Origin of the sequence: uncultured Alteromonas sp. (assembly GCF_963976965.1) — a bacterium.
In the GTDB taxonomy this organism is placed as follows: domain Bacteria; phylum Pseudomonadota; class Gammaproteobacteria; order Enterobacterales; family Alteromonadaceae; genus Alteromonas; species Alteromonas naphthalenivorans.
On sequence record NZ_CAXBMP010000006.1, the window covers coordinates 1 to 115,343 of the forward strand.

102 protein-coding genes, 5 tRNA genes and 2 pseudogenes (1 of these 109 running past the window's edge) are annotated in these 115,343 nt (G+C 43.6%); 27 read left to right on the plus strand and 82 right to left on the minus strand.

Annotated elements, in window-relative coordinates; translation table 11 throughout:
• Window positions 1-238 precede the first annotated feature (238 nt).
• Window positions 239-652: pseudogene (locus AAC006_RS06530) on the plus strand (helix-turn-helix domain-containing protein); the annotation flags it as partial.
• A gap of 260 nt (window positions 653-912) precedes the next feature.
• Here the strand turns inward: AAC006_RS06530 and AAC006_RS06535 are convergent.
• The 7 genes and pseudogenes from AAC006_RS06535 to AAC006_RS06565 form a co-directional block, all read right to left on the minus strand.
• Window positions 913-1,329, minus strand: a complete 417-nt coding sequence (locus AAC006_RS06535) for an antitoxin Xre/MbcA/ParS toxin-binding domain-containing protein (RefSeq protein ID WP_338454062.1) — start codon at window positions 1,327-1,329, stop codon at window positions 913-915.
• Between the two features lie 320 nt (window positions 1,330-1,649).
• A complete protein-coding gene (locus AAC006_RS06540) occupies window positions 1,650-2,546 on the minus strand; it encodes a hypothetical protein (RefSeq protein ID WP_338454060.1) in 897 nt (298 codons plus the stop codon).
• A 310-nt stretch (window positions 2,547-2,856) separates the two neighbouring features.
• Window positions 2,857-3,363: a hypothetical protein gene (locus AAC006_RS06545; protein ID WP_338454059.1), complete on the minus strand. Its 507-nt coding sequence runs from the start codon at window positions 3,361-3,363 to the stop codon at window positions 2,857-2,859.
• A complete protein-coding gene (locus AAC006_RS06550; protein WP_338454058.1) occupies window positions 3,360-6,095 on the minus strand; it encodes a hypothetical protein in 2,736 nt (911 codons plus the stop codon). The genes AAC006_RS06545 and AAC006_RS06550 overlap by 4 nt, the downstream gene beginning before the upstream one ends.
• Before the next feature lie 56 nt (window positions 6,096-6,151).
• Window positions 6,152-8,326 carry a hypothetical protein gene (locus tag AAC006_RS06555; RefSeq protein ID WP_338454056.1) on the minus strand — a complete coding sequence of 725 codons (2,175 nt, stop codon included), beginning with the start codon at window positions 8,324-8,326 and terminating at the stop codon, window positions 6,152-6,154.
• On the minus strand, window positions 8,316-9,506 hold the full coding sequence (locus AAC006_RS06560) for a site-specific integrase (protein WP_338454054.1): 1,191 nt from the start codon (window positions 9,504-9,506) through the stop codon (window positions 8,316-8,318). The genes AAC006_RS06555 and AAC006_RS06560 overlap by 11 nt, the downstream gene beginning before the upstream one ends.
• Before the next feature lie 132 nt (window positions 9,507-9,638).
• Window positions 9,639-10,331 (minus strand): annotated as a pseudogene (locus AAC006_RS06565) (AAA family ATPase); the annotation flags it as partial.
• A gap of 205 nt (window positions 10,332-10,536) precedes the next feature.
• Here AAC006_RS06565 and AAC006_RS06570 point away from each other — a divergent pair.
• Complete coding sequence (locus AAC006_RS06570) at window positions 10,537-13,095, plus strand: PilZ domain-containing protein (RefSeq protein WP_126873459.1); 2,559 nt, start codon at window positions 10,537-10,539, stop codon at window positions 13,093-13,095.
• A 113-nt stretch (window positions 13,096-13,208) separates the two neighbouring features.
• Here the strand turns inward: AAC006_RS06570 and serB are convergent, their stop codons facing one another.
• Window positions 13,209-14,204 (minus strand): phosphoserine phosphatase SerB, encoded by a 996-nt coding sequence (gene serB, locus AAC006_RS06575; protein WP_126873457.1) that lies wholly within the window; start codon window positions 14,202-14,204, stop codon window positions 13,209-13,211.
• A 129-nt stretch (window positions 14,205-14,333) separates the two neighbouring features.
• On the opposite strand from serB, the gene AAC006_RS06580 reads away from it, so the two are divergent.
• Complete coding sequence (locus AAC006_RS06580) at window positions 14,334-14,951, plus strand: hypothetical protein (protein ID WP_013783353.1); 618 nt, start codon at window positions 14,334-14,336, stop codon at window positions 14,949-14,951.
• Window positions 14,952-15,013: 62 nt separating this feature from the next.
• Here AAC006_RS06580 and AAC006_RS06585 read toward each other — a convergent pair whose 3' ends face one another.
• The 10 genes from AAC006_RS06585 to rpoE all read right to left on the minus strand — a co-directional run bounded on the left by AAC006_RS06585 (window position 15,014) and on the right by rpoE (window position 24,072).
• On the minus strand, window positions 15,014-15,832 hold the full coding sequence (locus AAC006_RS06585; RefSeq protein WP_126873455.1) for a TatD family hydrolase: 819 nt from the start codon (window positions 15,830-15,832) through the stop codon (window positions 15,014-15,016).
• A gap of 25 nt (window positions 15,833-15,857) precedes the next feature.
• A complete protein-coding gene (gene pdxH / locus AAC006_RS06590; RefSeq protein ID WP_339890945.1) occupies window positions 15,858-16,496 on the minus strand; it encodes a pyridoxamine 5'-phosphate oxidase in 639 nt (212 codons plus the stop codon).
• Between the two features lie 150 nt (window positions 16,497-16,646).
• On the minus strand, window positions 16,647-17,558 hold the full coding sequence (gene era / locus AAC006_RS06595) for a GTPase Era (protein ID WP_126873451.1): 912 nt from the start codon (window positions 17,556-17,558) through the stop codon (window positions 16,647-16,649).
• The gene (rnc, locus tag AAC006_RS06600) at window positions 17,542-18,231 is read right to left on the minus strand and encodes a ribonuclease III (protein ID WP_126873449.1); all 690 of its coding nucleotides are present in this window, start codon (window positions 18,229-18,231) and stop codon (window positions 17,542-17,544) included. Before rnc ends, era begins: the two co-directional genes overlap by 17 nt.
• Complete coding sequence (gene lepB / locus AAC006_RS06605) at window positions 18,231-19,136, minus strand: signal peptidase I (RefSeq protein WP_339890947.1); 906 nt, start codon at window positions 19,134-19,136, stop codon at window positions 18,231-18,233. The genes rnc and lepB overlap by 1 nt, the downstream gene beginning before the upstream one ends.
• The gene (gene lepA / locus AAC006_RS06610; RefSeq protein ID WP_126873446.1) at window positions 19,136-20,932 is read right to left on the minus strand and encodes a translation elongation factor 4; all 1,797 of its coding nucleotides are present in this window, start codon (window positions 20,930-20,932) and stop codon (window positions 19,136-19,138) included. The genes lepB and lepA overlap by 1 nt, the downstream gene beginning before the upstream one ends.
• 206 nt (window positions 20,933-21,138) lie before the next feature.
• On the minus strand, window positions 21,139-21,579 hold the full coding sequence (locus AAC006_RS06615; protein WP_256771558.1) for a SoxR reducing system RseC family protein: 441 nt from the start codon (window positions 21,577-21,579) through the stop codon (window positions 21,139-21,141).
• Complete coding sequence (locus AAC006_RS06620; RefSeq protein ID WP_339890949.1) at window positions 21,579-22,769, minus strand: MucB/RseB C-terminal domain-containing protein; 1,191 nt, start codon at window positions 22,767-22,769, stop codon at window positions 21,579-21,581. Before AAC006_RS06620 ends, AAC006_RS06615 begins: the two co-directional genes overlap by 1 nt.
• 35 nt (window positions 22,770-22,804) lie before the next feature.
• Window positions 22,805-23,404 carry an RseA family anti-sigma factor gene (locus tag AAC006_RS06625; protein ID WP_288388624.1) on the minus strand — a complete coding sequence of 200 codons (600 nt, stop codon included), beginning with the start codon at window positions 23,402-23,404 and terminating at the stop codon, window positions 22,805-22,807.
• An 89-nt stretch (window positions 23,405-23,493) separates the two neighbouring features.
• Window positions 23,494-24,072, minus strand: a complete 579-nt coding sequence (rpoE, locus tag AAC006_RS06630; RefSeq protein ID WP_013783342.1) for an RNA polymerase sigma factor RpoE — start codon at window positions 24,070-24,072, stop codon at window positions 23,494-23,496.
• 195 nt (window positions 24,073-24,267) lie between these two features.
• Between rpoE and nadB the strand changes: the two genes are divergently transcribed.
• Window positions 24,268-25,929, plus strand: coding sequence for an L-aspartate oxidase (gene nadB, locus AAC006_RS06635; protein WP_013783341.1), 1,662 nt, complete (start codon window positions 24,268-24,270; stop codon window positions 25,927-25,929).
• 379 nt (window positions 25,930-26,308) lie between these two features.
• On the opposite strand, the gene AAC006_RS06640 is transcribed toward nadB, so the two are convergent.
• The 3 genes from AAC006_RS06640 to AAC006_RS06650 are packed head-to-tail and all read right to left on the minus strand — an operon-like array spanning window position 26,309 to window position 27,906.
• Window positions 26,309-27,163 carry a MaoC/PaaZ C-terminal domain-containing protein gene (locus tag AAC006_RS06640; protein WP_126873439.1) on the minus strand — a complete coding sequence of 285 codons (855 nt, stop codon included), beginning with the start codon at window positions 27,161-27,163 and terminating at the stop codon, window positions 26,309-26,311.
• Window positions 27,153-27,614, minus strand: a complete 462-nt coding sequence (locus AAC006_RS06645; protein WP_013783339.1) for a protein YgfX — start codon at window positions 27,612-27,614, stop codon at window positions 27,153-27,155. The genes AAC006_RS06640 and AAC006_RS06645 overlap by 11 nt, the downstream gene beginning before the upstream one ends.
• A 34-nt stretch (window positions 27,615-27,648) precedes the next feature.
• Window positions 27,649-27,906, minus strand: coding sequence for a succinate dehydrogenase assembly factor 2 (locus AAC006_RS06650; RefSeq protein WP_013783338.1), 258 nt, complete (start codon window positions 27,904-27,906; stop codon window positions 27,649-27,651).
• A gap of 212 nt (window positions 27,907-28,118) precedes the next feature.
• On the opposite strand from AAC006_RS06650, the gene AAC006_RS06655 reads away from it, so the two are divergent.
• Together AAC006_RS06655 and AAC006_RS06660 are read left to right on the plus strand one after the other, a co-directional pair.
• Window positions 28,119-29,132, plus strand: a complete 1,014-nt coding sequence (locus tag AAC006_RS06655) for a glycine cleavage system protein T (RefSeq protein WP_013783337.1) — start codon at window positions 28,119-28,121, stop codon at window positions 29,130-29,132.
• 53 nt (window positions 29,133-29,185) lie between these two features.
• Window positions 29,186-29,671: a peptidylprolyl isomerase gene (locus tag AAC006_RS06660; protein ID WP_013783336.1), complete on the plus strand. Its 486-nt coding sequence runs from the start codon at window positions 29,186-29,188 to the stop codon at window positions 29,669-29,671.
• Window positions 29,672-29,770: 99 nt separating this feature from the next.
• Here the strand turns inward: AAC006_RS06660 and AAC006_RS06665 are convergent, their stop codons facing one another.
• Window positions 29,771-30,109 (minus strand): P-II family nitrogen regulator, encoded by a 339-nt coding sequence (locus AAC006_RS06665; protein WP_013783335.1) that lies wholly within the window; start codon window positions 30,107-30,109, stop codon window positions 29,771-29,773.
• Between the two features lie 5 nt (window positions 30,110-30,114).
• A complete protein-coding gene (gene nadE, locus AAC006_RS06670; protein WP_013783334.1) occupies window positions 30,115-30,948 on the minus strand; it encodes an ammonia-dependent NAD(+) synthetase in 834 nt (277 codons plus the stop codon).
• Between the two features lie 267 nt (window positions 30,949-31,215).
• Here nadE and AAC006_RS06675 point away from each other — a divergent pair, with 267 nt between their 5' ends.
• Window positions 31,216-31,785: a GspH/FimT family pseudopilin gene (locus AAC006_RS06675; protein WP_013783333.1), complete on the plus strand. Its 570-nt coding sequence runs from the start codon at window positions 31,216-31,218 to the stop codon at window positions 31,783-31,785.
• Between the two features lie 65 nt (window positions 31,786-31,850).
• On the opposite strand, the gene AAC006_RS06680 is transcribed toward AAC006_RS06675, so the two are convergent.
• On the minus strand, window positions 31,851-32,237 hold the full coding sequence (locus AAC006_RS06680) for a prepilin-type N-terminal cleavage/methylation domain-containing protein (protein WP_013783332.1): 387 nt from the start codon (window positions 32,235-32,237) through the stop codon (window positions 31,851-31,853).
• A gap of 79 nt (window positions 32,238-32,316) precedes the next feature.
• Here AAC006_RS06680 and AAC006_RS06685 point away from each other — a divergent pair, with 79 nt between their 5' ends.
• From AAC006_RS06685 to AAC006_RS06700, 4 genes are read left to right on the plus strand one after another with little or no spacing between them, the layout of a single operon-like run.
• Window positions 32,317-32,832, plus strand: a complete 516-nt coding sequence (locus AAC006_RS06685) for a prepilin-type N-terminal cleavage/methylation domain-containing protein (protein WP_013783331.1) — start codon at window positions 32,317-32,319, stop codon at window positions 32,830-32,832.
• On the plus strand, window positions 32,826-33,425 hold the full coding sequence (locus tag AAC006_RS06690) for a hypothetical protein (RefSeq protein ID WP_288388626.1): 600 nt from the start codon (window positions 32,826-32,828) through the stop codon (window positions 33,423-33,425). The genes AAC006_RS06685 and AAC006_RS06690 overlap by 7 nt, the downstream gene beginning before the upstream one ends.
• Window positions 33,415-34,377, plus strand: coding sequence for a hypothetical protein (locus AAC006_RS06695; RefSeq protein ID WP_013783329.1), 963 nt, complete (start codon window positions 33,415-33,417; stop codon window positions 34,375-34,377). Before AAC006_RS06690 ends, AAC006_RS06695 begins: the two co-directional genes overlap by 11 nt.
• Complete coding sequence (locus tag AAC006_RS06700) at window positions 34,364-34,903, plus strand: prepilin-type N-terminal cleavage/methylation domain-containing protein (RefSeq protein WP_208806031.1); 540 nt, start codon at window positions 34,364-34,366, stop codon at window positions 34,901-34,903. The genes AAC006_RS06695 and AAC006_RS06700 overlap by 14 nt, the downstream gene beginning before the upstream one ends.
• A 4-nt stretch (window positions 34,904-34,907) precedes the next feature.
• Here AAC006_RS06700 and AAC006_RS06705 read toward each other — a convergent pair whose 3' ends face one another.
• The 11 genes from AAC006_RS06705 to murJ all read right to left on the minus strand — a co-directional run bounded on the left by AAC006_RS06705 (window position 34,908) and on the right by murJ (window position 49,161).
• A complete protein-coding gene (locus AAC006_RS06705; RefSeq protein WP_049791801.1) occupies window positions 34,908-35,327 on the minus strand; it encodes a type IV pilin protein in 420 nt (139 codons plus the stop codon).
• A 44-nt stretch (window positions 35,328-35,371) separates the two neighbouring features.
• Window positions 35,372-39,454, minus strand: a complete 4,083-nt coding sequence (locus AAC006_RS06710) for a PilC/PilY family type IV pilus protein (protein ID WP_339890954.1) — start codon at window positions 39,452-39,454, stop codon at window positions 35,372-35,374.
• Between the two features lie 14 nt (window positions 39,455-39,468).
• A complete protein-coding gene (locus AAC006_RS06715; RefSeq protein ID WP_339890955.1) occupies window positions 39,469-40,032 on the minus strand; it encodes a PilX N-terminal domain-containing pilus assembly protein in 564 nt (187 codons plus the stop codon).
• The gene (locus AAC006_RS06720) at window positions 40,029-40,874 is read right to left on the minus strand and encodes a PilW family protein (RefSeq protein WP_013783324.1); all 846 of its coding nucleotides are present in this window, start codon (window positions 40,872-40,874) and stop codon (window positions 40,029-40,031) included. Before AAC006_RS06720 ends, AAC006_RS06715 begins: the two co-directional genes overlap by 4 nt.
• The gene (locus AAC006_RS06725; RefSeq protein WP_126873434.1) at window positions 40,871-41,503 is read right to left on the minus strand and encodes a prepilin-type N-terminal cleavage/methylation domain-containing protein; all 633 of its coding nucleotides are present in this window, start codon (window positions 41,501-41,503) and stop codon (window positions 40,871-40,873) included. Before AAC006_RS06725 ends, AAC006_RS06720 begins: the two co-directional genes overlap by 4 nt.
• Before the next feature lie 205 nt (window positions 41,504-41,708).
• Complete coding sequence (ispH, locus tag AAC006_RS06730; protein WP_126873433.1) at window positions 41,709-42,653, minus strand: 4-hydroxy-3-methylbut-2-enyl diphosphate reductase; 945 nt, start codon at window positions 42,651-42,653, stop codon at window positions 41,709-41,711.
• Window positions 42,654-42,655: 2 nt separating this feature from the next.
• Window positions 42,656-43,129: an FKBP-type peptidyl-prolyl cis-trans isomerase gene (gene fkpB, locus AAC006_RS06735; protein ID WP_013783321.1), complete on the minus strand. Its 474-nt coding sequence runs from the start codon at window positions 43,127-43,129 to the stop codon at window positions 42,656-42,658.
• Between the two features lie 11 nt (window positions 43,130-43,140).
• A complete protein-coding gene (gene lspA, locus AAC006_RS06740) occupies window positions 43,141-43,686 on the minus strand; it encodes a signal peptidase II (protein ID WP_013783320.1) in 546 nt (181 codons plus the stop codon).
• On the minus strand, window positions 43,679-46,498 hold the full coding sequence (ileS, locus tag AAC006_RS06745) for an isoleucine--tRNA ligase (RefSeq protein ID WP_339890957.1): 2,820 nt from the start codon (window positions 46,496-46,498) through the stop codon (window positions 43,679-43,681). Before ileS ends, lspA begins: the two co-directional genes overlap by 8 nt.
• Before the next feature lie 109 nt (window positions 46,499-46,607).
• The gene (gene ribF, locus AAC006_RS06750) at window positions 46,608-47,528 is read right to left on the minus strand and encodes a bifunctional riboflavin kinase/FAD synthetase (protein WP_013783318.1); all 921 of its coding nucleotides are present in this window, start codon (window positions 47,526-47,528) and stop codon (window positions 46,608-46,610) included.
• A 76-nt stretch (window positions 47,529-47,604) separates the two neighbouring features.
• Complete coding sequence (gene murJ / locus AAC006_RS06755; protein WP_013783317.1) at window positions 47,605-49,161, minus strand: murein biosynthesis integral membrane protein MurJ; 1,557 nt, start codon at window positions 49,159-49,161, stop codon at window positions 47,605-47,607.
• A gap of 409 nt (window positions 49,162-49,570) precedes the next feature.
• Here murJ and rpsT point away from each other — a divergent pair, with 409 nt between their 5' ends.
• Complete coding sequence (gene rpsT, locus AAC006_RS06760; RefSeq protein WP_013783316.1) at window positions 49,571-49,834, plus strand: 30S ribosomal protein S20; 264 nt, start codon at window positions 49,571-49,573, stop codon at window positions 49,832-49,834.
• A gap of 104 nt (window positions 49,835-49,938) precedes the next feature.
• On the opposite strand, the gene AAC006_RS06765 is transcribed toward rpsT, so the two are convergent.
• Genes AAC006_RS06765 through AAC006_RS06780 form a run of 4 tightly spaced genes read right to left on the minus strand, consistent with a single transcriptional unit; the run spans window position 49,939 to window position 53,601 of the window.
• Window positions 49,939-50,691 (minus strand): SDR family oxidoreductase, encoded by a 753-nt coding sequence (locus AAC006_RS06765; protein ID WP_013783315.1) that lies wholly within the window; start codon window positions 50,689-50,691, stop codon window positions 49,939-49,941.
• Complete coding sequence (locus AAC006_RS06770) at window positions 50,688-51,764, minus strand: phosphotransferase family protein (RefSeq protein WP_013783314.1); 1,077 nt, start codon at window positions 51,762-51,764, stop codon at window positions 50,688-50,690. The genes AAC006_RS06765 and AAC006_RS06770 overlap by 4 nt, the downstream gene beginning before the upstream one ends.
• Window positions 51,765-51,767: 3 nt before the next feature.
• Entirely contained in the window at window positions 51,768-52,652 is an 885-nt protein-coding gene (locus tag AAC006_RS06775) for an SDR family oxidoreductase (RefSeq protein ID WP_013783313.1), read from the minus strand.
• A gap of 43 nt (window positions 52,653-52,695) precedes the next feature.
• Window positions 52,696-53,601 carry a bile acid:sodium symporter family protein gene (locus AAC006_RS06780; protein ID WP_339890960.1) on the minus strand — a complete coding sequence of 302 codons (906 nt, stop codon included), beginning with the start codon at window positions 53,599-53,601 and terminating at the stop codon, window positions 52,696-52,698.
• Between the two features lie 225 nt (window positions 53,602-53,826).
• Between AAC006_RS06780 and AAC006_RS06785 the strand changes: the two genes are divergently transcribed.
• The 3 genes from AAC006_RS06785 to AAC006_RS06795 all read left to right on the plus strand — a co-directional run bounded on the left by AAC006_RS06785 (window position 53,827) and on the right by AAC006_RS06795 (window position 57,511).
• Window positions 53,827-54,732 carry a LysR family transcriptional regulator gene (locus tag AAC006_RS06785; RefSeq protein ID WP_339890962.1) on the plus strand — a complete coding sequence of 302 codons (906 nt, stop codon included), beginning with the start codon at window positions 53,827-53,829 and terminating at the stop codon, window positions 54,730-54,732.
• A gap of 113 nt (window positions 54,733-54,845) precedes the next feature.
• The gene (locus tag AAC006_RS06790) at window positions 54,846-55,646 is read left to right on the plus strand and encodes a UDP-2,3-diacylglucosamine diphosphatase (RefSeq protein ID WP_126873428.1); all 801 of its coding nucleotides are present in this window, start codon (window positions 54,846-54,848) and stop codon (window positions 55,644-55,646) included.
• 128 nt (window positions 55,647-55,774) lie between these two features.
• Window positions 55,775-57,511, plus strand: coding sequence for a lysophospholipid acyltransferase family protein (locus tag AAC006_RS06795; RefSeq protein ID WP_208806023.1), 1,737 nt, complete (start codon window positions 55,775-55,777; stop codon window positions 57,509-57,511).
• Window positions 57,512-57,650: 139 nt separating this feature from the next.
• On the opposite strand, the gene dapE is transcribed toward AAC006_RS06795, so the two are convergent.
• The 12 genes from dapE to AAC006_RS06855 form a co-directional block, all read right to left on the minus strand.
• Window positions 57,651-58,814 (minus strand): succinyl-diaminopimelate desuccinylase, encoded by a 1,164-nt coding sequence (gene dapE, locus AAC006_RS06800; protein ID WP_013783308.1) that lies wholly within the window; start codon window positions 58,812-58,814, stop codon window positions 57,651-57,653.
• A gap of 629 nt (window positions 58,815-59,443) precedes the next feature.
• Window positions 59,444-61,336, minus strand: a complete 1,893-nt coding sequence (locus AAC006_RS06805; RefSeq protein ID WP_339890963.1) for a SurA N-terminal domain-containing protein — start codon at window positions 61,334-61,336, stop codon at window positions 59,444-59,446.
• Between the two features lie 285 nt (window positions 61,337-61,621).
• A complete protein-coding gene (gene hupB / locus AAC006_RS06810) occupies window positions 61,622-61,894 on the minus strand; it encodes a nucleoid-associated protein HU-beta (RefSeq protein ID WP_012518978.1) in 273 nt (90 codons plus the stop codon).
• A 303-nt stretch (window positions 61,895-62,197) separates the two neighbouring features.
• Window positions 62,198-64,552 carry an endopeptidase La gene (gene lon, locus AAC006_RS06815; RefSeq protein ID WP_013783306.1) on the minus strand — a complete coding sequence of 785 codons (2,355 nt, stop codon included), beginning with the start codon at window positions 64,550-64,552 and terminating at the stop codon, window positions 62,198-62,200.
• 420 nt (window positions 64,553-64,972) lie between these two features.
• Window positions 64,973-66,250 carry an ATP-dependent protease ATP-binding subunit ClpX gene (clpX, locus tag AAC006_RS06820; RefSeq protein WP_057790625.1) on the minus strand — a complete coding sequence of 426 codons (1,278 nt, stop codon included), beginning with the start codon at window positions 66,248-66,250 and terminating at the stop codon, window positions 64,973-64,975.
• 78 nt (window positions 66,251-66,328) lie between these two features.
• Entirely contained in the window at window positions 66,329-66,958 is a 630-nt protein-coding gene (gene clpP, locus AAC006_RS06825) for an ATP-dependent Clp endopeptidase proteolytic subunit ClpP (protein WP_013783304.1), read from the minus strand.
• A gap of 98 nt (window positions 66,959-67,056) precedes the next feature.
• Window positions 67,057-68,361, minus strand: coding sequence for a trigger factor (tig, locus tag AAC006_RS06830; protein ID WP_013783303.1), 1,305 nt, complete (start codon window positions 68,359-68,361; stop codon window positions 67,057-67,059).
• Between the two features lie 310 nt (window positions 68,362-68,671).
• Window positions 68,672-68,748 (minus strand) — tRNA-Pro (locus AAC006_RS06835).
• A 66-nt stretch (window positions 68,749-68,814) separates the two neighbouring features.
• A tRNA-Leu gene (locus AAC006_RS06840) sits at window positions 68,815-68,899 on the minus strand.
• Between the two features lie 7 nt (window positions 68,900-68,906).
• Window positions 68,907-68,982 (minus strand) — tRNA-His (locus AAC006_RS06845).
• A gap of 97 nt (window positions 68,983-69,079) precedes the next feature.
• Window positions 69,080-69,156 (minus strand) — tRNA-Arg (locus AAC006_RS06850).
• A 25-nt stretch (window positions 69,157-69,181) separates the two neighbouring features.
• Window positions 69,182-69,258, minus strand: a tRNA-Pro gene (locus AAC006_RS06855).
• Window positions 69,259-69,644: 386 nt separating this feature from the next.
• On the opposite strand from AAC006_RS06855, the gene folD reads away from it, so the two are divergent.
• The 6 genes from folD to AAC006_RS06885 all read left to right on the plus strand — a co-directional run bounded on the left by folD (window position 69,645) and on the right by AAC006_RS06885 (window position 75,647).
• On the plus strand, window positions 69,645-70,499 hold the full coding sequence (gene folD, locus AAC006_RS06860) for a bifunctional methylenetetrahydrofolate dehydrogenase/methenyltetrahydrofolate cyclohydrolase FolD (protein ID WP_013783302.1): 855 nt from the start codon (window positions 69,645-69,647) through the stop codon (window positions 70,497-70,499).
• Window positions 70,500-70,508: 9 nt separating this feature from the next.
• Window positions 70,509-71,072: a DUF1415 domain-containing protein gene (locus AAC006_RS06865; protein WP_172602890.1), complete on the plus strand. Its 564-nt coding sequence runs from the start codon at window positions 70,509-70,511 to the stop codon at window positions 71,070-71,072.
• Window positions 71,073-71,229: 157 nt separating this feature from the next.
• Window positions 71,230-71,952, plus strand: a complete 723-nt coding sequence (gene tsaA, locus AAC006_RS06870; RefSeq protein ID WP_339890964.1) for a tRNA (N6-threonylcarbamoyladenosine(37)-N6)-methyltransferase TrmO — start codon at window positions 71,230-71,232, stop codon at window positions 71,950-71,952.
• Window positions 71,953-72,037: 85 nt separating this feature from the next.
• Window positions 72,038-73,702, plus strand: coding sequence for a proline--tRNA ligase (locus AAC006_RS06875; RefSeq protein WP_129739487.1), 1,665 nt, complete (start codon window positions 72,038-72,040; stop codon window positions 73,700-73,702).
• A 101-nt stretch (window positions 73,703-73,803) separates the two neighbouring features.
• Window positions 73,804-74,649 carry an MBL fold metallo-hydrolase gene (locus AAC006_RS06880; protein WP_256771518.1) on the plus strand — a complete coding sequence of 282 codons (846 nt, stop codon included), beginning with the start codon at window positions 73,804-73,806 and terminating at the stop codon, window positions 74,647-74,649.
• A gap of 53 nt (window positions 74,650-74,702) precedes the next feature.
• Window positions 74,703-75,647 carry a phospholipase A gene (locus AAC006_RS06885; RefSeq protein WP_339890967.1) on the plus strand — a complete coding sequence of 315 codons (945 nt, stop codon included), beginning with the start codon at window positions 74,703-74,705 and terminating at the stop codon, window positions 75,645-75,647.
• A gap of 41 nt (window positions 75,648-75,688) precedes the next feature.
• On the opposite strand, the gene AAC006_RS06890 is transcribed toward AAC006_RS06885, so the two are convergent.
• From AAC006_RS06890 to guaB, 4 genes are all read right to left on the minus strand, one after another.
• Entirely contained in the window at window positions 75,689-76,585 is an 897-nt protein-coding gene (locus tag AAC006_RS06890) for a histone deacetylase (RefSeq protein WP_339890968.1), read from the minus strand.
• Between the two features lie 109 nt (window positions 76,586-76,694).
• Window positions 76,695-78,317, minus strand: a complete 1,623-nt coding sequence (locus AAC006_RS06895) for a methyl-accepting chemotaxis protein (protein WP_339890969.1) — start codon at window positions 78,315-78,317, stop codon at window positions 76,695-76,697.
• 166 nt (window positions 78,318-78,483) lie between these two features.
• Window positions 78,484-80,061, minus strand: a complete 1,578-nt coding sequence (gene guaA, locus AAC006_RS06900) for a glutamine-hydrolyzing GMP synthase (protein ID WP_339890971.1) — start codon at window positions 80,059-80,061, stop codon at window positions 78,484-78,486.
• Window positions 80,062-80,158: 97 nt separating this feature from the next.
• Window positions 80,159-81,628, minus strand: coding sequence for an IMP dehydrogenase (gene guaB / locus AAC006_RS06905; protein WP_339349211.1), 1,470 nt, complete (start codon window positions 81,626-81,628; stop codon window positions 80,159-80,161).
• 100 nt (window positions 81,629-81,728) lie between these two features.
• Between guaB and xseA the strand changes: the two genes are divergently transcribed.
• Together xseA and AAC006_RS06915 are read left to right on the plus strand one after the other, a co-directional pair.
• Window positions 81,729-83,084: an exodeoxyribonuclease VII large subunit gene (gene xseA / locus AAC006_RS06910; RefSeq protein ID WP_339890973.1), complete on the plus strand. Its 1,356-nt coding sequence runs from the start codon at window positions 81,729-81,731 to the stop codon at window positions 83,082-83,084.
• Window positions 83,085-83,094: 10 nt separating this feature from the next.
• Window positions 83,095-84,321 carry a hypothetical protein gene (locus AAC006_RS06915; RefSeq protein ID WP_339890974.1) on the plus strand — a complete coding sequence of 409 codons (1,227 nt, stop codon included), beginning with the start codon at window positions 83,095-83,097 and terminating at the stop codon, window positions 84,319-84,321.
• A 151-nt stretch (window positions 84,322-84,472) separates the two neighbouring features.
• On the opposite strand, the gene der is transcribed toward AAC006_RS06915, so the two are convergent.
• The 20 genes from der to trmJ all read right to left on the minus strand — a co-directional run bounded on the left by der (window position 84,473) and on the right by trmJ (window position 104,656).
• The gene (der, locus tag AAC006_RS06920) at window positions 84,473-85,918 is read right to left on the minus strand and encodes a ribosome biogenesis GTPase Der (RefSeq protein WP_129739505.1); all 1,446 of its coding nucleotides are present in this window, start codon (window positions 85,916-85,918) and stop codon (window positions 84,473-84,475) included.
• Window positions 85,919-86,081: 163 nt separating this feature from the next.
• Window positions 86,082-87,338 carry an outer membrane protein assembly factor BamB gene (bamB, locus tag AAC006_RS06925; protein ID WP_083820133.1) on the minus strand — a complete coding sequence of 419 codons (1,257 nt, stop codon included), beginning with the start codon at window positions 87,336-87,338 and terminating at the stop codon, window positions 86,082-86,084.
• Between the two features lie 31 nt (window positions 87,339-87,369).
• The gene (locus tag AAC006_RS06930; RefSeq protein WP_013783288.1) at window positions 87,370-87,990 is read right to left on the minus strand and encodes a tetratricopeptide repeat protein; all 621 of its coding nucleotides are present in this window, start codon (window positions 87,988-87,990) and stop codon (window positions 87,370-87,372) included.
• Window positions 87,991-88,002: 12 nt separating this feature from the next.
• Window positions 88,003-89,283, minus strand: a complete 1,281-nt coding sequence (hisS, locus tag AAC006_RS06935; protein ID WP_013783287.1) for a histidine--tRNA ligase — start codon at window positions 89,281-89,283, stop codon at window positions 88,003-88,005.
• A gap of 77 nt (window positions 89,284-89,360) precedes the next feature.
• A complete protein-coding gene (gene ispG, locus AAC006_RS06940; RefSeq protein WP_339890977.1) occupies window positions 89,361-90,479 on the minus strand; it encodes a flavodoxin-dependent (E)-4-hydroxy-3-methylbut-2-enyl-diphosphate synthase in 1,119 nt (372 codons plus the stop codon).
• Between the two features lie 8 nt (window positions 90,480-90,487).
• Window positions 90,488-91,555 carry a RodZ domain-containing protein gene (locus AAC006_RS06945; RefSeq protein ID WP_339890978.1) on the minus strand — a complete coding sequence of 356 codons (1,068 nt, stop codon included), beginning with the start codon at window positions 91,553-91,555 and terminating at the stop codon, window positions 90,488-90,490.
• Window positions 91,556-91,563: 8 nt separating this feature from the next.
• Window positions 91,564-92,592: a type IV pilus biogenesis/stability protein PilW gene (pilW, locus tag AAC006_RS06950; protein ID WP_339890980.1), complete on the minus strand. Its 1,029-nt coding sequence runs from the start codon at window positions 92,590-92,592 to the stop codon at window positions 91,564-91,566.
• 24 nt (window positions 92,593-92,616) lie between these two features.
• Complete coding sequence (locus AAC006_RS06955; RefSeq protein ID WP_013783283.1) at window positions 92,617-93,735, minus strand: bifunctional tRNA (adenosine(37)-C2)-methyltransferase TrmG/ribosomal RNA large subunit methyltransferase RlmN; 1,119 nt, start codon at window positions 93,733-93,735, stop codon at window positions 92,617-92,619.
• Between the two features lie 481 nt (window positions 93,736-94,216).
• Entirely contained in the window at window positions 94,217-94,648 is a 432-nt protein-coding gene (gene ndk, locus AAC006_RS06960; protein ID WP_013783282.1) for a nucleoside-diphosphate kinase, read from the minus strand.
• 212 nt (window positions 94,649-94,860) lie between these two features.
• Window positions 94,861-95,271 carry a SufE family protein gene (locus AAC006_RS06965; protein ID WP_013783281.1) on the minus strand — a complete coding sequence of 137 codons (411 nt, stop codon included), beginning with the start codon at window positions 95,269-95,271 and terminating at the stop codon, window positions 94,861-94,863.
• A gap of 16 nt (window positions 95,272-95,287) precedes the next feature.
• On the minus strand, window positions 95,288-95,821 hold the full coding sequence (gene sufT / locus AAC006_RS06970) for a putative Fe-S cluster assembly protein SufT (protein WP_013783280.1): 534 nt from the start codon (window positions 95,819-95,821) through the stop codon (window positions 95,288-95,290).
• A 23-nt stretch (window positions 95,822-95,844) separates the two neighbouring features.
• Entirely contained in the window at window positions 95,845-96,201 is a 357-nt protein-coding gene (locus AAC006_RS06975; RefSeq protein WP_013783279.1) for an iron-sulfur cluster assembly accessory protein, read from the minus strand.
• A 9-nt stretch (window positions 96,202-96,210) separates the two neighbouring features.
• Complete coding sequence (locus AAC006_RS06980) at window positions 96,211-97,428, minus strand: cysteine desulfurase (protein ID WP_339890983.1); 1,218 nt, start codon at window positions 97,426-97,428, stop codon at window positions 96,211-96,213.
• Entirely contained in the window at window positions 97,425-98,681 is a 1,257-nt protein-coding gene (gene sufD / locus AAC006_RS06985) for a Fe-S cluster assembly protein SufD (RefSeq protein ID WP_013783277.1), read from the minus strand. Before sufD ends, AAC006_RS06980 begins: the two co-directional genes overlap by 4 nt.
• A complete protein-coding gene (gene sufC / locus AAC006_RS06990) occupies window positions 98,678-99,439 on the minus strand; it encodes a Fe-S cluster assembly ATPase SufC (protein WP_013783276.1) in 762 nt (253 codons plus the stop codon). The genes sufD and sufC overlap by 4 nt, the downstream gene beginning before the upstream one ends.
• A gap of 3 nt (window positions 99,440-99,442) precedes the next feature.
• Window positions 99,443-100,879: a Fe-S cluster assembly protein SufB gene (gene sufB / locus AAC006_RS06995; protein WP_126873136.1), complete on the minus strand. Its 1,437-nt coding sequence runs from the start codon at window positions 100,877-100,879 to the stop codon at window positions 99,443-99,445.
• 263 nt (window positions 100,880-101,142) lie between these two features.
• Window positions 101,143-102,321, minus strand: coding sequence for an IscS subfamily cysteine desulfurase (locus AAC006_RS07000; RefSeq protein WP_339890984.1), 1,179 nt, complete (start codon window positions 102,319-102,321; stop codon window positions 101,143-101,145).
• 29 nt (window positions 102,322-102,350) lie between these two features.
• Window positions 102,351-102,836 carry a Fe-S cluster assembly transcriptional regulator IscR gene (iscR, locus tag AAC006_RS07005; RefSeq protein WP_339890987.1) on the minus strand — a complete coding sequence of 162 codons (486 nt, stop codon included), beginning with the start codon at window positions 102,834-102,836 and terminating at the stop codon, window positions 102,351-102,353.
• Between the two features lie 197 nt (window positions 102,837-103,033).
• Entirely contained in the window at window positions 103,034-103,858 is an 825-nt protein-coding gene (gene cysE / locus AAC006_RS07010; protein WP_256771501.1) for a serine O-acetyltransferase, read from the minus strand.
• A gap of 30 nt (window positions 103,859-103,888) precedes the next feature.
• Window positions 103,889-104,656: a tRNA (cytosine(32)/uridine(32)-2'-O)-methyltransferase TrmJ gene (gene trmJ, locus AAC006_RS07015; protein WP_339890989.1), complete on the minus strand. Its 768-nt coding sequence runs from the start codon at window positions 104,654-104,656 to the stop codon at window positions 103,889-103,891.
• Between the two features lie 275 nt (window positions 104,657-104,931).
• On the opposite strand from trmJ, the gene suhB reads away from it, so the two are divergent.
• Window positions 104,932-105,708: an inositol-1-monophosphatase gene (gene suhB / locus AAC006_RS07020; protein ID WP_256771499.1), complete on the plus strand. Its 777-nt coding sequence runs from the start codon at window positions 104,932-104,934 to the stop codon at window positions 105,706-105,708.
• Between the two features lie 172 nt (window positions 105,709-105,880).
• Here the strand turns inward: suhB and AAC006_RS07025 are convergent, their stop codons facing one another.
• Complete coding sequence (locus tag AAC006_RS07025; protein ID WP_339890991.1) at window positions 105,881-107,179, minus strand: acyltransferase family protein; 1,299 nt, start codon at window positions 107,177-107,179, stop codon at window positions 105,881-105,883.
• Window positions 107,180-107,286: 107 nt separating this feature from the next.
• Between AAC006_RS07025 and AAC006_RS07030 the strand changes: the two genes are divergently transcribed.
• Window positions 107,287-108,198, plus strand: a complete 912-nt coding sequence (locus tag AAC006_RS07030; RefSeq protein WP_339890993.1) for a LytTR family DNA-binding domain-containing protein — start codon at window positions 107,287-107,289, stop codon at window positions 108,196-108,198.
• Between the two features lie 69 nt (window positions 108,199-108,267).
• Here AAC006_RS07030 and secF read toward each other — a convergent pair whose 3' ends face one another.
• The 6 genes from secF to AAC006_RS07060 all read right to left on the minus strand — a co-directional run bounded on the left by secF (window position 108,268) and on the right by AAC006_RS07060 (window position 114,485).
• Window positions 108,268-109,209, minus strand: a complete 942-nt coding sequence (secF, locus tag AAC006_RS07035) for a protein translocase subunit SecF (protein ID WP_013783255.1) — start codon at window positions 109,207-109,209, stop codon at window positions 108,268-108,270.
• Window positions 109,210-109,218: 9 nt separating this feature from the next.
• Window positions 109,219-111,066 carry a protein translocase subunit SecD gene (secD, locus tag AAC006_RS07040; RefSeq protein ID WP_339890994.1) on the minus strand — a complete coding sequence of 616 codons (1,848 nt, stop codon included), beginning with the start codon at window positions 111,064-111,066 and terminating at the stop codon, window positions 109,219-109,221.
• 55 nt (window positions 111,067-111,121) lie between these two features.
• Window positions 111,122-111,460 carry a preprotein translocase subunit YajC gene (gene yajC / locus AAC006_RS07045; RefSeq protein WP_013783253.1) on the minus strand — a complete coding sequence of 113 codons (339 nt, stop codon included), beginning with the start codon at window positions 111,458-111,460 and terminating at the stop codon, window positions 111,122-111,124.
• Between the two features lie 24 nt (window positions 111,461-111,484).
• Entirely contained in the window at window positions 111,485-112,597 is a 1,113-nt protein-coding gene (gene tgt, locus AAC006_RS07050) for a tRNA guanosine(34) transglycosylase Tgt (protein ID WP_013783252.1), read from the minus strand.
• Between the two features lie 178 nt (window positions 112,598-112,775).
• Complete coding sequence (queA, locus tag AAC006_RS07055) at window positions 112,776-113,840, minus strand: tRNA preQ1(34) S-adenosylmethionine ribosyltransferase-isomerase QueA (protein WP_339890995.1); 1,065 nt, start codon at window positions 113,838-113,840, stop codon at window positions 112,776-112,778.
• 378 nt (window positions 113,841-114,218) lie between these two features.
• A complete protein-coding gene (locus AAC006_RS07060) occupies window positions 114,219-114,485 on the minus strand; it encodes a DUF6471 domain-containing protein (RefSeq protein WP_013783250.1) in 267 nt (88 codons plus the stop codon).
• 184 nt (window positions 114,486-114,669) lie between these two features.
• Between AAC006_RS07060 and AAC006_RS07065 the strand changes: the two genes are divergently transcribed.
• A complete protein-coding gene (locus tag AAC006_RS07065; RefSeq protein ID WP_013783249.1) occupies window positions 114,670-115,059 on the plus strand; it encodes a DUF2170 family protein in 390 nt (129 codons plus the stop codon).
• Window positions 115,060-115,082: 23 nt separating this feature from the next.
• Window positions 115,083-115,343, plus strand: partial view of a PspA/IM30 family protein gene (locus tag AAC006_RS07070; protein ID WP_013783248.1) — the 5' end (the start) only. Its footprint extends 420 nt past the window's final position; the window shows 261 of its 681 coding nt (coding positions 1-261); its start codon is at window positions 115,083-115,085; its stop codon lies beyond the right edge, outside the window.

Below are 115,343 nucleotides of genomic sequence, written 5' to 3' on the forward strand. Positions count from 1 at the left end.
TGAATATCATGGGCGTTAGCGGTCTCATATCTGCAATGAAGACATGAGAGTTGTGTAAACACTCATTCAAAAACGATAGTGGCCTCAGAATTACTGTATTATTCAATTTAAAACAGCAACCATAAATATGAGTTTTCACACGGCCTGCGTACACAGCCGCCGTTAAAGCTTGAAGCCTGAGTGACAGCAATTGGCACATTTGCAAAGTTCGGCTTAAGACAATGAGTTCAATTGGTGAATGCAACGCTATCCTTATTTAGGGAGGAACGTTGCCACGAAACAAAGAAAACGCATCTATTATTCACCTGAACAAAAAGCACTTATATGGGAAGGATATAAAAAGGGCGACTCGTTGCATGATATCGCCAGAATGTTTGACCGCTATCATTCTTCGATTATGCCCACCATCTACCAAACGGGAGGGTAACGCCCGCCAGAGCAAAAAAGGCACCCACAGCCTTTCTCGCTTGATGAATGAGAAGAAGTATCACGCTGCTTAGTCAGCAATCAATCCATTCGAGAAATTGCCAGACGTTTGTCTAGAGCGCCATTAACAATCAGCCGAGAGATAAAAAGAAATGGTGGATTGAAGTGCTACCGTGCCGTCAACGCAGAACAACGTGCATGGGACGAAGCATTAAGACCTAAACCCAATCATAGAAATGAAAGATTAGTTGTGGAGCTAGTACAGTTTGAGATTACGTTTCTTACACCAATCAACAGCCGTTTTGTTAAATTCATTCGCGGGTATTTCAACTGAAAGTTGTGACTAAACTTTATCGTTACTTAATGTGAAAGACTAGACCGTAAGCCCTAAATTATTGACCTCCAATATCAATCGGTTGTAGTTTGCACCAGCAAAAGAAATGTTTTGATACACGTAGACTTTCATGCTCGTACAAACCTTATCAATCAAGCAAAAATACCATGAGCGATTCTCATTATTAAATTGGAGATAATCTCACAGCCCGCATTTGTGTCCATTAGCTCAATTGGTCTTCTATATCCAAGCCCCTTTGTTTTCGAACGCATCCATTGTAATGCCTGACATTCATTCTCATCGAAATATTCCACACACATGGCAAGTACCTCTATAACACTAAACAGGCGATCGCTTTCACAATGTCTCAAATATCCGCTCATTTTTCGACGATTCAATTGTGACTTCGAAAGAGCTAGACAATTTGCTAGTTCCCGCTCACTGATACCCGTAACCTCAACCACACGATAAAAATTTGAGAAAGGTAGCCCCTTTTTAATCTGAGTGTGCAGTTCATTATCATTCAGTGACATGCCAACTTGTTCGCGTAACTTATTTTTATAATTCATAATAATTACAATCTTTACCTATCAACTCTATTTTCATTATATATCGATCCTAATAAGCAGCTAGATTGCTCCGAAGAATTAAGGCGCGGTCATTTAGCTATACTCCCAGTTAAATTGTGCTTTTGTCGAAGTATTTCAGACACTAAAGAACAGAATTTTTCCGACTTCGCCCATTCATTAATAAATGATATTCGTTTAATGTTGCCCCTTAACTTTTAACTGCTTGAGCCGCTGCAGACTGTTTTCCTTGCTACAAGCACGTAGTTATGCACTTTTATGTATCCTTATTTGCCAGCTCAAATCTTTATAGCTTTTTTACACTATACATAGTCGATTCTTAAGACCAAATCATCGCTATAGCAACTTCGGACCAGTTTCGCATTTTGCTGATGAATCAGTTCCCCCATCAACTTGTAAATTCCATGCTTAGGATGATTGTTGTCGTCAAATTCACGATTAGCATCGAGTATCTTAACGTTTTGTATTTTATGTATTTCGAAGGCAGGAATATATCCGAGGGTCATAAATTGACCGGCGATCATGTTTAGGTAGCCTAAACTAAAATTACCAAACCATCGTTTATTGACGACTTTTTTAGTAGAGTTTGGAATGAAGAGTTCGCAGTCCCATTCTCGAATATTAATGCATACCTGTCGTTGATCAAAATAAAAATAAGCGTAAATACTTTGTTGATACATGTTATGTACTAGATGAGTATTGATAGTTTTTGGTCGTGTTGAAGATGCAATATTTTCGGAATGAAGATGTACTACTTTGCTTGCTGAATTATCAGCAAAGAGGACTGCTTCAATTAGGCTATTAGCGCTGCAGCCAACGTTTTCTACATGCTCTAAAACCTTATATATCTGCTGATGCTCTATCGCACTGGCATCGTTGTTGAGAATAAGGCTGACTAAACTGTTGGAAAGTTGCTGATGATAACTAAGCTGTTTACACTCAAAAACGCTGCGATATTTTGTTATCAGGTTAATGAATTTTTCTACGTCGTTCGACGGAAGAAAGTACAAAGAATTCGATGCTTGTTGCTCTCGATATGATTGCTCATCTGCAGATTGTAAATCTTTCCAGTTAAGACAATTATTAATATACGAAACAACAACTCGTGATCGCCCCAGCGACTGTTTCAAGTTTTTTCGAATGTTCTTTGCATGTAATGTATGAACACGTGCGGTAGGATAGTGAGCGTCAATTAACATTTTTAACTTCTCCTCATCTGCGGCCCAACTCACAAATAAAGTAATTAAAAATGAATATAAGGTGAAACAAGTTACTGCAGCGGTGCACTGGCTTCTTTTTGGGCAAAAAGGGCTCGCTAACCCTTATAAAAAAATATTCGAAGCCAAGCCAGTAGTCAACACCTAAAAGCAAAAAATTGCGTATTTTGACTCTTCGTTTATAGCCGCCCCACTTTGTTATTAAGTTTTTGATTCACACATCGCAGTTTATCTTAGTCAAAACAGAGAGCACTAAAATAGTCTCAACGCACTTCACTGATATGTTTCTACGTTAAATCTTTAGTTTTTTCTTAACATCGAGAGGTAGTTTACGGACTAATAGGTTGAATTGTTCTCTGGCCAGTTTTTCTTTTAGATTTCTTACTTCAGCTTTGGAAGCTTTTAATTCATCGATTAGAGTCGCTCTTTTTCTATTTTTAACAGATGGGTTTGTTGCAGGGTTAAACTTTATTTCGAAAATTTTAAAAAGTTCATTATTTCTACTAGTTCGATAATTCTCGAGTTTTTTAGAGTAATTATTTAAATTAAAAAGTGGCTGAACTTTAATTCCAATCATAGCGGCAACCTCGCTTCTCTGAATTTGGAAATGCTTTTTAGTTTTAAAATCGGACTTTTTGAAATGACGCGCTATGTACTCTTTTTTATTATGGAATATACTGTTAATAGCATCATAGGCATTTTTTGATGAGTTTGAACTTGAAACCCAATCAGGATATTGGGGAGGAAATATTTTTTCTTTCTTCTCTTGTTGCCTCTTTAATAAACTTTGTAATTTCATTCTTCCTTTTCCTCTTTTACAGACTCTAAATGTGAAAGAAAATCATCATAGACATTTGTCCTTTCATTATTTTTTAAATGCTGAAGTACCTTGATTGAATTTTTTATAACTCTTTCACTGTCCTTCTTAAATACATTGGGTACTAAAGGTTGCTTTGTCATTTCCACTGCATTCTGCGCGTTGATCATTATCCACTCAGCGTGATCAGATGTTTGTAACCCATTAATGCAACCCAGACACAGGCTAGGCTTTGCAAGATGTCTCATAGGTGAGTTGCTAATTGGTTCTACGCACTTTGCTAGGTGTTGTGAATGGCGCTTGAGGATGCAAAAGCCCCATGGATTTGATTTAATATCAACAAGCTCTTTTTCTGCAAATTCGTGAGCAAATTCCTCCATATTATTTATCTGGAGTTTAACTACTTGTTTTGCAATGCGACGCATGAAAACATCCATCTTGCCAGCGTAAGCTCTTTTACCGTTTACAATAGATTCCAAATGCTCTTTTACTAATCTACTTAACACTACTCGCTTAGCCAGGTCGTTATTAGTTTTTGATGTTTTGTTCCTCAAATACCTTTCAAAAAAGCTTCCATTCATATGTTTGAAAGCGGATCTAATAAATGAGCCCACCTCTGTTGTGTACCTCAGTAGCACAGCTTCTGCAAAGATATGCCTAAATGCATGCGGGGTTGGATAGGCAACTTCATCGATGAGGTAACGAAAACACGCTCTCGTTAATTCTCCTCGAGCATGTTTATTATCTTCACTTTCATCTTTGAAGTTAAAGTCACTGATTGAATTCAAGAGTTCATTTGGAATCCTCTCATTCCATATTTCGACAATTTCAGTTTGCAGTGAACCCTCTTGATAATATTTCATTAGATTCCCTATACTACCGCGCTTTCTTATATTCAGGATTCCAGCAGCATATAAGTATGGAAGTTCTCTTCGAACTTTGTCTCGCACTGTTCTATATCGAAGTAGTTTTGATTCATCTAAGTAATCTATATCAAATTTCTTTTTCGTAAGCAGGATATCTGTAGGAGTAAAATCACTTGTTACAATTTCATCGAGCAAGTCTAAATCTTGGAATATTTGGTAATATTTAACAAATCCTTGCCAACATGCTAAAACACGATAATTCATTGTTGAAATATCTAACAATTGATTTGCTATTGCTGGTTTATGCGTCCCTGTTACAACTAAGGATTTGTCTTTGGTTAAAGATTCTAGACATTGTGATAAGATATAAAAAGTTGGTGTGACTTCCCTTTGCAGTTTAGTGTTCCCGTTACTTTTGGGGACTATCCAATTCACCATGAATCTATACGGCAAGTAAGTGGAGTCCAAAAGATCATCATTTGTGCAAATTGAAATTGCTTCAATTGGAAATAGTAACTCACTGGCCCTCCACCCAGAAATAGCAGAAATTTGAACTATAGCCGAGTATTCAACTTTTTTGACAAATCGCATACGATCAAACCCAGAATTAGTATTAAGCTCATCTGAGTGAAAGGATGTGACTATCTCAACGAATTTCATGTTTGAAATTATAGCTATATTTTTTTCTAATATGCTTACGAAATCAGAATGATTAAAAAAACCTTTCTCTTCACCAATTGATTCTACAAAATTTCCAACAATAACTTCAGAGTTACTTTTGTCATCAGAAAAGTAAATATACTCTGCTATTAGACAACGTATAAACTCTAAATTGTAACCGGTGTTAGTCAACTTAAGACCGTCAATTACCTCGCGAATTAAAGCGTCATTGAGCGGTGCTGATTTTTTGTAACCTTCCGTATAATATTGTTCAAAACGTGGAATGAGCAATTCCCGAATTATCATCCTTTTATCGATACCGGAATAGCTATTTCGCGGAACCAATGAATCGCTTAGTTTGCCTTTTGTGTAGCAAAACGGACAAGACAGCGCGAACGCAGTAGACTTCACGCGTTTAGTTAATATAGTTATGTCTTCTTCAGCTCTTGTCAGTAAACCTCTAGAACGAAATTTTAACGCAACATCTTGAACAAATTTGTCATCTATTGCTTTATTGGTAGCGTAGGAATAACAAAATCCATTTTTAAAAAACTCTGCGCAATAATCGACGTAGTGTCTCCCTATTTCCAATCCAAGAAAGTTATAGCTACTGCCGTCTATGTAATCTTGCAATGAAACATTCAAAACTTCCTCAACCACTTTACTTTCGATGTCCCGAAGCTCCTTTATTTCAGGCATATCAAGCAACGAGTAGGCTGTTGTAGCGTTTACTCTATTGTCTAACTCTAACAGGTTCAGTGCCCTGATACTTACTACCGAGGATGGCTCTGATAATACTTTTATAAGACCTTTTTCAGTGGCTTTAAATCGCAACAGAGAGGCTAGAAAGAGAGATAAGTTATGTCTATTTAATACGTCTGCATCCTCAGACTTTAAAAATATAAACATGTGGTGTAGAAAACGAAGCTTATTCTTGTAATTTTTTGCATTCTTGAAACTACGAACTGACAGTAAAAAATACAACTTTGCCATTTCTTTGTTTGTTATTACTTCGCCATTGCTATCAAAATCATAGTTCTTTTTCGGCGACGAAATATCACTATCAAAGATTGAAAAATCAAGAGAAACTGTTCTTTTATCATTATGGCTGGGTATTCTAATTTCCCATAAATCATGTTGAAACCCCCCAGTATTAATGAAGCCTACCCCCTGATAAAGGGTAGCCATTAGCTCTTGATATTTTGATTTACTCCTTTGCGGAAGAATAGTAACGACGGGCATAATCAAATTTTAATATAGCTTTCTAACGGATTAGGAAGAGTGTTTTTGACGATCTTGTGAGTTGCGAAACCTTCTTCAATTGACTCCGGTGATAGAACTTCATTTAGGCAGAATTCTATCCATTCACACGTGGGCAACATTGTAAACTCAACATATTCTGGATTTGTCTCTATTAGTTTTTTGTAGGAAGCGTTTGCATGAAATAGATAATTTGCAAACTGCAGATATGTGGCAGCAGAATCAATGACAATAATGCTAGTATTATTTTTACCTTGTCCAGAAAAACCGAATTCGATTTCTCGTTGCGTTTTACTTGGCGAGCATTCTGCTACTTTAGTTCGCGATACCAACTCTACTTTTGACTCATCGATACTATCAGCCAACTTCAACAACGAATTGTTCATTTCTATTTCAGTACCTGGCCGATAAACACTATTTGCAAAGTCGAGCATCACCGTACGCGTGACTCTACCACTACTGTTAACCCAGTTTTGATTATATTCAGTTAAATAAGAAGATGCTTCTGTTTGTGAACTATGTGAGTTGTAGTTAACCAAGTGCGATAATTTATATCTATCAGCTGATGCATGTACAGCCGAGTTTTTAATGTGTGTAAGTCGAAACCATGTCATAGCTAATGGTCTTTCACAATGAACTTTATAATCCATGCCGGCATTTGTCTTTTGCATTTTAAAAGCCCGATAAGACACCCCATGATTAACCAAAGCCTTAATGCAATCTGTAAAGAAAGGAGTTATACCTCTCCTGTCATGCGCAGAATTGAGACGCTCCTGAACATTTCTGCTTTCAAGAAGAGTTTTAAACATTAAGCCAATGAGTGATTTGTTGCTGCAATCCTCATTATTCATCTGGTATCCAATATCATTACCAAACAAAAATTCATTTTTATTTTTCTTTAGGTGATTAATAATAGCACGCCCCTCAGCAGATGAACTGAAGACAGTTTTTGTTTCGTGTCTTGATAGCGCTCGCCCCTTAAGGTATTTAACATTAAAGTACAAAGGTTCTTCATTTTTGTCTTGGATAATTACAAAGTTATCCTTGGTCAAGTTTGGAATATCTCCTGGTTGGATAGTTAACCAGGCCATTAGCCAAGAAAATAGCCGTGACTCAATTGGGCTTACAGGAATATGGGAGTGACTTTTCCCATCGGAATTCAAGACATCAGTGGCCGCCAAAGCTAATTTATACAAAATTTCTAAGTCAAATATGCTTTTACTCCGAATACTTGGAGCATCAACCTTCTTTCCGGAAGCTAAAATTTCTAACTTCTTTTGAGATAACACTGAACGGAAAATTAGCTCCACGGGCTTCGGAAGGTCATTTAGTAAGCAATGTTTGGAAAGAACTTGGTGAATTAAGTCTCTTAAAAAAAACTTATAACTCAATATGTTTTGTTTGCTATTTAACTCAATACTTCGCGATGAAATCTTATGTTTTATCAAAAAATCACGAAACGCTTCAAGTGCTTCTTGTACTGAGCACAGCAAAATAGCGATGCTAAGCGAAAAGGAATTTATTAGAAGTTTCGGGCTTGCTATTTTATTATATTCACTGCTTCCAACATACTGTCTCAACCAAAGACTCTGGGAAAAGAACGTGGTCAATGTATGTTGTTGCCTATCTACTGGCAGCGACAATACTGTTCTGTCAATGATAGCGTGAATGAATGTTTGGTCGTGCTGGTAGTCGTTCGCATTTTCTTTGAATTTTAGTGTTTTGACGCCTCTACGTAAGATTTTCAATACTTCGCTGGCCCCTGTGCCTTGAGGTTTCAACCCGAACACATTGACTTTGTAAGTTTCAAAAGCCTTCACAATAGTAGGGGCTTTAAGGTCGATGCTGTCGAAATCATAAATATCTAGGAATGGCAAAAACGCCCTACATGCCTGAAGAGCCATAATTGAAGCAGTCTCGTGGTAACGATTTTCCTTGTTATACAAGTCAAAAGTATAAGACGAAAAAGCTAACATAATAATGTTTGCTTTTGAATGCTTGTTCTCCGTTGAAAATCGAAAAATCGTTACCTTTTCTTCTCTACGGACGTAAAGAACAACTGTATTAGGATCAAAAGGTTCAACACTGCCAACACCTTTCACCTTCTTGTACTCTTCCAACAGAGCTTGTTCTTGTTCTAAGATCTCATTATGTTTCAAAGCCTCCCTCCATATTTAACTTTTCGTGCAATGAACGGATGTATCGACCTGTTGTTTCTAGAGCGGCTTTCCCTCTTAAAGAGTGACCTAACAACCTTGCCACTTCAATCATAACCGCACTATCTGGCGTAATACTATCTGGGTCAACTTTATTTTGATCACAAAACTCATGGAACTTGTCTGTTCCAAATGAATGTCTTAGAGTATGAAACGAGTGGTCTTTGTGAACCAAGGCTTGACCTTCGCCAAATAAATCTGGGCGTTTTAGTGCTTTATTCTTAATGCTATTAAAGGTGTTTGTCCCAAAGCAATTAGGGATTTCATAACCATCTTTTTGCAAAAGTAACGAATCTTTAGAGTATTGATTTTTTAACTGTTTTCTTTCTCCTCCTATATACTCTCTGATACTATTTAACAGCTCCCTAGAAATATAAATATTGCGTGACCTTCCTCCCTTGTTGCTTGATCCTTTGGAATAAGTGCCCTGTAAAAAAAATATAAATACGGTTTTATCTTCATCACGTTCCATATCTTCAATTAGGCTTAATATCCCTTTATGTTTTTTACGAAAATATACGAAATCTGCAAGTCGCAACCCTCGCAATTCTTTGCTTCTCAATCCAGCTTCAGCCCCCAGACGTAAAGCAATTTTATGAGAATGCTTTTTACAACAACGATACAATGTATTTTTCTGTGACTGACCTAAATATTTTACTGCCAATCTTGGCTTGGTATTTTTTATAGCTATCGGGAGTAATTTGGGGCGTATGAAAATATCCTTTAAAGTTGTAAGCCCTATTTTAGCTAGAAAATTATAATAAGACTGAATAGCATCCTTGGCTTGTTTGACCGCAAAATCACCCTTTCCTTGGTTTAAGATCAGTTCGTCATTAATGTAATCGTTAAGTATCTCTTCAGGTATGTTAACGTGCGCATAGAAAAAGTTTGTACCATGTTTTAAGTCAAAATAATTCAAATAATCTAGGTAGTTAAATAATCTGCCAACATATTGATTTGCCGTAGTTGAAGAAATTGGGCGATAGTCTAAGGAATCTCTCAGAGTTCCATACCTTGTTTTGACTGTTACTTGTACATAGTGCGACAAGTTCTTGTATGTAGAAAAAATGTACAAATTCGGAATAGGAAGAATAACATGATCAATATCAACGAAAATTGGCATGTCAACGGAATCCCTACAATTTTTAACAAACAATCTATACATACACTTTACGCCCAATCAACTTGTCTTTATATTATTACAAAACATCAAAAAGCATACAAAAATAGAAATTAGGTAACTTCTCTTGGTTTGCTCTAATACCTTCGGGCCAGCTAAGTTGCCATCTTTGGTTACATGACCTACAAGAAACATTGAGATGTGGTGTTGTTTTGCAAAACGAGTTAGATAGGCCGCACTTTCTCTAACCTGGGATACACTGCCCGGGGCAGATTGCACATCGGCTACATGCATCACTTGAATAGAGTCGATAACCATGATTTTTGGTTTTTTGGTTAACGCCAAGTCGCAGATAGTTTCTACGCTGGTTTCTGCCAGCATCATTAGCTTATCATCAGGCAGGTTCAAGCGCTTAGCCCGCATGGCCACCTGCTGAAGCGACTCTTCCCCTGTTACGTATAAAGCCGTTACAGTTTGTGCCATTTGACACATTACCTGAAGTAACAGGGTGCTTTTACCGGCACCAGGGGAGCCGCCAATTAACATAGCAGCGCCTGGCACTATTCCACCGCCTAAAACCCTATCGAGCTCTTTAAACCCTGCGCTAAATCGCGGTAGAGATTCTAAATCAATCGCATTGAGCATTTCTATTTTAGCGGAAGTTTGCCCGGCATAACCTGATAAGGTTGGTTTTGAATTGGTTTTGGCGCTACTGACTACAAACTCGCTAATGGTGTTCCATGCTTTGCATTCAGAACACTGACCCTGCCAGCGTGGAAATTCAGCCCCACAATCTGAGCATACATAAGCCGTTTTTCGTTTTGCCATATTCCAGTTTTATCCCAGCGTGAAAAAGAGTATTCTATCTTATTAAGATACCAAGGCACACTAACCCATCTAACAGTTTTGTCAGACTCTCATCCCAGTCGTCATTCGCGTTGCAGTTTGCAAAACGCTGTTTATTAATGGGTTTAGCATTCGTGCCGATAATAATAATGTCTATAATAATAGAAAGTAACTAAGTTGTGCATACATGAGCCAAGATTTACAGCAGTACGCTGACATAATTGAGCAATTGAAACCACTGGTAAACGAGCCTGAATTTAATAAGGTGCTTTTACAAATTGGTGGTGATATTCCCAAGGAAAAACGCTTTCTATTAAAAATGGAAGTGAAACGCCTTGCGAAGCCCTGTATGCGTTCAATTGATTTACGTGGCCAAGTAGACGGTAAATGCAAAAGCTATTTGCATGATGGCAGAACCCATTACATGGATGAAATTGCTGTCGATAAATTCGAAGAGCAAATTAGAATATTTGGTGGGTATACATTCGGTGTATACGAAGCCGTTCAAAATACTGAAAACAATTACCGTATCATTCGTGAGAAAGCAGAAGAAGCCCGAGACACAGGCTCAACTTCAAATACCCCTCGCAAAAAAGGCTCTGCCATTTTAGAGCAGTTTAAAGTGCCAACGGTAAACCTACTAGATTATCGTCAACGCAACACAGAACGTATGAACTTTGCTGTTGCGGTTGAGCTATTTAATGAAAGCAACCACTCGATTAAAGGCTTAAGTGTTGATGTGTCGCTTGAAGGCCTGCAAGTCAAACTCAACAAAGAAACGTTGTTTAAACAAAATGAGCTGTTACAAGTCTACTTCCGTGGGCTTGAAGGCGAGTTTGCCATGGATAAGAAAAATGGTATTGCTTATCGCCTGGTGAAAACCGTTCGCAAAAAAGATGTTATTTATTTAGCTTTACAACGTGCGACAGAGCGCCCAGCGCCCAGCTTCGATAAGTTTTTAGAAAGCTTTATTCACGGTAATAAACGCCGTTATAAAGTAAATATGAACAACACCATTGAGGCAATAACCAGCAAAACGTGTGAACAATACTTTTCTCCAAGAAGCCCAACGTTACCTATTTATATCGATGTAATTGAAGATAGGCTTATTCCACGCTTCGCTATGGTTAACGAAGTTAATCGCGAGACGGTGAGCTACTGGCAAGATGAGGAAGATGAGTGTCGCTTAGGCTTTCTGCTGTCGCAAAATAGATTGAACACCTTGCACGCTAAGCCTGCACACCGTCGCGAAATATTTGTATTCAGCTTTACCCACTTACAAAACGACAAAGTCTTTTTTTACTCGGCCTCTTACGAGCAACTTATAGAAAAAGACATGCTAAAACAGGTTTTCTTAGGCTTTGGCTCTAAAAAAGTCAGCTGGCGAGTATTTAAGTTAACCTTGACCGACATGTTGCCCGAACAAGCCCATACCCCCTTATCTATTCCAGACTCTGTGGGTACGAAAATAAAGCGGCAGAATACACCGCCTTCGCCTCGGGTTATGTCGAAGTTAAAAAACCTCAAATACTTGCTTCATGTGACTGACGTAACCTCTATATATGGGCAACAGGCGTATAACGAATTAAAGTTCAATCGTGATAACCTCTCTCATCTGCGCGTTTTTGGGCACCCTAGAAACCAGAAGACCCCAAACATAGAGTTGTTCCGATTTAAATATGAAGATCAACGTTTAGAGTCTCGCTACCGTTTACGCTCTCAAATAGAGCTTAAATTATCTCATGACGACAGCGTTCATGTTGGCGTAAGTGAAGATATTTCGGTTCATGGATTGGGTCTTCGTGTTGAATTGAATAAAGAGTACGACGGTGAATTAGAAGGGCAAGTTGAAGTATCCTTCCCTCGCCTTCAGCAGATTACGCAAAACTTTAACGTAATGAACTTGCAATACTCGGTCATTTATCACAACGCTGAGAAAAACATTCTGCACTTAAAAGCCGCGACGGGTGAAGCAGGAAAAAGTGCAAGGGCGTTTTTTGAAGAACTGATTAGAAAGAACAAACACAGCTTAGAAGAAGACTCTGGCGAAGAAGAATTGCCGGGCATGGGTCAAGCACTTCGCTGTATTAATGCTCGTAATGCTACGTCTCTATCCTTCTTAATGAGTAAAGAAGGAGTTAGGTACACGCCGCAAGCGGGCATTATCGGAAAGCAGGACGAACGGGTTTCAAGCCTTGTCACCTACTTAACGGAAAAGCGTCAAGTCAATTTAGAGTTCTTATTCAGAGACAGAAAGCTAGATACCCCTTTCATGCAAAGCGGTATTAAGCAGGTGAAACTGGAAAACATGCCCTTGCGCCAAGAGCTTTTAATCTCTTTTGATGCCAAGCAAAAAGATCCGCGCATGGCCATTATTCCACGGTATTCCCACCGGTTTGAAAATAATGAGCAGCGTAAGACCTTTATTACTGAAGCGTTAAACAGAGGGCAATTCATTGCTATTCACGTGATGCTTACCACCACAGGCAAGCCGGATTTATCCATGTTACAAACAGAGATAAATTACGTTAGCGTGTATGCTATTCATCGGGCAAAGGAACTTGAAAATAAACTTTGGAGCTTAGCTGCCTGTTCGCACTTAATTGATGTAACAGATGAAGTATTGATTAGATATGAATTCGATGACGACACAATTAGCGCCAACCGAGACACTAAAGCAAAAGTAGAAGCGCCCGCTCAGTCCGGTATTCAAGCATTATTACAAGACCAAGCATTGGCGAAATAAAAACAAGCTCTGACACAACCTTCAGAGCTTGTACTCGCTATTTATTCTTCGCGCTTAACACAGCGCCGCTAATATTCGAATATGCACCCTAGTCAAGTTCAGCTATTTCACTACTAAGATAGAAAGTACAATAGACAATGTAGGCTGCCCAATCGAATAGCAACGTCAGCTTTTTCGTTCACAACTGGCTTTCCATGGCACGCCACCCCTAACGCCGATTCGGCCATCATCACTAAATCGTTTGCGCCGTCACCCATGGCAACCGTTTGCGCGCTCGGCACTCCCCAACGTTCCGCCAACGCTTTCACGGTTCGCGCTTTCACTTCAGCATTCACAATTTCGCCAGACACTTCTCCGGTCAATATTCCCTGCTCTATCACCAACGTATTTGAAACCGCTTCATCAAGATCTAAACGGGCTTTTAAATGGTTAGCAAAATAAGTAAAACCACCTGAAGCGATAGCAAGCTTCCAGTTGTGTTGTTTTAGAATGGCAATCAGCAGCTGTACACCTGGCATGATGGGCAAGCTATCGCGTATTTGTTGAAGCTGTTGCTCTGGTACACCATCTAGGCAAGCCACCCGGTGGTTCAAGCTATCGTTAAATGCTATTTCGCCCCGCATGGCCTGTTCGGTTACCGCAGCTACTTGTTCACCAACGCCTGCTAGTTTGGCAATTTCATCAATGCACTCAATATCAATTAACGTGCTATCCATATCCATCACAAGAAGACCTGGCTCGTTAAGCGATGGCTGCACATCTTGAATACCTAAATCCACATGATAACGGGCCGATAACGACGCGACTAGGGCAGGCACTGCCGTCTCAGCTTGGGAGTCGGCGTTTTCACTTAAGCGGCCTTTCACTACCACCACGCCATCACCGAGTTTGTTGTGTAACGGATGTAAGTGAATTGATGTAGCATTAAAAACGTCGCTAAACCCTTCAACAACCTGACTAACAATGTATGGGGTTAATGCTTGACCAATAACGGTTAAAATTGAAAGACCAGCTTCATCCTCACTGGGTGACTTTGTGGTAAGCTGCGTAGATAAAAAAGAGGTATCATGCATTGCATGAGGCGGTATTTCGTTTAAAAACGTGATCACTATTTATTCAAACCTTTGTTAGTCTTGCCCATATGCTACCCAATCATTACACATGTGGAAATACACACTTTCAAATTAGTCAAAATTACCCTACTGTTACCGCATAAAGATAAAGGAAATTGAGGCGAAATGCTGAACCACTTAGAAAGCGAACGCATTGCTCACAAACACAGCGTTTCACACTCGGCTTATACTGCGTTCAAGCGGCTTATCCATACTATTATCATGGCTACCGCTGTGGCATTGGCTGTGGGTCTATTTCTCATGTACCAGCAGTACCAGACCCATTGGGTTGACGTACAAACGGCCCAACCGGGTACCAGCATTAGCAATCAATATTCAAAAATCTTACAGCCTGCCTTAGTGGCACAAGACACGGTTCAACTAGCCCGTTTAATTACCATTGCATTAGAAGAACCCGCCGTTATCTCTTTAAGCGTATTTAATGCCCAAGGCGTTTATATTGCGCCCTTACCAAGAGTCGACAGTGTGGTAGCACTAGCCAGAGAACGAGACGTTGCTCCCAGTAGTCATGTTGAAAAAATTCTCGATGATAACGGCAAGGTAATTGGCTATTTGAACGTTAACATCGACACAGAGGTGGTACTTTCCAGTCCGTTAACGCTTCGCCAGCAATTGTGGCTTATTATTAGCGCCGTTATTGTGTTGGCATTGATTGTAGGTGTTTATATAACACGAGGGTTTTATAAGTTTCGCCCGTGGATAATTCGAGTTTTTCAGTCTTAAACACCATTTTTCGCTAACCCAAGTTAGCTCAAGCCAACAAACTTCACCTGTTTTTAGGCCTTTTATTGTCTGTTACAAAAAAGCCCTTTATGAAAAAGCGTAAGATAATTTTGGGTGGTAAGTTCGTTTAGGGCTTGCCCATCATACTCCCCTAGTTTACCGAGCGCGGCCAGTACATCCCCAAGATATTCAGGGCTGTTGCGAGCGCCTTGTCGCCCCTGCATTGGCATATCAGGTGAATCAGTTTCAAGAAGTAATCGGTCTGGGTGGTGCTGAAGCAAGTATATGATTGTCTCTTGCGTTTTCTTTGCTCTGTCATAGGTAATGGTTCCCCCTACGCCAATATAAAAACCTTTATCGACATACGCTTTGGCCACCTCTACACTGCCAGAAAATGCATGAATAACGCCGCCTTCTGCAAATCCTGTATTTTTGAGACTTTCAAAAATAAGATGATGGCTTTTTCGGTGATGTAAAATGACAGGAAGGGCGTATTCACTCGCTAATCGCAATTGCGCTTCAAACATCGCTTTTTGAAGCTGCATAGGTATCGCTATATGCCCATCTAAGCCAATTTCACCCACCGCGACAACCTCACTACTAGACTGAAATAAAAGACGCTCTAGTGCGCTTAAGGCCGTGGCATTATCAGTTTCGCTAGTAGACAAAAAGTATGGATGTAGACCACACGCTATATCTATCGAAATAGCGTGCGTATTTTGGTTCGCAAAGGATTGTATAGCGAGTTGAGTTGACCACTGCGACACTTGCGTACCAGGAATAAGAATGTGTGTTAAGCCGGCGCTGATGGCGTGGCTTATCACCGACTGCCAGTCACCTTGAAATGCTGGCAAGTCTAAATGGCAGTGGCTATCAATCATTAAAGAATGCCAGAATTAGTGCCTCTTAAGGCATTAAACGTTGAGTATTCCAGTTGCCATTTTCATCCCGGTTATATTCGAACCGGTCATGCAACCTGTCTTCACCGCCCTGCCAAAATTCTATTTGGTGAGGAACAATACGAAAGCCGCCCCAGAAGTCTGGTGCGGGTAGCGTTTTATTCGCAAACTTTTGTTTCATTTGGGCAAACTGAGTATGCAAAAGCTCGCGACTGCTAATAGGTTTACTTTGCTCAGAGGCATAAGCCGCCAACTGGCTGTCTTTAGGGCGAGAAAGGAAATAGGTCGCGTTTTCCTTAATGGAAAGCTTTTCTACTACACCACACACTCTCACTTGTCGCTCCATAAAAAACCAAGGGAAGTGACATGAAACTTTGGGGTTTTGACCAAGCTCTTGTGCTTTGCGGCTGCCTAAATTAGTGAAAAAGACAAACCCAGCTTCACTTACATCTTTCAACAGCACGATGCGCTGAGAAGGCTGACCTGTAGCATCAACGGTCGCCACGGTCATGGCGGTAGGATCGGGAATTTCAGCGGTGATGGCATCGTTTAGCCAACGGTCAAATAATGAAAAAGGATCCGCGGTGAGATCGGTATCTTGCAGACTCCCTTTTGCATACTGTCTGCGCATATCAGAAATTGCCATACCTACCCCTTTTTATTGCTTTGTGACAAATGAATGCTAGCTGATTTTTTAGCTGATACGTTTGGGCTTATGATTTGGGCTACACTTTTTTAAATTATGCTTTGAGCTAACGCGTATTCCGTTGAGCCCAAAACAGATAATTGCTGAGTGCTAACTATCGTCTGAATAACCTAACGAACGTAGAGCACGTTCATCGTCAGCCCAACCTTGTTTCACTTTAACCCACATTTCTAAGAAAACTTTATTATCAAACAGGTTTTCCATATCTTTGCGGGCATGTTCACCAATGGTTTTCAGGTGCTTGCCACCCTTGCCTATAATCATACGCTTTTGCGTTTCACGCTCTACAAGAATAAGACCACTGATACGGTATACACCATTTTCAGCTAGCTTAAACTGTTCAATTTCTACGGTTGTAGCATAAGGAAGTTCATCCCCGGTAAAGCGCATCAGCTTTTCGCGAATGATTTCAGCAGCCATAAAGCGACTTGAGCGATCGGTAATGTAATCTTCGGGGAAGAAAAACTCACTTTCAGGCAAGCTATTCGCTACAAGTTCTCGGATGTCATCCACCATTTTGCCCTGTTTAGCGCTAATGGGGACAATATGTTCGAACTTATATTTTTCTGATAGGCCTTGAAGGTGAACCATAAAGGCTTCTTTATCGTCTACTTTATCCATCTTGTTGACGATAAGGTAGCAAGGTAGACCTGAGGCTTTCACTTTAGACAACACCATTTCATCGTCGTCGTTCCAGCGTGTACCTTCTATCACGAACAATACCAACCCCACTTCGGCAAGAGAACTTGAAGCGGCTCGGTTCATATAACGGTTCATGGCGCTTTTTTCTTCGCTATGAAGGCCTGGAGTATCTACGTAGATGGCTTGATAATCGCCTTCAGTGTCGATACCTAAAATACGGTGGCGGGTAGTTTGTGGTTTACGCGACGTAATACTCACTTTTTGCCCGAGCAATCTATTAAGTAACGTCGACTTGCCTACGTTGGGGCGCCCTACAATAGCGACTAAGCCACATCGGGTTGTATCATTTGGCTGTGTCATCGAGTGTCTCCAAGGTAAGTCTAGCTGCTTCCTGCTCGGCTTTTCTTCGGCTATTTCCAGATGCCGAAACGGGCTTATCTAACGTTGTCACTGTGCAGCTAACTTCAAAAATTTGAGCGTGGTCTTTCCCTGAAATAGAGATAACTTCATAAGAAGGTAACGGTAGCTTACGACCTTGCAGGTATTCTTGAAGACGGGTTTTGCTGTCTTTAGGGTGCGCATTGGGGTTTAACGCTTCAATACGGCTTTCCCATAAATGGTAGATAACGTTACAAACCTCTTCCATCCCTGAGTCCAAGTAAATTGCGCCTAACACAGCTTCCACCGCGTCTGCCAATATTGAACTGCGACGATGACCACCGCTTTTAAGCTCACCGGGACCAAGATGTAGTAATTCACCCATACTCGCTTCACGGGCCAGTTCGGCCAACGTATCACCTTTTACTAAGGTGGAACGCATACGAGTAAGCTTACCTTCAGGCACATCTGGGAAACGCTTAAACAAGGTTTCACCAATAACCATACCTAAAATAGCATCGCCTAAAAATTCTAATCTTTCATTGTGCTGCTTTGCAGCACTTCTATGGGTTAACGCTTGCTCTAGCAAGGCTACATTATTAAATGTGTACCCTAACGCTTTACTCAAGCGAATATATTTATCAATACCCTGCATTAATTAATGCCACCTACGCGTTCAAATCTAACGCCCGTTGGGATCCATGTTGGTAAAACACTGTCGCGGTCGCGTTCGAATTCAAATGAAATCCAAATGGCAACAGCTTTACCTACTAAGTTTGCGTCCGGTACAAAGCCCCAAAAACGGCTATCTCTGCTGTTGTCACGATTATCGCCTAGTACGAAATAATGACCATCAGGTACAATCCATTCATTGCTACGTGTACCTGGCTGAGTATAGAAGTTACTGGAAGAAATTTCTCTGACGGGGTGGCGCAGTATGTCGTGCTCACTGTCACCTAGCGTTTCTGTGTAACGCATCAGCTTAGCCATGTCCTGAACAAATTCGTCTCGACCGACAAAATCTAACGGCATAGCCGTAAGCTTCCCGCAATTTTTTGCAGCACCTTCGCATTTCGACTTGATATAAACCTGTTTATCTTGATACACGACGGTGTCGCCAGGCAGCCCTATAACACGCTTGATGTAATCTACTGACGTATCTTCAGGGTATTTAAATACCACCACATCGCCACGTTCTGGCACGCCGGTTTCCACTAGTTTACTGCGAAATACAGGGTCTTTTATCCCATAAGAAAATTTCTCAACCAGTATAAAGTCGCCCACCAACAAGGTTGGCATCATCGAGCCCGATGGTATTTGAAATGGTTCGTAAATAAACGAGCGCAACACCAATACAAAAGCGATAACTGGGAATATTTGCTGCGAGGTATCAACCAAGTACGGAAGCTGTGGCTCACCTGCAAAATTAGCCCCTTCTGCTTTTGCCGATTCCTGTAACCGCGCCTTTCGTTTTGGTGCAAACACCATACTATCCACCAGCCATACCAGCCCAGTAGTTAGCGTTAGAAGTACTAAAATAAGCGAAAAGTAATTGGCCATTACTTACCTACCTTCAAAATTGCCAGGAATGCATCCTGCGGTAATTCAACATTACCTACCTGTTTCATTCTTTTCTTTCCATCTTTTTGCTTTTGAAGCAGCTTTTTCTTACGACTCACATCACCACCGTAACATTTAGCGATAACGTTTTTACGTAACTGTTTCACCGTACTACGGGCAATAATATGGTTGCCAATAGCAGCTTGAATAGCGATATCAAACATTTGGCGAGGGATAAGCTCTCGTAGCTTTTCAACCAATTCACGCCCGCGGCCCTGTGAATTATCTCGGTGAGTGATCATGGCTAACGCGTCTACGCGCTCGCCATTAATCATAATATCTACGCGTACCATGTCAGAAACTTGGAAACGCTTAAAGTTATAATCAAGTGAAGCAAAGCCGCGGCTTGTTGATTTCAAACGGTCGAAGAAATCGAGGACCACTTCAGCCATCGGCAGTTCATAGGTAACAGCAACTTGCTTACCGTGATACGTCATTGCGGTTTGCATACCACGCTTTTCAACACACAAGGTAATCACGTTACCTAGGTATTCCTGCGGTACCAGAATATTCGCTTCAACTAATGGCTCGCGAATTTCGGCAATATCATTTACTGCTGGTAATTTAGACGGGTTATCACAGCTTAAAATTTCGCCCTTTGTGGTCTCTACTTCGTAGATTACCGTGGGTGCCGTAGTAATAAGACCAAGATCGTATTCCCGTTCTAAACGCTCTTGAATGATTTCCATGTGAAGCATGCCTAGGAAGCCAATACGGAATCCAAAGCCTAACGCTTGCGAGCTTTCTGGCTCGTAGAACAATGAAGCATCGTTCAAGCTTAGTTTAGCTAATGCATCACGGAAATCTTCGTAGTCATCTGAACTGATTGGGAAAATACCTGCGTAAACCTGCGGCTTCACTTTCTTAAAACCAGGTAAAGCGCCTACAGCAGGTTGTTTTGCTAGGGTAATAGTATCGCCAACCGGTGCGCCTTGGATATCTTTAATACCCGCAATAATAAAGCCTACTTCACCCGCGCGAAGAACGCCTGTATCTAGCGCCTTGGGGGTAAACACACCAATCTTATCAACTTGGTGAGTTTGGCCATTCGACATAATTTGAATTTTGTCTTTCTTAGAAAGCTCACCTTCTACGATACGAACTAATGACACTACCCCTTGGTAGTTGTCGAACCATGAATCAATGATAAGCGCTTTTAGCGGCTCTTCACGGTTACCGCCCGGAGGAGGAATTTTATTTACTATAACTTCTAGTACATCTTCAATACCAATACCTGTTTTCGCTGAACAGCGCACAGCGTCAATGGCATCTATACCAACAATGTCTTCAATTTCTTCGGCAACACGTTCTGGTTCAGCCTGCGGTAAATCTATTTTGTTTAAAATAGGCACCACTTCCATGTCCATGTCCATGGCGGTATAGCAGTTGGCTAGTGTTTGTGCTTCAACGCCCTGACCTGCATCAACCACCAACAATGCACCTTCACACGCGGCAAGTGAGCGAGATACTTCGTACGTAAAGTCTACGTGTCCAGGAGTGTCGATGAAGTTCAGCTGATAGACTTCACCATCTTTAGCAGTGTAATTAAGCGTTACGCTTTGTGCTTTAATAGTAATTCCACGCTCCCGCTCCAAGTCCATTGAGTCAAGAACCTGTTCGGCCATTTCACGATCGGCTAGCCCGCCACAATGTTGAATAAGACGGTCAGACAGAGTCGATTTACCGTGATCGATATGAGCAATAATACTGAAGTTACGAATGTGCGATTGTTGCATAATGCTGGAAATTACCTGCAGAAAAATTCATTAATATAAAAAAGACTGGTAGCTATAGTTTGTGTTGTAGCTAGCGCGTGCGGATTTTACCCATTTCTTTACACAAAAGCGAATAAGCTTGTGGGTTATATTGCCAAAGATTGAAATAGTGTAAGCCAAAGTAGCCATTTTGGTAATAATATTGCCGAATTAGCGCAAGTATTACGCTAAATAGTATTCAACAGCACGGGTTGAAACTTACCTTTATCAAGTCGTTTAAGCTTAAATGCGATGGCTTTATAAGTGACAAAGGTAAACGCTGCGGCGGGAAGCAAGCCCCACAATTCATGACTAAGCCCGATGGAAGACAGCGTGGCATTCGCAAGGGCAAAAACCGCGATAAAAACCATTAAGGGAAGCAAATACAACCACGCGGAAGCACTCAACACCCCTTCCTCTGGCACACCTACTGTTACGTCTTGCCCTATCACTACCGGCATAGGTGAGCGTAACGTTAGTTGCTGAGTTTTAGGTGCTAAGGCTCTGGATATAGCCCCCGTGCCACAGTCACTTTGCGCTTGGCAACTACTACAAGTCGATTTAATCGCGGCCTCAACGGTAACGAGATCCCCCTCTACAGCAACAACACGGGCGGTTTCAGTAATCATTATTTATCTGCCGTAGAGGAAAGCGAGGTAGCAATAGCATTCGCGGTTTGCAGAGGAATTTCTCCCACCACTGTCACTTGCGTATTTCCATCAGTAAGGGTTAAAAAGGTACTTAAATCATTCCTAAGCACCAAATCACCGCCAAGGGCATCTTTTGCTGGTTGCACGTAAACAGACACATCTACTAAGCCATCACTGTACATTTTATATTCTACCACTTGGCCTGTTAGGGCCAAGCGACGAGTATCACCGCGCACTTCTTCCATACCATTCGGCAAATATTTAACCTCCCAATTAGGTTGGCGAGATTGCTTTTGCGTTAATGCCATCGGTTTGGGTAAAGACGCCTGATTAATACGTGCGAAATAGTCATCCGGGGCATCGGTTATTTTAAGCGAGGTTACTTGAATTTGCTCTAATAATCCGCCCTGCAAATCCAGCATATTAAGTTTCAGTACCATGCCTGAATCTTCATCTAACCATAGCTGGTAGCTAAAGCGGCTATTGTCACGGCTAACAATGCGGATTTGTTGAGCAGGCCTTCCTGCAACACGGGCTCTGCCCACAGAGACAAATTCATAACCGCTTTTCAGTCTATCAGGATGATGGAGCAGCTCGCTGGGTATAGGCCCATTGATAAATTCAGAACGAAGACTATAGGGCGACACGTCAGGTTCAAACACACTCACAATACCATTGACGCGAATTTGCTCACGGCCTGGCCCATTTTGTAAATTGAGTTGCTCCATACTGGTGCCATCTTCTAACACACCATGACGCCATAAGAAGGGAATAGTTTCACGTCCCGCACGGCTCTGAACAAAAGCAACCTCAAAGTTTTGCGTTTTCACCACTTCGCTTAATTGCATAAGCCAATCTGATGTGGTTTGAGGGTGTGCATTCACTACCACCAAATCAGTGGCTTGAGGTACTGCCTGAGACGAAGTTTGTGAAGCATCTATAGGCAAAGACAAAGTTGAAGATGAGGTTTCTGCACTTTCAGAAGGTGTGTTTTGTACAGATTCGCTTTCTTGCGCTGCACTGCCAAATGATAAACCCAAAGACGTTATAACGACATAGGTCATGGCTTTGATGAAAGCCCGCGGGCGAATACTTACTTTTACGTTGGCTAAAAACACGCGTACCAGCACTAAAAGCGCTGGTACGTTATTACGATAATCTATTTTCATTAAACGATATTCTTATTGAGCGTCGTATGAACTGCTTACGGACGGTTATCTGCACTCGCCTCGGCATCGTCAGTTTCAGATTCTTGCGCTTGTTTCAATTTCACTTGCTGCTCGTGATCGGCAATAAGGGCGTTGATTTTGCGCTTTTTCTCTAATACTTCGTTCATGTCATTGCGAGGCAATGCACGTGTTTGCTCTAAACTAACTGGCGCTAAACCACCTTGTGGCCCTGCCGTAGGTGCTGTCATGAACGGCTCAGTTGGCGCAGGCTGATTGAAGTGTTGAACACCTAAAATCACGGCTACCGCAACTGATGCTGCAACGGCAAACTGGCCAGACTGTTTCGCGAATGGCACTACACCGCTAGAAACTAGACTGCCGAGTACCGGAATTGAACGCCAGCGTGAAGCTTTTGGCGCGACAATAGCAGGCTCATTTTCAAGCGCGGCGGCAACACTAGCAGTAATATCTAACTGCGGTGCGACACTGGCCTCTTTGCGCATTGCGCCCCTAATGACATGGTAGCGTTTCCATTTGGCCTGCAATTCTTCATCTTGCTTAATCGCATCGATGATTGCATCGCCATCTATTTCGCCATCCATGAAAGCGGACAAATTTTCTTGCTGTTGCGTCATAAATTCATTTCCTGATCAACTGTGATCAATTAATACCCTAACACAGCTGTTAGTCTGCTCAATATAACGAAAGTTCATTTTCATTATATTTAATTTTCTAACAATGGCTGAATCACTTTATCGATAGCCTCTCGCGCTCGGAAAATTCGTGAACGAACCGTACCTACTGGGCACGCCATCACGTTTGCAATTTCCTCATAACTTAGCCCTTCTATTTCACGAAGGGTTATCGCCATACGAAGGTCATCAGGTAACTTTTCCACCACTTTAAATAAGGTTTCTTCAATTTCATCCGTTAACAAACTGCGTTCTGGCGTGGATTGCTCTTTAAGCGCATCACTGCCTTCGTAGAAGTCTGCTTCGTCTGCGTCGACATCACTAGCGGGTGGCTTTCTTCCCTGCGCAACAAGATAATTTTTAGCACTGTTTACCGCGATACGGTACAACCAAGTGTAAAATGCACTGTCGCCACGAAAGTTTGGTAATGCCCGATAAGCTTTTATAAACGCTTCTTGGGTAACATCAGCCACATCACCGCTGTTTTTTACATAGCGCGATACCAAATGCATGACTTTATGCTGATAGCGAGTTACCAGTAAGTTAAATGCATTTTTATCGCCACGCTGTACTTTTTCGACCAATTGTTGGTCGGTTATTTGCTCGCTCATTCGAGCCATTACTCCTACTTCAACTACCCAATAGCTCTAACAAGCATTGATATAGACGCGTACTGTTACAAAAAGTTCTGTATTAGCATTAAAAATATTTAAAAATGCTGAGGGAAAGCCATCTAGATCATTGTGTTTTGCCACTCATCCTTTAGACTTGCCGAACCTTTGCTCGTTTAATATATACAAAAATACATGAAATCAGTGTCATCTTCACTAACTTCCACATCAAATTCAATTGAACATCGATGTGATGTACTGATTATAGGTAGCGGCGCAGCTGGGCTTAGCCTTGCACTTAGGCTTGCCGACCACTGTCAGGTTATTGTGCTCAGTAAGAGCGATCGTAATGAAGGGTCTACCCGTTATGCCCAAGGCGGTATTGCTGCGGTGTTCGATGAGCAAGACTCTATCGATGCGCATGTACAAGATACATTAAAAGCGGGCGGCGACCTGTGCGATGAACCTGCCGTACGCTTTACTACCGAACGAGCCAAAGAAGCATTGAGCTGGCTAATTAGTTACGGTGTGCCGTTTGATACCGAAACCACAGAGTCTGGTGAAGAGCGTTTCCACCTCACCCGCGAAGGTGGGCATAGTCACAGACGCATTCTTCACGCCGCCGATGCCACCGGCGAAGCACTGCAAATAACATTAAACGATGCAGTTTCTGCACATCCTAATATTCACGTTTTCGAACGTTACAACGCTATCGATCTTATTCCGTCGAAAGACGATAAAAAGCGGGTTATTGGCGCATATGTGTGGAACCGCCAACAAGAGCACGTTGAAGTTATTCGCGCCCCCTTTATCTCACTAGCAACGGGTGGTGGAAGCAAGGTTTACCAATATACCTCAAACCCAGACGTTTCCAGTGGCGACGGTATTGCTATGGCTTGGCGTGCTGGTTGTCGTGTAGCCAATATGGAATTTAATCAGTTTCACCCAACTTGCTTATTCCACCCGCAAGCCCGAAATTTTCTTATTACAGAAGCCCTACGTGGTGAAGGCGCGAACTTATGTCACGCCGATGGCACCCGCTTTATGCACAAGTTTGACGAGCGTGGCGATTTAGCCCCCCGGGATGTGGTTGCACGTGCCATTGATTATGAAATGAAGCGCCTTGGCGCTGACTGTATGTATTTAGATATCAGTCATAAACCCGCTGACTTCATCGTTAAGCACTTCCCTAATATTTATCGTAAATGCCGTTCACTAGGTATAGATATTACCCGAGAGCCTATCCCAGTGGTGCCCGCAGCCCATTATAGCTGCGGCGGCGTTGTAACCGACTTCAATGGAAAAACAGATTTAGCCAATGTGTATGCAATAGGAGAAGTCGCCTATACCGGTTTACACGGGGCAAACCGCATGGCATCTAACTCACTGTTAGAATGTGTTGTGTTTGCCAGCGCTGCCGCCGAGCATATTATCTCTACGTTACCTTCAGCCTCGTGTGAAGAAGCCATTTTGCCTTGGGATGAAAGTCAGGTATCAGACTCTGATGAAGAAGTTATTATTCAGCATAACTGGCACGAACTACGCTTATTTATGTGGGATTATGTAGGCATTGTTCGAACCGACAAACGGTTAGAGCGCGCCATGCGCCGAATAAATCTACTGGAGCAAGAAATTGCCGAATACTACGCGCACTTCAGGGTAAGTAATAACCTTCTTGAATTAAGAAACCTAGTGACGGTTGCTGAATTAATTGTGCGCTGCGCTATGCAACGAAAAGAAAGTCGGGGCCTACACTTTAATCTAGATCACCCTGGGCAACTTGAAAACCCTCAGCCCACCTTTTTGTGCCCCGAAAAAGATGCTTTACCAACGGTACCAGGCACACTTATTTCTTAATGATTTTGGGTGAGTAGACACCTAGCCGTAGCGTTTTCAGCGTGGCTTGAAAAGACAATAGACATACAATAGAAATACAATAGCTATTTAATAGAGATACGAAAAAGCCCACTTCCTAATACAGCGTGTTCAATACACTATATTAGGAAAGTGGGCTTTTTTATTTATATTGCGACGTTGAGCTGCACTCGGCTTATTTCTTTTTAATAAATCGAATACAAAGTCCTGAAATTACAGCACGAAGACCTAGTAGCTCATGGCTAGCAGGTCATGACTATCAGATCATAACTAGCTGGTCATAAAAAGCACCGAACCAAACAGACCGACTTATCGGCTGATAATAATAACCTTGTTACTGTTTCGTCATAGCAGCTTTGACCTACAGCGTTGAGACCTCTGCATCTAGGTGTACTTGCTGATCATCACTGCTCGTAATTTCCAAGATAGAGCGGTCTTCATCTTGACACATTTGATAGATGTTAATGCTGCAAGGCAGCATAACGGGTCGTTTAAAACGGCAAACCACATCTGAAATATGCTGACCGTTCGATACTGGTACGAATGATAACGCGCGGGCCAGTGTCCACATTCCATGGGCAATCGGGCGCTTAAAGCCAAATGCTTTGGCACTTAGTCCAAACAAATGAATGGGATTATAGTCGCCAGAAATTTTCGCGTAACGCCTGCCGGTATCGGCCGTTACATCAAGCTCTGCAAGCAAGTTTTTAGGGCTATCGACACAGGCTTCAGTGGTATCTTGTACAGGCGCTCTGGGCGCCACATGTACCGCTTTCACCTTCACCAAGTAGCTACTGATTGCTTTATAAACACAGCGCCCTTGTTGAAAAGCCTCTAAGGAAACATCTACTTCCCAGCCACGTGAGTGCGGCCTGACATCGCTGAATCGAACCCTGCATTCAAACGTCTCGCTTAAATCGCATTCTTCTAGCACTTCTACGCGATTAGCCGCATGTATTAATCCCAGTAATGGAAACGGGCTTTTCTTATCGAGCAAACACTGCATTTGAAGGGGAAGAGACAGCATTTGCAGATACAAAGGATGCATGGTAGCAGCATCTTGCCACGCCACTTCTTGACAAAATGCAGCGTAGTGCTTGTTGTCAATATTAAGTTGTTTGGTGTAAATGCGAGGCGGTAATGTGGGTGGTTTGAATTGCATTAACTGTCGGGTATCGACACGTTTTAATAAAGCTTTTGCATACTCACGAAACATCAATGTTATTCCTTGTTTGGCCTGCTCCTTGAGCGAAGATTATCGCTCGGCATAGCCGTCGATAATCTGCTTCAGAGCATTCACCTTTTAATACCCAGCGCACATGCTCGTAATACGGCTGGTACCATTTTCGCGCAGTTCGTTCTACATGAAGGCTTAGACCCCATGGCAACAGTAATGATGACTTGTGAAGATTCACTGCTGGCGAATAAATCTCTTCTCCCGATACCATCAACGCCCGCAATGAACCATTGTCCGTAAGCGTGTAAACATCATTAGATGGCACCGTCGTCGGTTTGCTCAATTTACGCCATACACTCAAGCAGAAAGCGATATACACCGGCAAACACGCAAGCGCGCATAACCAAAGCCAACTTGGACTTACCCACGTCCACAAGGCTTCAGGTAAATTTATAATACTAAAGCCAAAAGCGGCAATAAGAATTAGCATTCCTACTATTTTTCGCCACGGCGAATAAGTGAGTTTAACCCTGTACTTTGACACGATTAACGATAGTAGACACCATACCAGCAAGTTCTGGATCTTGGCATTGTTGATGGCCCATAAACCATGCAAACAAGTCTGGATCGTCGCTGGTAAGTAAGCGTTCGAATATTTCTTGTTGTTCGTAATCAAGCGAGTCGAAGGCTTCATCTACAAAAGGCATGAGTAACACATCAAGTTCCAACATCCCTCTGCGGCATGCCCACTTTAATCTAGCACGTCTTTTTGGCTCAAACATATATTCACATTCTTAATTATTGTTTTAACACTGTCATCATATTACCACGGTGATGGGCGAAGGATCACTGCCCTTTTAGACAGAAAGGCGTTTCAATAGCACCGTAGATAGCACGAATTAACCACAAAACACGATAATCTTAAGGGTTCCCCTTGATAAAGCGCGCAAACCCCTCACCTACTACATTATAAATTCTTCATTCGGAATCTTTGATGACAGCGTTAACGACTCTTTCTGATTTACCTTCGCACTATGCAATTAAGTTAAATGACAACATGCTAATAAAGCTGGAAGGCGAGCAAGCTGACAGCTACTTACATGGTCAAGTGACAGTTAACATTAACGCTTTAGATGAGAATACGGTGAGGTATTGTGCCCATTGTGACAACAAAGGAAAGACCTGGTCTATTTCGTTTGTGGGCCGCCATGGAAATGGTCGCCATGGAAATGCTATCTTCATGCTAACTAACAAAGACTCTGGTGCGCACTCCCTTGCGCAGTTAAATAAGTACGGTGTGTTCTCAAAGGTAGATATAACCGATGAATCAAACCAGTACACGCAATTCTTCTTAGGTGAAAACCTTGGGCAGATGTTACTTAGTAGCTATTTCGACACCCTTCCTAGTGAGCCATTAACCAGTGTTCACAGTGATGTAGGGTGGGTATTTAAAAGTGATACTCAGCGCGCCGGCTATTATGTGGTACTGAATTCTGAGCGAGCCCCTGAATTTGAGCAAAAAGTGAAAGACACCAACGGCTCAATTTTTGAACAAAATGTATACGATGCTATTATGATAGAAAGTGCGATACCGTCTATCGAAGAAACTGGGGTCAGCGAATACGTTCCCCAAATGATGAATGTGCAGGCACTTAACGGTATCGATTTTGACAAAGGCTGCTATATGGGCCAGGAAGTGGTTGCCCGCACTCGATTCTTAGGTAAAAACAAGCGTGCAGCCTATAGTTTTTCAGTGCCAAAAGCGTTTCATATTAACGCTGGCGATACACTAGAAAAGCAATTAGGCGAGAACTGGCGTCGCGCTGGTATGGTAATTCGTAAAGCTGAACTTAGCGAAGAAACATGGTTTATGGCTGTGCTCTCAAACGATACCACTGAGCAAGATATTCATCGCCTAGCTGATCAAGTTGAAATTACCTGCTACCCTAGCCCTTTACCGTACAGCATTGAGCAGGCTAAGAGCTCATTGGTGAAAAACCGTAAATAATCTTTAATAAATTTAAAACCATCGCCCAGTAGGGCAAAACTACAGGACAAATTATGACTATAACCTCTGACAGCGTTGTCACCCTTCACTACACCGTTTCAACCGAAGACGGTACCGAGCTTGATTCTTCAGCCGGTAAGGAGCCGCTTGTAGTGCTTCAAGGGCGCCGCTTTCTTATTGAGGGACTAGAAGAAGCATTGGTAGGTAAAGAGAAAGGTGAAAAGTTCAACTTGTCTGTTGAGCCAGAGAAAGCCTACGGTGAACGTATTGATGAACTCGTTCAGCGCGTACCTAGTTCAATGTTTGAAGGCATGGACGTTGAAGTTGGCATGTCTTTTCGTGCAACCACGCCAGAAGGTGAGCAATCGGTTATTATCATCGAGACATCTGATGACGAAGTAGTTGTAGACGGTAACCACCCACTTGCAGGCATTCCACTTACTTTTGATGTAGAAGTGGTTGATGTACGCGATGCGACTGCTGAAGAATTAGAGCACGGCCATGCCCATACGCCAGGCGGCTGTGGTCACGACCACTAATACTGTTGCTTCGTGATAAACGCACTAACTAAAAAGGGAGCCTAAGGCTCCCTTTTTTGATATTGACTGCAACACAAAGCGTTAGTCAATAATGCCTATTTATATCGCGTCTTCGTTTTGCTCACCCGTACGAATTCGCACCGCTGACTCAACGTTAAATACGAATATTTTGCCGTCACCAATTTTGCCTGTTTTTGCAGAGTTTTCGATAGCTTCTATCGCCTGCTCGACGCGCTCATCATCAAGCACTAGCTCAATTTTAATTTTAGGCAGAAAATCCACTTGATATTCAGCACCGCGATAAAGTTCAGTATGTCCTTTTTGGCGTCCGAAGCCTTTTACTTCAGACACTGTCATTCCAGCAATACCGACTTCGGCTAATGCTTCCCTTACATCGTCCATCTTGAACGGTTTGACTATCGCTTCAATCTTTTTCATGGTAACTACTCATCATAAATGGTTGGAATAGGTACGCGCTTGTGCTGAGTACGCTGATAAATGTACAACAACTTTTCATCCACCTCAGCAGACACTGATTTGCCTTCTAAGAAGTCATCAATTTGATCGTATGTCATGCCAAGAGCTTGTTCATCAGCTTTTTGCGGCGCGAGAGTTTCGAGATCGGCGGTGGGCGCTTTAGTGATAACAGTTTGGGGGGCACCTAAGTGCGAGGCCAGTTGTCGAACTTGGCGTTTACTCAACCCAAACAAAGGCGCTAAATCACACGCTCCATCGCCATACTTTGTATAAAAACCCGTAATATTTTCTGCTGAATGGTCAGTGCCTAACACTAATCCATCAACCATTCCGGCAATTTCATACTGAATCACCATACGGGTTCGTGCTTTTACATTACCTTTAACGAAGTCACGCTTTGCTTCACTTTCAGGTAATAAACCAGCGCTTGATAATGATTCAGTGGTAGAAGCATGAATAGCATCTGCACCGGGCTGAACATTAACCGTCACAGAATGGGAAGGCTCAATAAAGTCTATCGACAACTGAGCATCAGCTTCGTCGGCTTGCGTTTGGTAAGGTAAACGAACAGCGACAAACTGAAAATTTTCGTGCTTTTCTTGGTTTAACTCATTCACTGCTAACTGAGCTAATTTACCCAACGTACAAGAATCGATACCGCCACTAATGCCTAGCACCAGTGAATTTAAACCTGACGTAAGAAGCTGCTTTTTAATGAAAGCCACTCGACGAGTAACTTCAAATGCCACATCGATTTCAGGCAGCACTTTCATTTCTTCAATAACTGCTTGTTTTTGCATTATAATGTCCAATTAGTGAGTGGGCGTCCTGATACCTGAGTTTACGATAAACTCGCCTTAGATGTTAGTGGTAAAAGAATTCAAACTTCATTAATCGTTGAAATTCACTACTTTTTGTATCTTCGGGCATGCCTACACGCCTTTTTTTATACCCATTTCGAGGCAAATTGGTTTACCTTGAATGTTCACGCGCGTTGACCTTTATTGTTGTAATAATAGAGGCTAACGCTAATATCATTGTTAAATTAACCTAGTAAATAAATCTCAGTGAAAATAAAGTCTTCTAGCGCTTTGCGTCTTCAATACGGCCTGACTCTTTTAGAGATGCTAATTACGGTCGCCATTTTGGCAATCTTAGTAGGAGTCGTTGCCCCGTCTATTAATACTATTTTAGTCAAAAATAGAGTAACCGGCGACATCAATACGTTGAGCGCTATTGCACAGCAAGCTAGGTTTAGTGCCATTAACGAACAGTTTAACGTGATACTTTGTCCGACCACGAGTTATAGCACCTGTGTCAGCGATTGGGCCAACGCGAAAATGGTCTTTATTGATGAAAACTCAAATGGAAGCAGAGATAGCAGTGAACCACTTATTGCCAGCAGCGACCCGCTGAACTCAGGCAATACAATCAGTGGCATTTCTGGCGCTATTTCGTTTTCTGAACAAGGCAGTATTAGTAACAGTGCAACCATAACCATCTGCCCAAAGAGTAAAGATGCCTCTTATGCTTCTGCCCTGCTATTGTCACTCTACGGTAGAATATCTGTTGCCATCGACAGTGACGACGATGGTATTAATGAAGATTTATCTGGCACCGCTCTAACTTGCCCTTAATACCTTGTCCTTAATTCCTTGTCATGACCTGATTCGCAGCGGACTAATGGTAAGTCCATGATAGGCTACCTTCCCCAACATCCATGGGGTAAATTTTCGTAAGGGGTGATAGTTAGCAACCGACAAGGGTTAGATTTGTCCAAAAAGCTTAAAGACGCAACAATGCTATAATTTCCATTCTTAGATTCGCTGTATGTCAGTGTAACGCCGTCAATATTGGGTGCCGGCAATCCACTAAGCCCCGAGTATTTACCTTCACTCAACCAATACCGTTCTTGCTTTATTTGCAAAGTGAGCAAATAGCTAATGGTTTCATGCTTATTTGCAAGCGCGATGGTTGATGAATAACTGGGAATGGCGAACATAGAAACAATACCCACAATCGCAACAGCGACCAAAAGCTCGATTAACGTAATCCCTCCCATCTTAATTAAATTGATTTTCCCTTCCATGGTACAGCAGCCCTCTATTTGTTGATTCGCTATGCTGTAAACCTAACAGCAAACAAATGACAAATAACCGGACTAAGGCATGGTTTTAATTAAAGCAGGTGGATTTACCTTGTTAGAGTTACTTGTGGTGCTTTGCATTGTGGTCATTTTCACCGCCATAGCTGCCCCCTCTTTTGTTGAATGGCGACAAGCCATCGCTATAAAGAGCGCGTTAAAGCATACCGCTGACATTGCAAAGTACGCCCGCACGCTTTCTATCTCTGAGCGTAAGGCGATTACCCTAGTCGTAGACGCTTCAGCAAATCATTGTATCGGCTTAACCTCAGCAAGTGACTGTGATTGCCATGTAGCAAGCAGTTGCCACGTTATTAGCCAGCAGAAACGGCTTATTATGCAAAGTTATCATGCAGTCATTGCTAGTCCAGCCAATAAAAAGGCGTTGCTGACGTTCGATGGAACTCATGGCATGAGTTTCGGCAGCGCAATGACAGTCACCATAAGTAACGCTCGATACACCGGCAAAGTTATCATTAATAACCTAGGCCGTGTGCGGTATTGCACTTCTACTTCACTAGAGGGAATTCCTCTATGTTAAGGTCCTCTGGTATTAGCCTAGTAGAGCTCACCATAGCCATGGCCATCAGCACAACATTGGTTCTTTTTTCTGCCATGGGCGCTGCGACTATCTCTAAAGAACTAGGTTATTTTCAGCAACAATTAGCACTGCAAAGTGAGTTACGGCTTATTAGCCATTCTCTCTCGCTACAACTCCAGCGGGCCGGATTCGTGGCGCGCCCTTTTGAAGAAATTTTTGCCAACAGCGCATTACTACCGCCTGCTATCAACATCAGCCATCATCCGCTAGAGGCCGAAAATTCTTGTGTCTTATTTTCCTATGATAAAAATGCTGACGGCGACATTAGTCATGAAGCCCCCGCAGAATTGTTAGGTTTTCGATTGCGCAATAAAGCCCTTGAGTACCGTGTAGCGAGCAAAAGTTGCGAGCAAGGTGGATGGCACGATCTTACAGATACATCAGAATTAAAAGTCACTCAATTCACGATATCTTTGCACGGTGAGATAAACCATGCCCCGGTTTACAAAGTTGAGCTTGCACTACAAAGCAAGGCGTCCGCAGAACTCACCGCCGAGCAACATCTGTATTTACGAGTTGCCAATGCGAAATAACGCCGATTTTTACTCATCCTCACTAGTCGTTCAAAAACATGTGATAGGTGCAAGAGAGGCAAGCGCTTGGCAATGTCCTAGTAAGGTAAATGGCGCCGTATTGTTAAGTGTGGTGGGTATACTGTTAAGCTTAATAACACTGGCACTGTGGGCAACCAACGCACTACTTACCAGTGAGTTTCAAGCCAGTAAGCGCAGTATTGCTTATGTTGAGGTGATGAATACATTGCACAACGACATGACACAATTAACCGAGCAACTGCGTATCAGCGAAGATTGGCAACAAACCGCAAGTCTATTCGCGCGAGCATCAGTGACGGCGACTCACTATTCAGGAAGAGATTCTCAGTATTTAACGCTGTTTACCGTGTCCATAACTCACCCTGTTACGTCGCTATTCATTAGACAAGGTTTTTTACGCCACCCCGCCATAGTTCGTCTTCCTGCCAACGGTGTAATAACCGGTGCGACTAACGCTATATTGCCCCACCTTTTTGAACGACATTACAGTAACTTTACGCCGATGTTTTTTCCAAAGCCGCGCATAGCAAACGACTGCGACGATCTTACTCGCCATCTCGTGTTTTGGGTGCGTGGTGACTGCCATATTTCGCCCAGTGAAATTATAGGGTCAGCGAGTCAACCTGTTTTACTTGTAGTAGAAAAGGGGGATTTCACCCTTGATACCCATGCTCAAATTTACGGGTTAGTAGTGATATTAGGCGACACCAGTGTGCCTTCCAGCTCTTCTAGTAGTTCCCACCCTGTTATACCCGTGGCCACTATCGCCTCTTCGGCCAAGCTTGAAGGCGCCATGGTAAGCAATGAGGAAGTATCTAGAGTTTTTCACGGGCACATCAATTTCAATCTTAGTGTATTACGCACCCTTCAACAATCTAGCGGTTTGCAAAAGATGCAACCCATACCCGGGAGTTGGCATGACTTTAATTAAAAAGACACAAGGGTTTTCGCTCATAGAGGTAATAATTGCATCAGGACTCTTTGCGCTGACCTTTACCGCTGGACTGAAGCTTTACCAGCAAATATACGGACAATGGCAGCAACTTAACGCAGTGCAACAAGCTCGGCAACAACTTGAAACCGACCAAACGACTCTACTAATTAATGTGAATGCCAATCAAGATGCATATATCGCCATTACGCCCTCGTCTACCACGAGCGCAGCAAAAGCCGTGACCTTAGAACAAGTTGTAGAGCCTTTACCCCAGTTGAACCATACGGATGAAGCTTTACGTGCAGACGAAACGCTTAGTGAAGAAAGTGGGTTAACGACTGAAGAAAAACTAAATGAAGAAGAGGCCCTTGATGAAGCGCAAGAGCTCATCGAAAAAGTAAAAACAGAAAGCCAAGCTATTACCCAACAATTGAAGGTTGTGGTGGCACCACCGTATCAATCGCGTTGGCAAGATATAGCGATCATGGGGCCGTTGGTACCACTTCCCCCCGCAAAACCCTAGTGAATTAACAAGACCAGCAATACTCGCCCGCCGCCAACGAACCATTGTTGTTTACGTCCCAGCCTTTGCGGCCATCACTAAAATAAAACAGCGCGCCATCAGAAGCTTGCGCGGTGCTACTTACGGGTGTTGCTTTTAGCTGGTAACTGGTTGCATCGGCAGACACTATGGTAAGGTCGTAGCGTTTATTGCCCGCTGCTTCTGTAGAAGGAGAGTAAGTGGCAAATATGGTTGGTGCTCCTGTATTTGCGCCACCTGCACCCGCACCTTGGTAACTGAACGAGCCACTATGATGACGCTCCATTGCAGCAGCAAATGCCAGCATGTCTGCCTGCGCCGAGCCTCTATACCCATCAGTCATAAAAGACTGATATGACGGGTAAGCAATACTGGCAAGAATGCCAACAATAGCCACCACGATCATTAATTCAATAAGGGAAAAGCCTTTATATTTTTCGTTACTACTAATCACTGAGATGTATCCTCTCGCTCAGTTTCAGAATGCCAACTGCCTCGTTGTATTCGTTCAAACTTACCATAAATATTTTGCGCTAAGCATTCAAACGCTGAACCACAGGGTTCTTCGTTGCCATCATCGTCGACACTGATAACAGTGGAAGCACACTCGGTACCAAGGCACACCACAGGACTGGTTATATCTTCAATAAGAATTTTAGTCTCTGGCGCGATCCCTGTTTGCTGTAACTCAACTGATCTGTCTGAACTATCAAGTTTGCCATTATTATTAAGGTCTGACACAGCATTCGCATTAAATAGGTTAACGAGATAAGCACGGCTATTTCCAGACGGCGGCGCACACAAACTGGTGCTACTTACCGCAGGCACATAAGTCGTAAAGAATATTTTGTAATCTACTATTAGAGGTGATGCCAATACTTTTTCCCCATCGGTGGTAAGCTCGATATACCACCCCGCTTTATTTGCAAAGCTTGATGCTGCCACCCCTTGCTCAGTTTCATCGCTACTGGTAAGCAAATGTTCGGTGGCATTGTATAAATCGGACTCAGACACCGTGCTCATAAAGGTAAATTGACCACTCGTGTCGCGACTAAAAACGCCCTCGTCTTTAAGCATATAAAAATTATCTTCTACTGTGACATCTAGCGGTGATGCTCGCCATCCACTTCCCATTGCAACGGCATAATACAATTCGTCACCCAACGCAACTTCCGAAACATCAGGGCCATAATAAAAACGACGATTGGTTTCGGCGGTGTCCCCAGCAAAATCAGCCAGCCTCGCACCTTTTATAAAGTTGCTACCCGACTCGCCATTATAAATATCCAAGCGAAACAGTTGCCCGCCCATGTCACCGACATACATATGGTCAGCGAAGCCATCGTTGTCTCTGTCAATCACGGATATTCGACCCGGGATACTGTAGTTCATATCAACCAGATTCAAATCGGCATCAGTGTTGCTGGCGTGCCAGAGTAAGCTTCCAGTGTCTGCATCGAACATATAAACTGCATTTCCAATGGCATCAGCACTTCTCACCGACTTATCGTCTTGCGAGTCATCGTAACCGCCACCGATGATCATGACATTCATCTCTTGGCTGCCGTAGCGCACTTTAGTGATGGTGGGACGCGACCATGTTTGCCCTAATTTCTCAAGACCCGAGGTACCGCCTGCGATTACAAACTTAACGGTGGGCGACGTCTTCTGTGTCACATCAAACACATAATAGTTCCGGCCACCTCGGCGCATACCTAAATACAGGTAAGTCGAAGTTCCCACCGTACGCAATACCATTTCACCGTCTAAGCCATAAACATGATTAAACGTAGAGATATCTTCATAAAAGTGGTGCAAGTTAGGCAGCAACGTTTTAGGCATAATGCCAAAGTTTTCTTCGCCGGTTTCAGCGTCAAACGAATGCAGCATACCTTGGTTTGTGGCAACTAATATGGCTGAATCGGTGCTGCCGTAATTAACCACCACAGGTTGAGAATGAATGGGGTCGCCCATTTGAAGCCGGTAGTCAGTGGTATCACCATCTCCATCATTATCTTTAACATCTATGCCCCGCGCCCATTTAAGCAGCACTTCGCGAAGTTCTTCCGCGTCGAGTTCGTCATCAACCCCCATCATTGCTGCTGTAATATCCTCGTTGTCTTCATGCAATTCGTTACTCGATTGAATGATATTTCCAGCACCGTCGAAAACATACAAGTTACGGTTAGCAGTCATTTTACTCGCGGTACCGCCTTCTCGAACATCACTACCATCAACAAGAGTCGACCAAAAGCTATGGGAATTATCTTTAAAGAATCCCGTATCACCATCTACCGCAACCAGTGAGTTTTGATCTAAAATATCCTCGCCATCTAATCGGTAACGCTTAAGGTTACCCGGCCAGATAGCACCTTCACTGGGTTTAAACAACGCAAAGTAGAGTTCGTCGTTATGGGTCAAGCGATTAAGCTGATTCACCGCTACTCCGGGTGATACAAAAGTAGAATTCACATCCTTTACTGAACGAAGAATAGTGTTAAATGCTTCAAGCAGTTCTGCGCTGTCATCAGCTTGATAGAATCCGCCACCACTTTGCACTGCCAGCTGATTCAAGAAATTGTTGGCGGTACTATTCGCGGCAAACCCTATTGTATGTGTGATCACCCGACGTCCAATAACCGATGTATCCGAATCGCTGACATTTTTAACTAAACTCAAACCACACTTTTCACCGCCACTACCTGTACAGCTATCGCCTAGCAATGATTCGATAAGAGATACACTGTGGTTATTGTTTGCTTCCCCATCAGACAGCAAAACAATATGATTGTTGGTCTGACATTGCAGATCGCTAACCGGTGATATATAGGTTGCCCCGCTAGGAATATATTCATTAATACAGTCGCTATCAGATAGATTGTCATCGGAACACCCGTTTGGTTGAACAGCATCACCGCCCAAATACGCGCTTCTGTGGCTGACTCGCGTATTCTTCCTTACCGTGTTTGAAACATTGTAGTTACCACGGGTTAGCCCGTAATCAACGTCTCTGCCACCGTAATAGTTAACCGCCTCATACAGCGTATCTACAATGGGCGTATAGCCACTGGCAGTAAGCTCATCAACTTTACTGATAAGGTGTTCTCTCACTGTCGATGTCTGCCCAGGCGAGGCTGAACCATTGAATTTAACTACTAATTTTGCCGCGGATGACTGAGAGCCACTGTAGGTATATGCACCTCGATAGCCGGTGAAGTCACTAAACACGAACGCCATCGCATTACCTGATTGCCATCCCGCTCTATCTACAATCTCTTTAACTACGCCGGAAATATCCGGTGAGGCGTAATCATTGCCCGATGAAAACGACCCCATAGTCCAAGTTACACCTGACGTTTTGCCAATATTTCTAAGCAAATAACGATTTCCAGAAGAGAAGTCGTCAGCATCATTATCAGCAACACCGCGAATTAACATGCTCGAGTTATTGTAGTTGTAGCTGCTATAAGCAGTAAGTTCTATGTAGGCTTCGGAAATTTCAGCTCCTTGAGGGATGTTTACGTTTTGAAAACGAACCCCTATATAACTGTTATAGCTGCTTGAGAAAGTAAGCTCTGAGCCTGTATTTTCATACCCTTTGTTGTTTTCTTCTATATTGTCGTTAGAACGGCTAACCTGGTAAACGCTTTCACCGCTGATGCAACCTGTAGCGGTTGTATCATCATAAGACACCACCAATTGCGGGGACCCAGTTTGCCCAGAATCAAATGCTCGGGCTTCTCGGCTGCTTGCTGTATCTGAACTTGTGCCCTCTATAAGAATATTGAGGTCATCACCGCCGCACCATTGTGGCAAATCTACAATTTCTTGAATAACCGATGAAATATCAGGCGTGGCAATAACCTCATCAGCAGAAGGAAAGTCATTGTTACTTATCCATTCAACTTTTGATGCGGTTTTAGTTCGTGACGAAAGGTTGTCATATGCCGTGGAAAATGCCGTGCTAGTTGCCGACGCCTCACCGCTTATCGTGAGTGTGGTGCCTGCTATATTAAATTTTTCTGATGTAAAACGAATATATGCACTGACTATCGTTGCCCCTTGAGGAATATTCATCTCAGTAAAACGCATGCCTGATGTGACTATATTCGTGCCAGAGCTCAACACTAGGTTGTTAGCATTAGTATTTACGGTACCGTTGATTTCTGACGCATCGTGACTACTTGAACCGGTTGAGGTGATGAGTTCTGGTTGAATAGCATCGTCAATCCCGCTTACTGGAAAGAGTATAGGGCCACCATAGTCGGAAAAACGCATAAGGCCGGCATCTATATTGGTGGCTGAAGTTAACGCCTCTTTAAGTGCGTTTTGTACTCTAAGAATACGCGATTGGCCGGTGCCATCTTTGCCCGTCATACTGCCTGACGTGTCCATAATAAAGAGTACATTTGGATTATAAGTAGCCGACTCTGACGCGGTACCTAAGTAAATATCCAAATCATCACCGACAGCGGAAAAGCCAATACAAGAAAACATCACTACCGAGACAAAAAAACTACTCACGCGTTTCATAATTATTACTCTACTTATTGTGATGCGGGGCCAAACACTGATGCCGCTAGGGAGTTTGCAACCACCGTGGATTTGGCACCTACCTTGCCGCAGCCTCTAATAATGAACACGTGGCAATTTACGTTGCTACCACCAATCACGTTGCTTGAGCCCCTACATGCCTGCTCTCTTATAAACGCGGTACGAGACCAACTCTTAGTACCTGCCAGGGTTTGATACGTGCCGTTTGTGGTGTGCTCACTGCCCGTAGAGAGACCACTTTCAGTCATGTACCTGTCGGTCCATTCATTTTCATCAAAACAACTCATTGTTTCTGTTTCAGGTTCGTAGGGATCAAGCTGGCGTGCCGCAGAAAGAGGGTCAACTTTAGTGCTATCTTGTAACAGGGATTCGTCCTCCGACTCAAAAAACACCCCCGCAATAGCCGCTTCCGCAGCGTCGAATGCTAGCCCCGTCTGCTGCATTGACATTGCCATTTTAGATTGGGATAGGCTACTGGTTACCGCACTTACGCCTAAAATGGTGAGAGAGAGCAACACTAACAATGCAAACACCATTACTAATCCACGCTGTTTCATTGAATGCTCCTAACAAAGTTTTTCACATTTCTAAGTGACACTGTTTTAGCAAAAACCTGATAATAATGGCTCGAATCTAGCGTAACTTGATTCTCGTTTAGTAATGCAAATGTAGGGGCTGAAGTTTGCTGAACTTGATTTTGATAGCTTTTAAGTAAGATCCCCCAGCGCAATGCAACCACTTGTTGATTCTGTGCTCGTAGCGCAGCCAACTTATCGGCCGTCACATAGGTTATCGCTTGCCCATTAGAATCCTCAGCAACATCACTAACGCCATATTGAAGTTGGAAGTTACTTACATTGTCTAGCAAGGTCACAGTATTTGGTGAAACGGATTGTGTTTTTAGGCCCCGTAATACTCGCCCATCGTAGCCTGTACATTTAAATTCATTGCCGCTAACGTAGTATCGGTTAACCACATGAAACTCATCACCTGCGGCATAACCATGCTTACTGCCCGTACAGTCTGTAGAGGCAAGCAAATTCACCACTAACACGTCATTTGCACCACTTGATGCTTGCGTGCTTCCGAGCGTAGTGTTTGAGACGAAGTCTCCGGCTAACCCAATTGGCTTATTCTCAATAAATCCAGCCTCCGCCACCGTATCAACTGAGTTATCGATAGACGCGACAATAGTGTCATAGCGACCAATTTCGTAAAACTCACTACTAAGCCGGCTTGTTATATAACGTCCAGACTCCTGAACCTGTGCCACCGCTTGATTAAGTTTGTTCGTTACACTACTACTCACTAATACCTGAATTATCGCGCCAGATATCACCAGCCCTAAGGCCAATGAAATCATTAACTCTACAAGCGAAAAACCCTTTACACGCTTCACAAGGTTAAGTCCTTAATCACACAGGCGTTACTGTCTGAGTCATTTGGATTGCAACGCGTATTTAAGGTGTAATTTTGACTACCTGCTGATGCTACCGGCCACGCTAGAATAACTTGCAGCCGTGAGCCCGCACTGCAACTGTAAACATCTGCTACGTTAGTATCTGTACAGGTTAATGACAGTGTGGTTTGAGGGTTAGTTTGTACTGCCGCGCAAGATAATGCCCAGCCATCGTATTTAGCCATATCCAGCTCGTTGCAGGTGGCGGTTTCACAATTGGGCACTCCAGAAGGACGACTCAAACAAAAACATTTATAAGGATGGGTGGAACCCGAGCAGGTGAGCCCGTTGAAGTTGTAATTGCTTGCATTGAAATATTGGTTGTTAACCACAATGCCATCACCTACCGTTGCCACACGCGCAGCAGCACGTAAGCGCTCTGCAACTTGAGCCGCAACAAATTCGCTTTGCGTGCGGCTAATCGCATCTTTGTTCGCAAAAGATCCTGTGAATTGAAGAGCAGCCACCCCGAGTAAACCAATGGCAAGAATGAACATAGTGACAAGCACCTCAATAAGGCCAACGCCTTGTTGCTTATCCAATCCACTAGTGTTTATCGTTCGATTCATAGTCCCTGCATTGCCCAATGGCATTCACGCTAAAATTTAGACACAACCTTATGTTTAGCATTCTATGCTAAAAATTTCTTGCTCAAGGTATAAGCAACCATAAAACGTATCAGATTGTATTACCATTAGACGATAGCGTAAAAAAAAGCACCGCATATCAATGCGGTGCTTTTAAATTCAGCCCAATTTTTATACCTAAAAGGCGCTAGCTTACTTGTTTGACTCTAAGCTCCTTAGGAACCGCGAATTCAACATTTTCTTCTCGGCCAGCACGTTCGGAAGCAGAAACCGCTCCCCATGCTTTAAGCTTATCAACCACGCCTTGAACTAACACCTCGGGTGCAGAAGCACCTGCCGTTACTCCAATATGCTCAACATCTTTAAGCCAACTTTCCTGAATGCAATTCGCATCAGCAATTAAGTACGCCTTCGCACCAATTTTTTCGGCTAGTTCACGTAAACGATTCGAATTTGAGCTGTTTTGAGCGCCAACCACCAACAGTACTTGGCAATCTTGAGATAGATCCCGCACGGCGTCTTGACGATTTTGGGTGGCATAGCAAATATCGTCTTTACGTGGTCCTTGAATATCAGGGAAACGTTCACGCAATGCATCAATAACATCTGCAGTATCATCAACAGATAAAGTCGTTTGGCTGCAGTAATAGAGATTTTTGGCATCTTTTACTTCAAGGGTCGCTACATCGGCTTCAGACTCGACAAGGTAAATTCCACCCTCATCATTGCTGTACTGCCCCATCGTCCCCTCAACCTCGGGATGTCCTGCATGGCCAATCAAAATACATTCAGTGCCTGTTTTACTCGCACGGGTCACTTCCATATGCACTTTAGTCACTAATGGGCAAGTAGCATCAAATACCTTTAATCCACGATTTTCGGCTTCTTTTCTTACTGCTTGAGAGACCCCATGGGCAGAAAAAATAACAATGCAGTTGTCGGGCACTTCATGCAATTCATCTACAAAAATAGCACCACGCTCACGTAGACCATCAACCACAAACTTATTGTGAACGACTTCATGGCGAACATAGATTGGCGGCTCAAATATTTCGAGTGCTCTTTCTACAATGGTGATGGCTCTGTCTACACCGGCACAAAAACCACGAGGATTGGCAAGATGAATTTGCATAATTACTGATCACCTTTTGATGTAGGTGCAGGTGCAACTTTTACATCGACAATTTCAACATCGAAAATAACCGTTTGCCCAGCTAATGGGTGGTTAAAATCTACCGTTATCGAGTCGCCCGCGACACTTCTGATAATACCGGGTATTTCTGAGCCATCTGGCTGAGAAAACGCAAGAATAGCACCTTCTTGAATTTCCAAGTCAGCACCAAAACGGCTTCTATCCATGTAATGGATATTATTAGGGTTAGGCTCACCGAAGGCATCGTTCGCGGCTAACGTGAACGATTTCTTTTCACCCTTTTGAAGTCCTAGTAAGCAAGCTTCAAAGTTAGGGGTAAGACTACCGTCACCCATTACCATTTTCGCGGGCTTATTATTTACGCGGGTGCTGTCAGCGGCTGAGCCATCTTCAAGTTTTAAGTCAAAGTGAAGAATAACTTCGCTGTCAGAACCAATAATTAGGTTGTCGGTCATTGTGGCTCCGGTTACTGCTTTGACGTGCTGGTTGAATCGGCGCTTTTATGTTTCTCGCCGTTCTTGAACATATCAATAATTAATAGGGCTGCACCAATAAATATCGCGCTATCGGCAATATTGAAGGCAGGCCAGTGCATGTTGTTTACATGAAAATCGAGGAAATCGATAACATATCCATGCACTAAACGGTCGTAAACATTACCTAGCGCGCCACCCAAAATAAAAGAAAAGGCGACAGGCAATAAGGTCTGATTTTTGGGTGATTGTTTTAACCACCATAAAATAACCACACTGACGACAGTAGCGATGGCAGTAAAAAACCATCGCTGCCAGCCACCGGCACTATCAAGAAAGCTAAATGCCGCGCCGTAATTGTGTACGTAGGTTAAATTGAAAAACGGTAATACCTCTATCGATTGATAAAGTGACATACCGCCTAACACTGCGTATTTGGTAACCTGATCTAGCGCAAATGCAATTAGGGTTATCCAGAGAAACCGTAAACCGGTTTCACTGAATAACTTAGGCTTGGTATCCGCCGTAGTATTAAGCATACTGACGCGTTTCCCCTTCGCCATCAATGTTGGTTACACAACGGCCACATAATTCTTCGTGTCCCTTATGGGTGCCAACATCTTCGCGATGGTGCCAACAGCGAACACATTTGTCGCCGCTTGCTTTGTTTACACTTAACCATAAACCTTCAACATCGGTAGCCGCAGCATTGTCTGGTGCGCCTTCTACTTTTGTCAGGTTCACTGCTGATGTAATCAATACAAAGCGCAGTTCATCTTCAAGTGAAGCCAAGGTGTTAAACAAAGACTCTGTAGCATACAAGTCAATCTTAGCTTCTAACGAACCGCCTAACTGACCGTCTTTACGCGCTTGTTCCATGGCTTGGTTTGCAGCGTCTTTTACGCTTAATACCTGATGCCATAGTTCGTCGTTAAATACGTCACTTTGCGTGAAGCTGTTAAAGCCTTCGTACCAGGTTTCGGTAAATACAAATTCACTACGCTCGCCCGGTAAAGCTTCCCAAATCTCTTGCGCCGTAAAGCTTGTGATGGGTGCCATCCAACGAACTAACGCTTCCATAATATGGTAAAGCGCAGTTTGACAAGAGCGGCGTGCATTGCCGTCAGATTTTGCCGTGTACTGTCTGTCTTTAATAACATCTAGGTAGAATGAACCTAACTCGATGGAACAGAAGTGCATCAGCTTTTGCGTAACGACTAACAAATCGTACTTTTCAAACGCTTCAACAAGTTCTTCTTGTAGTGCTTTCGCACGCGCCACAATCCAGCGGTCTAGTGCCACCATCTCGTCTTCTGGCAAAGCATCTTCTGGCACAAAGCCATTAAGGTTTGCTAGTAAGAAACGTGACGTGTTACGTAAACGACGATATGCATCAGCAGCACGTTTTAAAATTTCATCAGACACCGCAATTTCACCGCGGTAATCAGTAGACGCAACCCATAAGCGAAGAATGTCTGCGCCTAGTTTGTTCGTCACTTCTTGCGGTGCAACTACGTTACCTACCGACTTCGACATCTTTCTGCCGTGAGCATCTACGGTAAAGCCATGAGTTAACACTTCTTTATAGGGTGCGTGGCCATGCATGGCGGTAGACGTCATTAGCGATGACATAAACCAACCACGATGTTGGTCTGACCCTTCTAGGTACAAATCGGCGCTAGCGGGAATGTCTTCACGTTGGTCAACCACAAAGTAGTGCGTGACACCTGAGTCGAACCATACATCTAGGGTATCGGTGACTTTGTCGTAGTTATCGGCTTCGCTACCTAGTAGTGCAGCATCATCGATATCCCACCAGGCTTGAATACCTTTAGTTTCCACCTCAGCGGCCACTTTTTCCATAAGTGCAACTGACTCAGGGTGAAGTTCACCGGTAAGTTTGTGCACGTACAAAGGAATAGGAACGCCCCATGTACGCTGGCGAGAAATACACCAGTCTGGACGACCTTCTACCATTTTCTGGATGCGGTTTTCGCCCCACTCTGGGATCCACTTAGTTTGTTTGATTTGTTCGATTGACTCAGCACGTAAGCCTTTTTTATCCATGCTGATAAACCACTGCGGCGTAGCACGGAAAATGATAGGCGTTTTATGGCGCCAGCAATGCGGGTAACTGTGCTCATATTTCACGTTAAGCACAAGGTTACCGTGCTCTTTTACCGTTTCAACAATGGTATCATTGGCTTTAAATACGAACTGGCCGGCAAATAAAGGCGTGTTTTCTAAATACACACCATTGTTACCGACTGGGTTGTACACTTCAATGTCGTATTGTTTACCTACATTGAAATCGTCAACACCGTGAGCAGGCGCGGTGTGAACACAACCTGTACCTGATTCAGTGGTAACGTGCTCACCCAAAATTAGCGGTACTTTTAAATCTAAGAACGGATGATTAACTAGCAGTTTATCTAAGCTTGAACCTACACAGGTCGCTACTTCACGATACTCTTCAATACCGTAGCGCGTCATGCAGCTTTCAAGCAAATCTTGCGCAACCACTAACCATTCGTTGGTCGACGTGATTTCTACAATCGCGTAGGTTAATTCTGGGTGCAAGCTGATGGCGCGGTTGGCAGGCAGCGTCCACGGGGTCGTTGTCCAGATAACCACGCCCGCTTTGTGCGCGGTTAAGTCTTCACTACTTACACCAAACGCAGCCGCAATAGCGTCTACATCAGCAACAGGGAATTTCACATCAATAGCAGGTGAAATTTTGTCTTGGTATTCTACTTCTGCTTCTGCCAACGCAGAACCACAGTCTGTACACCAATGAACTGGCTTGAAGCCTTTCTCTAAGTGGCCCGATTCAACCACTTTACCCAGTGCGCGAATAATGTCGGCTTCTGAGCGAAAATCCATGGTTTTATAAGGATTGTCCCAGGTACCGAATACACCAAGACGTTTAAAGTCAGCCATTTGGCCATCAATTTGACGTTGTGCGTATTCGCGGCACTTTTGGCGAAACTCAGCAGCCGTCACTTTTTTGCCCGGCTTACCCACTTTCTTCTCTACCATCAATTCAATAGGCAAACCGTGACAGTCCCAACCCGGCACATACGGCGAGTCGAAATCTGACAGTGTTTTTGACTTAACAATAATGTCTTTAAGAATTTTATTTACTGCGTGACCAATATGAATATCGCCGTTTGCGTACGGAGGGCCATCATGAAGAATGAAAGGCTTCTTACCTTTCTTCGCTTCTCTAATCTTTGTGTATACCCCTTTTCCCTGCCAGTCTTTAAGCATTTTAGGCTCACGCTGAGCAAGGTTGCCGCGCATAGGAAAGGCGGTTTCGGGTAGGTTTAATGTGGCTTTATAATCACTCATATAATTGTATTATCCGGTTACCTTTAATAATACCCAACGCCTCGTTAGGCGCTGTATAGGCTTGCATTGGTCGACGCTATGTTAAGCGTGGTGACTTTATCACGTTTCACTATTCTAATAACAGGCGCGCCTTAGCGGCATCGGCCTGTATTTGTGCTTTTAGTATCTCAAACGAGTCAAATTTCTGTTCATCTCGTATTTTTGCAACAGGAAACACGGTCATTGGTTTCCCGTACAGGTCGGCTGACATATCGAAGATGTGCACCTCTAACTGGTTTCGCACCCCGTTTAACGTGGGGCGAGTACCAATGTTTGCCACGCCATTGAATTTTTTTCCATCTACGGCAACATGTACCGCGAAAACGCCGTGAATTGGTGCTCTGCAACGCTTCAGCATCACATTTGCGGTAGGAAACCCTATCGTGCGCCCTTTCTTTTCACCATGTACAACTCGACCATACACAGCAAACGGCCTACCTAACATTTCTTCACCAAGCGCAAAATCCGAATCAGCCAGTGCTTCTCGCACTGCAGTAGAGCTAATACGATGAGCATGCATCATAAAGCTTTGCGTGCTAACCACTTCAAAGCCGTACTTTTGCCCAGCGGCTTGCAGCATGGCAAAGTCGCCTTTACGACCTTGGCCAAAGCGAAAGTCATCGCCGACCACAAGAAATTTAACCCCGAGCTTATCCACCAGCAAATCATGCACGAAGGTATCGGCACTTTGACTGGCAAAAGCTCTGTTAAAACGCACAGCCAATAAACGATCGACGCCTTGCTGTTTCAGCAATTCGTACTTTTCACGCAATGGACTGATGCGTGCAGGCGCTCTATCAGGTGTAAATACTTCCTCGGGTTGAGGTTCAAACACCATCACCGTGGCCGGCAACCCCAGCGCTTTGGCTTTTTGAAGCACATTACTCAGTACTGCCTGATGGCCCAAGTGCACGCCATCAAACTTTCCGATAGTTAGTACACACCCGCTGTGTTGCGGTTTTACGTTGTTAAGCCCGCGGATAAATTCCACTATTAGCCACTGCCTTTAGTTACTACTGAAAATTCAAAGCTCGCGATTATAAACGACCCAGCACGGAATACCAATATTAGCCGCCCCCACTTTTGAAATGACGACGTCTTGCACCCAATAAAATCATGCATGAGAAGAAAGCGGCGGCAGATAATGTGATAGTAATGGCGACATCCACCACTTGCACTGTCCATTCAAGGTCGAAAAATGCCACGCCCTTATCGCGATAATAAATCACTGCCCCCATCACTGCGCTGGCAATGAGTACTCTAATTATAAACATTACTGAGGTACGACTTAATACAAAAACCCCTTGTTTGTGCAGCGTAATATAAAGCAATGTGGCATTAAGTGTAGCCGACATGCTTGTAGCAATTGCTAAGCCCACATAGCCAAACCAAATTGCTAATAGGTTAAACACCATATTGGCGACCATGCACCAAATACCAAATTTAACCGGGGTTTTAGTGTCTTGGCGCGAGTAAAAACCAGGAGCGAGAACTTTTACTAACATAAAGCTCAATAAACCAAATGCGTAAGCGGTTAAAGAATAAGAGGCCATGGTGGCCGTTTCAGCCGTAAAGGCACCCCGCTGGAATATCACGGTTAAAATTGGTCGCGCCATGGTGGCTAAGCCTACGGCGGCTGGAATACCAAGCAAACACACCATACGAAATGCCCAATCTATATTGGCTGAAAAAGCTTTAGGATCTTTACTTACATGATTACGCGACAGCGCCGGCAATATTACCGTGGCGATAGCGATACCAAACAGCCCTAACGGGAATTCTAACAAACGGTCGGAGTAATATAGCCAGCTAATAGAGCCTGTCATCAGGAAGCTGGCGATAAAGGTATCGAACAGCAAGTTAATTTGCCCTACCGACACCCCAAACAATGCAGGGATCATCAAGGTGCGCACCTTAACAACGTTTTCATCTCGCCAGCCCCATTTGGGCTTTACTAATAATCCCGCCCGATACAAAAATGGCAGTTGGAAGGCAAGTTGTACTATACCGCCTATAAACACCCCCCACGCTAATGCGAAAGCGGGTTGCTCCATATCGGGAGCTAAAAAGACCGCACAGGCTATAATGCATACGTTAAGTAGCACTGGCGTAAACGCTGCTACTGCAAATTTGTTTAGTGTATTTAAGATAGCCCCTGCCAAGCCTGTTAACGATACAAAGGCAAGATAGGGGAAGGTGATTTTCAGCATGGTTGATGCGAGTAAGAATTTATCTCCTGCCTCATCGCCCTGTACCCACGCAATGAACCACCCTGTGCCGAACAGCGCGGCTAAAACTGGCGACGCGATAACGCCTACAAGGGAAACCACAAACACAATGGCCCCAAGCGTGCCGGAAATTTTAGCAACAAATGCTTTAAGCTCTGCTTTCTCGTGATTTTGGTGTACTTCGGTTAATACCGGAATGAACGCTTGCGCAAATGCCCCCTCGGCAAATAATCGGCGCAGGAAGTTAGGAATTTTATTTGCAAAGAAAAACACGTCGGCGGCAGCGCCATCACCCATTAGCCTTGCCACTACCACATCTCGCACTAACCCTAACACGCGGGATATCAACGTCATTACGCTGACAATAAGGCCTGATTTTAATAACTTCCGTGACACTAAGACTATTCCAATAGATACATTTCATTCACTTAAGCGCTCAATCATAACGAAACCCTGTTACCGGCGAAACGTATTATTCAAAATATAAGTGCATCTCATGAATTTTTTTTGCTATAATCCGCGCCCGTTGTGGGTATGGTTTCGTACTGTTTCATTTGTATCTGTGTGCTGTATCTGTGCACATGAGTACATATGTACAATAGCCATTTCGTTCTGCACTTTTTATTTGGCGCTTTATTAGCGCCTTTGTTAAGAACAGGCCGAAAAACCAAAGCATTCGATAAACATCTTATTTAATGTAGAAATTAACTTTCTACTTATTGGGTAAAATCGTTTGACTTTTGGCTGGATGATAGGCAAAATCCGCACCCTCGTTTTTGACATGAATTTATTTGGGAGTTACACCTTGGCTAACATCAAGTCTGCTAAGAAACGTGCAATCCAAGCCGAAAAGCGTCGCCAGCATAACGCTAGCCGTCGCTCCATGACTCGTACAAGCTTGAAGAAAGTAGTAGCTGCTATCGCTAGTGGTGATAAAGAAGGTGCACAAACTGCATTTGCTGCTGCAACTCCAATTCTTGACAGAATGGCTACTAAAGGTTTGATTCACAAGAATAAAGCTGCTCGTCACAAGAGCCGCCTAGCTGCACAAATTAAAGCTTTAGCTTAAATTTTACAGTTAGTAAAAAAGCGCCTATTGGCGCTTTTTTTGTGTCTTTTTTTTGTGTCCTTTGTTCGAGGCTTTTATCAGAAGCTTTTATTAGTGTTTTGGCACTAACTCATTTTGCGAATGGTGCTTGAAGGCGCGACACGTAGTACCCAATGTAATAATGCCCACGGCCAACTTGGCACATAAGACACCGCTTTTTCCTTATTAATGGCTTTTACCAACGCCTTACAGCCGGTTTCGGTATCGACAATAAACGGCACTTTTTCTACCGTTTCATTAATTTCGGTACGAATAAACCCTGGATGTACACAGCTAACCTTAATTGGTGTATTCATCACATCTAAGCGGATCCCCTCTGTCATAGACGTAAGCCCTGCTTTAGTGGCGGCATACACCGTCATAGCGCGTCTGAAGCCTCTTACCGCACTAATTGATGAAATCGTTACTAGATGACCTTCATTTTGCGCTCTGAAAATAGTCATGGCCGCTTCGGCTTGCGCCAGTGCAGCCACAAAATTGGTCTCTGCGGTTTGCTTATTTGCATTAAAAAAACCCGTACCAATAGAGGCGCCCTTGCCCATGCCCGCATTAACAATAACTCTATCGAGTTGCCCCATCTCTTGTTTAAACGCATCAAACACTTCAAATACTGCGTTATGATCATTTACATCAAGGGACTTAATTAGCACCTTGATGTTAGGATTTACCGCTAGCAGTTCGCTTCTAAGTTCTTCTAAGCGGTCTAAACGTCTTGCGCACAATGCTAAGTTGCTACCTTGCTTTGCGAACTCCGCCGCCATTCCTTTACCAAGGCCTGAGCTTGCGCCCGTGATCAGAATATTTTGTCTTGTTGTCATTTTCTTTTTCCTGATTTACGAATGGCCTTTTTACAACGCCACATTAAGTAGTGAATGAATATCCAAAAGTTTTTAAACGCGGGGTTATTGGTTTGACCGTGGTGATAGCGATAGTAAATTTGTTGTGCAATACCCGCTAATCGAAACAAGCCGTACACTTCATAAAAAGTGAAATCATCAACGTCAACGCCCATTTGCTTGCAGTAATAAGCCACCACTTCATCTCGTGTCATCATGCCAGCAAGGTGGGTAGGTTGCCTGCGGGTAGATTGGGCCAGAAAATCATCATCTGCATTCACCCAATAGGCTAACGTATTACCTAAATCCATTAATGGATCGCCAAGGGTGGCCAATTCCCAATCAAGCACACCTAAAATTTTGGTGTAGTCGTTTGGATCTAACACCACATTGTCGAATCTAAAATCGTTATGGGTAATGCAAATACGCTCATTGCTTGGCATATTCGCCTCAAGCCACCGCATAACCCCTTTGCCCGAGGGAACATTCCAGGTTTTTGCTTTCGTATAGCGCTCACTCCAGCCTGTAATTTGGCGCTCTATGTAACCACTACCTTTTCCAATCGTGTCTAAACCAGCCGCCTTATAGTCAACCTTATGTAGCTCTATTAAGCTATCGAGTACATTTTTACACAGCTGATGGGTCTGTTCTGGGGAGGTCTTTAAATCACGAGGAAGATTCTTACGTGGAATAACGCCTGTCAGCTTTTCCATGATATAGAATTCTGTGCCAATTACGGCTTCATCATCGCAATATGCCAGCATATCGGGCACATAGCTATACACCGGCTTCAGCGCTGCTTGAAGGCGATACTCTCGCCCCATATCATGGGCACCTTTTGCTTTAGTGCCCGCGGGCGCACGGCGTAATATTAACGACGTATTTTCGTATTCAAGACAGTAAGTCCAGTTAGACGCACCGCCTGAATATTGGGTCACCGTAGGTGTGCCGATGAGGTCTTGAATATGATTTTTTAGCCACCCATCGACAACATTAACGTCTAGCTCTTCGCCTTCTCTTACTGATACTGCTTTATCTAATACTGTATTCGTCATGGGTTACCGTTTTTCCATTGCACGTTTCATCGCTTTGGTTTGTTTTAGCATGTTGTTAATATACATTTGGGTGGGAAGTAGCTTCTTCATCAAAAATGCACGCTTGCCCAATTTGTGGGTAAGGATTAAAAATCGTTTTTTGGCAACCTGATCGCAGATACTTTGCGCAACCTCTTCTTTGGTCATATCTGCTTTTTTGAAAAACCGCGCCATCATTTTGTGCATGGCAGGGTTATCGCTACGCATCGACTCATCAAGATTAGTTTTAAAGAAGCTAGGGCAAACCACACTCACATCGATATTATCGGGCGCAAGCTCTAGCTTCATGGTCTCAGACAGTGATACCACCGCCGCCTTCACCGCGTTATAGCTGTTCATGTAAGGAATAGGCGTTAGCCCCGCTTGGGAGGCAATATTGACAAAATAGCCCGCGCCCTGCGCTTTAAACAAGGGCAGCATGGCCTTGCTGACGCGAACCATGCCTAATAGGTTGATATCGAAAATCCACTTCCACTGCGCAATACTTTCATCGCTTAAACTACCGCCGGACGCCACGCCTGCGTTATTAAACACAACATCAACACCGCCCCATCGTGCTTCTATCGCGGTAACCAAATTAGCGACATCATCATCTTGGGTAATGTCGCATGGTTGATAGAAAGCCTCTGTGCCTTTTTCCGTTAGTAGCGCTAAGGTTTCTTGCCCTCGCTGCTCATGGATATCAGCGATACAAATTTTCAATTGTTCGCCGTTTTTACCGGGTTGCTCGCTTAACGCAAGGGCAATAGCTTGCCCTAATCCCGTGGCACCACCGGTGATAAGGATGCGCTTTTCTTTATTATCTGTTTTTAGGTTATTTGTTTTTATGTTATTGGTTTCTGTACCCATGTTTTTGTACTCGTATGTTTTGCTCTTATGGTTAACGCGCAGCCTAGGCTTTTTGAGTAGCGAGTGGTTTGTCCTTACCGTCATTTTTAGTTGTATTTTTCAAACGCTTCGACCACACAGCTAAAAGCCCCGGGCCTGCATACATAGTTAAACCGTAAACCCCAGCCGCCACGGCAAATTCAGGCGAGTTCAAAAAGGTAATACAAATCAACATAGCTAGCGCAGCGTTTTGTACACCCACTTCTATCGACAGTGTAATACCGTCAATTTTTGACAACTTAAAGGCAAAAGCCAAAATAAGCCCCAGCACTACTGCTGAAATATTCAGTGCTAAGCACACCAATAAGGCTTCTTCCAATGACGCCATTAAATTCGCCCGCTCACTGATTAATATGCCAACGATCATGGCAATCATGAACCATAATGAAAAGGTTCTAAAAAAGTCTTCTACCTTAATAGAAAATGCAGGTTTGAAGTGGCGTATTGCCATACCAATGATGACTGGCACTATCGACACGCACACCAAACCGACAACGGTAGTAACAATGGAAAATGAAGGCGCGTTCTCACCGGCGAAATAATCCATTGAATAATGAATAATAAAGGGAGTAGAAAATACGCAAATAAAAGTCGATAGCGCGGTTAAACTTACTGATAGCGCTAGATTTGCACGCCCAATATGACTGATTAAGTTACTCATGGTGCTACCAAGACACGCTGATAAAATCATAATGCCAATCGCCATCGCCGGATGGAGGGAAAATGCCAAACACAAACCAAACGCCAATAAGGGGAGCAATACAGTTTGCCCCACCAGCCCCACCACAATGGGTTTAGGTGCTTTAAGTAACCGGGTAAAGTCAGCTACGGTTAACGTAAGCCCCATACCAAACATCACGAAAGCCAAGGCCAGTGGAAGAAGTATTTCGGTAAAAATCGAGGCCTGCATATATGCCCTTTGTTATTGTAATAATAGTAAATAAGCCAGTTTACAAACTGCTACTAAACTTTCTGTGTACCTCATGGCCGAAACGTCATTCTGACAGCAGCACCCGACCACCCAGCCTACTGCTTAACAGTTTAGCTACAAAACCACACTTTAATTAACATTTAAACCAGTGTAACCTCGAATAAAATAAATAGAAATGATACTTTTTTATGGAATTTCATAAATATGATGCATGGAAAAATAGATCTAAATTTGTTTTTTGTTCTTAAAGCTGTGTATGAAGAAGAGAGTATTACTGCGGCCGCTAAAGCATTACATTTAACGCAACCGGCAGTAAGTCATGCAATGTCGCGTCTACGAGATAAATTTGATGATGAGTTATTCGTGCGCCACAGCAGACGAATGGTGCCAACCCCGTTGTGCCAATCTATCATTCAGCCTATAAAAGAGGCTCTCGCGCACTTAGAATCTACGCTGGCAGACCCCATCGATTTTGATATCAGCCGCTATAAAAGAGAAATAAGGTTAGGGTTAAGAGATATTCTTGAGTCAACGTTCTTACCGGCACTTATTCCCGAGCTTTTGCAAAATGCAGCGAATATTACGGTAACCAGCAGGCGGGTTACCCGCCCTGAACTTGAAACCGCCCTTACTAATAAAGAACTCGATATCGTCATCGATGCATTGGTGCCTACTGGCCCTGATATCCGTTCAACACTGGTGTGCGACGAGCATTTCGTGCTTATCTGTGCGAAAGAACACCCCATTTTAAAAGATAAAACGCTAGCCAATTATGTATCAGCATCCCACGTTCTGGTGACCTTGAAAGACTCTCGATTAGATACGGTAGACTTAGCGCTTGCGAAACAAAACGCCACGCGACAATTTGCGCTACAGTGCGAACATTACTTCGCTGCCGCAAGTGTAGTCAGTAAATCAGATTTATTACTTACTGTACCAAGTCGTTATGCACAGCAGATTACTAGCAGCCTGCCAGTTGCCGTTACCACACTGCCCTTTGACATACCACTTATGCCCATTCACATGTATTGGCACAAGCAAGCGGATGAGGATTTAGTGAATAAGTGGATGCGAGAGAAGTTATTAGCACTGGCTAACGAGCTTCTGTAAAACAGATTTTGTTGAAATAGACACCTGTAACACTATCGTCAAACAAGCGTCACCATTTTGTCAATTAACCTCCATATAGTGGCGTTCCAAGGCAATCGCTTTGGGACCTTGCTATGAAAAAAACACATTACCGCACACTTTGGCTTTCTGATATTCACCTTGGCAATCGTGATTGCAAAGCTGAATACCTACTTTCGTTTTTAAACAGTGTCACCGTCGACACCCTTTATTTGGTTGGCGACATTGTCGATATGTGGCAAATGACAAAACAATTTCGTTGGCCACAAGCGCACAATCAAGTTATGCATAAACTAATGGCGATGAGCCAAGATGGCACTCGCGTCGTTTATCTTCCGGGTAACCACGATGAACCAATACAGTCCTATTCTGGAATGGCATTTGGCGATATCGAGATTGAGCGCCAACTTGTTCATACCACGGCCCAAGGCAAACGCTATCTTGTGCTACATGGCGATCAATTTGATGGCGATGTCACCATGGGTAAATTTCATGCCTGGATTGGCGATAAAGGTTACGACTTACTGCTGTTTTTAAACCGCGAGTTCAATCGTTTTCGCAGCTGGCGTAAACGTGAGTACTGGTCACTTGCCGGTTACATTAAAAAGCATATCAAAGGGGCAAACGAAGCGATTGCTCGCTACCGTCAGGCTTGCTGTTCACGGGCAGCAGAAATGGGGCTTGACGGGGTAATTTGCGGTCACATTCATCACCCTGAAAGCACAATGGAAAACGGTATTCATTACATCAACGATGGTGATTGGATGGAAAACTGCAGTGCCTTGGGTGAAGACGAAAATGGAAATTTAAACCTTATCTATTCCCTTGAGAACATGAACAACGCAGATAATGTTACGCCACTTAAAGTGAAAAATTCACCATCGAAAGCAGCATAAGCATATCACTTGAACCCGCGTTTCATGATGAATGAAACGCGGGCCTCTGCATTGTCAGATAACTGACATCAAACTGTGTGAAAAACGTCATATTCCCCTGATATTGTTCGCAAAAACCGAGAAAGACTATGTTTACTGTTGATGAAGTACTAAATAAACACTATCCCCAAGTGGCTAACAACCCCTTGTTGTTTAGGTCTTTATCGTTTGTGCTGCGCCACCTTTTGCATGAACGAGAAATAATAGAGTTCGGCGAAACCTATCCTCATTACGAAGACATCGATTTTGTAGAGCAAGTGCTCGAATACTTCAATATTAGTTACTCTACCCGAGATGTAGAGAAAGAGCGTATTCCATCACAAGGTCGTGTGGTGATTATTGCCAACCACCCTATCGGCTCACTAGACGCCCTTGCGCTAATTAAACTGGTTAGTGAAGTGCGTCACGACTTAAAAGTAGTGGCGAACCAAATGCTCATGGCCATTGAGCCTTTGCATGACATGCTGCTACCAGTCAATAATATGCAAGGCGGTACGCCGAAACAGCATTTAGGGGCTATTCAAAACCACCTGCAATCAGACGGAGCCATTTTAATATTTCCCGCTGGAGAAGTGTCACGATTACGCCCTCAAGGTGTGCGGGACACCCTATGGCATTCAGGCTTTTTACGTATAGCCCGACAAGCCAAGTCCCCTATTCTTCCGGTTTACATTGATGCCAAAAATAGCCCGCTATTTTATGGGGTGTCTATGGTGTACAAACCTTTAGCCACCGCGCTGCTGGTGAAAGAAATGTTTAAGCAACGCAAAAAACACCTTCCTATGCGAATTGGCGAGCTTATTCCTTTTGAGTCTTACCAACCAACCAGCATAGCGCTAAAAGATCAGGTCAAACTATTTAAGCGCCACTTATACCGCATTGGCAGTAACAAGAAAGGTATTTTCGACACGCAAGCCCCTGTGGCCATGCCGGAAGATAGAAAAGAGCTTTCCCGTGCAATGAAGCAGTGCGAACATTTAGGCCACACTAGCGACGGCCAGTCGATATATTTGTACCAACATAAAAACTGCTCACCAATTATGCGTGAAATTGGCCGCTTAAGGGAAGTGGCCTTTCGTGCGGTAGGTGAAGGTACTAACAAACGCCGCGATATAGACCAATACGATACTTACTACTATCACTTAATTCTTTGGGATGAGAGTAATTTAGAGATTGTGGGCGCATATCGTTTTGGCGATGCTGAGTTACTGAGTCATAAAGACCACCCTACCGGTTTATATTCGGCAACGTTGTTCGACTATGGAAGTGAGGAAAGTAACAGCACCTTGTTCAAAGAAGGGCTCGAACTTGGTCGTAGCTTTGTTCAACCCTGTTACTGGGGTAAACGTAGTTTAGATTATTTATGGGTTGGCATAGGTGCATTTTTAAATCGCTACCCGAAATATCGATACATGTTTGGCGCGGTGTCTTTAAGCAATGCTTACCCTCAACCAGCTAAAGACTTAATTGTACAGTTCTACTCTACGTACTTTCCGGCTAAGTTTGGGCAAGCCACTTCTAAGCGGCCTTATCAAATGTCGCAAGATCCCTTGTATACTTTTACCGGTAACGACTATAAATCTGAGTTTACTCAGTTAAAGCATTTACTCGCCAATATGGGCGTGAACGTACCTACCTTATACAAGCAATACAGCGAACTATCGAAAACCGGTGGCGTGGCGTTCTTAGATTTTAATGTAGACCCTGACTTTAACGACTGCATAGACGGCCTAGTGGTGGTCGATTTAGAAGCGTTAACCCAAAAGAAAAAGGAACGCTATTTAGGAGCAACACAATTAAAACCTGAGCTTAAAAAGTCAGCGTAGAGGTTTACAAAAGGCTAATATAGGTGGCTTGATTACCTGATTTTCGTCAAGCACCCTATATAAGACACTACACTAAAATAAGAAAAGCGCCCGTTGGCGCTTTTTTTATTCTCGTTGGCATATGAATCTAATACAGGCGTTACAGACTCAATAAAACATCTGTAAAAATATCTTCTAGGGTCACAATATCGGATAGGTGAACGTGTTCATTAACTTGGTGGATGGTGGCATTTGGCACACCCACTTCTACCACTTGTGTTGTGTCTGATGCAAAAAACCGCCCGTCTGAGGTACCGCCAGACGTGCTGACCACGGGGTAACGTCCAGTGGCTTGTCGAATGGCTTTTTCTGTAATATTAATTAAGCACCGCTTTTCTGTATTGCTTCTACTCAAATAGGATTCACAGGGTCTAGACCAGCTTATCGAAGCCTCGCTATCTACTTCAGCGGTAATACGTGTTAATAACTTAACTAAGCTGTCACGGTTAAATTGCCATGCGTAACGCACATTAAATTCAATACGGGTACTACCCGGCACCAAATTATCAGTAAACGCGCCCGTATCTACGTGAGTGACTTGCAAAGACGTACCTGGAAAGTCGAGACTACCTTGTTCAAACTCGTAGGAGGATAACGCCTGTATGATACGGCTTGCTTTGTGAATTGCGTTATCGCACGTATGCGGGTAAGCAACATGCCCTTGTTTTCCCGATACCAAAATTGTGCCCGACAATGAACCTCTGCGGCCTACTTTAATGGTGTCGCCGGTAGTATGCGTAGCAGTAGGCTCGCCTACTAAGCACATATCAAGTGTAATGTGTTTAGCATCTAAATAGGCCTTTATCCATTTAGAGCCATATTCAGCCTCGCCTTCTTCATCACTGGTAATCAACCACCAATACGTATATTGGTTTGAATTCATTGATGGTAGCGCTCTTTCTGTTGCTGCTAGCATGGCAGCAACACCGGTTTTCATATCGGCAGCGCCACGACCATAAAGCTTATTTTGACTTATCACTGGGCAAAAGGGATTAGATTTCCATTGTTCTAATGGGCCTGGTGGCACTACATCGGTGTGGCCAGAAAAAGCAAAATGGATAGGCCCATCCCCCCATTTAGCGATTAAATTAGTCACCCCTTCCACTTTGTGCTTTTCACATGCAAAGCCTAGCTTTTCTAATCGGTGCATTAGATAGCTTTGGCACCCAGCGTCAACGGGGGTAATGGATTCCCGTGCCATAAGCACTTCTGCAAAATGAATGCTTCTAGCGTGGTGGACCAACGAAAGCGCAGTATTGTTCATAAGAATAAATGAAGTCTAAGTTTGCTTACCTGTTATTACACAAAGTAAAGATGACACACAGATAACAAAATTAAGACAAGGAAATGACAAGGCTAAACTGATTTCCCCTTATATACTGTAGTCATATATAGTTAGGGTAATAGATGATTCTATCGATAAACTTGTATTTAGGCAGCGAGCTAAAGTTATTACTAGAAGCGGTTACCCTACATAAAATTTAATCCCCCTTTACCGATACAACGCGAGGTCGAGTTTTGCTAAAGATTATTGTACTAATACCACTTATCTTGTCGTTATTGTGGTTTGGCTACTTGAGGGTGAATAGCTATTCCCTAGCACAAGGCAAACAAGGTTTTACTTACATACTGGTACTGTCGAGTGTTATTGCGGTATTTTACGCGCTGATGCTCTTTCTGACTCATTAGTACTTTTACTTATTAAAGAAAAACGCTCACAAAAAAGCCAGTGTTGGCGAAGCGATAACCACATCGCTTGTTCAACACTGGCTTTTTTAGCGTATTTTTCACTTACCGTTAAGGCGAGGAATAGCGCTAGGCTTACTATATAACGGTTTTACGTTTCAACCTGGTTATATTCTCACAAGCCTTTAAACAGTAAGATCAGTAATACTAAAGGTTCTCAGACACCGTAACATCAGCATCAGCACGTAAAGCTTCAATGAACTGCTGGTAAACACGTTGACCTTGCATCTGTGCTAAACGAGGTTTCAGACTTTCTGACATCTCAGCACTTAGCGCAGGGGCACTGTTCACTTTAACAAGCTCTACAATGGCAACGTCACCGCTCACGGTCGCAATCACATCTACGCGCTTTTCAGCTTCGGTAGATAACGTAAACAGTTTATCAACGATACTGCGGTTTAGTGTACTACCACTTCTCGCTACGGCTTCAGCACTTTCCCAGTTAAGAGACTTTTCTGCTAATGTTGCATCTACACTTTCGCCTTGCTGAAGCGATTCAACAACACTTGTAGCCCAGCTTTCAGCAGCTTCTTGTGCTTTCTGTGCTTTCACTGTTGACACAATTCCATCACGAACTTCATCTAGGGCTTGAGTACGCTGTGGCAAGTGCTCTACAACACGCACAACAACTACCGCTTCATCATCTAGTTCGATAATGTCACTGTTCACGCCTTCATCGATAAGTTCAGAAGAAAACGCGACTTCAGTCAATGCTGGTGAGCTCATATTTACTGGCACAGTGTTACGGCTAAACAAACCTGTTTCTTGTACCGGTAAGTCAACGGCGTTAGCAACATCTTCTAGTGTATCAGGCACTTCAAATGCAATTTCAGCCATGGTGTTTTGCAGCTCGAAGAATTCTTCTAATGCTTTATCGGTAAGCAATGTCTCGCGGATTTCTGCTTCTACGTCTTCAAATGCTTGAACTTGCGCTTCTTTAAGTTCAGTCAATTTAATGATGTGAAAACCGAATTCAGTTTCTACAACGTCGGTATAGTCTCCCACATTCGCTAAACTAAATACCGCTTCATCAAACGCATCGTCCATCATTCCAGGAGTAATAAAATCTAGATCACCACCATTTTCAGCTGAAAAGGTGTCATCTGAATTATTTTCAGCTAACTCAGCAAAATCAGCACCGTCGTTCAGTTGGTCTAATAGTGCTTGAGTTTTCGCTTTTGCTGCATCAGCATCATCACCTGACTCGATAAGAATATGTGAAACTCGACGCTCTTCTTCTTTGCCATAACCGCTAAGGTTATTGTCATAGTAAGTGCGAACGGCTTCGTCATCGACACTTACGCGGCTTTTAACGTCTTCTACTGTCAGTGATACATAGGCAAGCTTAATTTGCTCTTCGGTATCAAATGCAGTGATGTTAGCGTTGTAATATTCGGCAATATCATCTTCTGTTACTTCCACCGACTCGGCGAATGAAGCAGAGTCAATCATCACGTATTTAGCGTCACGCGTTTGAAGCTGTAATGCATTCGCACGTTCAGCTTCTCCAGGTAACGCAAACTCAGAATTGGTTAACGCTGCAGCCAATTGATTTTGTGTCATTTGAATGCGTAAATAATCACGGAAGTCAGCAACCTGAAAGCCGTTTTGACGCAAAATAGTTTGGAAACGGTCGTTGTCGAATTGACCACCGAACTGAAACTCTGGCATTTGTACGATAGTTTCACGAATTTGAGCATCGCTAACGCGTAAGCCCATTTCCTGTGCTTGTTGCTGAATGAGTTTTTCAGCAATAAGTCTATCTAGTACGTTACGACGAAAGTCACTTAAATACTGTTCGCTTGAAAACAACTGGGCAATGCTTTCGCCAAATTGTGATTCCATTTGTGCCCGTTGGTTCTGATAACCGCGTTCTAATTCCTGAGCAGAAATTTCTTCGCCATTAACTGTTGCTACTGCCGTAGTACCTGAAGACGTCAGGTAGCTTCCTACACCAGCAAACACGAAACTCAATACGATTAGGGCAATAATTGCCATTGCCCATGGGCCTTGAGAACCTTCTCTGATTCTTTCTAGCATGATTGTTCTTCAACTCCGTTGCTTACTACACTTGCCCTTTAGCGTTGGATAATACCTACGCTAACATCATGGCAAAAAATAAGCGGTGATTATAACCTAATACCTGTGAAGATAAACGGCTTAACAAAAACTAATCCTTCTATTGTCCAATAAAACCGCAGCGTGACGCGCAATGCACTGTCGCGCTATAGGTGAGATAAAGAAAATAGTGGGAAATGATAAATTCGGCGTTACAAATAAAAAAGGCGATGGCATAAGCCATCGCCTTTTTCTTGCAAGTTTTGCTTAGTTACAAGCGTCTTTCAGAGCTTTACCAGCTTTGAAAGATGGAACTTTCGCCGCTGAAATCTGAATAGTCTCACCAGTTTGTGGATTACGACCACTACGAGCAGAGCGCTCACGTACTGAGAAAGTACCGAAACCGACTAGTGCCACTTGGTCACCGTCTTTAAGTGCTGCAGTTACTGAGTCAGTGAATGCATCTAGAGCGCGGCCGGCAGCTGCTTTTGAAATATCTGCGCCAGCAGCAATTTGGTCGATAAGTTGAGACTTGTTCACTATTATGATCCCCTTCGATTGTTATTATACTGTTTGTCCAAAACGATTTGATTGAACGTTATAGCAAGCTTGATTCTGAACATCAAGCATCTGTCACAATTAATTAACTTTTATTGAATCGCTGCAATCCCTTTTGTGGCAAGGCTTCAAGCGAATACAAATTAAAGGTAACACAACTCTTGCGACAAGAAAGCCCTATTTTGAAAAAAATAGGCGAATTGGCGAAGGTATGCACACTTTTTAATCAATTATTGCAAATTTAAGGCTGCAAGCCTTTAAAATTAGGACATGCAGCCAACCATTTTAGCTTTTAGTTGCAACCTCAAAAGACTCTACTGGCTCTTGAAGTGCAATATCAAGCACATCATCAATCCACTTTACAGGGTGAATTGATAAATCTTTTTTCACGTTTTCTGGAATTTCTTCCAGATCACGTTCATTTTCTGCTGGAATAACCACCGTTTTAATTCCACCACGGTGGGCGGCTAGTAGCTTTTCTTTCAAACCACCAATGGCCAACACTTCACCACGCAGTGTTATTTCACCGGTCATGGCCACATCGCATTTAACGGGGTTACCTGTTAACGATGACACCAAAGCTGTACACATTGCGATACCCGCACTTGGGCCATCTTTAGGTGTAGCACCTTCAGGCACATGCACGTGAATATCGCGTTTTTCATAAAAATCTTCGTTAATACGAAGCTTTTCAGCGCGACTACGCACAACCGTCATTGCAGCTTTGATAGATTCCTGCATAACATCACCAAGCGAACCGGTTGATGTCATCTTGCCTTTACCCGGCACTGAGGTGGTTTCGATAGTCAGTAAATCACCGCCTACCTGTGTCCACGCCAACCCGGTAACTTGGCCAATTTGATTGTCTTTGTCTGCCTTACCGTAATCGAAGCGTTGTACACCTAAGTAATCTTTAAGATTATCTTGAGTCACTGACACTTTATCTTTGCTCTTAGTCAGCAAGATATCTTTAACGGCTTTACGACATACCTTAGAAATTTCACGTTCTAAGCTACGAACGCCTGCTTCACGGGTGTAGTAACGAATCATGCCGATAATGGCAGATTCGGTAATCTCAAGCTCTTTAGACTTAAGCCCGTTACGTTCCATCTGCTTACTGATTAAGTGACGTGTTGCGATGTTTAGCTTCTCGTCTTCGGTATAACCAGAAAGACGAATAACTTCCATACGGTCAAGTAATGGGCCTGGAATATTCATGCTATTCGAGGTCGCCACAAACATCACATCAGATAAATCGTAGTCCACTTCTAAATAGTGGTCACTGAAACTATTGTTCTGTTCTGGGTCAAGCACTTCAAGTAACGCAGAAGCTGGGTCGCCACGCATATCAGACGACATTTTATCAATCTCATCTAATAGGAAAAGTGGGTTTTTAACTCCAACTTTTGCCATTTTCTGCACTAATTTTCCAGGTAATGAGCCTATGTAAGTACGTCTATGTCCACGAATTTCAGCTTCATCACGCACGCCGCCTAATGCCATACGTACATACTTGCGCCCTGTCGCTTTCGCAACAGATTGACCAAGAGAGGTTTTACCCACACCAGGAGGCCCTACAAGACACAAGATGGGTCCTTTCAGCTTTTTAACACGCTGTTGTACCGCGAGGTATTCTAGAATGCGTTCTTTGACTTTCTCTAACCCGTAATGATCTTCATTTAAAACCACTTCAGCGCGAGATAAATCTTTCTTCACTGGTGAACGCTTATTCCACGGTACGTTGGTTAGCCACTCAATGTAACTGCGCAATACAGTAGCTTCTGCCGACATGGGCGACATCATCTTAAGCTTTTGCAACTCAGACTTAGCTTTATCCAACGCTTCTTGCGGCATTTTGGCGTCTTCGATTTTCTTCGCTAACGCTTCAAATTCATCTGGTGCATCATCAAGTTCACCGAGTTCCTTTTGAATGGCTTTCATTTGCTCATTCAAATAGTACTCACGCTGACTTTTTTCCATTTGCTTTTTAACACGGGTGCGAATTTTCTTCTCGACCTGTAGCAAATCGATTTCACCTTCCATCAAGGCCATTAAATACTCAAGGCGTTCATTCACCCCTTTCATTTCTAGCACTTTTTGTTTTTCGGTGAGTTTAAGCGGCATGTGTGCAGCCATGGTATCTGCTAAGCGTGCAGCATCTTCAATACCATTTAGCGACGTAAGTACCTCAGGCGGTATTTTTTTGTTTAGCTTAACGTAACCTTCAAACTGCGATACCGCAGAGCGAATAAGCACTTCTTGCTCGCTCTCATCAATAGCACCGTCTTCAATTTTATTTACGTTAGCTACAAAGAATGGCTCTGATTGCTCATAACCTTCAACTTCACCACGCACACTCCCTTCGACTAACACTTTCACCGTGCCGTCAGGAAGTTTCAAAAGTTGAAGAATGGTGGCAATAGTACCAACGGTATAAATGTCATCGGCATCGGGTTCATCCACACCGGCGTCTTTCTGGGCCACTAAGAAAATCTGTTTCTCGTTTTCCATTGCCGCTTCAAGACAACGGATCGATTTTTCTCGCCCGACAAATAAGGGTATGACCATATGCGGATAAACAACCACGTCCCTTAAGGCAAGCACAGGAATTTCAATGCGATTTTCTCGCTCAACTGTCATACGTGTTCTCTATTAGTTAGCATTGTCGATTGATATGGGGATGCTAGCGCAAAGTTCAAATAAAACATTCTTAATGTACGTAAATTCGCTGCTTTCCCTGCTTTTCTTTACCATTATCGATTTTAGACCGTATGGCAATAGTTTGTTGCCGAATCTATCAGAAAGGATAGGTTAAACGGGTTTGTTTGCTTAAATAACCAACAAGTTGTTTTTTGAAAGACGAAAAAAAGCTGATTTTGGCTATACGCGAAAGCGTAATATTTGAGTATTATTTTTATGGCTTTGAAGTAAATGATCTTGAATGTTAAGGTTCAGGGTGAAAGTAAGCTTGAGATTAACAAAGCCTAACGCAGAAAATAGTGATGTGCTGTTAGAAAACAAAAAAGGCCCCGAAGGACCTTTTTTAGAAAGTAAAACAACCTACTCAGAAGCTGCTTTTTTATCTGTATTGTCGTAAATTAAAATAGGTTTTGATTCGCCTCGAATGACGGTTTCATCAATAACTACTTTGCTTACGTCTACCGCAGACGGTAATTCGTACATGGTATCTAGCAAAACTGCTTCAACAATTGAACGAAGACCACGGGCACCAGTTTTACGATCCATCGCCTTTTTAGCGATAGCATGCAGTGCGTCGTCACGGAACTCAAGTTCCACATCTTCCATATCAAATAATGCTGAATACTGCTTCGTAATCGCATTCTTAGGCTCTTTAAGAATTTGAATTAAGGCTTCTTCATTCAATTCTTCAAGGCTAGTGACCACAGGTAAACGACCGATAAATTCAGGAATTAACCCATATTTAACTAAGTCTTGTGGTTCTACTTGCTTAAACAACTCGCTAATTTGCGCGGTGTTTTCAGATTTAGACTTAACAGCCGCACCGAATCCAATACCCGTACCTTTCTGCGCACGTTGTTCAATAACCTTATCAAGGCCTGCGAACGCGCCACCACAGATAAACAGAATCTTAGAGGTATCTACCTGCAAAAATTCTTGCTGTGGATGCTTACGGCCACCTTGTGGAGGAACCGAAGCAACAGTACCTTCAATAAGCTTAAGCAATGCTTGCTGTACACCTTCACCCGATACATCACGAGTAATAGATGGGTTATCTGACTTACGCGAAATTTTATCAATTTCATCAATGTAAACAATGCCGCGCTGAGCTTTTTCAACGTCGTAATCACACTTTTGCAGAAGCTTTTGAATGATATTTTCAACATCTTCACCTACATAACCGGCTTCGGTTAATGTAGTTGCATCTGCCATTGTGAAAGGAACGTCAAGCAAACGTGCAAGCGTTTCCGCCAGTAATGTTTTACCACTACCCGTTGGGCCGATAAGTAGGATATTACTCTTACCAAGCTCCACACCATCGTGCACATCACCATTACGCAAACGTTTGTAGTGGTTATATACCGCTACAGACAATACTTTTTTGGCGTGCTCTTGACCGATAACGTAGTCATCTAAGTGTGCATGGATTTCATTTGGCTTTGGTAAAGCATCCTGCTTCTGCTTAGGCGCGATTTCCTTGATTTCTTCGCGAATGATATCGTTACATAACTCAACACACTCGTCGCAAATAAATACCGACGGGCCTGCTATTAACTTTCTTACTTCGTGTTGGCTTTTGCCACAAAACGAGCAGTACAGTAACTTGTTATCACCGTCACCGCTTTGTTTATCACTCATTACTATTGCCTCTGCCTTGCCTGAACCGAAAACCAAATCGTGCCAAGCACTAGTTCAGGTCTACTATCTATAACTATACTACTTAGTTGCAGCCGCGTCAGATCGATTTGTCATAACTTGGTCGATAAGACCATACTCTTTAGCTTCAGTTGCACTAAGGAAGTTGTCACGATCAGTATCGTGTGCAACTTTCTCGTAATCTTGTCCAGTGTGTTGCGCCATCAAGCGGTTCAACTTCTCTTTAATAGACAGGATTTCTTTCGCATGAATTTCAAAATCTGATGCTTGACCTTGGAAACCACCTAAAGGTTGGTGAATCATCACGCGAGAATTCGGTAAACAGTAACGCTTACCTTTAGCACCACCAGATAGCAAGAACGCACCCATGCTGGCCGCTTGACCCACACATACTGTGCTTACGTCTGGCTTGATGAAATTCATGGTGTCGTAAATTGCCATACCCGCAGTTACAGAACCGCCAGGTGAATTGATATAAAGGAAAATGTCTTTTTCTGGATTTTCAGCTTCCAAAAATAGCATTTGAGCCACAATCAGGTTGGCCATGTGGTCTTCTACCTGCCCTACTAAGAAAATAACATTTTCTTTTAGTAGACGAGAATAGATGTCGTACGAACGTTCACCTTTGGAAGTCTGTTCAACTACCATAGGGACAAGTGCATTCATTGGATCAAATGGGGTATTAGTCATAGCTACCTTGATTATCTAGCGTTAAAAACAAAAATGCTCGGAAGGCTCCGAGCATTTAAGCAGTTGCTGACAGGTGAAGTCAATCAGACAGTAAAAAATTACGCCTGTTTGTTCATAACCTCGTCAAAAGCTTTAGTTACTTCGGTAACTTTAGCTTGCTCAAGTACCCACTCAACCGCCTGCTCTTCTAATGCAACATTTTGCATTTGCTGCATAAGCTCTTGGTTGTTGTTGTAATATTCTACAACTTCTTGAGGGTCTTCATACGCAGAAGCAGCAGTTTCGATCATCTCGTTTACTTTTGCTTCGTCAGCTTTAAGTTCGTTTTGCTTAATTACTTCACCTAATAATAGGCCAATTGAAACACGACGCTTGGCATTATCAGTAAATAATTCAGCTGGCAACTCTGGAAGGTTTTGACCACCGCCCTGTTGGCTGAAACGCTGTTTAGCTTGTTCACGTAAAGCGTTAACTTCTTGGTCGATAAGTGCTTGAGGAATATCAAGCTCGTTAGCGTCAACCAATTTAGCAATAACGTCTTCTTTAACCTGAGTTTTAAGTGTTTGATCTAGCTCGCGTTGCATGTTCTTACGAACTTCAGCTTTAAGCGCGTCAACACCACCTTCCTGAACACCGAATAAGGTAGCAAACTCTTCGTCAACTTTAGGAAGTGACTGGCCTTCTACTTTTTTCACTGTTACTTGGAATACCGCGTCTTTACCTTTAAGGTTTTCTGCATGGTAATCTTCAGGGAAAGCAACTTCTACTGTTACTTCTTCGCCCGCTTTCGCGCCTACAAGTGGCTTTTCGAAACCTGGGATCATGCGATCTTGACCTAGTTCAAGTTCGAAATCTTCAGCTTTTCCGCCTTCAAATTCTTCACCGTCGATAGAACCAACGAAATCGATAACAACTTTATCGTCTTTCTTCGCTTTACGTTTAACTTCTTTCCAAGAAGCGTGTTGCTTCTGTAGCGTTACCATCATGTTATCAAGATCTTCGTCAGTAATTTCTACTACTGGCTTTTCGATTTCAATATCGTTGATGCCTTTAACTTCTACTTCTGGATATACTTCAAAAGAAGCAACAAATTCCAAATCCTGACCATCTTCATCTTTAGTCAGTTCGAAATTTGGCATACCAGCTGGTTGAATTTTTTCTTGAACGATAGCCTGGTAGAAGTTTTGCTGCATTACATCACCAGCAATTTCTTGACGCACTGCTTGGCCGAAACGCTTTTTGATTACGCTTACTGGTACCTTGCCTGGGCGGAAACCGTTAATACGTTGCGTTTTCGCCAACTGCTGTAGGCGAGATTTAACAGCTGAATCAATAGCGTCAGCTGGAACGGTGATAGTAAGACGGCGTTCTAAACCCTGGGTCGTCTCGACTGAAACTTGCATTATATTACCTCAACTTTACGCCTATTTAAGCGCTTTGTTCTCAATCCCCTCTCCCGTCATGTCTATGTGACATATCACACCGGGGTAGAGGTCGTTTCCGACGTTTGCACTAACAAAACACCACACAATACTGTGTTAATCGCGTATTTGTTACAAACATACGAGTTAAAAAAAGACGCCGTAGTATACAGTCGCAGAGAACGAGAGTCGAGAGGGAAACACAAGTTTGTAACACGCTTTTGAATGATAAGTGTGCAAACGGATAAAAATAAGGAATTTAATAAGGAAAATATAACGAGGATAGAGTAAATGGTCGGTGAGATAGGATTTGAACCTACGACCCCTTGTACCCAAAACAAGTGCGCTACCAAGCTGCGCCACTCACCGACAATACTACTTAGAAAGCACTTACAACAGCGCTTAAAACAGCTTTTGTGAAAAAAGCCTAAAACATGGTGCGGAAGGAGAGACTTGAACTCTCACGCCGTGAAGCACTGGAACCTAAATCCAGCGTGTCTACCAATTCCACCACTCCCGCGAAAAAGTGGGGTGGACGATGGGGCTCGAACCCACGACAACCGGAATCACAATCCGGGGCTCTACCAACTGAGCTACGCCCACCACTGAGGTGCTTGCAATAAATAAACATGTTGAATTGATAGTACATGTTTATCTTTAAAGATTCGACCAATCCGAATCAGGTCCTACCTGACTCGCATGGCGCGTCCGGCAGGATTCGAACCTGCGACCCACGGCTTAGAAGGCCGTTGCTCTATCCAGCTGAGCTACGGACGCTCGGCGAATCTTCGCTTGCAAAAAATGGTCGGTGAGATAGGATTTGAACCTACGACCCCTTGTACCCAAAACAAGTGCGCTACCAAGCTGCGCCACTCACCGACTGCGTAACGATACGTTTGAAGCAATTTGCGTCTGTGCCGTTACGGGGTGCGAATATTACTGACAAGACCCCACCTCGTCAAACACTTTTTTAAATAAAATATTCAACCGCTCATAAAGCACGCATAAATGTGCTTTTTTGAGCACTTTGGGCATTTTTCAAACTAACCAAAACTTAAAAACCAATAATTTAATGCAAACTTTAAGGTAGGCGGCGTATTCGTTCATCGTAAACAACTTCACTATTTATCGAAATTTACTTTTTATAAGCGCAAATCTTTAAAAGTTTTCTCGATTTACAGTAATTGTATGTTTCTACTGGTCGCCACATGCAGTTTTATGAAACAATAATTAGCACTTAATGACCACACATTATAATCACTTCTATGACAGCTCATTTAATTGACGGCAAATTAATTGCCAAACAAGTACGCCAGCATGTTGCTTCTTATGTAGATTCACTTATAGACGCAAAGAAACGTCAACCTGGTTTGGCCGTGGTATTAGTCGGTAGCGATGCCGCCTCTCAAGTTTATGTTTCTAATAAACGTAAAGCATGTGATGAAGTGGGATTTGTATCTCGTTCTTTTGATTTACCCGCTGACACTACAGAAAACGAACTGTTAGCGCTTGTCGATCAACTAAATGACGATAAAGAAATAGATGGGATTTTAGTGCAGCTGCCCCTACCTGCCGGTTTAAATGCAGAAAAAGTATTAGAGCGCATTCACCCACATAAAGATGTTGATGGGTTTCACCCTTATAATATAGGTAGATTGGCACAACGTATCCCCGCACTTCGCCCATGTACTCCAAAAGGCATCATGACCATGATCGAGGCCACTAAGCGCCCCGTTAAAGGTTTAGATGCGGTCATTGTGGGTGCTTCTAATATTGTGGGTCGCCCTATGAGCTTAGAACTATTGCTTGCAGGTTGTACGGTCACTACTTGTCATAAATTTACACAAGATTTAAAAGCCCATGTAAGTCGTGCAGACCTTCTTGTGGTCGCGGTAGGCAAGCCAAACTTTATTCCTGGTGACTGGATTAAGCCCGGCGCTATCGTTATCGATGTAGGCATCAACCGTGTGAGTGACGGTTCATTAGTTGGCGACGTAGATTTTGAGCCTGCTAAACAACGTGCGGGGTGGATTACCCCGGTTCCTGGTGGTGTGGGCCCTATGACAGTCGCTAGCTTGATTGAAAACACCCTAGAAGCTTACGTCAAATACCATTCTTAAGTTGAATTTGTGAACGATACACAGTTTATAGAAGCCACTATGCGTTGGGTTGATGACATTGTCATCAACCACAACTTCTGCCCCTTTGCAGGTTTTGTACGTCAACCGGGCCAAATTCGCTGCGTTGTGGTTAAAGGAGATGCAGGCGATGTTATTGCCTCGCTTTTCGATGAGTGTAAACGCTTAGACGAACAAGACGATATTGCTACTACCCTTATCATCGCACCTTCATCACCTACAGCTTCCTTCGATGACTACCTGGATGTATTGGCGATATGTGACCGTATGCTATCTGATTGGGGGTACACTGGCGTGTATCAACTTGCCAGCTTTCATCCTGACTATCAATTCGATGGCGAAGCTAAAGACAGCGTAGCGAATTATACCAACCGCTCTCCCTACCCTCTACTTCATTTAATTCGCGAGCGAGATATTGCCCGCTATATGAAAAACGAAGATGATGCAGAGAAAATTTACACTCACAATATTGCCAAAGCCAATGAATTAGGCTGCCCTTATTTTGAAAAAGTATTGAAGGAAATGCGAAGCGCTAAAAATAAAAACGGCCTGTAAATGTACAGGCCAAAGGGTTTAATTGGGTCCAGGGATGCCAAATACGGCAGCCCCAAATGTCCGTAATTGGTTCAAGGTTTTAAACTTGAATTCGTACTCTACGTAAACTATGTGAGAATTTTATGACAGTGCGCTATGCAAATAGGATTTTAAGGTAATGCCCCCTAGTCAGTTTCCCCTTTCCGCTATCGGGCATATACAAACGCCGTTTAAACAAAAGTTTGCTATTCCCCGACAGCCCAATTTAGCCAAGGCGAAAGGGCAAGTAGTATTAGCGCCTGACTTTGATGATCCACGTGTGTTTAAAGGTTTAGAAGTATTTAGTCATGTATGGCTACTCTTTCTCTTCCATGAGAATTTAGATAAAGGCTGGAAACCCTCGGTGAAAGCGCCTCGTTTGGGCGGAAATGCAACGCTTGGGGTGTTTGCTTCAAGAAGTACGCATCGCCCAAATGGTATAGGCATGTCGGCAGTGAAAAATGTAGGTTCTGAGGTTGTAGATGGAAAGCTTACCTTGCACGTCGAAGGAGTAGATTTGTTAGATGGCACCCCAATTATCGATATTAAGCCTTATTTACCCTACGCCGATGCGCTCTCCCATGCATCGGATAGCATGGCAGAACTGAATCATGCAGCTCCCATACCCAACTTAGAGGTAATAATTAATCCACTCGTGCAAAACATGTTACACGAAGCCGCATCGCAGCACCCGGACCTACCCACACTACTAACAGCCGTGCTGGCTCAAGACCCCCGCCCCGCTTATCGTCATAAACTATTAAGTGATGAAAAGACCTACCATACCGCACTGTATAATTATGACTTTGCCTTTACAGTAAAAAATAGTGTGGTCGAAGTCATTGGGATTAACACGCTTTAGTCGCACGTGGTTGTAGCACTATTGCTCACAGTTAATTAGAATACGCTCAATTGTATTTTTCATAGTTATAGGAAGACCGCTTCGAATGCGCACTAGTCAATATTTACTTGCCACGCAGAAAGAAACTCCGGCCGATGCTGAGGTTATCAGTCACCAGTTAATGTTACGTGCTGGTATGATAAGAAAACTGGCTTCAGGCCTTTATACGTGGTTGCCAACCGGGCTTCGCGTATTGAATAAAGTGGCAAACATCGTTCGTGAAGAAATGAACAAAGCAGGCGGTGTAGAAGTGTTAATGCCAGTAGTCCAACCTGCTGATTTGTGGGAAGAGTCTGGCCGTTGGGAAGAATATGGCCCAGAGTTACTGCGCATTAAAGACCGCCACCAGCGAGACTTTGTGCTAGGTCCTACACATGAAGAAGTGATCACATCGTTAGTTAGAAACGAAATCAGTAGTTACAAACAACTACCAATCAATCTTTATCAAATTCAAACTAAATTCCGTGATGAAGTGCGTCCTCGTTTTGGCATTATGCGTGGACGTGAGTTCACCATGAAAGATGCTTACAGCTTCCACTTAGACGATACGTGTTTAGATAAGACTTACCAAACAATGTATGAAGCCTATGGAAATATTTTTAATCGCATGGGCTTAGACTACCGTGCGGTTATTGCAGATTCAGGTTCAATTGGTGGAAACCATTCCCATGAATTCCACGTGCTTGCCGAGTCTGGTGAAGATGCCATTGCCTTTGCAAGTGACAGCGACTACGCCGCAAACGTTGAAATGGCGGCTACGGCAATGCCAGAAAAACAACAAGCTTCAGGCGCAGCAGCTGAAGTCGTAAGTGGTAAAGCTTCAGATAGCGCACTTAGCATTTATGTTGTTAAAGGCGAAACGGAAGAAGAGAGCACAACTGAACAGTGGGTTGTATTAGTATTGCGCGCAGAACACGCGCTTAACGATGTTAAAGCGGAAAAAGTCACTGGCGTAGCTAGTCCGCTCGTTATAGCAAGTGAAGAAAAAGCCACTGAAATCTTAGGCGCTCATCCTGCTTTCGTTAACCCTAATGATGTTACGTTGCCAATGCATGTCGATTTTAGTGCCGCAGCACTTGCTGATTTTGTTTGTGGTGCAGGCGAAAATGGCCAAATCACGAAAAATGCAAATTGGACTGTGGACTTACAAACGGCAGATTTACGTAACATTGTGGCTGGTGATGCTTCACCAGACGGCAATGGTACTATTGAAATAAAGCGCGGCATTGAAGTGGGCCATATTTTCCAACTAGGTAGCAAATACTCAGAAGCGATGAATTGTGGTGTACTAAGCGAAACGGGTAAACATCAAACGCTTACCATGGGATGTTACGGAATTGGTGTTTCACGTATTGTTGCGGCGGCTATTGAACAAAACCATGATAAATACGGCATAATGTGGCCTGATCCAATCGCGCCTTTTAAGATTGCATTAATTCCAATGAATATGCATAAATCTCACCGCATCAAAGAAGCTGCTGAGGCACTATACGAACAACTGATTGCGTTAGGTATCGACGTGTTATTTGACGATCGTAAAGAACGCCCAGGTGTTATGTTCAATGACATGGAATTAATTGGTATACCTCATAGCATTGTTATCGGTGAGAGAAACCTCGACAATCAACAAATTGAATACAAAAACCGCCGTACAGGTGAAAAGCAATTATTAGATTTAGATTCGGCTAAAGACTTTGTTGTTAGTCTCTAACATTGTCTATTATTGAAAGATAAATATTAGTAATTTTGCATTTGACCTTGTATACAGCTATGCAGTAGCGGTTAGCTACAAGAATAAAAAACGGTGAACATATGCGGTTAACATTTTACGGCGTGAGAGGCTCTGTTCCTACTCCTGGAGAAGCCTATGCTCGCTATGGTGGCAATACCGCATGCGTTCACATTGAATTAGCCGATGGCACCGATATTGTGCTTGATTCGGGAACGGGTATCAGGCTGTTGGGGAACAAACTTCGCAGCAAAGATACCCCTATTCACTTGTTGCTCAGCCACAATCACTGGGATCACATACAAGGTTTTCCATTCTTCAGCCCTATCTTTCAAAAAGACCGAGATATCTATATTTACCCAGGGCAAACGACCTTGCCCGAACACGATCAGATTTTACAGCAAATGGAAGGCTCAACGTTTCCTGTCCCTGTCAGTGCGTTACAGTCAAAACTCCATCTAACCATTATTCCGCCAGAGCAAGATATTTGGGAAATTGGTACTGCTACCATTCGCCGAATCCCTATTAATCACCCTGGTAAAGGTAGCGCCTATAGTATTGAAGAAAAAGGCATAAAAATCGCCTACATTACTGACAACGAACTCTACCCGCCGTATAAAAAAGAAACCGACTTTTTAACGTTTGTCGATTTTGCTAGAAACGCAGACGTTATTATTCATGATGCACAATATATGATGTCAGATATGCCTGCTAAAACGGGATGGGGTCATTCGGTAGCTGAAGAAGCCGTAAAGCTTGCCATGGCGAGCAATTCAAAAAAATTAGCGCTATACAGCCATGATCCAGATCGCACAGATAAGGATATTGATAAGGTGGTTGAACACTGCATGGACTACATCACCATTGCAGAGTCGAACCTAGAAATATTTGCATCAGCGGAAGGCCAGTCACTGGATTTCACTAATTAAAATAAATTAGCAAAAAAAAACAACAACGACTTACCTAACGGAGAACACCACCAGTGTCAGTGTTTAAGCCATTTTTAATATTGGCTGCAGTCAGTCTGTGCAGCATAAATACTCTTGCTCAAGAAAATGCGCAAGATGAACAAGAGAGTGATATTGAAGTTATTGATATCATTAAACGAGATACCACTTCTGAAAGCGCGCTTGATAACCGCTTAGAAGCTGACAAGGAAGCAATTGATAACGTTTTTGCTATTACTCAGCATAGACAGAACTATTTACTTCCTATGACTTACATTACCAATCCAAACTCAAACGGTAATGAAGAGCTCACAGAAGAGAATGTCGATAAAAAAGAAGCCAAATTTCAGGTTAGTGTGAAACTGCCTCTTTATCTGGAAGATACTGGATTTGATGGCGTTTATCTTGGTTTCACCCTCACCTCATTTTGGCAATTATATAACAGTGAAGTGTCTAAACCCTTTAGGGAAACCAATTATGAACCAGAGATATTTTGGCAAGAAACAGCCGATTACTCGGTTTTAGGCTATAAATTTAATACCTTTCAATTAGGGTTCAACCACATGTCTAACGGACAAAGTGGCCTTAGCTCTAGAAGTTGGAACCGTATTTTCGCCTCTGTTGTGTTTAGTGACCAAGACGATATTTATTACTTAAAAACTTGGTATCGTATTCCTGAAGATGAAAAAGAAGACCCACTTGATCCTACAGGTGATGACAACCCAGATATCGAAAACTATTATGGTCGTGTGGAATTTGGTTATGGGCGCAAGCTTGGCAATTTTAAAGTAATGGCATTGCTTCGAAATAACCTTAACTTAGGAAATAACCGGGGTAGTATCCAGCTTGATTTAACCTATCCGCTCACCGACCGTTATGAATTATTGTTTCAATATTTTAATGGCTACGGTGACTCGCTTATTGATTACAACCGCTCTCAAGAACGAGTAGGACTAGGCTTTCAGCTACTTTTCCTATAAGCATTTATTTAATGAGAGGCCTTACTTGATAGGCCTCTTGTTTAAATGACGCCAGCCGCTTTGTACAATTGAAGATGAACTTCTACTAACGCATCTATGTCACGCTGATACCCGCCACCAATAACCGCCGCAATGGGTATGCCCATACGTTCAGCGAACGCAAAAACCATATCGTCTCGGGCGCTAACGCCTTCAGTCGTGATGTTTAATAAGCCCAAGTCATCATTGATATGAATATCTACACCAGCGTCATAGATAATGGCATCTGCTTGAAATTGCATAGCAACCATGGCGAGCGTTTCTTGCACCGCATTTAAGTATTCGTCATCTTCACAGCCCTTCGCCATGCCTATATCGATGTTTGAATGCTGCTTTCGATAAGGAAAGTTTTTCTCACCATGAACTGACACGGTGAAAATACTATCATCGTATTGAGTAAGCTTAGCGGTACCGTCCCCCTGATGGACATCAAAGTCGATAATTAATACATTGTCTATACCGCTAAATTTTTGCATGGCTTTCGCCGCAAGAAATAAATCGTTAAATAAGCAGAAACCTGATCCAAAATCTGAAAAAGCATGATGGTAGCCTCCGGTTAAATTTAACGCCTTTCCCTGTTTTATCGCCAATTCAGCAGTTAAACATGTGCCAGCCACTGCCGTAAGCGTGCGTTCGATGAGTTGATCAGACCAAGGAAAGCCAATACGACGCATAGCTTTTGTATCTAACGTGCCGCTTGTTAACTGCTGAACATAGTCTTTGTCGAAGTGACACTCTAATTCCGTTATCGCTAACGGTGAAGGTGTGTGAAATACACTGTCAGCAACACCGTGAGACGATAACGCGTTTCGAATGCCTTGGTATTTATCAATGGGGAAACGATGGCGTTCAGGTAAGCTAAGTTGGCTATAAATAGGATGGAATACCAATGGGATCATAACGTCTCAGTCACTACCTTATTTTATTTGCGGCGAAAACCCCAGTGAGTTTATGAAAACGGAGCACGCACTTAAACTGACTCCGTTTTATTATACGCAATATCATGCATTAGCGGGTTAAACTGTTCACCACTTTTTCCACATTGTCTGACATGCTTTTCATCGACTGTGCCATGTCATCACGTTGTGCCAATTTATGATAGCGGTCAGATGATGCCACCACGTTCGCAATAATACTTTCCACCTGCGACAACACTGTCTCTTGCTCGTCTGCGGCGTGATTAAGTGCTACCACCACACTGGCCGTTTCCTTAATATCTTCAACCACATTATTTAAGGTTTGTAATGCGGTGCCTGCTTCAGCCGCATTGCTGTCTGAAAGCTGTTTACCTTCTTCCATGGCTAGTACGGCTCCATGGGCTTCTGCTTCAAAGCTGCTGAGAATATCGTTTATTTCTTTCGTTGACTGTTGTGTTTTCGCTGCCAACGCCCGTACTTCATCAGCCACCACGGCAAAACCTCTACCGTGCTCCCCTGCCCTAGCGGCTTCAATTGCCGCATTCAAAGCTAATAAATTGGTTTGATCGGCAATTTCATTGATAACATTAACCACTTTAAGAATATTCTTACTACGGCTTTGTAGGTCGCTTACAATGTCACTCGACTCTGTTACCGTTTTTGCTAGTTGTTTAAACCCAGCATTCGCCCGCTCAAAAGTTGAATAACAACTTGCTACGTTATCCTGTGAATTTTTGGTGGCCACAGCCACTTGGTCGGTAATGGCGACCAAGTTCTGCACTATCCCTTTTAATTTATCTGTGGTGGCATCTAAAGAGAGTGAAGCATCGCGCTGCTCTACCGCACCATCCATTATTGACTGCCCCACATCGCCAAGGGCAACAAAAGCACGCTCCATTTCTAATTCGGTTTGATGCAACTGGGTAACCGAGGCTTTTAACTTGCTTTGTAATGCTCTGGCAGAGTCAGCCAAAATGCCAAGCTCATGCCCACTTGCATACGTCAGCGAGTAATCGTACTGACTGGTAGCTAGATTAGAAATGCATGCAGCCACTTCACGGGTAGGGTTAATTACCTGCGTACGAAGACGACTAATTACATAAGTAACAGATAGCAGTGACAGCGCGATAGCAGCAAGCAAAATCAGCCATAACATTCTTCGCGTACCGTTTTTCAAATCAGTAATGGCTAGCTCAGATTGATGTGCTATTTCATCTGCAATACTTTCAAGTAGTTTCGCAGGTTCACGGTCAATACCACGAACGTAGCTATCCCCTACTTTCGGGTCTAAACCCGATGCTATGAAGGCCGCATAGCCTTCTCGATACTTTTCAGCCATGTAGGCGTGCGCTGTTTGGAATTTTCGAATATCCGATTTGGCTTTCTCACTCACTACAGGGTTCGCCAACATTTGACTAAATTGCAGCTTTATCTCAGCTTCCCGCTTTTGAAAGCGAGACCAGTACTTTTCGCGGTCGTCGTCGTTGTGCCCTCGCAGCAGTGTATTTTTCCACTCCTGAACTTGGGTTTTAAAGGTATTTAAGGTTGCGTTAACGTCTCGTTCTGCCTGAACAAGTGTATGCTCGAGTGATTCGAAACTGCTCAACAGCGAAAAAGATTTATAAATAGATGCGGCGTTTAAAAAAACCAATAAACATAAGCTCGCAAGCACAGGGGTAATGACCAATCGACTGATACTGGTATAATTGAACACAGCGGTTAACCTTTAGTCTAATGAAAATTCGAAAATCGTGAAACGCCGCCATTAAATGATATGTTAATGACAAAAACATTACAGGTAACGTATCACTCTGCATACCTTTAAATACGCATTAATACGAAAGAATTATAGTCAAAAAAAAAGGCCTTTCGGCCTTTTTTTATTCCCACTCAATCGTAGCTGGGGGTTTACCCGATATGTCGTAAACGACGCGGGAAATACCATCAATTTCATTAATAATACGATTCGACACTTTACCTAAGAAGTCGTAAGGCAAGTGCGCCCAGTGAGCAGTCATAAAGTCGATTGTTTCTACCGCGCGAAGTGATACAACCCAATCGTATTTGCGGGCATCGCCCATTACGCCCACAGAGCGTACAGGCAAGAATACGGTAAAAGCTTGGCTCACTTTCTGATATAAATCGGCGTTATATAATTCTTCAATGAAAATAGCGTCTGCGCGACGTAGTAAATCGCAATACTCTTTTTTCACTTCACCAAGCACACGTACACCTAGACCAGGCCCTGGGAATGGGTGGCGATAAAGCATGTCGTACGGTAAACCGAGTTCAAGACCGATTTTACGTACTTCATCTTTAAACAATTCTCGTAATGGCTCAACCAAACCTAGCGCCATATCTTCTGGCAAGCCACCAACATTGTGGTGAGACTTAATCACATGGGCTTTACCTGTTGCTGAACCGGCTGATTCAATAACATCAGGGTAGATAGTGCCCTGCGCTAGCCATTTCGCATTGGCCAGTTTTCCAGCTTCTTCGTCGAATACACGAACGAATTCATTACCAATCGCTTTACGCTTGAGCTCTGGATCTTCAATATCTTTCAAACGCCCCAAGAAGCGCTCTTCAGCGTCAACACGGATAATATTAAGACCGAAGTGGTCGCCAAACATTTCCATCACTTGGTCAGCTTCGTTTAAGCGAAGCAAACCATTGTCTACAAACACACAGGTAAGGTTTTCACCAATAGCACGATGAAGCAGCATGGCAGTAACCGATGAATCGACACCACCCGATAGACCGAGAATAACGCGATCATCGCCTACCTTCTTCTGGATACGCGTAATGGCATCTTCGATAATGGCATCGGCAGTCCATAACTTTTCGCACTTACACACATCCATGACGAAGTGGCTTAGCAAACGCATACCTTGCTTAGTGTGGGTAACTTCAGGGTGAAATTGAACACCGTAAAACTGCTTTTCTTCGTTATACATAGCAGCGTGTGGGCAAGAGGCTGTTTGCGCAATAGTTTCGAACCCAGCAGGTACAGCGGCAACTTTATCGCCGTGACTCATCCATACATCAAGTAACGCATTGCCATTCTCGCCAATGCTATCTTCAATATGACTAAGTAAAGACGTTGGTTTAATAATCTCTACTTGCGCATAACCAAACTCTCGCTTGTCTGAGCCTAAAACACCACCACCCAGTTGCGCTGCCATGGTTTGCATACCGTAACAAATACCAAAAACAGGCACGCCAGCTTCGAATACGTATTCAGGAGCGCGAGGCGAATTCTCTTCTGTTACTGACTCAGGGCCGCCCGATAAAATAATCCCTTGTGGATTAAATTCTCGAATTTGCTCTTCGGTCACGTCCCAAGCCCAAAGCTCACAATAAACGCCTATTTCACGTACACGACGTGCGATAAGCTGCGTGTACTGTGAACCAAAATCTAAAATAAGAATGCGTTGGTCGTGGATATTTGTGGTCATGTTTTTACCCGTTTTATAATAGAACGAAGGCGGCAATAAGGCGGGAAGCTACCCGCCTCTCAATGCGCTGTATATATAAATATAACTTGTCGTGAATCTAGCCTAGACGGTAGTTTGGCGCTTCTTTAGTAATGCTAACATCATGAACGTGTGACTCGCCCATACCTGCAGAGGTAACACGAACAAACTGCGCTTTTGTACGAAGCTCGTCAATACTGCCACAACCGGTAAGGCCCATGGCTGAGCGTAGCCCGCCCATTTGCTGATGGATGATATTCGCAATAGGCCCTTTATAGGCTACGCGGCCTTCAATACCTTCAGGCACAAGCTTTTCTGCATTATTTGATTCTTGAAAGTAACGATCAGATGAACCGTGATTTTGGTTCATTGCACCTAGTGAACCCATACCGCGATACGATTTAAAGTAACGACCTTGATAAAGCTCAACTTCACCTGGCGCTTCTTCTGTTCCCGCTAACATGCTACCTACCATTACGCAGCTTGCGCCAGCAGCAAGCGCTTTCGCGATATCACCAGAGAATCGAATACCGCCATCGGCAATAACCGGAATATCAGTACCTGCAAGTGCATCAACAGCGTCCGATACCGCAGTAATTTGTGGTACACCACAACCGGTCACTATACGAGTAGTACAAATTGAACCTGGGCCTATACCAACTTTAACTGCATCAACGCCGGCATCGGCCAGTGCTTTTGCTCCATCACCGGTTGCAACGTTACCCGCAATAATTTGTACATCAGGATAGTCAGTACGTACTTTCTTAACGCGATCAATAACACCTTGTGAATGACCATGAGAGGTATCGATAAGTAAAACATCTACACCGGCTTCAACTAAAAGCTGAATACGCTCATCAGTACCTGGCCCAACGCTAACTGCTGCACCAACACGTAACCGACCCAATGAATCTTTACAGGCATTCGGTTTGTTTTCTGCTTTTTGGAAATCTTTAACGGTAATAAGACCAGTAAGCTTGAACGCATCATCAACCACAAGAATTTTTTCAATGCGGTGTTCATGCATAAGATCGAGTACTTGGTCTGAACTTGCACCTTCTTTAACAGTAACAAGGTCGTCTTTACCCGTCATAACATTACTGATTGGTAGTTCTAGGCGCTTTTCGAAACGTAAATCTCGACCAGTCACGATACCAATTAAATTATTTTGATGATCGGTTACCGGAAAACCAGAGTAACCTAGACGCTTAGAAAGGGTAATAACTTCGCCGATAGTGGCGTCTTTAGCAACCGTAACGGGGTCTGAAACCACGCCACTTTCGTACTTTTTCACTTCACGAACATGTTTTGCCTGCTGCGCAGGTTCCATGTTTTTGTGAATGAAACCGATGCCGCCCTCTTGAGCAAGTGCAATCGCTAGGCGTGCTTCAGAGACGGTGTCCATCGCTGCAGATACCATAGGGATATTTAACGTGACACCACGAGTTAGACGAGTTTGAAGTTTGGCAGTATGTGGAAGAACTGTCGAGTGGCCGGGAACCAGCAACACATCGTCGAACGTCAGGGCTTCTTGGATGATTCGTAGCATGCAACAACACCTATTCAGTTGAGGGTTAATTGCGGCGCAATTGTAGTGTTTTTTAGATTTCAGGTAAACTCTATTTTATTAAACCAGACGATTTTTTCTTATGTTTACATCTTCACCCTCTACATCGCGACAAATTTTAACAGTTACTAAGCTTAATCGGCTCGCTCGAACGGTGCTTGAAAGCGAGGTAGGACTCATATGGTTATCCGCTGAAATATCTAATTTTGTGAGTGCCGCTTCCGGTCATTGGTATTTCACGTTAAAAGATAACAAGGCACAAGTGCGTGCTGCCATGTTTAAAAATACGAATCGTGCTGTGAAACAGCGCCCGAAAGAAGGCGATAAGGTGCTCGTAAGGGCATCTGTAGGTATTTACGAAGCACGTGGCGACTACCAACTTATCATAGAGCATATGGAGAGCGATGGCGAAGGTGCCTTGCAGCAAGCCTATGAAGCGTTAAAAGCAAAACTCAACGCTGAAGGCTTATTTAGTGTTGACCGCAAGCGCCCCATGCCTGAGGTTATTAATCGAATTGGTGTTATTACCTCATCAACAGGCGCGGCACTGCATGACATACTGAGTGTATTGAAACGCCGTAGTCCACAAACTGAAGTCATTGTTTACCCTTCTATGGTGCAAGGTGAAACCGCGCCTAATCAACTCATTAACGCCCTTCGCACTGCGAATCAACGAAATGAAGTAGATGCACTCTTGCTAACCCGTGGTGGTGGCTCGTTAGAAGACTTATGGTGTTTTAACAATGAGAACCTTGCTAGAGAAATTGCCGAGTCGCAATTACCGTTAATCAGCGCCGTTGGGCATGAAGTTGATTTTACTATTGCTGATTTTGTTGCCGATGTACGCGCCCCGACCCCTTCGGCGGCTGCTGAAATATTAAGCCAAGATACGAACGCGCTCAGCGAGAGCTTAGTTCAATATAAGCAGCGCTTAACCCGTGCCATGCTGCAAAAACTTAGTCATTTAGCTCAGCAACATAAACTTCAGCACCAACGTTTGCAGTCAGTGCATCCGCAAAGCAAAATACAAAATCAGTGGCAAGCCCTCGACAGACTACAATTGCGCTTAAGCCATGCTATTAACAATAAACTCGCTATCGAAAATAAACGGTTTGAGTCTGTCGATAATCGCTTAGCGCGACAAAACCCCACAGAGCGTGTGAATCAAGCTAAAGCGCGCATGATACAAACCCATAAAGCGCTATGTAACAACATGAAGCAGTTAGTAAATAGTAAACAACAAGCTTTTGCTGCAAAAGTGGGTTTATTGCAGTCGGTTAGTCCGCTTTCTACATTGTCGCGAGGCTACAGTATTACGATGTCAAACGGAGAGGCAGTTACCTCTGTAGATACCGTTAAAGAAAACGATATACTTATGTCTCGAGTGACTGATGGAGAAATAACCAGTAAAATAGTGGAAATTCGTCGTCATCAATAAAGGTTGGCCTTTGTTTCCTATTTTTTCGCGTTCGGGCTGGTTGCTACTTGCGCTAGCCTCTTTATGCGCTCCGGCAGTTTATGGTCAACAACAAGCAGTATTATCTGAGTTACCGGTGTTGCCTGAACCCTCATCTTTATCGGCACCTGCGCCTGAAGTTCCTGCAATAGCAGTTTCTCTGGCGGTCTTTTCTACTTACCCCAGTGAAACCCTTTGGGATGCCTGTGGCGATACAGAGACTACTCAGGATTGTATTGAAGATACTATTACCCCAGAAGCATTTATCTCCGCACTGATAGCAAAGTCTTGGTTTACTGAGATTAAGCCTTTTGGTAATGACTCAGACTACGAACTACTTATTGCCAACGTGGCTAAGCAAGATGAAACTTCCACTATGAGTAGAGCGCTTAGTGAGGCGCTACGTGAAGAGCTAGATGAAGAACTAGACGAAGAACTAAACGAAGAACTAAACGAAGAGAAACACTTCACTGAATTAACACTGCAATGGCGAGGAATAGAGATTGATTCTTTGGTTATTAGCAGTCAGGTGAATAGCAATGAAACGGCAACAAAGAAAGCCATAGAACCGCTACTATCGTGGTATAAACATGCTACCGAAAACGGGCTGTTCACCCCAGAGTTTTTATATCATGCGTTAAACGCGAGCGATTACGGCAACCATCTAAGTGTGCCGGAGTCTTTGGGTGATTTCACCAGACTTGATACTCAGCTGTACCCCGACCCCTTCAAAGGCTCAATTACCAGGTATACCCACCCTTTCTTTGAAGATGCGTTAGTTGATGTAACGGTTTATCCCATATTGGCTAAACTCGACACGAATACGCCAAGTAATCAAAGGGAAACGGCCAGCACTGCTAATACTGAAAACTCAGCCCGCACCGACGCTTTTCTTCACCAACAATTAGACGAAGATTGGAACAAAGCTGACCACGTTGCCCACGCGCGTAATTTAACCTTGTCTCAAGCCCAGCCGATATCCCCTTTCAATGTAGTAGGTTTTGCCAATGGGTGGCGCTTAGCGCTTAAAGCTGAGTCAGCAGTAGACGATCCTATTTTCGCGACAACCTATGTATTTACGCGCAAAGATAAGATAGTGAAAGTGGCCACCACCTTCCCTAGTGACTTCTCTGACAACTTAGCCCACGAACTCATTGCACATATCACAGTGCCAGAAGAATCTATGCTTATGCAGCAAGTTCGCGCCATGCTCAAGTAAATAAACGCGTGAAGCACACCCCACATAAAACCAAAAAGGTCGGCGCTAATAATAGCGCCGACCTTTTTATATGTTTGGAATAATAACGTTTCAAACCTGCATATCGCCATTGCCCAAAACGCTTAGTTACCAAGCTTTTTCCGGTTAAGTGTTACTTTTTCTTACTATGATAAGACAGTAAACGCTTGCGTTTACGTTCTTGAGTAAGCGTAAGCTTGTTCTTTTTACCTTCAAACGGGTTAGCCCCTTCCCGAAATTCGATGCGTATAGGCGTGCCCATCACCTGAAGCGCTTTACGGAAGTAGTTCATCAAGAAGCGCTTGTACGACGTAGGTAAATCATCAACTTGGTTACCGTGAATAACAATGACAGGCGGGTTATAACCACCAGCATGTGCATATTTCATTTTAACACGACGACCGCGAACTAGCGGCGGCTGATGGTCATCTTGAGCCATTTCCATAATTTGGGTAAGCATGGAAGTATTAATACGCTTAGTGGCGCTTAGGTAAGCTTCTTGTACAGATTCGAATAAGTTACCTACACCGGTGCCGTGCATTGCAGAAATAAAGTGCAGACGTGCAAAGTCGATAAAACCAAGACGGCGATCGAGTTCTCGTTTGATATCGTTTTTAATATCTGTGCTCAACCCATCCCACTTATTCACGGCAATAACCAGAGAGCGACCTGAATTTAACACAAAGCCGAGTAAGCTTAAGTCTTGGTCGGTAATGCCCTCTCGGGCATCAATAATCATCAGCACAACGTTAGCTTCATCAATCGCTTGCAATGTTTTAACGATAGAGAATTTTTCAACCGCCTCATTCACTTTTCTGCGTTTGCGAACCCCAGCGGTATCGATAAGAATATATTCACGGTCGTCACGTTCCATTGGAATGAAAACGCTATCGCGGGTGGTACCTGGAAGGTCAAAAACGACAACCCGTTCTTCACCTAAAATACGATTCGTTAACGTAGACTTACCTACGTTAGGCTTTCCAACAATGGCCAGCTTAATAGGCTGCTCTTGAAGACGCTTAAGCTGTTCTTCAGCATCAATCTCTTCTTCTTGAACTTCTTCAACAATACGCATGTCAGGAAAAGACGCTTCAAGTGGCACTAGAGCATCTTGAAGCAACTGGCTTACACCACGTCCATGAGCCGCGGCGATTTGCTTAACCGTGCCTAAGCCCAGCGCGTAAAAGTCAGCGCTTTCGCTATCGCCATCAATGCCGTCGACTTTATTTGCAACAACAAACACTTTTTTGTTGAGGCGACGAATATGGTCAGCGATCCCTTGATCTGCAGGTAGTAGGCCTGCTCTGGCATCAACAAGTAATAAGACTACGTCGGCTTCTTCAATGGCTAAAAGTGACTGCTGCGCCATTTCAGCATCAATACCTTCTTCGTCACCCGTGATACCGCCGGTATCCACCACGATGAATTGACGCTGCTCAAACTTAGCCTGACCGTACTTGCGGTCACGGGTAAGCCCTGGGTAATCAGCGACCAGCGCATCTCGTGTATTAGTTAAACGATTAAACAAGGTGGACTTACCCACATTAGGGCGGCCTACCAAAGCAACAACGGGCAACATGTATCAAATCCTAAAGGAAAAAAGCTAAAAAACACAAACCGCAAGTAAGCATAGCTTACTTGCGGTCAGAGTGTGATTGGGCATTATACCTGTTTAGGTATGATGCGTCAGCCTAACAGAAGATATTAGACCAACAATCCAACAAATTATGTTGTTGAACAGGCTATAACGTAGAAATGGCTGCCACTACGCCGTTACGGGTCATGGTTACTACCACACCGTCAACGTTTAATGGTGCATCGTATATAGCATCGTCTTCATCATCGCCGCCTACATCAACGCGAGCCACTATTTGGCCAGTTTCTTGTTCAATCCAATGAACGAAACCCCAGTTGTCACCAACAACAATATGCTCACCCACTGGGGTTGCCGCAGTGACAGAACGAGACTTCAGGCTACCTTGTGACCAAAGCTCTACACCGTTTCGTCTGTCTAGGGCATAAATATTAGAGTTGTTATCTACAACAAAAATACTGTTTCCTTCAATGCTTAGGTTGCGATACGAACCGTACTCACGCTTCCAGATAATACGACCACTGCGCAGCTCTACTGCTGCCAGCGTACCATTGTAAGAAACCGTATAAATGGTGCCACCAAAAAGCACGGGGGTGGTATCAAGATCAACAATACGCTCTAACTCTGTCGCGCCCGTTGGCGTGGCAATAACTGTTTCCCAAGCAAGAATACCTGACTCAAGTAAGTTAACTTGCAACTTACCCGTAGGGGTTCCTATCAAGGCGCCGCCGTTTGCCGCTACAGGGCCAGAAATACCACGAAGGGTTAATGGCGGTGTATCGCCTTCATGTCGCCATAACTGCTCACCAGTTCGAGTATCAAAGCCAAACAAAGTACCCGCGCCAGTATTAACAACTAAAATACCTTCGTCAGCAGAAGGCGCCGCTAACACTTCACCAGGAACAGACGCTTCCCATTTGGTTTCGCCGGTTTCGTAATCAAGTGCCATTACAACGCCGTTTTCTGTGCCTACAAATAACAATCTGTCGGCAACGGAAATGCCACCAATACGCGCACTTGCTCCACTACGCCAAAGGCGTGCAATAGAGTCCCACCAGCCGTCACCTTCGAATACGGCGAAGTCACGTTCCCATAAAACATCACCGTTCTCTGGGTTCATAGCCACAACACTGCCATGGCGGTCAGCGGCATAAAGGTTTTCGTAAGCATACACTGGGCGAAGGCGAGAGAAATAATGATCAACACCGTCGCCGATGTCTCTGTCCCATTTTACTGAAGGCGTAAACTTCGCATCGATTGGTTTCAAACGGCGAATTTCGAGCTCTTCTTCATCTGCAAACCAATCAGAGACGGTAGAACAACCAGAAAGCGTTACAGAAATGGCCAATGCCATGCCCATCGCCCGAGCAAATCGGCCCTTACGGCCACACGTATTGTGAAACAAATTGCTTACCTCTTTATTTTTATGTACCAGCTTATTGGCCCGCAGCAACGGCTAAGTTGTCTAACTTCATTTGCAATAACGGGTTGTTGGCATTTTTTTCAAGCGCACCTGAGTAGGCTAAACGAGCATCATCAAATTTACTTTGTTGCTGATATACATCACCTTTCAGTTCAGATACTTCAGCAGCAAATGCTTCGTTCGTAATATTGCCTAGCGTAGACAACGCTGCGTCTAGCTGGTTCATTTCAATTTGTACTCGTGTTAAACGAATAGCGGCTAGCGCTTTTAATTCTTCATTTTCAGCAAAGGTAACCACACGGTTTAGGTGTGATGCAGCGGCGTCAAAATCGCCAGCATCTACAGCTTGTTTTGCTGCCAAAAGGCTAGCAACACTGGCGTAGCCTGAGTCTTCGTTTGCGTTAATAAAGGCGGTAATTTTATCTGCGCTACCTTCTTCACCATAGGTTTCAACTGCATTTTGGTATTCCACTGATGCCGCTTCTTTGGTTGCCATCTGCGTATCAGAGTAATAACGCCAGCCCCAAAGGCCACCTAGCCCCAATGCTGCGCCAACAATAATGGCGGTACCGTGCTCTTTCCAAAAGCGTTTAATCGCTTCTACTTGTTGATCTTCTGTTGCGAATTGTTCCATGATTTCCTCTTATTATGCGTTCAGCAGGTCGGCAATAGTGCTCGACAACGCATTAAAAGCGATTGTCTGTTGCTCTTGACCATCACGTAACGGCTTTACTGCTACTTCACGTGATTGCATTTCTTGTGACCCTAACAACAAGGCAAAACGTGCCCCTGTTTTGTCAGCGCGTTTTAATTGTTTTTTAAAGTTTCCGCCGCCACAGTGCATCATCACCCGTACATTAGGCAAGGTGTCACGAAGGTGTTCTGATACTTCCAAGGCATAAGCCTGAGCATCATCGCCCATCGCGGTAACATACACATCAGCACTACTAGTATCTAATGCGTCTTCACTTAATGTGGTAAGTAAAAGTACTAAACGTTCCATACCCATAGCAAAACCTACCGCAGGTGTGGCTTTTCCGCCTAGCTGTTCTACCAAACCGTCATATCGGCCGCCCGCACAGACTGTGCCTTGTGAACCTAAGCTTTCGGTTACCCACTCAAAAACGGTGCGATTATAATAATCCAGCCCACGCACTAAGCGAGGGTTAATTTCAAATGAAATACCTGCTTGTGTTAAGCGTTCACATAAGCTGTCAAAGTGAGTTTTAGATTCTTCATCTAAATGATCAAGCAATGACGGCGCATCAGCAATGGCTGCTTGCACATTCGGGTTCTTGCTATCAAGTACACGAAGTGGGTTTGACTCTAACCGGCGAAGCGATTCTTCATCAAGCTTATCTGCGCGTTCTTTCAAATAACTAATTAAAGTTTCACGATAGGCCTGACGGGCTTCGTTTGAACCTAATGAGTTAATTTGCAAGGTAACGTGCTTTTCAATACCAAACGCTTTCCATAGTCGAGCGCTTAATAAAATGACTTCCAAATCGATATCGGGGCCATCAAGGCCATAGGTTTCAACACCGAACTGGTGGAATTGGCGATAACGACCTTTCTGAGGACGTTCGTGGCGGAACATTGGCCCCATGTACCACAAGCGCTGCTGTTGGTTATATAACAAACCATGCTCATTACCGGCACGCACTGTGCTGGCAGTACCTTCAGGGCGAAGGGTTAAACTGTCGCCGTTTCTGTCTTCAAAGGTATACATTTCCTTTTCGACAATGTCGGTCACTTCGCCAATAGAGCGCTTGAACAAGTCAGTGCTCTCTACAATAGGCGTGCGAATTTCTTGATAGCCATAACTGGCCACCACTTGACGGAGTACAGATTCTACTTTCTGCCATGTACCGGATACTTCCGGCAGGCAATCATTCATTCCGCGAATTGCCTGAATAGTCTTAGCCACGTGAAATTCTCATACTGCTAAATAGTGAAAAGCCCCGCATTATAGGGGCTTTGTAGATAAACAACAATCGTACAGGCTTAGTCTTTCACCGATACCTGTATTTTGTTGGCTTCGCTCATACGGGTTGCTTTAGCACGAATTCTTGCTTCAAGCTTATCGATAAGGTCATCGTTGGCTAATCGCTCTTTCACACGCTTACCATCTTCGTATAAACCGCTCATGTTTCTGGCGCCGGTTAAACCTAAGTCTGATACCTCAGCTTCACCAGGACCATTCACGACACAGCCGATAATAGAAACGTCCATAGGCGTTAGAATATCTTCAAGGCGTTGTTCTAACGCGTTTACCGTACCGATAACATCGAACTCTTGTCTTGAACAACTCGGGCACGCGATGAAGTTAATGCCGCGAGAGCGGATTCGGAGCGACTTTAGAATGTCGAAACCCACTTTAATTTCTTCGACCGGATCGGCAGCCAGTGAAATACGAATAGTATCACCAATACCTTCTGCCAAAAGCATACCTAGACCCACAGAGCTTTTTACTGCACCCGCACGTTGACCGCCCGCTTCAGTAATACCTAAATGTAGTGGTTGATCGATTTGCTGCGCTAATAGTCGATAAGCGCCCACCGCAAGAAACACATCAGAGGCTTTTACACTCACTTTGAATTGGTCGAAGTTAAGCTTATCGAGTATGTCTACATGTCGCATAGCCGACTCAACCAAAGCTTCAGGCGTAGGTTCGCCATATTTCTCTTGTAAGTCTTTTTCTAGCGACCCGCCATTTACGCCAATGCGAATGGGGATATTTTTGTCTTTGGCACAATCAACCACGGAACGTACTCGTTCCATATTGCCAATATTACCAGGGTTAATTCGCAAACAATCAACACCGTACTCGGCCACTTTAAGCGCAATGCGATAGTCGAAATGAATATCAGCGACCAATGGCGTGCTTACTTGTTTACGAATTTCCTTGAATGCTTCAGCAGCGTCCATGGTAGGTACGGAAACACGAACAATCTCACCACCTACGGCAACAATACGATTAATTTGATCGACCGTCGCAGCCACATCAGTGGTACGAGTATTCGTCATAGATTGAACGGCAATGGGTGCACCATCGCCAATAGGAATACTACCTACATTAATACGCGTGGACTTTCTGCGTTTGATAGGACTTTCTGCAAACATCTAATTACCTACATAGGAAGCGAGAATCGCGCTATCTGGCCGTTTTGAAAGGCCGTGATATCCACGGGGTCGCCATTAACTGATATACGTACATTATCCGGTTTGCCGAGTGTAACTGCAACAGGAGGCACACCTTGAATTTCCATAACACGGCCAGATTGCTTAACACCGTAAGCAATTGCCTCACCGGTTGCGTCTTTTATGTTCACCCAACAATCATCGTCAAAGGTAAATGTCATCGATATGGGCACTGCCCCACTTTGACTACCTGAACTCGACGAATTGCTAGCAACTTGGCTACCTAAGCGGATTTCACCGGAGTCGGAATCGCTCACCAATGCAGTCAGGTTATTACTTTCATTAATACCTGCAGAAGGCGGTAAGCTTTCATCATCTGTATAACTGCTATTACCTTGATTATTGGATGGTGAAGGCACAACGCTATTGTTTACGTTGCTATTACCATCGATAGATTGAGGAAGCACTGTGCTCTGCGTATCAGTGCCCGTATTAGTACTTGTAGCTGTATTAGTACTCCCGCCGGTTAACACACCCGAATTAGTGCGGTTAGTTGCTTGAGGAATGGGGGTGTTTGCAGCTTCTTCTTTAATTTTTTCAAGATTAGGCGCTTCAACGATAGCTTCATCACTAGGTTGTTGAACCCACCACGCTACAATGCCACCGATTATCAGCAATAAAATAATATAGGTAACCATCATCCAGCGATCATCGTGTGTCTGTTTAGCGACACGACGAGAAAAACTCTGCAGTTTGGCCGGTGGTTCTACACTTGTATGATATTGCTCGAAGGCAGCAACAACATGTTCGGCATTTAATCCTAGTTGTTTTGCGTAGTTTCTTACGTAGCCTTTTGTAAAAGTAATAGAGGTGGTTTTATCCACAGAATCTTCTTCTAAGGCATTGATTTGAGTGACTTTCAAGAAAAGCTTATCAGCAATTTGTTGCTGCGTTAGCCCTAGCGATTCCCGTCGCTCTTGAAGCATTTTACCTGGGCTTGGCACGGTAGATTCTTGTGCTAAACCTGCTTCTTCAGTCGTTTGTTGTTCTGACACCATTCGACTTCCTATTCCCCTTGCATGTTGTGTGGTACTAACCAAAGCTTCATACCGGCAAAAATCGAGCCAGCATTTTCAATGTTGTTCCACTCCTTCAGCGAGGTAATTTTAATGTTATGCTCTAGAGAAATACGATAAAGGTTTTCGTTCGCCTTTACTATGTGGAATTGCGCTTGCTGGGAAGACAATCCCGTTTTTGATTCTTTTTTACCATGTGCTGAGTTAGATACTGTATCAGCATTAGTATCTTCCCCTTTTACTTTTCGTTCAACCTGTGGAGTATGCTGCGCTAATATATTCTTATATTCCGCTGAATACGGGCTGTCAGGAAATAAGGTTGATAATTTATACCCTACTTCTTTTGCCCCTTCCCAGTCGTTTGTTCCTTGGTGTATTTCAAAGGACAACCATAAGGAATCGGGAGAAGGTTTAGCAACGCGTTGGTACTTGTCTAACGTGTACTTCGCTGATGTCCACTGCTCGGTGGCAATATAAAGCTCTGTCAGTAAATATAAACTTTTAGCACGCAAGGGCTGGTGTTTAAGTGCACTTTGAAAGTAGGTAATAGCATCATCAACATTGCCTTGGCTTTGTGCACATAAGGCGAGATTTTCGTAAGTTTCTGCTGAATTAGCATATTGTTGATTACTCACGGCCTTAAGGAAATACTCCTTAGCGTCCTCGTAATCACCATCTTGACACTTAAACGCGCCATAGCTGTTTGCGATATCACCGTTATATGGTGCTAACGACATTGCCGTTTGATAGAGATCATCTGCTCGCTTAACGTCCCCTACCAGTTGATAGTAGTAAGCAATTGCATAGTTGACCTCAGCCGAACGCGGATCGTACTCCAACGCTTGGTCTAAATTCACTTTAGCTTGTTTATAATTATTGTTTTTAAGGTAGGTTAACCCTAAAGACATACGAGTTTTAGCAGCTTCCTGGCGGTCAAAGTTACTATTGTAACTCCCAGGTTGCGAGTTGCTTACGCACCCCGCTAAAAAGACTACAGCTGCTATCAATCCTATTCGCATGTTATTACCCTAATATCTTAATGATTATTGGGCCATTTTTACCGAAATCGCTTCGCCCTTCACCTGTTTTTTTAATAATCGCTTAGTTCTGTCTACAACATCACCTACTAATTGCCCACAAGCCGCATCGATATCGTCGCCTCGTGTTTTGCGTACAACAGTGGTAAACCCATAATCCATAAGAACTTTTGAGAATCTATCGATACGCGAATTACTTGAACAAAGGTACGGTGAACCCGGGTAAGGGTTAAATGGAATTAAGTTTATTTTGCACGGTGTATCTTTCAATACTTTCGCTAATTCATGCGCTTGGTCGGTGCTGTCGTTAATATGTGAAAGCATAACGTATTCAACCGTCACTCGACCTTGATTAGCTTTCGATTTTTCAAGATAACGGCGTACGCCAGCCAAAAAGGCTTCAATATTGTATTTTTTATTCACTGGTACAATTTCATTGCGCAGCTCGTCATTTGGCGCATGTAATGAAATCGCCAAGGCCACGTCAATTTGATCGCCCAGCATATCAAGTGCAGGTACAACACCTGAGGTACTTAACGTTACGCGGCGCTTAGATAGGCCAAAACCAAAATCATCTAACATAATGTTCATGGCTGGCACCACGTTTTTAAGGTTAAGCAAAGGCTCACCCATGCCCATCATAACTACGTTAGTAATAGGACGTTTGCTGGTATCTTTTGATAAGCCAAGAAAAGTGGCTACACGCCATACTTGACCTATAATTTCACTCACGCTCAAATTACGGTTAAAACCTTGTTGAGCGGTAGAGCAGAACGTACATTCAAGGGCGCAGCCTACTTGTGACGATACACACAGCGTTGCACGGTCAGCTTCTGGGATCCATACCGTTTCCACTTCCTGACCGCCCTCAAGCGCTAACGCAAACTTAATGGTGCCATCGCTAGCTTCTTGGAAATAGGCAATCTCTGGCGCTTTCACTTCACAGTGCTCTATCAGCATAGCGCGCAGATTTTTATTAAGGTTGCTCATTTTCTCAAAATCGCTTTCGCCCTGCTGATAAATCCATTTCATTACCTGATCGGCACGAAATGGTTTTTCTCCTTTTTCTTTGAAGAAATTACGCAAGCCTTCGCGATTAAGATTTAACAAATTTGTCTTTGCCATAAAATGATGACCCTTTTACCTATTCAAGGCTATTGCCTTGTACTGCTAATATGATGACGCGAACGGACATTAGGAGGTTCGAATCCATGCTGCTCTAAATCTACTTGGGTTATAAAGCTAAAGCTTCATGAGCCTCTATCGAGAGCCTCTAGATAACGAGTTACTCTTAAAGCAAAAGTAGTGAAAAGCCGTTCACTTGTAGGACGTAAGCAGAAGCAATACTGCTAAGAAAAACGTTACGCCCAAAACGGTCAAAAGTCATAGACCAAAGCCGTTCAAAATTTGCGCGGATATTACCATACTTGTTCAAGTAGAAAAAGCGTAACCCACAGACTAAATACAGGGTGTAACTTGCTACATTGTTGCGGCTTCTTGACGAAGCTAGCCAAAACTAGAGGCCGGACAATAAAGCTGAAAAAATAGACTTACAGAAACAAAAAACGAGGCCGAAGCCTCGTTTTTTAGATTCGGTCGTTTGCGATTAACGCGTACGAGGACAAATCTCTTCTTCAGAGAAGAAGTAAGCAATTTCACGTGCAGCTGATTCTGGTGCATCAGAACCGTGACATGCATTTTCATCAATTGAAGCAGCGTAGTCAGAACGAAGTGTTCCAGCAGCAGCATCAGCTGGGTTAGTTGCACCCATGATTTCACGGTTTTTAACAACAGCGTTTTCGCCTTCAAGAACCTGAACCATTACTGGGCCAGATGTCATGAAATCAACTAGAGCGCCGAAAAAAGGACGTTCTTTATGTTCTGCGTAGAAACCTTCAGCTTGTTCTTTGCTCATGTGGATCATCTTAGATGCCACGATGCGAAGACCAGCAGATTCGAAACGGTTGTAAATTGCACCGATAACGTTTTTAGCTACCGCATCAGGCTTGATAATCGAAAAAGTACGCTCTAGAGCCATTGTTTTCTCCAAACAAATTTAAGTCTTATGAATTTTTGGCCGCGAATTATAGGCAATTATTAACGGCTTGACCAGCGGCGATTTCAACACCCCATGGTGCTCTACTACACGTGATAACGGTGACACTATTATGACAGCGTTTATGACGCACTTGGTTTTGGACGCATATTACTTTTAACTTTACCTAACGCCCGCCACCAATTTTTATCTAACTAACTGTTTTCTTTAGCAAGATGCTGAATTTTAGACACGATTGCACGAAGACCATTTCCACGCGTCGGCGTAATATGGCGCTCTAAATCTAGCGCTTCGAAATAGCCATCAATATCAAATTCAAGAATATCTTTCGGCGATTTATTATTATAAGCCGCCAAAACTAACGCTAATAAGCCTTGAACAATCACTGCGTCACTGTCTACTTCGAAGGTAATTAGGTTATTGTCGTAAGATTCAACCAGCCACACACTGCTTTGGCAACCTTTTACCAGTCTGTCTGCCGTGCGCTTGTCTTCTGGCAAACCAGGCACAGATTTACCTAAATCGATAATATATTGATAGCGCTGTTCCCAATCATCGAAAAACGCTAAATCATCAATTATTTCTTCAGTAGAGGGTAATGCCATGAATAATCCTGTGTTATTAAAAGAAAAGGCCCGCTTCTAGCTGCGCTTCTTCACTCATCATTTCTCTTGACCACGCTGGGTCAAATACTAACTCTACATTTACAGCCGTAACGAAGGGAACGAGTGCTACACGATATTCAACATCGCCTACCAATACCGGCCCCATGCCACAACCTGGCGCAGTTAGCGTCATATCAATATCAACTTCGCCGCTATCTTGATTAACGTTAACCTTATAGATAAGCCCTAGCGATACTAAGTTAATCGGTATTTCAGGGTCGAAGATAGTTTCAAGCGCATCCCACACCTGCTGTTCACTCACTTTGCCATCTTCGGGCTCAGCGAAGTTAAGTACTTGGGCTTTACGGCCAATTGCATCGGCATCGGTGCCGTCAATACGGTACATATTGCCACGCCACGTAACCGTGTAGTTTCCGCCTAAATCTTGCGTGATCGTAACAAACTCACCTTCTGGTATGGTTGCAGGGTTTCCTGCGGGAACAAGACGTGCTTTACACTCTCGTTCTGTCACCACCATCTTCTGCTTCATGCTATAACTTCTTAATATTGCAGTTAGCCAACGTTGAAGCTTTCGCCGCAACCACACTCATCAACCACATTCGGGTTGTTGTACTTAATAATGCCGTTCACGCCTTCAGTTACGTAGTCAATTTCTGTACTACGTACTAGCTCGGCAGCATCTTCTGATACCGCAACACGAAGGGTTGGTGAAATTTCTACGATTTCGTCGCCGTCTTTCGCGCTATCAGCAAAATCAAGTTCGTATGCATAACCGGTACAGCCACTTACACGGGTAGACAAGCGAATTAACTGACCCGGCTTGTCTTTAAGCTTGCTTTCAAAATGCTTAATGGCGCTGTCGCTCAAGGTAATAAGCTTTGTGCTAGGAACAAATGTTTCAACACTCATAGTGCCTCCTTAGGCCAACATCATTTTCGCTTTCTTAAGTGCAGCAAATAAGCTGTCCACTTCTTCAAGCGTGTTGTAAATTGAGAACGATGCACGAGCAGTGCCTGGAATACCAAAGCGCTTCATCAGCGGCTGAGCACAGTTATCGCCCGTTCTTATTGCTACGCCTTGCCTGTCAAGAATAAACCCAACATCACCAGGGTGCGCACCGTCTAATAAAAAGCTTAAAACACCAACTTTATTAGGCGCAGTGCCAATTAAACGCATACCTTCAAAGGCAAGTGCTTGTTCAGTGGCGTAGCTTAATAGTGCTTGTTCATGGTTATGTAATGCGGCCATATCAAGATTTTTAAACCAGTCAACAGCAGCACCTAAACCAATAGCGCCCGCAATATTAGGCGTACCCGCTTCTAAGCGATTCGGTAATTCGCCCCATGTGGCCTCATGATAAGACACGTCTTTAATCATTTCACCGCCGGTTTGCCATACTGGCCAGTCTTCTAGCACCGATTTACGGCCCCATAAAACACCAATACCAGTAGGTCCGAATAGCTTGTGCCCAGAGAAAGCGTAAAAATCGCAACCTATGTCTTGTACGTCAACGCCGCCGTGAGCAATGCCCTGCGCGCCGTCCACTAACACCCATGCACCTACTGCTTTCGCTTTTTCCGTTAGCAGTTTAATAGGGTTAACCGTACCTAATGCATTTGATACATGCGGAAACGCTACCATTTTGGTGCTAGGTGTTAAGAGTCTATCGAAAGCGTCGATATCGAGCTCGCCGTTATCGAACACAGGCACAATATTTAATGTTGCGCCTGAACGTCGACACGCTTGCTGCCACGTAACCAAGTTCGCGTGGTGCTCTAGTTCTGTCACCATGACTTGGTCGCCTTCGCGAAGCAACTGCCCCAACCCGTTAGCCACAATATTAATGGCTTCAGTGGTCCCGCTGGTCCAAATCACTTCTTCCCGCGCATTGGCGTTAATGAAGCCCGCTACACTCGTGCGCGCATTTTCATAACGACGGGTTGCTTCATCAGATAAATGATGAGCGCCGCGATGCACGTTTGCATTGGTGTTCGTATAGAAATCGACAATGGCATCAATCACCACTTGTGGCTTTTGTGTTGACGCCGCATTATCGAGGTAAACCAGTGGCTTACCATCTACCGTTTTAGCAAGGATTGGAAACTGGGCGCGAAGCGCAGCAACGTCTAAGCTCATTTAACCTCCATGTGTGCAAAGCGCTCGCTTAGCACAGGAAGTAACCAATCGCGGATAGCCGCATTTGGCATATCGTTAATTAGCTCTTGAATGAAACCAAAGTTCAACATCACCAAGGCTTTACTGCGCGGTACGCCGCGAGTCAGCATGTAATAAAGCGCTTCACCTTCAATTTCTGCCACTGTTGCACCGTGAGCACAGCGCACGTCGTCAGCATAAATTTCAAGTTCAGGTTTGGTGTTGATAACACCGCGACGAGACAACAATAAGTTACGGTTGTTAAGCTCTGCCAAGGTCTTTTGTGCGTCACGGTGAATGTGAATACGGCCATTGAACACAGCGCGCGCTTTATCACCCACAATCCCACGTGCATTTTCTTCTGTGGTGCCGTTAGGCATGGCGTGCTCAATGGTTGAATGTAAGTCAAATAACTCACCTTCAGCCAACAAATAAATCGCGTTCATTTTAGCGTTAGCAAATTCACCGGCATGATGCATATCTACATCTAAGCGAGACAACTCACTGCCATAGCCCACTAGGGTGCTATTTAAGGTTGAGCGGTCGTGCAACATAAAGTGACTACCACCAAGTTGCTTGGCGCTGCCTGTGAACATAGCAAAGCGGTAGTGCTCTAAGTGCGCATCGTCAGCAATATCGTATTCAGCAAATGCGGTGGTAAGGCTATCGGTATCACCTGAACCTTGTTCAATGATAACCGCACTTGATGCGTTACCTAGCTTAACCAATACGCGAGTATGGGCATCCACGTTCTTAGTCGCTAAATTCACTATGCGAATAGGCTTGGTTACTTTTGCGCCATCTGCCACATTAATGAAAACACCGTGCTGACAAAGTGCATCGTTAACGCGACCAAATAAATGGCGTGTTGGCTTCACTTGTCCGAACACACTTGCAATGGCTTGCTGTGTAGCCGCATCGTCAACATTTAGCGATGTAATTGCCATGCCTTCTGGCACGTCTAGCGTGTTAATTTGCGTAACTAACACACCATCGACAAACACGATATCTAACGCGTTTAGGTTATCGATGTTTGGCACAGGTACGCTGTCAGCCTGAGTAGCAATAGCAACGTTACGCTTTTCAACGGGCGTAAGTGGCGTATTGATCCAGCTTTCGTTGCGGCGTTTCGGCCAACCATCGTTTTTTAATTGTGTTAAGGCCTGCTGACGCACGGGCGCCAGATAATCATCTAGCGCTGCCCCATCAATGACCTGTTCTAGCCATTGACTCATGCTTCAGCCTCCTCGTAGGCTTTACCTAAGAAGGCATAACCGCTTTTCTCTACTTCTAGTGCCAGAGATGCATCACCACTTTTCACAATTTTGCCATCAGCAAGAATGTGTACAAAGTCAGGTTTGATGTAATCAAGCAAACGCTGGTAGTGAGTCACTACGATAAAGCTGCGTTCACCATCACGTTGGCTGTTTACACCATCAGCAACCACTTGAAGTGCATCAACGTCTAAGCCTGAGTCAGACTCATCAAGAATACAAAGCTTTGGCTCTAACAAAATCATTTGCATGATTTCGTTACGTTTTTTCTCACCACCAGAGAAGCCTTCGTTAACACCACGTTTTAAGAAATCTAGTGGCAATTGCACTTGCTTGCAGGCTTCTTTCGCTTTCTTTAAAAACTCTGCAGCAGTAAGCGGGTCTTCGCCGCGCTGTTCACGCATGGCGTTGACAGACTCTTTCATGAATTCCATGTTGCTTACGCCTGGAATTTCTACTGGATATTGAAACGCCAAGAACAAACCTTCACGGGCACGTTCTTCCACTTCTAAATCGAGTAAATCTTTACCGTTCAGTGTTACTTCACCTTCGCTAACTTCATAGCCGTCACGGCCAGAAAGCACATAACCAAGGGTACTCTTTCCGGCACCGTTAGGGCCCATGATAGCGTGTACTTCACCTGGCTTAACTTCTAGGTTAAGCCCTTTAATGATGTTTTTCTCTTCTACGCTGGCATGTAAATTCTTGATACTAAGCATTGATTACCCCACTGAACCTTCAAGACTAATTTCGAGCAGCTTGCCGGCTTCTACGGCAAATTCCATCGGCAGCTCTTTGAATACTTCTTTACAGAAACCGTTAACAATCATGGAAACGGACTTTTCTGTGTCTAAACCACGTTGCTGGCACAAAAACAACTGCTCGTCGCTTACTTTCGACGTTGTTGCTTCGTGCTCAACAATGGCACTTGGATTTCTACTTTCGATATATGGGAACGTATGTGCGCCGCATTTATCGCCGATTAACAGCGAGTCACACTCTGTGAAGTTACGCGCGCCATCGGCACGAGGGCCCATCTGCACTAATCCACGATACGCATTGTTACTGTTACCCGCTGAAATACCTTTAGAGATAATGGTAGAGCGCGTGTTCTTACCAAGGTGAATCATTTTGGTACCGGTGTCGGCTTGCTGCCTACCACGGGTTAACGCCACTGAGTAAAACTCACCTACACTGTTATCGCCTTTAAGCACGCAGCTTGGATATTTCCACGTAACCGCTGAACCGGTTTCAACCTGAGTCCAAGAAATTTTTGCGTTTTTATGGCAAATACCACGCTTAGTCACGAAGTTGTAAATACCGCCTTTACCGTTTTCGTCACCTGGGTACCAGTTTTGTACTGTAGAGTACTTAATAGTGGCATCATCCATAGCAACCAATTCAACCACAGCAGCGTGTAATTGGTTTTCATCACGCTGAGGCGCAGTACAGCCTTCTAGGTAGCTTACATAGCTGCCTTCTTCGGCAACGATTAACGTACGTTCAAACTGACCGGTGTTCATTTCATTTATACGGAAATACGTAGAAAGCTCCATAGGGCAGCGTGTGCCTTTAGGAATATAAACAAATGACCCATCGGTAAATACCGCGCTGTTTAGTGCGGCAAAGTAGTTATCGGTGCGCGGTACTACCGAGCCGATGTACTTTTTCACTAAATCTGGGTATTTCACAAGTGCTTCAGAGATAGGGCAAAAGATAACGCCCGCTTCCTCTAACTTGCTTCGAAAAGTCGTTACCACTGAAACTGAGTCAAATACCGCATCCACAGCAACACCCGCAAGCATTTCTTGTTCATGCAACGGAATACCTAACTTTTCGTAGGTACGCAGTAGTTCAGGATCAACTTCATCAAGTGACTGAGGCTTATCTTTCATACTCTTTGGCGCTGAGTAATAAGAAATGGCTTGATAGTCAACTTTAGGGTAGTCGACGTGGGCCCAATCAGGCTCTTCCATTTCAAGCCATGAATGATACGCTTTTAAGCGCCACTCTAGCATCCACTCTGGTTCGTTTTTCATTGCTGAAATACGGCGAATTACTGACTCGTCGAGGCCACTTTCAAAAGTCTCAGATTCGATCTCTGAATAAAATCCAGCATCGTACTTTCTTTCTAACGCCTGTTCGATCTGTTCACTCATGTTGGGATCTCACTTGTTTGCCTGCGTTCGCTGCCTTCACTACTGGCCTCTCGGTCTTGCCAGTAAGTCACGTTGCCGTTTTAGCTACTTACGTATTTGCCAAAACGTATTTGCGATATTCCTATCGAATATCTAGACAGCCTAAAATTTTGGAGCCGTATTATATAATACCTGAGTATTTCACTCAAATATTCAACAGCCCAGTTAAATAAAAATTAAATATCATACCAATCGGTAATTACGATAACGTGCAGTAAAAGGTGCTATCGGCTTGCGGCCAATACAGTCGCCTCGCGTAAACGGGTAACAACATCTGTCACTTTATTGATGACGTAAGTGATGTCATCTAATGTGGTGAACCTGCCTATACTGAAACGTATTCCAGCGTGAGCCAGTTCACTACTTCTACCAATGGCGCGTAATACGTATGAGGGTTCTAAGCTTGCCGATGTGCAGGCAGAACCAGACGATACCGCAATATCGTTCATCGCCATCATCATACTTTCCCCATCCACACCACCAAAACTCACATTTAAAATGTTCGCTATTCGCTGAGTTTCATGGCCATTAAGGTGAATATCATCTAACTGGCTTAGCCCTTCCCACAACGCGGTTTTCAACTTGCTAATGTGGGCGATATCATGCTCTAACTGCTGATAGGCAAGGTGTATCGCTTCGCCCATCCCCACAATCTGGTGTGTTGCCAACGTGCCTGAACGCATACCCCGTTCGTGTCCGCCACCATGAATTTGGGCAGCTAAATTGATTTTTGGTCGACGGCGAACGTATAAGGCGCCCATGCCTTTCGGACCATAAATTTTATGCGCTGAAATAGATAACAAGTCGACTGGCAATGCTTGCAAGTCAATGGGAAGCTTACCCACACTCTGCGCCGCATCTACGTGAAACAGGATGTTCTTAGCACGGCAAAGCTCACCAATAGCACTAATATCTTGAACAACACCTAATTCGTTGTTCACGTGCATTACTGAGACCAAAATGGTGTCGGTAGTTATTGCTGCTTCAAGCTGTGAAAGTGAAATAAGACCTGATGTATCCACATCTAGGTAAGTCACTTCAAACCCTTGTTTCTCTAAATGTTCACAGGTATCTAATACTGCTTTGTGTTCGGTATTAACGGTAATAATATGTTTACCGTTATTCGCATAGCCTTCGGCTACGCCTTTAATAGCCAAGTTGTTTGACTCTGTCGCACCCGAGGTAAATACAATTTCGCGTGGATCGCAGTTCAGTGCATCGCTTATTTGATTGCGGGCTACATCTACCGCTTCTTCGGCCATCCAACCAAAACGATACGAACGGGAAGCTGGGTTACCGAAATTGCCGTCTATCGTCAGGCACTGCACTATTTTTTCTGCAACCCGTGGGTCGACAGGTGTGGTAGCGGCATAATCTAAGTAAATAGGTGTTGAACGAGACATAGCGATTAATACATTCTCTAAAACTGATGTTATAACTGGAAACTAACTTCGATATCGTTGGCTACATTACGTAAAGACGTACTTTTATCTTGACGCCCAGCCACTTCTTGAACATCGCGCTTGGCCATTAATTCACCAAGGGTAATATCGTTTAAAAAAGAGCTTATACGATCGCTCAAATCTTGCCATAAACTATGGGTTAGGCAACGGTCGCCACTTTGACAATCCGCTTGGCCTTGGCAACGGGTAGCATCTACCGATTCATCTACCGCACGAATAACTTCACCAATTGATATATTGGTAGCATCGCGCCCTAGTAAATAGCCACCACCTGGTCCACGAACACTATCGACTAGCTGATCTTTACGTAATCGAGAGAAAAGCTGCTCTAAATAAGATAGCGAAATAGCTTGGCGTTCAGAGATATCAGCGAGAGGCACAGGACCGCGTGTCGAATGCAATGCTACATCAAGCATTGCCGTTACTGCGTAGCGCCCTTTAGATGTTAATTTCATAGAATCCTCCCGCTATTAAGATAGCAAGAATTTTCACATACCTGACTAAATTGGTCAAGTATAAGACCTAGTAATTTAGTCAAGTATTATTGATTGAGTTAATCGCTTTTAGCTACGCAAAAAATAAACCGTAAAATTAGCAGCTTACGCCAGTGAGTTACGCGCTTACTTTTTCATTTCGACTACCCAAGCGTCGGCTAAATAGCAGGGTCGAACGCCTCTTGGCCAGCTTTGGCTTTACTCTCGTCTGCAAACTCAATTCCCGTATCGGCAAAATCTTGCGCAGATATGTTATGTAAGTTATCAGTACAAACATCCCCACCGAGGGATTGAATTACCTTGCACATCTCTTCCACCTTGGTATCCATTTGATGCATATGCTCTAGCATAATGCCCATTGCATTAGCTACTGGGTCTGGATTATCTGGTGCAACAGCGTAAGCATCGAACCCGTATTTTTCGGCAATTTTATTGCGGTTGGGGTTCAGTTGGACGGCGTCGCTTTGTTGTTTAGAGATAATAATACGCCCAGGAATACCCACTGCAGTGGCACCTGCAGGTATATCTTTCACCACCACGGAGTTTGAGCCTACTTTGGCATTTTCACCTATGGTGATAGGGCCGAGTACTTTAGCACCCGCGCCCACTACCGCGCCTTTTTCTAACGTAGGATGACGTTTCCCCGGCGTCCAACTTGTACCGCCCAATGTCACCCCGTGATACAAGGTAACATCGTCGCCCACTTCTGCAGTTTCACCAATCACTACGCCCATGCCATGGTCGATAAATACACGGCGCCCTAAGGTAGCGCCTGGGTGAATTTCAATCCCAGTCAGCCAACGGTTAAATGTGGAGAGACTGCGTGCCAACCATTTCCAATTAGCTTTCCACAATTTGTGACTAACACGATGCAGCCACACCGCATGTAAACCTGGGTAGTTGGTTAAAACTTCAAAGGTATTTCGTGCCGCAGGGTCACGATGAAATACCCCTTGAATGTCATCTTTAATTCTGGAGAACACAAGTGCCTCGCCTAGTTACGTTATTAGCTATTAGTTATTTTCTTTATTTACTTTTGACTCAGGGTCAGACGCTGGAGCGTTATCTCCTTTCACCGATTTATCAATAGATGCCAAAATACCACGTAAAATATTAAGTTCTTGTGACTCAGGACGGGCACGATTGAACAAACGTCGAAGTTTAGTCATCACTACACCAGGGTGGCTTTTACGAATGAAAGAGGTGCTTTCCAAAGTCTTTTCCAAATGGGTATAGAAACGCTCTAAATCTTCGTTTAGTGGGTACTCTTCTTCAACGCTGGGGTAGGTTTCGCGATTAAGATAGGCCATACGAATTTCATAACATAAGGTTTGTACCGCGGCGGCTAAGTTAAGCGAGCTGTATTCTGGGTTTGCTGGAATACACATATGGAAGTGACACTGCTGCAACTCTTCGTTGCTTAATCCACTATTTTCACGGCCAAATACCAGTGCTACGGGGAAATTACTGACTTCCTGTACTAGCTTTTCGCCGCATTCACGTGGCCCAAGCATAGGCCATGAATGGGTTCTAGAACGGGCCGAGGTACCTACCACCAAACCACAATCAGACACGGCTTCTTCTAACGTATTCACTATTTTAGCATTGGCGAGAACGTCTCCAGCACCTGCAGCCAAGGCACTTGCTTGGCCATCAGGTTCATGAACAGGATTAACTAAATAAAGGCTACTCAAGCCCATGGTTTTCATGGCTCTGGCCGTGGAGCCAATGTTACCAGTGTGTGATGTACTCACCAAAATAATACGGATGTTCTCGAGCATGCTTTTTATTACCTGTAGCCTCGTCAATATTGAGCGAATGGTAGCACAATGGCGGTATAGATGGCTATCTGAAGGCCTACATTGATGCCTCAAACCAGTCGGCATCATCCGTAGTTGTGCGACCTACCCACATTTCATTTGCATCACACGACCATTCTGGTTAAGATGCGCGCGTTTTGAACACCTTACCTTGTGGGTCACTTGCGTAAAACGCATGTTGGGCTAACCTATGGTCAAGGTCTGTTCTTTGGTCTTTTACAATTGGTGGTTTATCTATGCATCCTATGCTGAATATTGCGGTGCGCGCAGCGCGTGCGGCTGGCACAATTATTGTTCGTGGTTTCGAAAAACACAACGAAGTAGCAACTGAATCAAAAGGCGCTAACGACTACGTTACGCAAATTGATAAAGAAGCTGAACAAGCTATTATTGCTAAAATTCAGCAATCATTCCCAAATCACTGCTTTTTGGGCGAAGAGTCTGGTGAAACTGCCGGCGCAGACACTGACTTTCAGTGGATTATCGACCCGCTAGATGGCACCACCAATTTCATTAAAGGCATTCCTCACTTTGCCGTTTCTATTGCATTACTTCACAAAGGTCGTCTAGACCAAGCTGTTGTATTCGATCCTATCCGTAGCGAATTATTCACTGCTAGCCGTGGTCAAGGTGCTCAGTTGAATGGTTACCGTATTCGTGCGTCTAAGCCTCGTGATTTAAATGAGACTATTCTCGCTACTGGCATGCCGTTTAAAAACAAAGCTAAGTTTGGCGAGTATGCGCTAAGCCTAAACAAAATTTTCCATGAGTGTGGCGACATTCGCCGTGCAGGTAGTGCAGCGTTAGATTTAGCCTACGTTGCTGCAGGCCGTCATGATGGCTACTGGGAACGTGGTATTAAAACGTGGGATATCGCAGCAGGCGAACTTATTGTTCGAGAAGCTGGCGGCCTAGTCACCGACTTTAAAGGCGGTAACGATCCACTTTATAGCGGTGAAATTGTTGCTGGTAGCGCCAAGGTAGTTCAAGGCTTAGTTAAGCATTTAAAATAGCCTTTGAATTTTAGAAGGCAGCTCATTGACTTAGTGTCTTATATAAAGTGAAAAAGCGGTGTTCATACACCGCTTTTTTGTGCCTGTTTATAAGCTGGCTATTTTTGCTAACTTTCAGACTGGCTTTGCTGCTCGCTTAGTAGCTGGTCTTATTGCTAAATTTGTAACCGCTTTAGTAGCTGGCTTTAGTAGGCGCTTTAGTAGGCGCTTTAATCGCGGTCTTTGAATAAACCGATGCAGAAGATGGCGTAATGGTTGTATCAGTATCTCGGTTAGTTTCTTGCGACTTTCCCTTCAAGCCAAATAGTAGTCGTGTAACCATGTTTCTTTTGGCAAGTTCATAAGTTAGCGCACAACCAACTAACGTAAATAGTAAAATGAGCACAAACTGAATGCCTACTGGAAAGCCTATTGAATGCAGGCTATACGCGGCCACTACAATCAGTGTTTGGTGCATCATGTAGTAGGGAAGCACACCGCCATTAAGGTATTTTACCCAGCCCATGGGTTTATTTAAGTAACGCTTACCAAAGCCCAGTATCGCCGCCAACCAAGCCCAATGATTCAGCACTACAATATAACCGACCATCACTCTGAACCACCAATACTCAGTCATCCAGTCGCCAACAGGCCCAAACATGTCATGCCTATCTGCGATAATAAGTGAATACATGCACAACGCCACCACCGCGCTTACATAACGAGTACGCTCTAGTGCTTCCCATAGCTTGGGCTGCAAAATGATAACGGCACCTACCACCATAACAAGGAAGTATTTAGCATGGCTGTACCAGTCATTTAGCAAATCGTGTGTAGTGGGGTATGTATTTCGCAGCATTAGCCATATTGCGACCATTGCTGTAGAGGATGCAAAAGAAAAGCTTATTATTCCAATCTGGAGTTTTGCTAACTGAGCCATTATCGGAAACAGCAAAATTAACAGTAACGAATACACCCACAAGTAAGGTAAAAACCAAAGGTGATTCCACGTGAGTAAGCCAATGTCAGAATGACGCTCGGCAAGCCACTGAGTATTAGGGTTAATGTATTCTAAATAGAACTGCGTAAAAGTGGTGTCTATCACCCCATTAACCGTCCATTCAATATAAACTTGTGGGGCAACTATCACAAACATGCCAAATAATAACGGAATCATTAATCGTTGAGTTCGCTGAGTTATCAACTCCCCTGCCCGTTTTAAGAATAAAAGCGGTTTAGGCTCTACGCGCGTCAACAATACCGTCAGTACCATCGAAGAAATTAGAAATAACAGCGACATTCGCCACTGATTAGTTAAAATCATCACGTCTTGCAGCCACGCTTGAGGCTGTTCACTTTTGATATGCCATCCCCATTCCAACACGTAGTACATACCAATGTGATAGAGAATTAACACACCAAACGCAATAACTCTTAATGCATCGAGTGCATAAAATCGGGTTGATTCGCTGCGATTTATTGCTTGTGTCATTTCTGTCTGTCCTATTCAATAATGTAGTAATAGTGTTTGATATAACGTACATTTTCTTACTTGCACTAGCATAGAGTGACGAAGGAATGAGTAATTGGGGGTAAGCGGTGGGTAGCAGTGACGAAAAACTCAGTCAATTTTTTCGCAATACAGAGCGATATCACAAATGGGCAGCGTTTTTACTGCTAGTGATATATTTATTTTTGAATAACTCGATTAATGCTGCATCAGATTGGACAGAGCTATCGAGGGATTCAAATAACAGTACGGCTTTGTGGGAGCCTTATCTGTGGGAATATAGCAGCGCATTGGCCACTGCATTATTAGTCGTCCCCCTTATTTATTTCATTCGTAAACTTGATACTTACGCATTTGGGGTTAGAACATGGCTACTTTGGCATTTTGCGTTTGCGAGCCTTTTTTCAATTGCACATGTCACTTTGATGGTGGCCTTTAGAGAGCTGTGCTATTTACTATCGGACAAGGAATACAATTTTGGACCTATAGCCAACGAATTTTTCTATGAGTACCGTAAGGATTTATGGGGTTATATCACCCTTATCACCTTTTATTACATCATAATGTTCAGTTATAGAAGACTTATAGGAGAGGCTTCCGTTATTCGGGAGCATGATGAGCGTGTGGAAGTTAATGGCGCTAGAGGGAATCCCTCCACCTCGGGCATGCCCGACAATTTGTTGGTAAAGAAGCTAAACAGAGAATTTTTAGTAAAACTTAGTGACGTCTATTGGGTAGAAGCATCGGGCAACTATATTAATCTGCACACGGTGAAGTCGACCTTTCCATTACGGTATACCATGAAACATTTCTGTGAACACGCTAGTGAAAAAGGCTTTATTCGTGTGCATCGTTCCTATGTGGTGCAAAGCACACTTATAGACAACATACGATTTGAAGACAGCGGAGATGGCACTTTAACATTGTTAAATGGCACTGAAGTTCCCGTCTCTAGGCGTTACAAAGACGCCTTAAAAGCCCGCCTAACTCCTGCAGCGTAAATTGAAAGCAAAAAAAAGCTAGTCAATTGCTGACTAGCTTTTTGTAACTTGTAAACCTAGCGTCAAAAGTTAGGGCATTGGGTCTAAATCAGCGCCTTCTTTTTCTACCTGAGGTGGCATCAAATCTTCTTTACTAATACCCAGTGCTAGTGCAACTGAGCTTGCAATATAAACGGAAGAATACGTACCAACAACAACACCAAACAACAATGCAGTTGCAAAACCATGAATGAGTGCGCCGCCTTTGTAAAACAGTGCTACCAATACCAATACCGTGGTTAATGACGTGATAATGGTACGGTTCAAGGTTTGCGTAAGCGAGATATTGATAATATCAATAGGCTCGCCTTTACGAATTTTGCGGAAGTTTTCACGAATACGATCAGAGACAACAATAGTATCGTTAAGCGAGTAACCAATTACCGCTAATACCGCTGCGAGTACCGTTAAATCAAACTCAATTTGAAGTATCGAAAATAACCCCAAGGTTAGAATAACATCATGAGCAAGGGCCGATACCGAACCTAGCGCGAAACGCCATTCAAAACGCATGGCAACGTAAACCAATATACAGATGAGCGCCACTAGCATGGCCAAACCACCCTGCTCAGTAAGCTCTTCACCCACATTTGGCCCTACGAATTCAATACGACGCATATCAACCGTAGTGCCGTCGGCACGTAACGCTGCTAATACTTGCTCACCAATGGTGGCCGCTTTAACACCGTCACGAGGTGCAATACGAATTAGCACCTCTTGGCTGCTACCAAAGTTTTGTACAATAGCGTCTTCGAATTCCGCGTTATTAAGTAACGCACGAATCGATTCTAGGTTTGCCGAATCTTCGTAACCCACTTCAATTAGCGTTCCGCCAGTGAAATCTAATCCCCAATTAAGACTGTTAACGCCCAAAGAGACGAATGAGCCTAAAATAAGAATGGTAGATAGCACCATCGCTGGCACACGCAGACGCATGAAATTAATGGTTTCAGATAACTTTAATAATTGCATGTCCTGCTCCTATATCGCTAATTTCTGTACATTACGTCGACCGCCCCACACTGCGTTAACGATAACGCGTGTTAGTAAAATGGCAGTAAACATAGAGGTAGCAATACCAATCATTAGCGTAATAGAGAAGCCTTTAATTGGACCGGTTCCTACAGCGAACAGAATTAGACCCGCAATGAACGTTGTGATGTTAGCATCTAAAATGGTAGAGAACGCGCTGTCATAGCCATGATGAATGGCCTGTTGAGGGCTTCTTCCATCACGTATCTCTTCGCGAATACGCTCGAATATCAGCACGTTGGCATCTACTGCCATACCTACGGTAAGTACGATACCCGCCATACCCGGTAAGGTTAGCGTCGCACCAGGGATCATAGACATAATACCCACAATCATCACCAAGTTGGTGATAAGTGCAATGTTTGCCACAATACCAAAGGCTTTGTAGTAAATGAGCATAAACACAAGTACCGCCAACAAACCATACACAATAGCTTGTGTACCAAGCTCAATGTTCTCTTTACCTAAACTTGGCCCTACTGTGCGCTCTTCAACAATTTGGATAGGCGCAATCAATGCTCCGGCACGGAGTAACAAGGCTAAATCACGCGCTTCTTTTGGTGAATCTAGACCCGTAATTTGAAACTTACTGCCTAACTGTGCACGAATAGTGGCTACGGAAATAACCTGTTCGTGCTTTTCGAAGATTAGCTTGTCGTCTTTATTACGCTCGCCGTTCGACTTGTATTCAATAAATACCGTAGCCATTGGTTTGCCAATGTTGCCACGGGTCGAGCGAGACATTTTATTGCCGCCCTCTGAATCAAGTGAAATATTAACGTTAGGCAAACCGTATTCATCTACACCACTATTGGCATCAATGATATGACTTCCGGTAAGCATAATGCGTTTTTCAAGAAGCTGAGGAATGCCTTGCTGGTCTTCAATGACTTGAGATCCAGCAGGTACGCGGCCATTTAATGCATCACGTACATCGTTTTTCTGGTCAACCATTCTAAATTCTAGCGTTGCCGTTGCATTTAGAATTTCTTTTGCACGAGCGGTGTCTTGAATACCTGGAAGTTGCACAACAATACGGTCAGCACCTTGCTTTTGAACCAAAGGCTCAGCAACACCTAACTGGTTAACACGATTACGAATAATAGTAATGTTTTGCTTAACCGCATTCTCGCGAATCTCTTGAAGTTTAGCTTCTGAGAAAACCGCGCGAAGAACTAAATCATCAGTTTGGTTTAACGTAAGGTCACGATTTTGATTGCGTAGGAAAAACTCTGCTTTATCAAGCGTTTCTTCATCGCGGAAGGTAATTTCTACATAGTCGTCTTTTTGCGTAACACCGCGATAGCGAATGCCTTCTTCACGAAGAGAAGTACGAAAACCGCTTTCAGCATCTTCCAATGACTTGGTGATCACTTCGGTCATATCCACTTCCATTAAGAAATGAACGCCGCCGCGTAAATCCAAACCAAGTTTCATTGGCGTGCCACCTAACCCTTCAAGCCATTCTGGCGTATCAGGTGCAAGGTTCATTGCCACGAAATAATCGTCGCCAAGAGCATCTTCTAACACTTCACGGGCAACTAATTGAGTGTCTGAATCTGAAATTCGAACAAGAATTTGTTCATCTTCAAATTCGATGCGTTTGGGGGTAATGCCTTTAGCCGATAATGCAGACTCAACTTGGCCTACCATCGACTCGGTAACGACAGCATCACGACCTGCAGAGATCTGCACCGCGTGATCTTCACCGTAAATGTTGGGAAGTGCATAAAGTGCGCATAGTCCAATGACGATAAGCGTACTTAGCACTTTCCAGATTGAATTTTTATTTAGCACTGGATAGTTCCTTTCGTGCCAGTACCGGGAAGGTCCCGGCCCCGGCGTTTGTCAATTACAGCGACTTCATAGTGCCTTTTGGCAACACAGCTGTTACAGACGACTTCTGCACAACAATGTTGTTCGTGTCGTTAAGAGAAATTTCGATAAAATCTTTGTCGTCAGACACTTTCGTAATACGACCAACAATACCACCTTGCGTTAGCACTTCATCGCCTTTACCTAATGAAGTAACTAAGTTTTTATGCTCTTTTACACGCTTCGCTTGAGGGCGATAAAGTAGGAAGTAAAAAATTAAACCGAATACGGCCAACATGATGATCATTTCCATGCCACCGCCTTGTGCAGCGCCGCCAGAAGCTTGCGCATGTGCGCTTGAGATAAATAGGCTCATAAAATTCCCCAAATATTTTCGTTGTTATAGTGCCGGAACCGGCATATTTTTTTGTTCATAGAAAGTGTGTACGAATTCGTCCAACGAATCTGCTTCAATAGCATCGCGAAGGCCTTGCATAACACGTTGGTAGTAACGAAGGTTATGGATGGTGTTTAAACGCGCACCCAAAATCTCATTACACTTATCTAAATGATGTAGATAAGAGCGAGAATAGTTTTTACAAGTGTAACAGTCACAATTTTCATCAAGGGGCGAGGTATCGTTGCGGTGGACCGCATTACGAATTTTCACTACGCCATCGGTAACAAACAAATGACCGTTTCTTGCATTACGAGTTGGCATAACACAATCGAACATATCGATACCACGGCGCACCGCTTCTACAATATCTTCTGGTTTACCTACACCCATTAGGTAGCGTGGTTTGTCTTCTGGAATTTGCGGCGCAGTATGGTCGATAATGCGGATCATATCTTCTTTAGGCTCACCAACCGATAAGCCACCAATAGCATAACCATCGAAGCCAATAGCTTCTAGCCCAGCTAGCGATACATCACGCAGACCTTCATACATGCCACCTTGGATGATACCAAACAAAGCAGCAGGACTGTCGCCATGAGATTCCTTGCTTCGCTTCGCCCAGCGTAATGACATTTCCATAGAAACGCGCGCTTCTTGCTCAGTGGCAGGAAAAGGCGTGCACTCATCGAAAATCATCACGATGTCGGAACCCAGATCGCGCTGCACTTCCATTGATTTTTCTGGCGTAAGTAAAATCTTTTCGCCGTTAATTGGCGAGCGGAAGGTTACCCCTTCTTCAGTGATTTTACGCAAATCACCTAGACTGAATACTTGGAAGCCGCCTGAATCGGTAAGGATAGGCTTATCCCAATGCATAAAATCATGCAGGTCGCCATGCTGACGTATAACGCCTGTGCCCGGGCGCAGCATCAAGTGGAATGTATTGCCAAGGCAAATATGTGCACCACTGTCTTCTAATTCTTCAGGGGTCATCCCTTTTACTGTGCCGTAAGTTCCCACAGGCATAAATGCTGGGGTTTCTACCACACCACGATCAAAAACCAGACGTCCGCGTCTGGCTTTACCATCGGTTTTCAACAACTCAAATTGCATGTAAAGCGTTCCCAATCAGGTGCGCGCTCTGGCGCTGGGTCAAACGAAATTGTGGGCGATTATACCAGTTATTCTTCTGAGATCATGCCCAATACGCATGTTTATCGTTGAGATAAAGAAATAGGGCGGTCATCCTCTGCCCTATTCCCTAAAATATCGCTGAAGCTTTATCTTTCAATTAGGCTTTTTCGATAAACATGCTGTCGCCATAACTGAAGAACCTGTACTCGTTCTCGATGGCTTCTTGATAAGCATTCATCACATTTTCTCTACCAGCAAAAGCACTTATCAGCATCATTAGTGTCGATTCGGGCAAATGAAAATTAGTGAACATGGCGTCGACTACTTTGAAGGTAAAGCCCGGATAAATAAAAATTTCAGTATCTGAGTAAAACGGCGCAATCACAGGGTTTTCATCTGTATTATTTTCGATTGATTGCTCTGCACTGGCTTTTGCCGCAGATTCTAACGAACGTACCGATGTAGTGCCTACCGCAATCACCCGCTTACCTTTTGCTTTGGTTGCCAATACGGCATCTACCACTTCTTGAGATACCTCGGCATACTCAGCATGCATTTTATGCTCTTCGATATTTTCCACCCTTACAGGTTGGAAAGTACCTGCACCAACGTGCAAAGTAACAAAAGCCAAGTTCACGCCTTTTGCTTTTAACGCCGCAAGCATATTGTCATCGAAGTGTAAGCCCGCCGTTGGCGCAGCAACTGCGCCTGGCGTTTCATTGTAAACCGTTTGATAGCGTTCTTTGTCGGTAGATTCATCAGGGCGGTCAATATAGGGTGGCAATGGCATATGGCCATACTGCTCTAACAATGAAAGTGCCGTTTCTTCATGGTCGAAGCGCAACAAGAACAAAGCATCATCACGCCCTTCAACCGTGATATTCACTTGCTCTTCTAGCAAAAGGCGGGTACCTGGCTTTGGCGCTTTACTAGCGCGCACATGTGCAAGAGCGGTGTGCTCGGTTAAAATACGTTCAATAAGCACCTCAACGTGGCCACCGGTTTCTTTCTTGCCTAACAGCCGCGCAGGTATAACCCGCGTATTATTAAATACCAGAAGGTCACCCTCTTCTACTAACGACAGCATATCGTTAAACATAGCGTGAGTAACTGCGCCCGACTTACCATTCAACTGAAGTAAACGGCTTGCCGTTCTATTTTCTGTTGGGTACTTGGCAATCAGGTTTTCTGGTAGTGTGAAGCGATAATCTGATAATTTCATATTTACTATTTAAAACGCTAAAATTGAACTAAAGAATTAAGACAAAAGTTGAATATTAAGTAAATTTAAGTTTTATGCACATTGGTTATTTCAACCGAAATACAACTTCAATCACTCATTCAACCTGTTATTTTTATTAGCCTAAAGTAGCCATGTATAATTTACTATACCTACTTATGGAACCCAATACGGTCGAATATCAAACAAAGATAGAAGAAAAAATCTTAAACGGTTAAGATTTATCCCAGATAGTGATGATGTTCTCCCTTAACATTCCTTATCTTAGACCCGACATTTGTCGGGTTTTTTTTCGCTTGTCGATTGCTACCGACTTCTTAAGCGAGCTTTTCACTTCATATCCTTTTGCAATGAAGCATTTTACCTGTTTGTATCGTCAAGATCAGTTAAGATTTCTTCTATTAATGCCGCATCTACTGCTCTCGCTTTAAGGACGTATAATATTTGTACTAACAAATCTGCGCCCATGATGCCTTTATTCACCTTGTTTCTTAAATTATCAGCACTTTGTTCTACACCAATGTCGGCTAAACGCTGACTGAGCGCTTGATATTTCACTCCACGCACAGACATTTCAGACTTAACGAGTCGCGCTACGGTTTGTCGCCATGCATTTTTAGCACTCAATTAAACACCCCATTTGTGACGTATATTTTACAAAAAACACACTTTTTTACACATTAAAAGCATATTCGTTATTGACGATTATGGCATAATACGTCTACACTGCAAGTCAAGAATATTGGCGAGTGCGTAAATTGTGGTTACAGTGGCACTCGACATTATCGCTTCAATCGAAAAGGAGAACTGTATGAGTTGGGATCTAGAAAGCATCGAATCTTTGTTTAAAGAGCACGATGACTTTGTGGTGACGCGTGAGGAAAACTGTTTACTCATTGCGAATCAAGACGGTATAGACGCGTGGCTGGCTATTAGCGGCGAGCAAATTTTAGTGGAAACCTTATTGTTTGCTTCATCGGAAGTGAAAGACAAAGCGGCTTTAGATCACGAAATTTTATCTACCCATATGTTGTTCCCGTTAACTACGGTTGGTATTTCCACTGTTGGCGATGAGGAATACTACGTTGCCTTTGGTGCGCTTAGTGCCCAATCGAAATCAGAAAGTATTGTGATTGAAGTAGAAACACTGTTTCAGAACGTTGCATCATTTTTAGATGCCTACGAAACACACCTTAGTTAATATTTACTTCGAAGGAGAAGCGAATGTCAGTTTGGAAAAAATTAGTTACTGCAGTAAAGGGTGGTGCCAACGAAGCGGCACAGTCGGTAGTAGATAGCCAGGCTATCCGTATTCTGGAGCAGGAAATTAGAGAAGCTAAAGAAGAGTTACGTAAATCTGATCATGCTAGAACGCAGATTTTAGCGAAATGTAAGTTGTCTCAGCAAAAAGTCGCTAGCTTTAATTCTTCCATTGAAGAATACGAAGCGCATGCACGCAAAGCTATTGATAACGATCGTCAGTTA

Excerpts from the sequence above, each read along its gene's own strand:
- AAC006_RS06965 (WP_013783281.1), bottom strand. The coding sequence starts at position 95,271 with ATGGCATTACCCTCTACTGAAGAAATAATTGATGATTTAGCGTTTTTC.
- AAC006_RS06560 (WP_338454054.1), bottom strand. The coding sequence starts at position 9,506 with ATGCCAATTTTCGTTGATATTGATCATGTTATTCTTCCTATTCCGAAT.
- pilW (WP_339890980.1), bottom strand. The coding sequence starts at position 92,592 with ATGCGAATAGGATTGATAGCAGCTGTAGTCTTTTTAGCGGGGTGCGTA.
- AAC006_RS06690 (WP_288388626.1), top strand. The coding sequence starts at position 32,826 with ATGTTAAGGTCCTCTGGTATTAGCCTAGTAGAGCTCACCATAGCCATG.
- AAC006_RS06685 (WP_013783331.1), top strand. The coding sequence starts at position 32,317 with ATGGTTTTAATTAAAGCAGGTGGATTTACCTTGTTAGAGTTACTTGTG.
- AAC006_RS06770 (WP_013783314.1), bottom strand. The coding sequence starts at position 51,764 with ATGACGAATACAGTATTAGATAAAGCAGTATCAGTAAGAGAAGGCGAA.
- AAC006_RS06945 (WP_339890978.1), bottom strand. The coding sequence starts at position 91,555 with ATGGTGTCAGAACAACAAACGACTGAAGAAGCAGGTTTAGCACAAGAA.
- folD (WP_013783302.1), top strand. The coding sequence starts at position 69,645 with ATGACAGCTCATTTAATTGACGGCAAATTAATTGCCAAACAAGTACGC.
- AAC006_RS06660 (WP_013783336.1), top strand. The coding sequence starts at position 29,186 with ATGACTATAACCTCTGACAGCGTTGTCACCCTTCACTACACCGTTTCA.
- clpP (WP_013783304.1), bottom strand. The coding sequence starts at position 66,958 with ATGACTAATACCCCATTTGATCCAATGAATGCACTTGTCCCTATGGTA.
- AAC006_RS06650 (WP_013783338.1), bottom strand. The coding sequence starts at position 27,906 with ATGTTTGAGCCAAAAAGACGTGCTAGATTAAAGTGGGCATGCCGCAGA.
- AAC006_RS06795 (WP_208806023.1), top strand. The coding sequence starts at position 55,775 with ATGTTTACTGTTGATGAAGTACTAAATAAACACTATCCCCAAGTGGCT.
- dapE (WP_013783308.1), bottom strand. The coding sequence starts at position 58,814 with ATGAACAATACTGCGCTTTCGTTGGTCCACCACGCTAGAAGCATTCAT.
- AAC006_RS06890 (WP_339890968.1), bottom strand. The coding sequence starts at position 76,585 with ATGATCCCATTGGTATTCCATCCTATTTATAGCCAACTTAGCTTACCT.
- clpX (WP_057790625.1), bottom strand. The coding sequence starts at position 66,250 with ATGAGTGATAAACAAAGCGGTGACGGTGATAACAAGTTACTGTACTGC.
- AAC006_RS06875 (WP_129739487.1), top strand. The coding sequence starts at position 72,038 with ATGCGCACTAGTCAATATTTACTTGCCACGCAGAAAGAAACTCCGGCC.
- pdxH (WP_339890945.1), bottom strand. The coding sequence starts at position 16,496 with ATGGCAATTTCTGATATGCGCAGACAGTATGCAAAAGGGAGTCTGCAA.
- der (WP_129739505.1), bottom strand. The coding sequence starts at position 85,918 with ATGTTGCCCGTTGTTGCTTTGGTAGGCCGCCCTAATGTGGGTAAGTCC.
- AAC006_RS07000 (WP_339890984.1), bottom strand. The coding sequence starts at position 102,321 with ATGTCTCGTTCAACACCTATTTACTTAGATTATGCCGCTACCACACCT.
- AAC006_RS06765 (WP_013783315.1), bottom strand. The coding sequence starts at position 50,691 with ATGACAACAAGACAAAATATTCTGATCACGGGCGCAAGCTCAGGCCTT.
- AAC006_RS06640 (WP_126873439.1), bottom strand. The coding sequence starts at position 27,163 with ATGTTTCGTGAGTATGCAAAAGCTTTATTAAAACGTGTCGATACCCGA.
- AAC006_RS06580 (WP_013783353.1), top strand. The coding sequence starts at position 14,334 with ATGCTGAACCACTTAGAAAGCGAACGCATTGCTCACAAACACAGCGTT.
- AAC006_RS06615 (WP_256771558.1), bottom strand. The coding sequence starts at position 21,579 with ATGATTACTGAAACCGCCCGTGTTGTTGCTGTAGAGGGGGATCTCGTT.
- xseA (WP_339890973.1), top strand. The coding sequence starts at position 81,729 with ATGTTTACATCTTCACCCTCTACATCGCGACAAATTTTAACAGTTACT.
- AAC006_RS06725 (WP_126873434.1), bottom strand. The coding sequence starts at position 41,503 with ATGAATCGAACGATAAACACTAGTGGATTGGATAAGCAACAAGGCGTT.
- nadB (WP_013783341.1), top strand. The coding sequence starts at position 24,268 with ATGAAATCAGTGTCATCTTCACTAACTTCCACATCAAATTCAATTGAA.
- AAC006_RS06930 (WP_013783288.1), bottom strand. The coding sequence starts at position 87,990 with ATGGAACAATTCGCAACAGAAGATCAACAAGTAGAAGCGATTAAACGC.
- trmJ (WP_339890989.1), bottom strand. The coding sequence starts at position 104,656 with ATGCTCGAGAACATCCGTATTATTTTGGTGAGTACATCACACACTGGT.
- sufB (WP_126873136.1), bottom strand. The coding sequence starts at position 100,879 with ATGAGTGAACAGATCGAACAGGCGTTAGAAAGAAAGTACGATGCTGGA.
- ndk (WP_013783282.1), bottom strand. The coding sequence starts at position 94,648 with ATGGCTCTAGAGCGTACTTTTTCGATTATCAAGCCTGATGCGGTAGCT.
- iscR (WP_339890987.1), bottom strand. The coding sequence starts at position 102,836 with ATGAAATTAACATCTAAAGGGCGCTACGCAGTAACGGCAATGCTTGAT.
- ileS (WP_339890957.1), bottom strand. The coding sequence starts at position 46,498 with ATGAGTGATTATAAAGCCACATTAAACCTACCCGAAACCGCCTTTCCT.
- yajC (WP_013783253.1), bottom strand. The coding sequence starts at position 111,460 with ATGAGCCTATTTATCTCAAGCGCACATGCGCAAGCTTCTGGCGGCGCT.
- secF (WP_013783255.1), bottom strand. The coding sequence starts at position 109,209 with ATGCAATTATTAAAGTTATCTGAAACCATTAATTTCATGCGTCTGCGT.
- AAC006_RS06695 (WP_013783329.1), top strand. The coding sequence starts at position 33,415 with ATGCGAAATAACGCCGATTTTTACTCATCCTCACTAGTCGTTCAAAAA.
- sufT (WP_013783280.1), bottom strand. The coding sequence starts at position 95,821 with ATGAAGCAGAAGATGGTGGTGACAGAACGAGAGTGTAAAGCACGTCTT.
- AAC006_RS06655 (WP_013783337.1), top strand. The coding sequence starts at position 28,119 with ATGACAGCGTTAACGACTCTTTCTGATTTACCTTCGCACTATGCAATT.
- AAC006_RS06955 (WP_013783283.1), bottom strand. The coding sequence starts at position 93,735 with ATGGCAAAGACAAATTTGTTAAATCTTAATCGCGAAGGCTTGCGTAAT.
- nadE (WP_013783334.1), bottom strand. The coding sequence starts at position 30,948 with ATGCAAAAACAAGCAGTTATTGAAGAAATGAAAGTGCTGCCTGAAATC.
- tsaA (WP_339890964.1), top strand. The coding sequence starts at position 71,230 with ATGCCCCCTAGTCAGTTTCCCCTTTCCGCTATCGGGCATATACAAACG.
- lspA (WP_013783320.1), bottom strand. The coding sequence starts at position 43,686 with ATGCTTAATACTACGGCGGATACCAAGCCTAAGTTATTCAGTGAAACC.
- queA (WP_339890995.1), bottom strand. The coding sequence starts at position 113,840 with ATGAAATTATCAGATTATCGCTTCACACTACCAGAAAACCTGATTGCC.
- AAC006_RS06785 (WP_339890962.1), top strand. The coding sequence starts at position 53,827 with ATGATGCATGGAAAAATAGATCTAAATTTGTTTTTTGTTCTTAAAGCT.
- fkpB (WP_013783321.1), bottom strand. The coding sequence starts at position 43,129 with ATGACCGACAACCTAATTATTGGTTCTGACAGCGAAGTTATTCTTCAC.
- era (WP_126873451.1), bottom strand. The coding sequence starts at position 17,558 with ATGACACAGCCAAATGATACAACCCGATGTGGCTTAGTCGCTATTGTA.
- ispG (WP_339890977.1), bottom strand. The coding sequence starts at position 90,479 with ATGTTTGCAGAAAGTCCTATCAAACGCAGAAAGTCCACGCGTATTAAT.
- ispH (WP_126873433.1), bottom strand. The coding sequence starts at position 42,653 with ATGCAAATTCATCTTGCCAATCCTCGTGGTTTTTGTGCCGGTGTAGAC.
- rpoE (WP_013783342.1), bottom strand. The coding sequence starts at position 24,072 with ATGAGCGAGCAAATAACCGACCAACAATTGGTCGAAAAAGTACAGCGT.
- AAC006_RS06570 (WP_126873459.1), top strand. The coding sequence starts at position 10,537 with ATGAGCCAAGATTTACAGCAGTACGCTGACATAATTGAGCAATTGAAA.
- AAC006_RS06975 (WP_013783279.1), bottom strand. The coding sequence starts at position 96,201 with ATGAGTGTTGAAACATTTGTTCCTAGCACAAAGCTTATTACCTTGAGC.
- AAC006_RS06585 (WP_126873455.1), bottom strand. The coding sequence starts at position 15,832 with ATGATTGATAGCCACTGCCATTTAGACTTGCCAGCATTTCAAGGTGAC.
- AAC006_RS06715 (WP_339890955.1), bottom strand. The coding sequence starts at position 40,032 with ATGAAACAGCGTGGATTAGTAATGGTGTTTGCATTGTTAGTGTTGCTC.
- AAC006_RS06880 (WP_256771518.1), top strand. The coding sequence starts at position 73,804 with ATGCGGTTAACATTTTACGGCGTGAGAGGCTCTGTTCCTACTCCTGGA.
- sufD (WP_013783277.1), bottom strand. The coding sequence starts at position 98,681 with ATGAGTCAATGGCTAGAACAGGTCATTGATGGGGCAGCGCTAGATGAT.
- AAC006_RS06790 (WP_126873428.1), top strand. The coding sequence starts at position 54,846 with ATGAAAAAAACACATTACCGCACACTTTGGCTTTCTGATATTCACCTT.
- lepA (WP_126873446.1), bottom strand. The coding sequence starts at position 20,932 with ATGCAACAATCGCACATTCGTAACTTCAGTATTATTGCTCATATCGAT.
- lepB (WP_339890947.1), bottom strand. The coding sequence starts at position 19,136 with ATGGCCAATTACTTTTCGCTTATTTTAGTACTTCTAACGCTAACTACT.
- AAC006_RS06680 (WP_013783332.1), bottom strand. The coding sequence starts at position 32,237 with ATGGAAGGGAAAATCAATTTAATTAAGATGGGAGGGATTACGTTAATC.
- rnc (WP_126873449.1), bottom strand. The coding sequence starts at position 18,231 with ATGCAGGGTATTGATAAATATATTCGCTTGAGTAAAGCGTTAGGGTAC.
- AAC006_RS07025 (WP_339890991.1), bottom strand. The coding sequence starts at position 107,179 with ATGACACAAGCAATAAATCGCAGCGAATCAACCCGATTTTATGCACTC.
- AAC006_RS06645 (WP_013783339.1), bottom strand. The coding sequence starts at position 27,614 with ATGCTAATTCTTATTGCCGCTTTTGGCTTTAGTATTATAAATTTACCT.
- AAC006_RS06710 (WP_339890954.1), bottom strand. The coding sequence starts at position 39,454 with ATGAAACGCGTGAGTAGTTTTTTTGTCTCGGTAGTGATGTTTTCTTGT.
- AAC006_RS06775 (WP_013783313.1), bottom strand. The coding sequence starts at position 52,652 with ATGGGTACAGAAACCAATAACATAAAAACAAATAACCTAAAAACAGAT.
- tgt (WP_013783252.1), bottom strand. The coding sequence starts at position 112,597 with ATGCAATTTGAGTTGTTGAAAACCGATGGTAAAGCCAGACGCGGACGT.
- suhB (WP_256771499.1), top strand. The coding sequence starts at position 104,932 with ATGCATCCTATGCTGAATATTGCGGTGCGCGCAGCGCGTGCGGCTGGC.
- AAC006_RS07065 (WP_013783249.1), top strand. The coding sequence starts at position 114,670 with ATGAGTTGGGATCTAGAAAGCATCGAATCTTTGTTTAAAGAGCACGAT.
- guaB (WP_339349211.1), bottom strand. The coding sequence starts at position 81,628 with ATGCTACGAATCATCCAAGAAGCCCTGACGTTCGACGATGTGTTGCTG.
- AAC006_RS06705 (WP_049791801.1), bottom strand. The coding sequence starts at position 35,327 with ATGATCGTGGTGGCTATTGTTGGCATTCTTGCCAGTATTGCTTACCCG.
- AAC006_RS06700 (WP_208806031.1), top strand. The coding sequence starts at position 34,364 with ATGACTTTAATTAAAAAGACACAAGGGTTTTCGCTCATAGAGGTAATA.
- AAC006_RS06535 (WP_338454062.1), bottom strand. The coding sequence starts at position 1,329 with ATGAATTATAAAAATAAGTTACGCGAACAAGTTGGCATGTCACTGAAT.
- AAC006_RS06540 (WP_338454060.1), bottom strand. The coding sequence starts at position 2,546 with ATGTTAATTGACGCTCACTATCCTACCGCACGTGTTCATACATTACAT.
- AAC006_RS06780 (WP_339890960.1), bottom strand. The coding sequence starts at position 53,601 with ATGCAGGCCTCGATTTTTACCGAAATACTTCTTCCACTGGCCTTGGCT.
- sufC (WP_013783276.1), bottom strand. The coding sequence starts at position 99,439 with ATGCTTAGTATCAAGAATTTACATGCCAGCGTAGAAGAGAAAAACATC.
- AAC006_RS06980 (WP_339890983.1), bottom strand. The coding sequence starts at position 97,428 with ATGAGCTTAGACGTTGCTGCGCTTCGCGCCCAGTTTCCAATCCTTGCT.
- AAC006_RS06545 (WP_338454059.1), bottom strand. The coding sequence starts at position 3,363 with ATGAAATTACAAAGTTTATTAAAGAGGCAACAAGAGAAGAAAGAAAAA.
- lon (WP_013783306.1), bottom strand. The coding sequence starts at position 64,552 with ATGACAGTTGAGCGAGAAAATCGCATTGAAATTCCTGTGCTTGCCTTA.
- AAC006_RS06625 (WP_288388624.1), bottom strand. The coding sequence starts at position 23,404 with ATGACGCAACAGCAAGAAAATTTGTCCGCTTTCATGGATGGCGAAATA.
- AAC006_RS06550 (WP_338454058.1), bottom strand. The coding sequence starts at position 6,095 with ATGGCTACCCTTTATCAGGGGGTAGGCTTCATTAATACTGGGGGGTTT.
- AAC006_RS06805 (WP_339890963.1), bottom strand. The coding sequence starts at position 61,336 with ATGCTAGAAAGAATCAGAGAAGGTTCTCAAGGCCCATGGGCAATGGCA.
- AAC006_RS06620 (WP_339890949.1), bottom strand. The coding sequence starts at position 22,769 with ATGAAAATAGATTATCGTAATAACGTACCAGCGCTTTTAGTGCTGGTA.
- tig (WP_013783303.1), bottom strand. The coding sequence starts at position 68,361 with ATGCAAGTTTCAGTCGAGACGACCCAGGGTTTAGAACGCCGTCTTACT.
- guaA (WP_339890971.1), bottom strand. The coding sequence starts at position 80,061 with ATGACCACAAATATCCACGACCAACGCATTCTTATTTTAGATTTTGGT.
- AAC006_RS06665 (WP_013783335.1), bottom strand. The coding sequence starts at position 30,109 with ATGAAAAAGATTGAAGCGATAGTCAAACCGTTCAAGATGGACGATGTA.